The sequence below is a fragment of the Streptomyces glaucosporus genome (assembly GCF_039533345.1).
Lineage (GTDB): Bacteria > Actinomycetota > Actinomycetes > Streptomycetales > Streptomycetaceae > Streptomyces > Streptomyces glaucosporus.
This window is the reverse complement of sequence record NZ_BAAATJ010000028.1, coordinates 1-84,520: the sequence shown is the minus strand read 5'-3', so window position 1 is coordinate 84,520 and position 84,520 is coordinate 1. Positions and strand designations below refer to the sequence as shown.

At 74.7% G+C, this 84,520-nt stretch carries 77 protein-coding genes, 1 pseudogene and 1 riboswitch; of the genes and pseudogenes, 47 read left to right on the top strand and 31 right to left on the bottom strand.

The window, feature by feature from the left end:
* The 3 genes from ABD358_RS23870 to ABD358_RS23860 form a co-directional block, all read right to left on the bottom strand.
* Positions 1-630: adenosylcobinamide-GDP ribazoletransferase (locus ABD358_RS23870; RefSeq protein ID WP_344633182.1), on the bottom strand; the 630-nt coding region annotated here is incomplete at its 3' end.
* Between the two features lie 12 nt (positions 631-642).
* Positions 643-1,779, bottom strand: coding sequence for a nicotinate-nucleotide--dimethylbenzimidazole phosphoribosyltransferase (locus ABD358_RS23865; RefSeq protein WP_344633181.1), 1,137 nt, complete (start codon positions 1,777-1,779; stop codon positions 643-645).
* A gap of 43 nt (positions 1,780-1,822) precedes the next feature.
* Complete coding sequence (locus ABD358_RS23860; protein ID WP_344633180.1) at positions 1,823-3,070, bottom strand: bifunctional adenosylcobinamide kinase/adenosylcobinamide-phosphate guanylyltransferase; 1,248 nt, start codon at positions 3,068-3,070, stop codon at positions 1,823-1,825.
* A 123-nt stretch (positions 3,071-3,193) separates the two neighbouring features.
* Here ABD358_RS23860 and ABD358_RS23855 point away from each other — a divergent pair, with 123 nt between their 5' ends.
* Complete coding sequence (locus ABD358_RS23855) at positions 3,194-3,406, top strand: hypothetical protein (RefSeq protein WP_344633179.1); 213 nt, start codon at positions 3,194-3,196, stop codon at positions 3,404-3,406.
* 70 nt (positions 3,407-3,476) lie between these two features.
* Here the strand turns inward: ABD358_RS23855 and ABD358_RS23850 are convergent, their stop codons facing one another.
* The 4 genes from ABD358_RS23850 to ABD358_RS23835 form a co-directional block, all read right to left on the bottom strand.
* On the bottom strand, positions 3,477-4,541 hold the full coding sequence (locus ABD358_RS23850) for a S1C family serine protease (protein WP_344633178.1): 1,065 nt from the start codon (positions 4,539-4,541) through the stop codon (positions 3,477-3,479).
* An 84-nt stretch (positions 4,542-4,625) separates the two neighbouring features.
* Positions 4,626-6,512: an ABC transporter ATP-binding protein gene (locus ABD358_RS23845; protein WP_425576405.1), complete on the bottom strand. Its 1,887-nt coding sequence runs from the start codon at positions 6,510-6,512 to the stop codon at positions 4,626-4,628.
* Between the two features lie 91 nt (positions 6,513-6,603).
* Positions 6,604-7,320: a class I SAM-dependent methyltransferase gene (locus tag ABD358_RS23840; protein WP_344633176.1), complete on the bottom strand. Its 717-nt coding sequence runs from the start codon at positions 7,318-7,320 to the stop codon at positions 6,604-6,606.
* A 45-nt stretch (positions 7,321-7,365) separates the two neighbouring features.
* Positions 7,366-7,968: a DUF3043 domain-containing protein gene (locus ABD358_RS23835; protein WP_344633175.1), complete on the bottom strand. Its 603-nt coding sequence runs from the start codon at positions 7,966-7,968 to the stop codon at positions 7,366-7,368.
* Between the two features lie 252 nt (positions 7,969-8,220).
* Between ABD358_RS23835 and ABD358_RS23830 the strand changes: the two genes are divergently transcribed.
* Positions 8,221-9,009: a PspA/IM30 family protein gene (locus ABD358_RS23830; RefSeq protein ID WP_344633187.1), complete on the top strand. Its 789-nt coding sequence runs from the start codon at positions 8,221-8,223 to the stop codon at positions 9,007-9,009.
* Between the two features lie 109 nt (positions 9,010-9,118).
* Positions 9,119-9,418: a PspA-associated protein PspAA gene (gene pspAA / locus ABD358_RS23825; protein WP_344633174.1), complete on the top strand. Its 300-nt coding sequence runs from the start codon at positions 9,119-9,121 to the stop codon at positions 9,416-9,418.
* Positions 9,419-9,464: 46 nt separating this feature from the next.
* Here the strand turns inward: pspAA and ABD358_RS23820 are convergent, their stop codons facing one another.
* Positions 9,465-10,370 carry a GNAT family N-acetyltransferase gene (locus ABD358_RS23820; RefSeq protein ID WP_344633173.1) on the bottom strand — a complete coding sequence of 302 codons (906 nt, stop codon included), beginning with the start codon at positions 10,368-10,370 and terminating at the stop codon, positions 9,465-9,467.
* Between the two features lie 59 nt (positions 10,371-10,429).
* Entirely contained in the window at positions 10,430-11,635 is a 1,206-nt protein-coding gene (gene nadA / locus ABD358_RS23815; protein WP_425576404.1) for a quinolinate synthase NadA, read from the bottom strand.
* 245 nt (positions 11,636-11,880) lie between these two features.
* On the opposite strand from nadA, the gene erpA reads away from it, so the two are divergent.
* Positions 11,881-12,237, top strand: a complete 357-nt coding sequence (erpA, locus tag ABD358_RS23810; RefSeq protein ID WP_344633171.1) for an iron-sulfur cluster insertion protein ErpA — start codon at positions 11,881-11,883, stop codon at positions 12,235-12,237.
* Positions 12,238-12,357: 120 nt separating this feature from the next.
* Here erpA and ABD358_RS23805 read toward each other — a convergent pair whose 3' ends face one another.
* The gene (locus ABD358_RS23805; protein ID WP_344633170.1) at positions 12,358-13,884 is read right to left on the bottom strand and encodes a hypothetical protein; all 1,527 of its coding nucleotides are present in this window, start codon (positions 13,882-13,884) and stop codon (positions 12,358-12,360) included.
* Positions 13,885-14,127: 243 nt separating this feature from the next.
* On the opposite strand from ABD358_RS23805, the gene ABD358_RS23800 reads away from it, so the two are divergent.
* Positions 14,128-15,102, top strand: coding sequence for a carbohydrate kinase family protein (locus ABD358_RS23800; RefSeq protein ID WP_344633169.1), 975 nt, complete (start codon positions 14,128-14,130; stop codon positions 15,100-15,102).
* Between the two features lie 81 nt (positions 15,103-15,183).
* On the opposite strand, the gene ABD358_RS23795 is transcribed toward ABD358_RS23800, so the two are convergent.
* Positions 15,184-16,608, bottom strand: a complete 1,425-nt coding sequence (locus ABD358_RS23795; protein ID WP_344633168.1) for a cysteine desulfurase/sulfurtransferase TusA family protein — start codon at positions 16,606-16,608, stop codon at positions 15,184-15,186.
* 242 nt (positions 16,609-16,850) lie between these two features.
* Between ABD358_RS23795 and ctaC the strand changes: the two genes are divergently transcribed.
* The 4 genes from ctaC to ABD358_RS23775 all read left to right on the top strand — a co-directional run bounded on the left by ctaC (position 16,851) and on the right by ABD358_RS23775 (position 21,251).
* Positions 16,851-17,795, top strand: coding sequence for an aa3-type cytochrome oxidase subunit II (ctaC, locus tag ABD358_RS23790; RefSeq protein ID WP_344633167.1), 945 nt, complete (start codon positions 16,851-16,853; stop codon positions 17,793-17,795).
* Positions 17,796-17,798: 3 nt separating this feature from the next.
* Positions 17,799-19,541 carry an aa3-type cytochrome oxidase subunit I gene (gene ctaD, locus ABD358_RS23785; RefSeq protein WP_344633166.1) on the top strand — a complete coding sequence of 581 codons (1,743 nt, stop codon included), beginning with the start codon at positions 17,799-17,801 and terminating at the stop codon, positions 19,539-19,541.
* Positions 19,538-19,936, top strand: coding sequence for a cytochrome c oxidase subunit 4 (locus ABD358_RS23780; RefSeq protein WP_344633165.1), 399 nt, complete (start codon positions 19,538-19,540; stop codon positions 19,934-19,936). The genes ctaD and ABD358_RS23780 overlap by 4 nt, the downstream gene beginning before the upstream one ends.
* A 103-nt stretch (positions 19,937-20,039) precedes the next feature.
* The gene (locus ABD358_RS23775) at positions 20,040-21,251 is read left to right on the top strand and encodes a L,D-transpeptidase (RefSeq protein WP_344633164.1); all 1,212 of its coding nucleotides are present in this window, start codon (positions 20,040-20,042) and stop codon (positions 21,249-21,251) included.
* 58 nt (positions 21,252-21,309) lie between these two features.
* Here the strand turns inward: ABD358_RS23775 and ABD358_RS23770 are convergent, their stop codons facing one another.
* Entirely contained in the window at positions 21,310-21,714 is a 405-nt protein-coding gene (locus ABD358_RS23770; RefSeq protein WP_344633163.1) for a hypothetical protein, read from the bottom strand.
* 223 nt (positions 21,715-21,937) lie between these two features.
* On the opposite strand from ABD358_RS23770, the gene ctaE reads away from it, so the two are divergent.
* The 5 genes from ctaE (at position 21,938) to trpD (ending at position 27,410) form a co-directional block, all read left to right on the top strand.
* A complete protein-coding gene (gene ctaE / locus ABD358_RS23765; RefSeq protein WP_344633162.1) occupies positions 21,938-22,546 on the top strand; it encodes an aa3-type cytochrome oxidase subunit III in 609 nt (202 codons plus the stop codon).
* A gap of 104 nt (positions 22,547-22,650) precedes the next feature.
* Positions 22,651-23,460, top strand: a complete 810-nt coding sequence (qcrC, locus tag ABD358_RS23760) for a cytochrome bc1 complex diheme cytochrome c subunit (RefSeq protein ID WP_344633161.1) — start codon at positions 22,651-22,653, stop codon at positions 23,458-23,460.
* Complete coding sequence (gene qcrA / locus ABD358_RS23755; protein WP_344633160.1) at positions 23,457-24,509, top strand: cytochrome bc1 complex Rieske iron-sulfur subunit; 1,053 nt, start codon at positions 23,457-23,459, stop codon at positions 24,507-24,509. The genes qcrC and qcrA overlap by 4 nt, the downstream gene beginning before the upstream one ends.
* A complete protein-coding gene (gene qcrB / locus ABD358_RS23750; RefSeq protein WP_344633159.1) occupies positions 24,506-26,140 on the top strand; it encodes a cytochrome bc1 complex cytochrome b subunit in 1,635 nt (544 codons plus the stop codon). Before qcrA ends, qcrB begins: the two co-directional genes overlap by 4 nt.
* 205 nt (positions 26,141-26,345) lie before the next feature.
* Positions 26,346-27,410 (top strand): anthranilate phosphoribosyltransferase, encoded by a 1,065-nt coding sequence (trpD, locus tag ABD358_RS23745; protein ID WP_344633158.1) that lies wholly within the window; start codon positions 26,346-26,348, stop codon positions 27,408-27,410.
* 153 nt (positions 27,411-27,563) lie between these two features.
* Here the strand turns inward: trpD and ABD358_RS23740 are convergent, their stop codons facing one another.
* Complete coding sequence (locus ABD358_RS23740; RefSeq protein WP_344633157.1) at positions 27,564-27,845, bottom strand: Lrp/AsnC ligand binding domain-containing protein; 282 nt, start codon at positions 27,843-27,845, stop codon at positions 27,564-27,566.
* A gap of 480 nt (positions 27,846-28,325) precedes the next feature.
* Between ABD358_RS23740 and ABD358_RS23735 the strand changes: the two genes are divergently transcribed.
* The 4 genes from ABD358_RS23735 to ABD358_RS23720 all read left to right on the top strand — a co-directional run bounded on the left by ABD358_RS23735 (position 28,326) and on the right by ABD358_RS23720 (position 32,612).
* Entirely contained in the window at positions 28,326-28,565 is a 240-nt protein-coding gene (locus tag ABD358_RS23735) for a hypothetical protein (RefSeq protein ID WP_344633156.1), read from the top strand.
* Positions 28,566-28,585: 20 nt separating this feature from the next.
* Complete coding sequence (locus ABD358_RS23730; protein ID WP_344633155.1) at positions 28,586-29,932, top strand: NYN domain-containing protein; 1,347 nt, start codon at positions 28,586-28,588, stop codon at positions 29,930-29,932.
* 319 nt (positions 29,933-30,251) lie between these two features.
* A complete protein-coding gene (locus ABD358_RS23725; protein ID WP_344633154.1) occupies positions 30,252-31,280 on the top strand; it encodes a C40 family peptidase in 1,029 nt (342 codons plus the stop codon).
* 267 nt (positions 31,281-31,547) lie between these two features.
* Positions 31,548-32,612, top strand: coding sequence for a C40 family peptidase (locus ABD358_RS23720; protein ID WP_425576403.1), 1,065 nt, complete (start codon positions 31,548-31,550; stop codon positions 32,610-32,612).
* A 249-nt stretch (positions 32,613-32,861) separates the two neighbouring features.
* On the opposite strand, the gene ABD358_RS23715 is transcribed toward ABD358_RS23720, so the two are convergent.
* Positions 32,862-34,118, bottom strand: coding sequence for a glycosyltransferase 87 family protein (locus ABD358_RS23715; protein ID WP_344633153.1), 1,257 nt, complete (start codon positions 34,116-34,118; stop codon positions 32,862-32,864).
* A 62-nt stretch (positions 34,119-34,180) separates the two neighbouring features.
* On the opposite strand from ABD358_RS23715, the gene ABD358_RS23710 reads away from it, so the two are divergent.
* Positions 34,181-35,332 (top strand): glycosyltransferase family 4 protein, encoded by a 1,152-nt coding sequence (locus tag ABD358_RS23710; RefSeq protein ID WP_344633152.1) that lies wholly within the window; start codon positions 34,181-34,183, stop codon positions 35,330-35,332.
* Positions 35,333-35,469: 137 nt separating this feature from the next.
* Here ABD358_RS23710 and ABD358_RS23705 read toward each other — a convergent pair whose 3' ends face one another.
* Complete coding sequence (locus tag ABD358_RS23705) at positions 35,470-37,269, bottom strand: AMP-dependent synthetase/ligase (protein WP_344633151.1); 1,800 nt, start codon at positions 37,267-37,269, stop codon at positions 35,470-35,472.
* A 512-nt stretch (positions 37,270-37,781) separates the two neighbouring features.
* Here ABD358_RS23705 and ABD358_RS23700 point away from each other — a divergent pair.
* The 5 genes from ABD358_RS23700 (at position 37,782) to ABD358_RS23680 (ending at position 42,083) form a co-directional block, all read left to right on the top strand.
* Positions 37,782-38,231: an SRPBCC family protein gene (locus ABD358_RS23700; protein ID WP_344633150.1), complete on the top strand. Its 450-nt coding sequence runs from the start codon at positions 37,782-37,784 to the stop codon at positions 38,229-38,231.
* Positions 38,232-38,242: 11 nt separating this feature from the next.
* Entirely contained in the window at positions 38,243-39,463 is a 1,221-nt protein-coding gene (locus ABD358_RS23695) for an ArsA family ATPase (protein WP_344633149.1), read from the top strand.
* A 198-nt stretch (positions 39,464-39,661) separates the two neighbouring features.
* The gene (locus ABD358_RS23690) at positions 39,662-40,213 is read left to right on the top strand and encodes a DUF5304 family protein (protein ID WP_344633148.1); all 552 of its coding nucleotides are present in this window, start codon (positions 39,662-39,664) and stop codon (positions 40,211-40,213) included.
* 112 nt (positions 40,214-40,325) lie between these two features.
* A complete protein-coding gene (locus ABD358_RS23685; RefSeq protein ID WP_344633147.1) occupies positions 40,326-41,267 on the top strand; it encodes an ROK family glucokinase in 942 nt (313 codons plus the stop codon).
* A 15-nt stretch (positions 41,268-41,282) separates the two neighbouring features.
* Complete coding sequence (locus ABD358_RS23680) at positions 41,283-42,083, top strand: endonuclease/exonuclease/phosphatase family protein (protein WP_344633146.1); 801 nt, start codon at positions 41,283-41,285, stop codon at positions 42,081-42,083.
* Positions 42,084-42,108: 25 nt separating this feature from the next.
* On the opposite strand, the gene ABD358_RS23675 is transcribed toward ABD358_RS23680, so the two are convergent.
* Together ABD358_RS23675 and ABD358_RS23670 are read right to left on the bottom strand one after the other, a co-directional pair.
* On the bottom strand, positions 42,109-42,693 hold the full coding sequence (locus ABD358_RS23675) for a hypothetical protein (RefSeq protein WP_344633145.1): 585 nt from the start codon (positions 42,691-42,693) through the stop codon (positions 42,109-42,111).
* Entirely contained in the window at positions 42,680-43,450 is a 771-nt protein-coding gene (locus ABD358_RS23670) for an alpha/beta hydrolase (protein ID WP_344633144.1), read from the bottom strand. Before ABD358_RS23670 ends, ABD358_RS23675 begins: the two co-directional genes overlap by 14 nt.
* 209 nt (positions 43,451-43,659) lie before the next feature.
* On the opposite strand from ABD358_RS23670, the gene ABD358_RS23665 reads away from it, so the two are divergent.
* The 4 genes from ABD358_RS23665 to ABD358_RS23650 all read left to right on the top strand — a co-directional run bounded on the left by ABD358_RS23665 (position 43,660) and on the right by ABD358_RS23650 (position 47,614).
* A complete protein-coding gene (locus ABD358_RS23665; RefSeq protein ID WP_344633143.1) occupies positions 43,660-44,421 on the top strand; it encodes a lysophospholipid acyltransferase family protein in 762 nt (253 codons plus the stop codon).
* A gap of 28 nt (positions 44,422-44,449) precedes the next feature.
* Complete coding sequence (macS, locus tag ABD358_RS23660; protein ID WP_344633142.1) at positions 44,450-45,673, top strand: MacS family sensor histidine kinase; 1,224 nt, start codon at positions 44,450-44,452, stop codon at positions 45,671-45,673.
* Positions 45,642-46,373 (top strand): response regulator, encoded by a 732-nt coding sequence (locus tag ABD358_RS23655; protein WP_344633141.1) that lies wholly within the window; start codon positions 45,642-45,644, stop codon positions 46,371-46,373. Before macS ends, ABD358_RS23655 begins: the two co-directional genes overlap by 32 nt.
* A 197-nt stretch (positions 46,374-46,570) precedes the next feature.
* Positions 46,571-47,614: an ATP-dependent 6-phosphofructokinase gene (locus ABD358_RS23650; RefSeq protein WP_344633140.1), complete on the top strand. Its 1,044-nt coding sequence runs from the start codon at positions 46,571-46,573 to the stop codon at positions 47,612-47,614.
* An 84-nt stretch (positions 47,615-47,698) separates the two neighbouring features.
* Here the strand turns inward: ABD358_RS23650 and ABD358_RS23645 are convergent, their stop codons facing one another.
* A complete protein-coding gene (locus ABD358_RS23645) occupies positions 47,699-49,645 on the bottom strand; it encodes an anthranilate synthase family protein (RefSeq protein WP_344633139.1) in 1,947 nt (648 codons plus the stop codon).
* A 286-nt stretch (positions 49,646-49,931) separates the two neighbouring features.
* On the opposite strand from ABD358_RS23645, the gene ABD358_RS23640 reads away from it, so the two are divergent.
* Together ABD358_RS23640 and ABD358_RS23635 are read left to right on the top strand one after the other, a co-directional pair.
* Positions 49,932-51,281, top strand: a complete 1,350-nt coding sequence (locus tag ABD358_RS23640; protein ID WP_344633138.1) for a class II 3-deoxy-7-phosphoheptulonate synthase — start codon at positions 49,932-49,934, stop codon at positions 51,279-51,281.
* 163 nt (positions 51,282-51,444) lie between these two features.
* Entirely contained in the window at positions 51,445-51,741 is a 297-nt protein-coding gene (locus ABD358_RS23635; protein WP_344633137.1) for a (2Fe-2S)-binding protein, read from the top strand.
* A 9-nt stretch (positions 51,742-51,750) separates the two neighbouring features.
* Here the strand turns inward: ABD358_RS23635 and bfr are convergent, their stop codons facing one another.
* Positions 51,751-52,257 (bottom strand): bacterioferritin, encoded by a 507-nt coding sequence (bfr, locus tag ABD358_RS23630; RefSeq protein WP_344633136.1) that lies wholly within the window; start codon positions 52,255-52,257, stop codon positions 51,751-51,753.
* Between the two features lie 227 nt (positions 52,258-52,484).
* On the opposite strand from bfr, the gene ABD358_RS23625 reads away from it, so the two are divergent.
* Complete coding sequence (locus ABD358_RS23625) at positions 52,485-53,108, top strand: sulfite oxidase-like oxidoreductase (protein WP_344633135.1); 624 nt, start codon at positions 52,485-52,487, stop codon at positions 53,106-53,108.
* A gap of 37 nt (positions 53,109-53,145) precedes the next feature.
* Here ABD358_RS23625 and ABD358_RS23620 read toward each other — a convergent pair whose 3' ends face one another.
* The 6 genes from ABD358_RS23620 to thiO all read right to left on the bottom strand — a co-directional run bounded on the left by ABD358_RS23620 (position 53,146) and on the right by thiO (position 59,494).
* Positions 53,146-54,090, bottom strand: a complete 945-nt coding sequence (locus tag ABD358_RS23620) for a deoxyribonuclease IV (RefSeq protein ID WP_344633134.1) — start codon at positions 54,088-54,090, stop codon at positions 53,146-53,148.
* A gap of 107 nt (positions 54,091-54,197) precedes the next feature.
* Positions 54,198-54,950 (bottom strand): transglycosylase SLT domain-containing protein, encoded by a 753-nt coding sequence (locus ABD358_RS23615; protein WP_344633133.1) that lies wholly within the window; start codon positions 54,948-54,950, stop codon positions 54,198-54,200.
* 315 nt (positions 54,951-55,265) lie between these two features.
* Positions 55,266-57,191 carry a Stk1 family PASTA domain-containing Ser/Thr kinase gene (pknB, locus tag ABD358_RS23610; protein ID WP_344633132.1) on the bottom strand — a complete coding sequence of 642 codons (1,926 nt, stop codon included), beginning with the start codon at positions 57,189-57,191 and terminating at the stop codon, positions 55,266-55,268.
* Positions 57,192-57,323: 132 nt separating this feature from the next.
* Positions 57,324-58,121, bottom strand: coding sequence for a thiazole synthase (locus ABD358_RS23605; RefSeq protein ID WP_344633131.1), 798 nt, complete (start codon positions 58,119-58,121; stop codon positions 57,324-57,326).
* A gap of 6 nt (positions 58,122-58,127) precedes the next feature.
* Positions 58,128-58,352 carry a sulfur carrier protein ThiS gene (gene thiS, locus ABD358_RS23600; protein ID WP_344633130.1) on the bottom strand — a complete coding sequence of 75 codons (225 nt, stop codon included), beginning with the start codon at positions 58,350-58,352 and terminating at the stop codon, positions 58,128-58,130.
* Positions 58,349-59,494 (bottom strand): glycine oxidase ThiO, encoded by a 1,146-nt coding sequence (thiO, locus tag ABD358_RS23595; protein WP_344633129.1) that lies wholly within the window; start codon positions 59,492-59,494, stop codon positions 58,349-58,351. The genes thiS and thiO overlap by 4 nt, the downstream gene beginning before the upstream one ends.
* A riboswitch (TPP riboswitch) is annotated at positions 59,492-59,604 on the bottom strand. Its footprint overlaps the gene before it by 3 nt.
* Positions 59,605-59,795: 191 nt before the next feature.
* Between thiO and ABD358_RS23590 the strand changes: the two genes are divergently transcribed.
* From ABD358_RS23590 to ABD358_RS23570, 5 genes are all read left to right on the top strand, one after another.
* On the top strand, positions 59,796-60,983 hold the full coding sequence (locus ABD358_RS23590; protein WP_344633185.1) for an NAD(P)/FAD-dependent oxidoreductase: 1,188 nt from the start codon (positions 59,796-59,798) through the stop codon (positions 60,981-60,983).
* Positions 60,984-61,015: 32 nt separating this feature from the next.
* Positions 61,016-61,381: an Rv2175c family DNA-binding protein gene (locus tag ABD358_RS23585; protein WP_344633128.1), complete on the top strand. Its 366-nt coding sequence runs from the start codon at positions 61,016-61,018 to the stop codon at positions 61,379-61,381.
* A 130-nt stretch (positions 61,382-61,511) separates the two neighbouring features.
* Entirely contained in the window at positions 61,512-62,159 is a 648-nt protein-coding gene (thiE, locus tag ABD358_RS23580; RefSeq protein WP_344633127.1) for a thiamine phosphate synthase, read from the top strand.
* Positions 62,160-62,268: 109 nt separating this feature from the next.
* Positions 62,269-63,186 (top strand): methylenetetrahydrofolate reductase [NAD(P)H], encoded by a 918-nt coding sequence (gene metF, locus ABD358_RS23575; RefSeq protein ID WP_344633126.1) that lies wholly within the window; start codon positions 62,269-62,271, stop codon positions 63,184-63,186.
* Between the two features lie 22 nt (positions 63,187-63,208).
* Positions 63,209-64,126 carry a chromosomal replication initiator protein DnaA gene (locus tag ABD358_RS23570; RefSeq protein WP_344633125.1) on the top strand — a complete coding sequence of 306 codons (918 nt, stop codon included), beginning with the start codon at positions 63,209-63,211 and terminating at the stop codon, positions 64,124-64,126.
* Between the two features lie 67 nt (positions 64,127-64,193).
* Here the strand turns inward: ABD358_RS23570 and ABD358_RS23565 are convergent, their stop codons facing one another.
* Both ABD358_RS23565 and ABD358_RS23560 read right to left on the bottom strand, forming a co-directional pair.
* Positions 64,194-65,711, bottom strand: a complete 1,518-nt coding sequence (locus ABD358_RS23565) for a phytoene desaturase family protein (RefSeq protein ID WP_344633124.1) — start codon at positions 65,709-65,711, stop codon at positions 64,194-64,196.
* Between the two features lie 244 nt (positions 65,712-65,955).
* Positions 65,956-66,570: a TetR/AcrR family transcriptional regulator gene (locus tag ABD358_RS23560; RefSeq protein ID WP_344633123.1), complete on the bottom strand. Its 615-nt coding sequence runs from the start codon at positions 66,568-66,570 to the stop codon at positions 65,956-65,958.
* A 237-nt stretch (positions 66,571-66,807) separates the two neighbouring features.
* On the opposite strand from ABD358_RS23560, the gene ABD358_RS23555 reads away from it, so the two are divergent.
* From ABD358_RS23555 to ABD358_RS23545, 3 genes are all read left to right on the top strand, one after another.
* A complete protein-coding gene (locus tag ABD358_RS23555) occupies positions 66,808-67,308 on the top strand; it encodes an SAV_6107 family HEPN domain-containing protein (RefSeq protein ID WP_344633184.1) in 501 nt (166 codons plus the stop codon).
* Between the two features lie 99 nt (positions 67,309-67,407).
* Positions 67,408-68,199, top strand: a complete 792-nt coding sequence (locus ABD358_RS23550) for a methyltransferase (protein ID WP_344633122.1) — start codon at positions 67,408-67,410, stop codon at positions 68,197-68,199.
* 238 nt (positions 68,200-68,437) lie between these two features.
* Complete coding sequence (locus ABD358_RS23545; protein WP_344633121.1) at positions 68,438-68,842, top strand: DUF3040 domain-containing protein; 405 nt, start codon at positions 68,438-68,440, stop codon at positions 68,840-68,842.
* A 227-nt stretch (positions 68,843-69,069) separates the two neighbouring features.
* Here ABD358_RS23545 and ABD358_RS23540 read toward each other — a convergent pair whose 3' ends face one another.
* The 4 genes from ABD358_RS23540 to ABD358_RS23525 form a co-directional block, all read right to left on the bottom strand.
* On the bottom strand, positions 69,070-71,565 hold the full coding sequence (locus ABD358_RS23540) for a transglutaminase TgpA family protein (RefSeq protein WP_344633120.1): 2,496 nt from the start codon (positions 71,563-71,565) through the stop codon (positions 69,070-69,072).
* A 49-nt stretch (positions 71,566-71,614) separates the two neighbouring features.
* Positions 71,615-72,961, bottom strand: coding sequence for a DUF58 domain-containing protein (locus ABD358_RS23535; RefSeq protein ID WP_344633119.1), 1,347 nt, complete (start codon positions 72,959-72,961; stop codon positions 71,615-71,617).
* Positions 72,961-73,986 carry an AAA family ATPase gene (locus tag ABD358_RS23530; protein ID WP_344633118.1) on the bottom strand — a complete coding sequence of 342 codons (1,026 nt, stop codon included), beginning with the start codon at positions 73,984-73,986 and terminating at the stop codon, positions 72,961-72,963. The genes ABD358_RS23535 and ABD358_RS23530 overlap by 1 nt, the downstream gene beginning before the upstream one ends.
* Positions 73,987-74,140: 154 nt before the next feature.
* Positions 74,141-74,671 carry a beta-class carbonic anhydrase gene (locus ABD358_RS23525; RefSeq protein WP_344633117.1) on the bottom strand — a complete coding sequence of 177 codons (531 nt, stop codon included), beginning with the start codon at positions 74,669-74,671 and terminating at the stop codon, positions 74,141-74,143.
* Positions 74,672-75,095: 424 nt separating this feature from the next.
* Here ABD358_RS23525 and rsmH point away from each other — a divergent pair, with 424 nt between their 5' ends.
* From rsmH to ABD358_RS23485, 8 genes and pseudogenes are all read left to right on the top strand, one after another.
* On the top strand, positions 75,096-76,052 hold the full coding sequence (gene rsmH, locus ABD358_RS23520) for a 16S rRNA (cytosine(1402)-N(4))-methyltransferase RsmH (RefSeq protein WP_344633116.1): 957 nt from the start codon (positions 75,096-75,098) through the stop codon (positions 76,050-76,052).
* 131 nt (positions 76,053-76,183) lie between these two features.
* The gene (ftsL, locus tag ABD358_RS23515; RefSeq protein ID WP_344633115.1) at positions 76,184-76,537 is read left to right on the top strand and encodes a cell division protein FtsL; all 354 of its coding nucleotides are present in this window, start codon (positions 76,184-76,186) and stop codon (positions 76,535-76,537) included.
* Entirely contained in the window at positions 76,534-78,453 is a 1,920-nt protein-coding gene (locus tag ABD358_RS23510) for a peptidoglycan D,D-transpeptidase FtsI family protein (protein ID WP_344633114.1), read from the top strand. Before ftsL ends, ABD358_RS23510 begins: the two co-directional genes overlap by 4 nt.
* A gap of 139 nt (positions 78,454-78,592) precedes the next feature.
* Complete coding sequence (locus tag ABD358_RS23505; RefSeq protein ID WP_344633113.1) at positions 78,593-80,203, top strand: UDP-N-acetylmuramoyl-L-alanyl-D-glutamate--2,6-diaminopimelate ligase; 1,611 nt, start codon at positions 78,593-78,595, stop codon at positions 80,201-80,203.
* Positions 80,200-81,630 (top strand): UDP-N-acetylmuramoyl-tripeptide--D-alanyl-D-alanine ligase, encoded by a 1,431-nt coding sequence (locus ABD358_RS23500; RefSeq protein WP_344633112.1) that lies wholly within the window; start codon positions 80,200-80,202, stop codon positions 81,628-81,630. Before ABD358_RS23505 ends, ABD358_RS23500 begins: the two co-directional genes overlap by 4 nt.
* The gene (mraY, locus tag ABD358_RS23495; protein WP_344633183.1) at positions 81,630-82,688 is read left to right on the top strand and encodes a phospho-N-acetylmuramoyl-pentapeptide-transferase; all 1,059 of its coding nucleotides are present in this window, start codon (positions 81,630-81,632) and stop codon (positions 82,686-82,688) included. The genes ABD358_RS23500 and mraY overlap by 1 nt, the downstream gene beginning before the upstream one ends.
* The gene (murD, locus tag ABD358_RS23490) at positions 82,685-84,127 is read left to right on the top strand and encodes a UDP-N-acetylmuramoyl-L-alanine--D-glutamate ligase (RefSeq protein WP_344633111.1); all 1,443 of its coding nucleotides are present in this window, start codon (positions 82,685-82,687) and stop codon (positions 84,125-84,127) included. The genes mraY and murD overlap by 4 nt, the downstream gene beginning before the upstream one ends.
* Before the next feature lie 53 nt (positions 84,128-84,180).
* A pseudogene (locus ABD358_RS23485) lies at positions 84,181-84,520 on the top strand (hypothetical protein); the annotation flags it as partial.

Sequence of the window (84,520 nt, the reverse complement as noted above, 5' to 3'; positions counted from 1 at the left end):
GACGAGCGCCGCCGCCGCGGCGACCGCCACCGCGGACCGGACCGGCACCGCGCCCGCGACCGCGGCGCCCAGCCCCTCCGGCCGGGCCGCCGGAACGCCCTCGCGGGAGGCGAGCGTCAGCGCCGTCCGGGCGGCCACGGCGGCCACGGCCACCGCGACGGCCCCGCGCACGGGGCCGTCCGCGTACAGCTCCGCGACGGCCGCGACCTGCGCGAGGAGGACCAGCAGGAGGGCGACCACCCCGAACGGGCCGATGTCGGAGCGCTTCATCACGGCCAGCGCGCCCTCGGCGGGCCTCCCGCTGCCCAGCCCGTCGGCGACGTCCGCCAGCCCGTCCAGGTGCAGCCCCCGGGTCAGCACGGCGGGCACCGCCACGGCGGCGACCGCCGCCGACAGCGGGGAGAGGCCGAGGAGCAGGGCGACCGCGCCGGCCGCCGCCGCGCACAGCCCGACCACCAGCCCGGCCAGCGGCGCGCACTCCATGCCGCGCCGGGCGGCGGCCCGGTCCCAGCGGGTGCACGGGACCGGCAGCACGGTGAGCGTGCCGAGGGCGAAGCGCACGCCGTCGGGCACCGTGGCGGGCGGCGGGGGAGCGGGCGGGTCCTGGGACGGCCGGGGTGTGGTGTCCATGTCCGCCGCAGGCTACCCGGCGGACGCGGCGTCCTCCCGGCCGCCCGGTTCCGCCGCGGTCTCCTCCCGCCCCTCCCGGTCCTCCCGGCCGTCCGGCTCGGGCCGCACCGGCAGCTCCGCCGCCAGGGACGCCGCGGCCCGGACCAGGGGGAGGGCCAGCAGGGCGCCGGTGCCCTCGCCGGCGGTGACGCCGTGGTCCAGCAGCGGATCGAGCGCCATCCGGTCCAGCGCCTTGGCCTGCGCGGGCTCGCCGCTGGCCTGCCCGGCCAGCCACCAGTCCGGCGCCCGGAACGCCACGCGCTGCGCGACCAGCGCGCACGCGGCGGAGACCACACCGTCGAGGATCACCGGGGTGCGGCGCACGGCCGACTGGAGCAGGAAGCCGGTGATCGCGGTCAGGTCCGCCCCGGCCACGGCCCCCAGCAGCCTCAGCTGGTCGCCCAGCACGGGCCGGGCGCGCCGCAGCCCGTCGCGGATCGCCGCGCACTTGCGCATCCAGGCGAGGTCGTCGATGCGGCCCCCGCCGCGGCCGGTGACCACCGAGGCGTCGGTGCCGCACAGCGCGGCGACCAGCACCCCGGCCGCGGTGGTGCCGCCGACGGAGATGTCGCCCAGGACGACCAGGTCGGTGCCGGCGTCGGCCTCCTCGTCGGCGACCGCCATCCCCGCCCGGAAGGCGCGCTCGGCCTCCTCGGGGGTGAGGCTGTCCTCGACGTCGAGCCGGCCGCTGGAACGCCGCACCCGGTGGCGGGTCACCTCCCCGGGCAGGTCGCCCGGATCGCAGTCCAGCGACATGTCGACGATTCGCAGGGGCACCCCGAACCGGCGCGCCAGCACCGCCACCGGGCTCGTCCCCTCCAGCGCGGCCCGCACCAGGGTGTGCGCGCTCCCCGCCGGCCGGGCGGAGACGCCCAGGCGGGCCACCCCGTGGTCCCCGGCGAACAGCACGGCCTTCGGCCGCGAGACGGGCTCGACGGGGACGCGGGCCTGCGCCGCGGCCAGCCACTCGCCCAGCTCGTCCAGCCGTCCCAGCGCCCCGGCCGGCAGTCCGGTCCGGGCACGCCGGTCCTCGGCGTCCCGGCGGACACCGCTGTCGGGGCGTTCGATGAGGTCCCCGAAGTCGTCGAGATTCAGGCTGCCGTCGCTCATGGAGCCCGACACTACCGCCCCCTCCCCGGCCCCCGGCCGGGGCTCAGCCGCGCAGGGACAGGGCCGTGCCCGCCGTGACCAGCAGGACGTGTTCGCACTCCGCCGCCACCGCCGCGTTCAGACGCCCCAGCTCGTCGCGGAACCGGCGGCCGGAGGCGGTGGCGGGCACGACGCCCGAACCGACCTCGTTGCTCACCGCGACCACCGTGCGGGTGGTGGAACGGAAGGCCGCCACCAGGGCGTCGACGCGCTCGGCGAGGGCGCGCCGGGCCTCGCCGGACCGCCAGCGGCCGTCGTCCCAGGCGCCGGCGGCGTCCATCGCGTCGGTCAGCCACAGCGACAGGCAGTCGATCAGCAGCGGCGGTGCGTCGGACTCGGCGAGCAGCGGGACCAGATCGCAGGTCTCGGCGGTGCGCCAGGTGGCCGGGCGGCGCACCCGGTGGGCCGCGACCCGGGCCGCCCACTCCGCGTCGCCCTCCCGCGTGCCGCCCGTCGCGACGTACAGCACCCCGGGGAAGGCCGCCAGCCGCCGCTCGGCCTCGGCGGACTTGCCGGAGCGGGCGCCGCCCAGGACCAGCGTGCGCCGCGGCAGGTCGGGGACCGCCCGGAAGTCGCCGACCGACAGCGTGGTGCCGTCCGGCACCGCGCGGGCGCCCGCCGCGGCCAGCCGGCGGTGCAGCTCCGGGCCGGGCGGCGCGCCGTGGTCGATGTGGACGGCCAGCACGTCCGTGGTCGGGCCGACGGCCCCGGCCGCCCGCAGCCGGGCGAGGGCGTCGGGACGGCCCAGGACGTCCAGGAGCACCAGCGCGTACGGCGCGGGCGGCGTCGCCGTCTGCCGGTCCGGCCCGGTGCCGCGGCCCGCCTCCGCGGGCAGGCCCGCCGGGCCCGCACCCGGCGGCAGGTACAGCAGGCGCCCGCCGTCCGGGCCGCAGACCTCGTAGCCGGTGCCCGGGGAGTCCAGCGCCACCGCGCGCACCCGGTGGCCGCCCAGCAGCGCCAGCTCCCGGCCGTCGGGCACCCGGGCCGGGGCGGGCAGCCCGGCCGGGATCTCCAGGGCGGGGCCGTCGTGCGGGTGCGACAGCAGCACCTGCCGCACGCCGTGCAGGCTCCGGCCCGCCCGGGCGGCGGCCAGGGCGGGCCCGGGGGTCAGGTCCAGCAGCAGGACGCCGTCCACGAGCAGGGCGGTCGCCGCCCGCGCCTCCGTGCCGACGGCGGTGGCGCAGGCCGCGCAGGGGCAGCCGGGCCGGGGGAGACCGGCGGGCGCGCCGGTACCGAGCAGAGTGAGTTCCACGGCACGATCGTCTCGTGCCCGGCCTGCCGCCGCGCGAGCGGCACTACTTCGCGCCCGGCGGGGGATCATGAGGCAGACGGAAGCAGTCAGGACGACGGGACAACCCGGACCGGGGAGGCGCACATGGCGTGGACGTGGCGATTCGAGAAGGCCGACGGAACGGAGACCGAACCGGCCGTCCGGCCGGAGGAGTTCTCCACGCAGGGCGACGCGGAGAGCTGGCTCGGCGAGACGTGGCGGGAACTGCTGGAAGGGGGCGTGGAGCAGGTGCGGCTGTTCGACGACGGCACCGAGATCTACGGCCCCATGAGCCTGAGCGCGGCCGAGGAGGGCTGACCGCCCCTTCCGTGTCCCGGGCCGCCGCGGCCCGGGACACGGAAGGGCAACGGGCGCGGAACGGGCCGGCTCAGCGCTCGCCCAGGGTGACGGTCACCGTCCGCTCCCGGCCGCCGCGCCGGTGGACGACCTCCACCTCGTCGCCCGGCTCGTGGGAGGCCAGCGCCTCCGCCAGCGCGGCCGTGTCCGGGGTCTCGACCCCGCCGACCTCGGTGACGACGTCGCCCGGCCGGAGCCCGGCGTCGTCCGCCGCGCCGCCGCCCTCCACCTCGACGAGGGCGACGCCGGCGGGCCGGTAGTCGTCGCCCAGCACGGTGCGCACCGTCGCCTCGATCGCCGCCTCGTCGGAGTCGACGACCTCACCGTGCTCGATCATCTGGTCCGCGAGGTGGCGGACGGTGTCGGAGGGGATGGCGAAGCCCAGGCCCGGCGCGGTGCCCCCGTCCCCGCCCGGGGAGCGGGCGGCCAGGGTGGGGACGCCGACGACCCGGCCGGAGAGGTCCACCAGGGCGCCCCCGCTGTTCCCGGGGTTGATCGGGGCCGAGGTCTGGATCAGGTCGCCGATGGCGGCCTCGGCGGTGCCCTCGCTGATCGCGCGGCCGGTGGCCGAGACGATCCCCTCGGTGACGCTGGAGGACAGCCCCAGCGGGTTGCCCATGGCCAGCACGATCTGGCCGACGTCCACCTCGCCGGATCCGGCGAAGGACGCCGGGCGCAGGTTGTCGGGCGGGTCGGTGAGCCTCACGACCGCCAGGTCCTCGTCCGGGTAGCTGGCGACCAGCTCGGCGGCCTGGTCCTGCCGGCCGGTGGCGAGGGTGACCCGGAACCGCTCGGCGTCGCCCACCACATGGGCGTTGGTGACGATGTGGCCCCGGTCGTCGTAGACCACGCCCGAGCCCAGGCCCTCCTCGGTGGTGATCTGGACGACGGACGGCAGGACCTGGTCCACCACCTTCCGGTACGTCTCCTCCAGTTCCCCGGCGCCCCCGGGGACGGGCACGGAGGCGCTGGGGGACGGCGAGGCGCCGCCGTCCCGGGGCGGGTCCGATCCGGTGCACCCGGCGAACAGCACGGCCGCCGCGCACAGGGCGGCGGCTCCCGCGCGGTGTCCGCCGCGCGTGGGGAAACGGGTCATGGCAGCGGGTCCCCTTCGCTGGTCCTCCCCGGCCTCGCCCGGCTCCGCGGGCCCCTCCGGGGGTGACGCGTGCCCGGTGGGGCGTCACGCCTTCGGGGCGTCCGCGTTCCCCGCCGGAGCGGCCAGAAACTGCGTCGCCGCCAACTCGCCGTACAGCGGGTCGCCCGCCACCAGCTCCTCGTGGGTGCCCACCGCCCGCACCCGGCCCGCCTCCATCACCACGATCCGGTCCGCGAGCGTCACCGTGGACAGCCGGTGGGCGACGACCAGCACCGTCGTCGTCCGCGCCGCCTCCGCCACCGTGTCGCGCAGCGCCAGCTCGTTGACCGCGTCGAGCTGCGAGGTCGCCTCGTCCAGCAGCAGCAGACGGGGGCGGCGCAGCAGCGCGCGCGCTATCGCCACCCGCTGCCGCTCCCCGCCGGACAGCTTGCTCCCCCGGTGCCCGACGACCGTCTCCAACCCGTCCGGCAGCCGCTCCACCAGCGCGGTCAGCCGGGTGCGCGCCAGCACCTCGCGCACCTCCTCCTCGGAGGCGTCCGGGGCGGCGAACAGCAGGTTCTCCCGGAGCGTCCCGGCCAGCACGGGCGCGTCCTGCTCCACGTAGCCGATCGCGGCGCGCAGCTCGTGCAGCGGCCAGTCGCGCACGTCGCGCCCGTCGACCAGCACCCGGCCGCCGCTCACCTCGTAGAACCGCTCCAGCAGCGAGAACACCGTGGACTTGCCCGCCCCCGAGGGGCCGACGAACGCGGTCATCCCGCCGCCCGGCACGGAGAAGGACACCCCGTGGTGGACGTACGGCAGCTCCGGCCGGTAGCGGAAGACGACGCGGTCGAAGACGACCGGGGCGGGCGGCCCCTGGGGCCGGGCCCGGCCGTCGTGCCGGGGCTCGGCCTCCAGCCGCTCGGCCTCGGTGATGCGGGCGACGGCCGCCGCCCCCACCTGGTACTGCGTGGCCGCGTCGACCAGCCGGGAGACCGGGTCGATCAGGTAGAACAGCAGCAGCAGGAACGCGACCAGCGTCGAGACCGACACGGCGCCCGAGGCCACCCGCGCCCCGCCGACGCCCAGCACCGCCAGGAACGACACCTGGACGGCCAGACCGGTCGACGACGCGGCCACCGCGTGCCATCCGGCGGCCCGCACCCCGTGCCGCCACGCCGCCCGCGCGGCCTCCTCCACGGCGCGCGTCTCGCGGACCTCCGCGCCGGACGCCTTGACCGTGCGGAACGCGCCGAAGACGCGCTCCAGCACCGAGGAGATCTCGCCCACCGCCTCCTGCGCCCGCCTCGACGCCTCCGAGATCCGCGGCATCACCAGCACCAGCGATCCGCCGATCAGCACGATCACCCCGAGGGTGACGCCCAGCAGCACCGGGTCCAGCCGGGCCATCAGAACGATCGTCGCCACCAGCGTGAGGGAGCCGGTGGCGGCCGAGACCAGGGAGGTGGTGGCGACCTGCCGCAGCAGCGTGGTGTCCGAGGTGACCCGCGACATCAGGTCGCCGGACTGGACGCGCTCCACCTCCGGTATCCGCAGCCGCAGCAGCCGGGCCACGAGCTGTCTGCGCGCGGCCAGCACCACGGACTCGGCGGTGCGGTTGAGGACGTACGCGCCGGCCGCGTCGATCGCCGTGCCCAGGACCACCAGCGCCGTGAGGACCAGCAGCACGGAGGTGATCGTCTCCCCGCCGCCCAGCCGCTCCACCAGCTCCTTGGCCGCCAGCGGCTGCGCGAGCCCGGTGACGGCGCCGATCAGCGTCAGCAGGGCGCCGAGCGCGATCGGCGCCCGGTGCGGGCGTATGCGGGTGTACAGCACGCGCCAGGTCTCCCGGGCGGGGAGCCGGTCGGCGGCGGACGCGGGGGCGGCGGGGGCGGTGGCGGACACGGGGACCTTCCTGCGCTCGGGGCCTGCTTCGCCGCGGTCCGTCCCACCGCGGCCTGTCGGCACGGCCCGGTCGCGCTCCGGTCGCATTCCGGTCGGTGGCTGTCCGGGCCGTCACGGAGGAGGACGCCGGAACACCCCCGGGCACCTGAGCGCCCCGGCCCCCGGGGGCCCGGTGCGGTCAGTCGCGCACGGCGCACAGGTGGAGCGCGTCCGCCACGGCGCGGTAGGGGTCGGTGCGCCCGGCCCGCTCCTCGGCGGCCAGCAGCCGCTCGCCCTCCTCGCCGTCGGGCAGGGCGGTGTCGCCGCCGGTGAAGACCTGCACCCCGTACCACCGGTGCAGCGGCGTGCTCATCCCGGTCAGGGCGGCGGTGAGGGCGTCCAGGCGCAGGGCGCGCTCGTCGGGGTCGGCCGGGTCGGAGAGGGCGAGCCCGGCCAGGGCGCCCTCCCAGTCGCCGGCCAGCCCCGGCCGCATGGCCCGTGCCCCGGTGTTGGGCACGAGCAGCGACAGCAGCCCGCCGGAGGCCAGTACGCGGCCCAGCCCGGCCAGCAGCGGGCCCGGTTCGTCACCGGGGACCAGCGCTCCGTGGCAGAGCACCACGTCGAAGGAGCCGGGCAGGAAGTGGGCGCCGGTGCTGCGGCTGTCGCCGGAGACGACGTGCGTCCGCTCCCGTATGCCCTCGGGCTCGTCCGCCAGGACCCGGCCGACCGCGGCGGCCAGGGCGGGGTCGGACTCCAGACCGGTGACCTCGTGCCCGGCCCGGGCCAGCCGCAGCGCCTGGTACCCGTCGCGCAGGGCCACGTCCAGGACCTTCAGACGCCGGCCCACGGGGAAGCGGGCCGTGATCTGCTCCTCCAGCTGCCGGGCCACCAGGGCCTGTCGTATGGGGTTGTCCATCGGTGCTTCGTCGTCCGTCGGTGGTCCTCGGGAGCCTCGCGTCCCTCAGCGCCGGGGGGCCTCGCCCCGGGCGACCTGCGGCTTGGGCAGCCGCATGCGGCGCATCTGGAGGGTGCGCATCAGGGCGTACGCCACGGCGCCGCGCCGGTTCTCGTCGGGGAAGCGCTCGCGCAGGGCCTTCTTCAGCCGGAAGCCGGTGAGGAACGAGTCGACGACGATCATCACGATGACGCCCAGCCACAGGAGCAGGGAAGCGTTCTTGACCTGCATCGACGGCACCATGCTCATGATCAGGATGATCACGGCGAGGGGCAGGAAGAACTCCGCCACGTGCCACTTGGCGTCCACGAAGTCGCGCGCGTAGCGCCGCACCGGGCCCCGGTCGCGGAGCGGGAGGTAGCGCTCGTCGCCGCCGGCCAGGGCCTCGCGCTGCCGGGCCAGCTCGGCGCGGCGGGCCTCACGGGCGCGCCTGGCCGCCTCCTTGCGGTCGGCCGGGGGCTTGGCCGTGGCGCGGCGGAGCGCCTCGGCCTCGCTGCGCTTGGGGGTCGGGCGGCCCTTGGGGGCCTGCGGGTCACGGCGCTGCTTGGTCAGCTCCGCGGTCTCCTGGGAGGCCGCGGTCTGCTCATCACGAGAACGGCTTCGGAACACACAGCCAAGAGTACGGGGCGCCAGGTGTGGACCCCACCCCCGCGGGGAACGATCCGGCAACGGCGGTTTGCGGGCTCCCTACTTCCTGGGCGGGAGACGGCCGCGGGCCGATCGTCCTGGAGGAGGAGCGCATCGGGGTCCGGACAGTGCGGTAATGGAAGCAGGGCCCGTAGGGTGGGACCTGATCGATGTGCCAGGCTCAGTCCGTCACGAAGGGGGCGCGCGAGGCCCATGAGCGGTGTCATGAAGCGTATGGGGATGATCTTCCGCGCGAAGGCCAACAAGGCCCTGGACCGGGCCGAGGACCCGCGCGAGACACTGGACTACTCCTACCAGAAGCAGCTCGAACTGCTGCAGAAGGTGCGGCGCGGGGTCGCCGACGTGGCGACGTCCCGCAAGCGGCTGGAACTCCAGCTCAACCAGCTCCAGTCGCAGTCCGCCAAGCTGGAGGACCAGGGCCGCAAGGCGCTCGCGCTCGGCCGCGAGGACCTGGCGCGCGAGGCGCTGACCCGCCGGGCCGCCCTCCAGCAGCAGGTGACGGATCTGGAGCAGCAGCACCGGACCCTCCAGGGCGAGGAGGAGAAGCTCACCCTCGCGGCCCAGCGCCTCCAGGCGAAGGTGGACGCCTTCCGCACCAAGAAGGAGACCATCAAGGCCACCTACACCGCCGCCCAGGCCCAGACCCGCATCGGCGAGGCGTTCTCCGGCATCTCCGAGGAGATGGGCGACGTCGGCCTGGCGATCCAGCGGGCCGAGGACAGGACCGCGCAGCTCCAGGCCCGTGCCGGGGCGATCGACGAGCTGCTCGCCTCCGGCGCGCTCGACGACCCCAGCGGCCTGGCCAAGGACGACATCGCGGCCGAGCTGGACAGGATCTCCGGCGGCTCGGACGTCGAGCTGGAGCTCCAGCGGATGAAGGCGGAGCTGGCGGGCGGCACGAGCGAGGGCCGGCAGGCCATCGAGGGCGGCCAGGGCCAGGCGCAGCAGCCCCAGGCGCAGCAGCAGCCCCAGCAGGAGACTCCCCGGTTCGACAAGCAGTAGGTCCCGGCCGGCGGCGGGTGCTCCGGGAGTGCGGCGGCGCACCCGCCGCGGGAAGCTGGGAGAGGGGCACCGCGCCCCGGCCCGCCGGGCCTTCGGAAGGAGGAGCGCCGTGATCGTGCGGATCATGGGGGAGGGGCAGGTCAGGCTGGACGACAGCCACCTGTCCGGCCTGAACACGCTGGACGACGAGCTGCTCGAGGAGATGGAGAACGGCGACGAGGCCGGTTTCCGCCGGACGCTGGCGGCCCTGCTGGACGCCGTGCGGTCCCTGGGCACGCCCCTGCCGGACGACTCCCTGGAGCCCTCGGACCTGATCCTCCCGGCGCCCGAGGCCACCCTGGACGAGGTGCGCGCCATGCTCGGCGAGGACGGGCTGTTCCCCGCCGACATCCCCGCCGGCCCCCGCTGACCCCGGCGTCCGCCGGCCCTGAACCCCGCGCGTCCCCGGCACGCCCTCACGGGAGGGTCTCGGAGGGGATGTACGGCGACGGCGGGCGCATGCCGCGCAGCCCCAGCCAGCCCGCCGGGGCGAGTTCCAGCCCGGCGGCCAGCCCGACGTCCACGGCCCACTGCTGACCGGCGGTCAGCCCGCCGACGAGCACGGGCCGTCCCTCGCCGACGGCGCCCAGGGCGGCCGTGAGCAGCCGGGTGGCCAGTCGCCGGGTGGTGGCGGCCAGCGTCTCCACCCGGCCCTCGCGCACGTAGCAGTAGCCGCTGCCGGTGAAGTCGTCGGTCACCAGCAGCCGGCAGTGGCGCAGCAGTTCCTCGTGGTCGGGGCCGTGGGCGCCGCCGCGCAGCCGCCGGTCCACCGAGTCCATCAGGTCCCGGTCGCCCCGGCCGCCCTCGGCCACCGCGCCGTCGGGGGCGGGGAGGCGGGCCAGGGAGACCGTTCCGGACAGCCGCACGGTCGGGTGGAGTTCGAAGCCCGCCCGCCGCTGGACGCGGGCGGCCGCCGGGTGGCACGAGCCGCCGGCGATGCCGCGCAGGCAGCCCCGGCCGTACGCGGCGGCCCGCCGCAGCAGCTCCGTGCCCACCCCGCGGCCCCGCGCCCCGGGCAGGACGGCCAGCAGGGACAGGCTCCAGGTGCCCTCCCGCCGGGAGGACAGCACGACCCCGACCGGACGGCCCGCGGCGTCCTCGGCCAGCCGGCAGCCGTCCGGGTCGGTGCGGGCCAGGTGGCGGGCGTGGTGGAGGCGCGGCCCGGCCGGGACGGGGAGCGGGGCGCCCGGGTCCGGCGGGGGTCCGGGGAAGCGGACGCCTCCGCCGCCCGGCACGGGGTGCGGGGCGGCGAAGGCGGCGTCCGCGACGAAGCGCACGGCCTCGGCGTCCTCGTCACTGTCGCGTACCGGGCGCAGCAGCATGACGGCCATCCTGGCCGACGCGGCCGCGCCCGGTCACGCGGTCGCGGGACCGCGCGGGATCACGGCAGGGCGAGCATCCGCTCCAGGGCCAGCTTGGCGAACTTCTCGGTCTCCGGGTCGACCTGGATGCGGTTGACGACCTTGCCGTCCACCAGGGACTCCAGGGCCCAGACCAGGTGGGGCAGGTCGATCCGGTTCATGGTCGAGCAGAAGCAGACCGTCCGGTCGAGGAAGACGACCTCCTTGCCCTCGGGGGCGAAACGGTTCGCCAGGCGGCGCACCAGGTTCAGCTCGGTGCCGACCGCCCACTTCGAACCGGCCGGGGCGGCCTCCAGGGTCTTGATGATGTACTCGGTGGAGCCCACGTGGTCGGCGGCGGCGACGACCTCGTGGCGGCACTCGGGGTGCACCAGCACGTTGATGCCGGGGACGCGCTCGCGCACGTCGTTCACCGAGTCCAGGGTGAAGCGGCCGTGCACCGAGCAGTGGCCGCGCCACAGGATCATCTTCGCGGCCCGCAGCTCCTCGGCGGTCAGTCCGCCGCCCGGCTTGTGCGGGTTGTAGACGACGCAGTCCTCCAGGGACATCCCCATGTCCCGCACGGCGGTGTTCCGCCCCAGGTGCTGGTCGGGCAGGAACAGCACCTTCTCCCCCTGGGAGAAGGCCCAGTCCAGGGCCCGCCTGGCGTTGGAGGACGTGCAGATGGTGCCGCCGTGCCGCCCGGTGAAGGCCTTGATGTCGGCCGAGGAGTTCATGTACGAGACCGGGACGGTGACGTCGGCGACGCCCGCCTCGGCGAGCACGTCCCAGCACTCGGCGACCTGCTCGGCGGTGGCCATGTCGGCCATCGAGCAGCCGGCGGCCAGGTCGGGCAGGACGACCTGCTGCCGGTCGTTGGTGAGGATGTCGGCGGACTCGGCCATGAAGTGCACGCCGCAGAAGACGATGTACTCCGCCTCCGGGCGGGCCGCGGCGTCCCGCGCCAGCTTGAAGGAGTCGCCGGTGACGTCCGCGAACTGGATGACCTCGTCGCGCTGGTAGTGGTGGCCGAGGACGAAGACGCGCTCCCCGAGCTTCTCCTTCGCCGCGCGGGCGCGCTCGACCAGGTCCGGGTCCGACGGAGCGGGCAGGTCGCCGGGGCACTCCACCCCGCGCTCGCTCCTGGGGTCGGCCTCGCGGCCGAGGAGGAGCAGGGCGAGCGGCGTCGGCTGGACGTCGTCCGGGTGCAGGGTGGAAGAGGGCTGGGCGGTGTTCACGGCACGCACCCTTTCGTCGGATTCAGCGGGCCTTTTCGTCGGATTGACGTTATCTATCATAACCGCTTCACGTCACCTTGACGATGCCCATCGCGTCAATGTGACGCATCCCCGTCCGCACGCCGCGGAGTGACCTCCGGGGGCGGGGTGTGCGAGCATGAAATCCGCAAGAACGTGCCCGGCCTGGAATGAAACCGGGAGGCCGCTTGTTTGTCAGGCGGCAGAGCAGTCCGTACAACCCGGGAGAGAAGCAGATGTCCGTATCGGACCAGACCGCCGCGACGACCGACGGAATCATCCTGTCCGAAGCTGCCGCGGCGAAGGTCAAGAGCCTGCTCGAACAGGAAGGCCGCGACGACCTGGCCCTGCGCGTCGCCGTCCAGCCCGGCGGCTGCTCCGGCCTGCGTTACCAGCTCTTCTTCGACGAGCGGTCGCTCGACGGCGACATCGTCAAGGAGTTCGACGGTGTCAGGGTCGTCACCGACCGGATGAGTGCCCCGTACCTCAACGGCGCCTCCATCGACTTCGTCGACACCATCGAGAAGCAGGGCTTCACCATCGACAACCCCAACGCCACGGGCTCCTGCGCCTGCGGCGACTCCTTCAGCTGAGCCGCCCCGCCGCCGGGCGCGGCGAGGAGGCTCTCCGGTGACGGAGATGCGGAGGGCGGTGGTACCCGGTACCGGGTACCACCGCCCTCCGGCGCGTCCGCGCCGCCTCCGCCCGGACCGTTACCGCCGCTCCTCCGCGGGGTCGCCCTCCGGCAGCGGCTCGCCCTCCTCGTCGAGGACCTTCCGGTCGCCGACCGGCTTCTCCAGCGCGACCTCCGCCGTCATCGCCTTGGCGACGGCGACGCAGGCCCTGCCCGGGTTCCTCTCCTTCTCCGAGATCCGGATCGTCACCGTCTCCCCGGTCTCCTCGGCGGACGCGGTGTAGTCGCTGCACACGCCGCCCCAGAAGTGGACGGTGAGCGTGCGGTCCCCGGGCCCGTACTCGTCGACGCGGGTCGCGGTCCGCGCCGGCTCCTCCGGCCCCGCGCCCGGGCCGGCCGGCGCCGACTCCGCGCCGTCCCCGCCGGACGGCGCCAGGTACTCCGGCTCCACCGCCGGGTGGGCCACGGTGTACGGCTCCCCGCCCGGCGCCGCAACCTCGAACAGCCAGGACGGCACCAGCAGTTCACGCCCCTCGGACGGGTACGCCGAGAGTCCGAACGAGGCGTCCGTCACCTCCACGGTCTCCCGCTTCCCCGACGGTCCGCAGGGCCCGGCGCCCCCGGCCCCGCCCGGCCCCTCCGGGTCGCCGTCCGCGGGCGGGACGACGTCCGGCCCGCCCGCCCCGGGCTTCCCGGGCCCCGGCTCCACGGCCCCCTTGCCCAGGTCCTTGTCCAGGTCCTTGCCCGGACCCTTGTCCAGGCCCTTGTCCGCGCCTCCGCCGGAGGGATCGGAGCACCGCAGGCCCAGCTCGACCCGGCCGCTGCGCTCGTTGAGCGCCGCGAGGGTGTCCCCGGCGCTCATCACCGGATACTCCGCGCCCCCGCCGGCCTTCGCCGCCCCGGCCAGCAGCCCGCTGCCGCTCGCGAGCGCCCCCCGGCCGCCGACCCCGATCTCCGTCGCCCGGCCGTCCACGGGCAGCCCGTCCTGCCGCGGCTCGACCCGGACGATCCGCAGCCCGCCCCGCGTCCGCCCGGCGTCCACCTCGGCGTCCTCCAGCCCGAGCGCCTCGACGACGGGCGCGGCCGCCTCCTTCGCCTCCTTCTCGGAGACGTCCCCGGCCTTCAGCGGAACCGTCCCGGTGAACGACCACGCGCCCGTGGTGCCGTCCACGGTGAGCGACCGGCCCTCGCCGCCGGCCGTCCAGACGCCGTCCCTCTCGCGGACGTCGCCGGGCACCTCCAGCGCCTCCGCCAGCCGGGCGACCTCCTTCCGGTCGACGTCGACGACGATCCGGTAGGCCGGCGCCCTCTCCGGTCCCTTCGGCAGCGGCCGCGCCGCCTTGTACAAGGGGCCCCCGCCGGGCGCGGGCTCACCGGGGGCGACCCCGCGCCCGGCCGGCGGCTGCCCGCCGTAGCCGTCCAGGACCAGCGGGGACGGCCTGCCGTCCGCGCCGTCCCGGGCCGCCTCCGCCGGCCCGCCGCCGGAGGCGGTGGAGGCCCAGTACGCGCCGCCGCCTCCGGCCAGCAGGACGGCGAGGGCCACCGAGACGGTCGTCATCCCGCGTCGCCGCGGTCGGGTGGTCTCCGGGGTGTGATCGGCGCTCACCGCATCGCTCCTTCGTCCGTGCACCTGGTGCCCGAGTACTCGCTGTTCCCTGCCTGCGCGGGCACGCCTTCCCGCGCCCGCCCTCCGCCGCGCGCCCCGCGCCGGGGAGGACGCCGATGGGACGGGGCCGGGGCGCGAACGGTTCCCTCCGGCCTCCCGGTCCACCCGCCCCGCGGCGGACGGGCGGACCGAGGAAGTAGCGTTGTGCTGTTTGCCGTCCGACCTCTCCCAGGAGCAGTCCCCGTGCGTATCGCTGTCACCGGCTCCATCGCCACCGACCATCTGATGACCTTCCCCGGCCGCTTCGCCGACCAGCTCGTCGGCGACCAGCTCCACACGGTCTCCCTGTCGTTCCTGGTCGACACCCTCAACGTCCGGCGGGGCGGGGTCGCCGCGAACATCTGCTTCGGCATGGGCCAGCTCGGGGTGCGCCCGGTCCTCGTCGGCGCGGCGGGCGCCGACTTCGAGGAGTACCGCGCCTGGCTGGAGCGGCACGGGGTGGACACCGACTCGGTGCGCATCTCCGAGGTCCTGCACACCGCGCGCTTCGTGTGCACCACCGACGCCGACCACAACCAGATCGGCTCCTTCTACACCGGCGCGATGAGCGAGGCCCGGCTGATCGAGCTGAAGGCCGTCGCCGACCGGGTCGGCGGACTGGACCTGGTGCACATCGGCGCCGACGACCCCGAGGCGATGATGCGCCACACCGAGGAGTGCCGCGCCCGCTCCGTCCCCTTCGCCGCCGACTACTCCCAGCAGCTCGCCCGGATGGACGGCGAGGAGATCCGCAACCTCACCGAGGGCGCCGCCTACCTGTTCACCAACGAGTACGAGGCGGCCCTCGTCGAGAGCAAGACCGGCTGGAGCGCCGAGGAGGTCCTCCGGCGCGTCGGCACCCGCGTCACCACGCTGGGCTCGAAGGGCGTGCGCATCGAGCGGGAGGGCGAGGAGCCGGTCACCGTCCCCTGCCCCCGGGAGGAGGCCAAGGTCGACCCGACGGGCGTCGGCGACGCCTTCCGCGCCGGCTTCCTGTCGGGCCTGGCCTGGGAGCTGGGGCTGGAGCGGGCGGCCCAGCTCGGCTGCATGCTCGCCACCCTGGTGATCGAGACGCTGGGCACCCAGGAGTACGAGCTGCGGCGGAGCCACTTCCTGGAGCGCTTCACCAAGGCGTACGGCCACGACGCGGCGGCCGAGGTCCGGGCCTGCCTGTCCTGACGCCCGCCCCCGGGGGCGGCGGGGACGCGCGCAGGAGGGCGCCCGGGCCCCGGAGGCGGCGCGGCGGTGCGCGAGGAGGCGTCAGACGCGGCGGCGCACGCGGTACGTGTGGCCGTCCGCGCCCAGGTACTCGTGGCCGCGCATCTCGCACCAGGCCGGGACGTCCAGCCGGGCCGCCTCGTCGTCGGCGAGCAGCACGACCGTGCCCCCCACCGGGACCTCGCCGATGACCTTCGCCAGCTCGATCACCGGGACCGGGCACCGCTTGCCCCGGGAGTCGACGGTCAGCGGAGGGGCCCCGGCGTCCCCCCGCCCCCCGGGCGCGGGCCCGGACTCCGGCGCGGACCCGGCCCGCGCCGCGGCCCCGGACTCCGCCGCGGGCACGTCGAGGTGGGCGCGCACCTGCCGCACCGCCTCGGGCAGCGCCTCCAGGAAGGCGTCCACGTCCTCCCGCGCCGTGCCCGGCGGCAGGGAGACGCGGACGTTGCCCTCCGAGAGCACCCCCATCGCGCGCAGGACGTGGCTGGGCGCCAGCGTGTCGGAGGTGCACGACGAGCCCGAGGAGACGGAGAAGCCCGCCCGGTCCAGGGCGTGGAGCAGGGCCTCGCCGTCGACGTACAGGCAGGAGAAGGTGACCACGTGCGGCAGCCGCCGCACCGGATCGCCCACCACCTCCACGTCCGGGACCAGTTCGGGCACCCGCGCGCGGATGCGGTCCACCAGGGCGCGCAGCCGGGCCGCCTCGGCGGCCGCCCCCTCGCGCACGGCCCGCAGGGAGGCCGCCGCCGCGACGATCGCGGGGAGGTCGGCGAAGCCCGGCGAGCGCCCCGACTCCCGCTCGTCCGCGGGCTGCGGCGGGGAGAACCGCACCCCCTTGCGCACCACCAGCAGCCCGACCCCGCCCGGACCGCCCCACTTGTGCGCGCTGGCCGCCAGCAGCGACCACCGGCCGGGCACCCGCCCCCACGCCAGTGACTGGGCGGCGTCCACCAGCAGCGGCACCCCCGCCTCCGCGCAGAACTCCGCCGCCTCGGCGACCGGCTGCTCGGTGCCCACCTCGTGGTTCGCCGACTGGAGGCAGGCCAGCGCGGTGTCCCCGCGCAGCGCGGCGCCGAAACCGTCCGCGTCCACCCGTCCGGCGCGGTCCACGGGAACCTCTTCCACCACGCCGCCGTTCGCCTCGTGGGCCCGTGCCGCGTGGAGCACGGCGGAGTGCTCCACCGCGGAGACCACCAGGCGCCGGCCGGCCCGCCGCCGTCCGGCGAGCGCGCCCGCGATGCCGGTGTGCAGGGCCCGGGTGCCGGAGGAGGTGAAGGAGAGTTCGTCCGGCCGGCAGCCCACCGCCTCGGCGGCGGCCTCGCGCGCGGCGTCCAGCAGGAGCCGGGCCCGCCGCCCCTCGCGGTGCAGCCGGGCGGGATCGGCCCACCCCTCGTCCAGGGCGGCGAGCAGCGCCTGCCGCGCGACGGGGTGCAGGGGAAGGGAGGAGGCGGCGTCGAAGTAGGGCACACCAGCACGCTAGCGCGCGCCCCCGCGCGGCGCCCCGGGAGGCCGAAGTGGCCGCGGAGCAGACGATTCCACCCCATCGGAGGGCCGCGCGGCGCGTTGGGCACCCTCCCGATGTGGCCCCGGAAGGCGTCGAGTAGGGTTTGGTCCGCATAAACATCCAAACCCTGCCCGCGCCAGGGCCGGCGCCCGACCTCAACGGCCGAGCCCGGGCTGAGCGGGCGAGACTCTCGGGAAGGCGCTACGTGAGTCCCAACGGCTCCGACCGCTCGTCGCGGCGCCCGATGCGGCGGAAGCTGCCGCAGGCGCTGGCTGCGGGCCTGGTCCTGGCGACCGCCACCGGTTGCACATACGAGGACTTCCCTCGACTCGGTATGCCCACCCCGGTCACGGAGGAGGCGCCGCGGATCCTCTCCCTGTGGCAGGGCTCGTGGGCGGCCGCGCTCGCCGTGGGTGTCCTGGTGTGGGGCCTGATCCTGTGGTGCGTCATCGTCTACCGGCGCACCAGGACCAAGGTCGAGGTACCTCCGCAGACCCGGTACAACATGCCCATCGAGGCGCTGTACACGGTGGTCCCGCTCATCATCATCTCGGTGCTCTTCTACTTCACGGCTCGTGACGAGTCGAAGCTCCTGGAGCTCTCGGAGAAGCCCGACCACGTCATCAACGTGGTCGGCTACCAGTGGAGCTGGGGCTTCAACTACCTGGAGGACGTGGACGGCGACCCCTCCACCTCCAACCTGGACGCCAACGAGCTGCAGGGCATCCCCGACAGCATGCTGGAGACCGTCCCCGAGGGCGCCGAGGGCGTCCACGTGGCCGGCACGCCGGGCGACCGGAACCCGCAGAACGGCGACCCGGGCCCGACGCTGTGGCTGCCGAAGGGCGAGAAGGTCCGCTTCATCCTCACCTCCAGGGATGTCATCCACTCCTTCTGGGTGGTTCCGTTCCTGTTCAAGCAGGACGTCATCCCGGGCCACACCAACCAGTTCGAGGTGACCCCCACCAGGGAGGGCACCTTCAAGGGCAAGTGCGCCGAGCTGTGCGGCGTGGACCACGCCCGGATGCTGTTCAACGTCAAGGTCGTCTCCCCGGAGCGCTACCAGCAGCACCTGGAGGAACTGGCGGAGAAGGGCCAGACCGGCTACATCCCGGCGGGCGGAGCCCGCCAAGAACGCGAAGGCCAGTAACCCGTGAGCATCCTCAACGAATCCCAGGGTGCCGTCGGCTCTACGGACGGGCCGGCGGACACCCCTGCGCCCCTGCGCCGGAAAGAGCGCGGCAATCGTGTGATCCAGTGGCTGACCACCACGGACCACAAGACGATCGGCACGCTGTACCTGACCACCTCGTTCGTCTTCTTCTGCATCGGCGGCGTCATCGCCCTGTTCATGCGCGCCGAGCTGGCCCGCCCGGGCATGCACTTCATGTCGAACGGGCAGTTCAACCAGGCGTTCACCATGCACGGCACGGTCATGCTGCTGATGTTCGCCACCCCTCTGTTCGCCGGGTTCGCGAACTGGATCATGCCGCTGCAGATCGGCGCGCCCGACGTGGCGTTCCCGCGGCTGAACATGTTCGCCTACTGGCTGTTCTCGTTCGGCTCCACGATCGCGCTGGCGAGCTTCCTCACCCCCGAGGGCGCCCCCGACTTCGGCTGGACCGCCTACACCCCGCTGTCGGACACCGTCCACACCCCGGGCGTGGGCGCCGACCTGTGGATCATGGGCCTGGGCCTGTCCGGCTTCGGCACGATCCTGGGCTCGGTCAACTTCATCACCACGATCATCTGCATGCGCGCCCCGGGCATGACGATGTTCCGGATGCCGATCTTCACCTGGAACATCCTGCTGACCAGCGTGCTGGTGCTCCTGGCCTTCCCGGTGCTGGCGGCCGCGTTCTTCGCCCTGGAGTACGACCGGAAGTTCGGCGGCCACATCTTCGACGCCTCCAACGGCGGCGCGCTGCTGTGGCAGCACCTGTTCTGGTTCTTCGGCCACCCCGAGGTGTACATCATCGCGCTGCCGTTCTTCGGCATCATCTCCGAGGTCGTCCCGGTCTTCAGCCGCAAGCCGATCTTCGGCTACGTCGGCCTGGTGGCCGCGACGATCGCGATCGCGGGCCTGTCGGTGACGGTCTGGGCGCACCACATGTACGTCACGGGCGGCGTGCTCCTGCCGTTCTTCTCCTTCATGACCTTCCTGATCGCGGTGCCGACCGGTGTGAAGTTCTTCAACTGGATCGGCACGATGTGGAAGGGGTCGCTGAGCTTCGAGACCCCGATGCTGTGGTCCGTGGGCTTCCTGGTCACGTTCCTCTTCGGCGGTCTGACCGGCGTCATCCTGGCCTCCCCGCCGATGGACTTCCACGTCTCGGACTCGTACTTCGTGGTGGCGCACTTCCACTACGTGGTGTTCGGCACGGTGGTCTTCGCGATGTTCGCCGGCTTCCACTTCTGGTGGCCGAAGTTCACCGGCAAGATGCTCGACGAGCGGCTCGGCAAGATCACCTTCTGGACGCTGTTCATCGGCTTCCACGCCACGTTCCTCGTCCAGCACTGGCTGGGCGCGGAGGGCATGCCCCGCCGGTACGCCGACTACCTGGCCGCCGACGGCTTCACCGGGCTCAACACCATCTCCACCATCGGCTCGTTCCTGCTCGGAGCCTCGCTCCTGCCGTTCTTCTACAACGTCTGGAAGACGGCCAAGTACGCGCCGAAGATCGAGGTGGACGACCCGTGGGGTTACGGCCGCTCCCTGGAGTGGGCCACCTCCTGCCCGCCGCCGAGGCACAACTTCGTCTCCCTGCCGCGGATCCGCTCCGAATCCCCGGCGTTCGACCTGCACCACCCGGAGATCTCGGCCGTCGACCAGCTGGAGAACAACCAGGGTCCCGAGGGCAAGGTCCTCTCCGGCGCCAAGGAGGCCGGCAAGTGAAGATCCAGGGACGCATGTTCATCTGGCTGTCGGTCTTCCTCCTGGCCGTCGCCGTCATCTACGGCCTGTGGTCGAAGGAGCCCGCGGGCACCACGGCCCTGTTCCTGTCGTTCGGCCTGGCCCTCATGGTCGGCTACTACCTGGTCTTCACCGCCCGCCGGGTGGACACCGGGGCGCAGGACAACAAGGACGCGGACGTCGCCGACGACGCCGGCGAGCTGGGCTTCTTCAGCCCGCACAGCTGGCAGCCGCTGGCCCTGGCCGCGGGGTGCGCGTTCGCCTTCGTGGGCGTCGCCATCGGCTGGTGGTTCATGCTGATCTCCGCGCCGCTGCTGCTCGTCGGCCTCTTCGGCTGGGTCCTCGAGTACTACCACGGGGAGAACCAGAACCAGTAACCCTTCCCCGCCACGAACGGGTCACCTCCGGACACGCTCCGGAGGTGACCCGTTCGTACGTATCCGGCTCGTCCGTTCCGAGCGGCGTTCCTACCTTTGCAGCATGAGCCGAGGATCACGCGGGACAGCACTGCTCTGCTTCCTGATACTCGCGCCGCTGGCGGTGGGACCCGCCGCCTGCGGCCGCGACGACCGCCCTTCGGACGCGGCCCCGCAGGACGCCACCGCGCAGGTCGCACTGAGCGCAGGGGAGGACGGCCGGGCCGTGGACCCGGACCGGCCCCTGGAAATCACCGCACGAGACGGCAGCCGGATCACCGCCGTCCGCGTGGTCGACACGGCGGGCCGCCCGCTGGACGGCGAGCTCTCCGCCGACGGCGCCCGCTGGCGCAGCACCACTCCGCCGGCCGCCGCGACGAGCTACACCGTCGTGGTCGGCACCGAGAAGGACGGCGTTCCCGGCCGCCGTACCGCCGGCCTCACCACCCGCCCGGCCGAGGGCGACAGGGAACTCGGCGTCGTCTTCGGCCCGGCCCGCGGCACCTACGGCGTGGGCCAGCCCATCACGGCCGAACTCGACCGGGCCGTCGAGAACCGCGGGGAGCGCGCGATCGTGGAGCGCGCGCTGAAGGTCGAGTCCACGCCCTCGGCGGCCGAGGGCTCCTGGTACTGGGTGGACGGCAGGACGCTGCACTACCGCCCGCGCGCCTACTGGCCCGCGCACGCCACGATCGTGGTCCGCAGCTCCCTGGAGGGCGTGTGGATCCGGAAGGGGTTGCGCGGCGGCGAGACGAGGCCCCTGAGCATCCGGACGGGGGACCGCGTCGAGGCCGTCGTGGACATCGACAGCACCCGGATGACCGTCAGGAGGAACGGCAAGACCCTCAAGACCCTCCCGGTCACCACCGGCAAGCCCGGGTTCCGCACCCGGCAGGGCGTCAAGGTGGTCCTCGGGCGGCAGGCCAACGTCCGGATGACCGGCACCAGCATCGGCATCCCCGCGGGCAGTCCCGAGTCCTACGACCTGCCCGTGCAGTGGGCCACACAGCTCACCGAGAGCGGCGAGTACGTCCACGCCGCGCCCTGGTCGGCCGGATCGCACGGCCGGGACAACGTCAGCCACGGCTGCACGGGGATGAGCGTGGAGAACGCCCGCTGGTTCTTCACCACCGTCCGGCAGGGCGACGTCGTCCGCTACGTCGACGGCCTGGCGGACTCCCCGGAGATGCCCGCCTTCGGCAACGGCTTCGGCGACTGGAACCTGTCCTGGGAGGAGTGGCGGAAGGGCAGCGCCCTCCGCGCCGGGCGGAACTGACCCCGACACGACGGCGGGCCGCCGGTCCTTCGGGACCGGCGGCCCGCCGCCGCTCCGCTCAGGCGGCCGTCCGCCCCGCCCTGCCGCGCAGCAGCCCGGCCAGGGCGTCGGCGAGGGCCGCCGGGTCCACCGGGTGGGGGACGGCCGCCTCGGCACGGCTCCAGGTGGCCAGCCACGCGTCCTGCGGCCGGCCGATCAGCAGCAGCACGGGCGGGCAGTCGAAGATCTCGTCCTTGATCTGGCGGCACACGCCCATCCCCCCGGCGGGCGCCGCCTCGCCGTCCAGCACGCAGACGTCGACGCCGCCCTTCTCCAGGACGTCGAGCACCGCGGGGAGCGTGGCGCACTCGATGTACTCGACCGGCGGCACATCGGCGGCCGGCCGACGCCCGCCGGCCAGCCGCACCTGCTCGCGGGTGTTGGCGTCGTCGCTGTAGACCAGCACCGTGGCGGTCGGCTGCATGGTTCCTCCGTGTCCTCGGGGTCCTCGGGGTCCATGGGTCCATGGGGCATGGGGCCATGGGATCGACAAGCCGTCGTGGCCGGATGCTACTCCTCCGGCAGGCGGCCCGGCAGGGCTCCGGGAGAGGCGCCGCGCCGGGTGTCCGAGCCGCTCGCGAGGGGTTGACACACCGAACGGCACCCCCCGGAGTGAGGGCGGGATAAGCGACCGACATAATGTCGGCGTGGCGACAGCAACAGCAGTAGATACCGGGCACGCGCACCCGTCGGTCAACCGGCCGAACCTCACCAGCGTCGGAACCATCATCTGGCTGAGTTCCGAGCTGATGTTCTTCGCGGCCCTCTTCGCGATGTACTTCACCCTGCGGTCGGTGACCGGCCCCGAGTACTGGACGGAACAGGCGGACATCCTGAACCTTCCGTTCTCGCTGACGAACACCACCATCCTGGTGCTCTCCTCCCTCACCTGCCAGCTCGGCGTCTTCGCCGCCGAGCGCGGTGACGTGAAGAGGCTCCGGATGTGGTTCGTGGTCACCTTCGTGATGGGTGCCATCTTCATCGGCGGCCAGGTCTTCGAGTACACGGAGCTGGTCCACGAGGGGGTGACCATCTCCTCGGGTCCCTACGGCTCGGCCTTCTACCTGACCACCGGTTTCCACGGCCTCCACGTGACAGGTGGCCTGATCGCCTTCCTGTTCGTCCTGGGCCGGACGTACGCGGCCAGGAGGTTCACCCACCACCAGGCCACCGCGGCCATCGTGGTGTCCTATTACTGGCACTTCGTCGATGTGGTCTGGATCGGTCTCTTCGCCACGATCTACCTGATCAAGTGATCCGGTAGCTCCGGTTCCGCCGCCGGTCCGAGCGACGGGCGGGCCGCGACGGACAGACACAGCCAGAAGCATCGACGCAGAAGATCCTGACACCGGGGTAATCCGTGAAAAAGCTCTCCGCACGACGGCGCCATCCGCTGGCGGCGCTCGTCGTCCTACTCTTCGCGCTGGCGGCCACCGGGGGGCTGTACGCCGCGTTCGCTCCCGCGGACGAGGCGAAGGCCGACACCTCGGCCCAGTCCCTCGCCATCGAGGAGGGCAAGAAGCTCTTCGCCACAGGCTGCTCCAGTTGCCACGGGACCGGTGGCCAGGGCACGACCGACGGTCCCAGCCTGGTGGGCGTCGGCGCCGCAGCCGTGGACTTCCAGGTGGGCACCGGACGCATGCCGGCCCAGTCCCCGGGCGCCCAGGCGCCCGAGAAGCCCCCGATCTACACCCAGAAGCAGATCGACCAGCTCGCGGCCTACGTCGCATCCCTGGGCCCGGGCCCGAGCATCCCGACCGAGGAGCAGTACGACCCCTCGGGCGCCGACATGGCCGGGGGCGGCGAGCTGTTCCGCACCAACTGCGCGCAGTGCCACAACTTCACCGGTCAGGGCGGTGCCCTGACCAACGGCAAGTACGCTCCCCCGCTCACGGACGTCGAGCCGAAGTACATCTACGAGGCGATGCTCCACGGTCCGCAGAACATGCCGGCCTTCCCTGACAGCGTCATTCCGCCGGAGCAGAAGCGGGAGATCATCGCGTACCTGCAGGAGGTCAACGGCAAGGACACGGCGTCCCCCGGCGGCTACAAGCTGGGCGGCTTCGGCCCGGTGGCCGAGGGCATGTTCGCCTGGACCATCGTCCTCGCCCTTCTGATCTGCGTCGCCGTGTGGGTCGCGGCACGTACCGCCAAGGCCAGGAAGTCATGAGTAGCCACACCGGATCCCACGAAGACGAGAACCTCCCGGGCGAGCGCGACGGCTCCCGCGGCGAGGTGGCGGAGAACCCCTTCGCCGACCCGGGGCTGCCGCCCCACGAGCCGCGCGTGCAGGACATCGACGAGCGGGCCGCCAAGCGGTCCGAGCGCACGGTCGCCCTGCTGTTCACCGTGTCGATGCTGGCCACCATCGGGTTCATCGCCTCGTACGTGATCTTCCCGGTCGACCAGCTCGTCACGATCTGGCCGCTGGGCCGGATCAGCGCGCTGAACTTCTCGCTCGGCATGACCCTGGGCATCGCCCTGTTCTGCATCGGCGCCGGCGCGGTCCACTGGGCCCGCACGCTGATGTCGGACCACGAGCTGATCGGCGAGCGCCACCCGGTCGAGGCGGACGCGGAGACCAAGCAGAAGGTCCTGGAGGACTTCCGCCAGGGCGCCAAGGAGTCGCAGCTCGGCCGCCGCAAGCTGATCCGCAACACCATGTTCGGCGCGCTGGCCCTGGTGCCGCTCTCCGGCGTGGTGCTGCTGCGCGACCTCGGACCCCTGCCCGAGGACAAGCTGCGGCACACCGCCTGGGCCAAGGGCAAGCTGCTGGTGAACCAGAACACCGGCGAGCCGCTGCGCCCGGAGGACATCACCGTCGGCTCCCTGGTCATGGCCCAGCCCGAGGGGCTGGAGGAGGGCAGCCACGAGTTCCAGACCGAGATCGCCAAGGCGGCCGTGATGCTCGTCCGGCTGGAGCCGAACGACATCAAGGACAAGCGGGAACTCGACTGGTCCCACGAGGGCATCGTGGCCTTCTCCAGGATCTGCACCCACGTCGGCTGCCCGGTCACCCTGTACGAGCAGCACACCCACCACGTGCTGTGCCCGTGCCACCAGTCGACGTTCGACCTGGCGGACGGAGCGCGCGTGATCTTCGGTCCGGCCGGTCACCCCCTGCCGCAGCTGCGGATCGCTGTCAATGACGAAGGCTTCCTCGAAGCTCAGGACGACTTCGCGGAGCCCGTGGGCCCGACCTTCTGGGAGCGCGGATGAGTACCACAGGCGAGACCACGAAGCGCCCGGGCAAGGCGCCCGCCGGCGAGCGGGTCGCGGACTGGGCCGACGGCCGACTGGGTGTCTACACCCTGGCCAAGGCCAACATGCGCAAGATCTTTCCGGACCACTGGTCCTTCATGCTCGGAGAGGTCTGCCTCTACAGCTTCATCATCATCATCCTGACCGGCGTCTACCTGACGCTGTTCTTCCACCCGAGCATGGCCGAGGTGACCTACCACGGCGCCTACGTGCCGATGCAGGGTGTCCACATGTCCGAGGCGTACGCCTCGACGCTGGACATCAGCTTCGACGTCCGCGGCGGTCTGCTCATGCGGCAGATCCACCACTGGGCCGCGCTGGTGTTCCTGGTCGGCATGTTCGTGCACATGATGCGCGTCTTCTTCACCGGCGCGTTCCGCAAGCCGCGCGAGATCAACTGGCTGTTCGGCTTCCTGCTGCTGGTGCTGGGCATGTTCACCGGCTTCACCGGCTACTCCCTGCCGGACGACCTGCTCTCGGGCACCGGTCTGCGGTTCATGGAGGGCGCGATCCTCTCCATCCCGGTGGTCGGCACCTACATCGCCATGTTCCTCTTCGGCGGCGAGTTCCCGGGGACGGAGATCATCCCGCGGTTCTTCGTGATCCACGTCCTGCTGCTGCCCGGCATCATGCTGGGGCTCGTGGTGGCGCACCTGATCCTGGTCTTCTACCACAAGCACACCCAGTTCGCCGGTCCCGGCCGGACCGAGAAGAACGTCGTCGGCATGCCGCTGCTGCCGGTCTACATGGGCAAGGCGGGAGGCTTCTTCTTCCTGGTCTTCGGCATCATCTCGGTCATCGCGGCGACGGTCACCATCAACCCGATCTGGGTGCTGGGCCCGTACCGGCCGGACCAGGTGTCCACCAACGCGCAGCCCGACTGGTACATGGGCTTCTCCGAGGGCCTGATCCGCGCGATGCCGGGCTGGGAGATCGTCCTGCCGGGCGGCTACACGCTCGCCCTGGGCGTGCTGATCCCGCTGATGATCTTCCCGCTGGTGCTGGCGGCGATCGCGGTGTACCCGTTCGTCGAGGCCTGGGTCACCGGCGACAAGCGCGAGCACCACATCCTGGACCGCCCGCGCAACGCCCCGACGCGCACCGCGTTCGGCGCGGCCTGGATCGCGCTGTACTTCGTGTGCCTGGTCGGCGGCGGAAACGACCTGTGGGCCACCCACTTCCACCTGTCGATCAACGCCATCACCTGGTTCGTCCGCATCGGGTTCTTCGTGGTGCCGGTGCTCACCTTCATCGTCACCAAGCGGATCTGCCTGGGTCTGCAGCGGCGCGACCGGGAGAAGGTGCTCCACGGCCGCGAGAGCGGCATCATCAAGCGACTGCCGCACGGCGAGTTCATCGAGGTGCACGAGCCGCTCTCGCAGGAGCAGCTCCACACCCTCACCGCGCACGAGCAGTACAAGCCGCTGGAGATCGGCCCGGAGGTGGACGAGAACGGCGTGACCCGCAAGGTCGGCCCGGTCCAGAAGCTCCGCGCCCGGCTCAGCCGCGGCTACTACGGCGAGGGCAACCAGATCCCGAAGCCGACTCCGGAGGAGTACAAGGAGCTCACCAGCGGCCACGGCCACTGAGGTTCCCCAGCGAAGGTCGCCACACCCGGGCCCCGGCCCCTCCCGCGCGGGAGGGGCCGGGGCCCCTGGCATGCGCGGGCGGCGGTCCGCACGGGTGTCCGGAGTGCGGTCATCGGCCGTGGCGACCGGCGTCCACGCCGTAGGCTGGCCGGGGGCCGCCACGCCGGCCCGGCTTCCCGAATCAGACATGCCAGGAGTGATCCCCATGAGCGCTGCTACCCCGACCGGAGGCGACACCGTGGCGGCCCGCACCTGGCCGGACGTGCTGAGCGCGCTGCTGGCCGGTGAGGACCTCTCCGCCGACAGCACCGCCTGGGCGATGGACCGCATCATGCGGGGCGAGGCGACCGACGCGCAGATCGCCGGGTTCGCGGTGGCCCTGCGCGCCAAGGGCGAGACGGTCGACGAGGTCACCGGGATGGTCCGCGCGATGTACGAGCACGCCAACGTGATCGAGGTGCCGGGCCCGTCGGTCGACATCGTGGGGACCGGCGGCGACCGGGCCAGGACGGTGAACATCTCGACCATGTCCTCGATCGTGGTGGCCGGCACCGGCGCCAGGGTCGTCAAGCACGGCAACCGCGCGGCCTCCAGCGCGTGCGGGACGGCGGACGTGCTGGAGAAGCTGGGGGTCAACCTGGACCTGCCGCCGGAGCGGGTCGCCGAGGTGGCGGCCGAGGCCGGGATCAGCTTCTGCTTCGCGGTGAAGTTCCACCCCTCCCTGCGCCACGTGGCCGCGGCCCGCCGGGAGCTGGGCGTCGCGACCACCTTCAACTTCCTCGGCCCGCTGACCAACCCCGCCCGGGTGGGAGCCCAGGCCACCGGCGTCGCCGACGCCCGGATGGCGCCGATCGTGGCGGGCGTGCTCGCCGGGCGCGGGGTGTCCGCGCTGGTCTTCCGCGGCGACGACGGCCTGGACGAGCTGACCACCACGAGCACCTCGACGGTGTGGACGGTCGGTGACGGCGAGGTCCGCAGCGAGGCCTTCGACCCGCGGGACGTCGGCATCCGGCTGGTGCCGCTGGAGGCCCTGCGGGGCGGGGACCCCGCCCACAACGCGGACGTGGTGCGGCGGCTGCTGGACGGCGAGACCGGACCGGTGCGGGACGCGGTGCTGCTGAACTCCGCCGCCGCGCTGGTCGCCCTGGAGCCGGGCGGCGCGCCGCTGACCGAGCGGATCGCTGCGGGCATGGAGCGGGCGGCGGAGTCCATCGACTCCGGCGCGGCCAAGGCGGTGCTGGAGCGCTGGGTGGAGGTCAGCAACGCCTGAGGGCGGGCGGCGGACGCCCGCGGCGCGAGCCCCCGGAAGCACGGAAGGCGGGAGCCCCGGCACACACCCGGTGCCGGGGCTCCCGCCCGTCCTCCGCCGCTTCCGGCCCCGCTGCCGGGCCGCCCGGACCCGTTCCGGGGCCCGCCCCCGGGCCTAGGAGTCGAGGCCGATGGCGAAGGCGGCCTCCAGGTCGTGCTGGGAGTAGGTCCGGAAGGCGATGTGGGTCTCGGTGGACTCCACACCGGGGACCTTGCTGATCCGGCCGGGGATGACCTCCGCGAGCTGCTCGTGCCGCGCCACCCGGACGACGGCGATCAGGTCGTGGGCGCCGGTCACCGAGTAGACCTCGCTGACCCCCTCCAGCGCGGCGATCTCTTCGGCGATCTCCGGGATGCGGTCGGTGCTGGTCTTGATGAGCACGATCGAGGTGATCACGGTTTTCCCTTCCTCGGGAGGGCCTGCGGCGGAGTCGCCGTCGGCGGCGTCCCCGGGGGGCTGCGTCCTCCCCGGCCGCCGGAGCCGGCCCGATCACTGTAGCCCGCCGCGGGTGGAGGCCCCGCGCCCGGGAAGGCGGGAGTGGGACCGGGGCGCGGGCCGCCGGGCGGGGCGGGTCCGTCCGGGTGGTCGCGGGGACAGGTGTCGGCTCGGATACGGGGGCGTACGCCACGGCGCACCCGGTGGCCACCAGGCCGTAGGGTTGCGGGGATGCCCCGGCCGGGCGTCCACGGCACGCGTGACGTGGGAAAACCGGAATATTCGGGGCACCCGGGACAGTCGGTGCGCCGGAGCGGCGAGCCCGGGAAGGCGGAACGAGCACGAGGGACGACAGGGCGGGACAGGACGACCGACAGCAGGAACGCCGGTGGCGCCGGAAGGCCCGGGCGGCACGGGAAACACCGAGGAGAGGACGGAACGATGCCGGTTCCCCGACCGAACGAAGGAACGCGGTGGCGCTGCACGATGTGCGGCAACCTCACCCGCTTCGATGTGACGCGCTCCAGCAGGGTGGTGGAGTACGTGCACCTGGACCTGGCCGGCGAGCCGAGGGTCGAGGAGCGCGAGGTGCTCAGCGAGCAGATCGAATCGGTGCGCTGCCGCTGGTGCAACGCGGTGGACCAGGTCGAGCTGGTGGACCGTCCCAGCGCGCAGGTATGACGACGGGTGGGGTGTGAGACGTGGTGGAACGGACGGGTGGTGAGCGCGGACCGGGGGAGGAGACGCTCGACCGCCCACTGCCGGAGAAGGTGCGCCGCCGGGTGGTGGCGCTGACGGGCGACGCGCTCGGCGGGCTCACCGTCGCCGAACTCCCCGTCCCCCTGCGGCAGTACGCCCGTTTCACACCCCAGCGGCGGGTCAAGTTCGCGGGCAACGCCATGGCCGCCTCGCTGGAGAGCGACCCCGCCTTCCGGCAGCGCATCGCCGAACGGCTGCGCGAGGCGCTGCCCGAGCTGGCCGGGGCGGTGGAGAGCGGAACGCTCCCGGCCGCCGCGGACCCGGTGGACGTGGCGGCGGTCGCGTACGTGCTGCGCCCGGAGGGCTGGGTCAAGCTCGTCGCCGCCGCGGGGGAGGAGGCCCAGCGGGCCCAGGCCGAGCGGGCCGGCGAGGAGGCCGAGAGGGAACTGGCCAGGCTGCGGGAGGAGCTGGCCCGGGCGAAGACCGCGGCGCGCACCGACACCGAGCGGCTCCGCACGGAACTGGAGGCGGCCCGCAAGGAGATCGAGGTCCTGCAGCGCAGGCTGCGCAGCGCGCAGAGCGACGTCAAGCGCGGCGAGGCGGCGGTGCGCAAGGCGCGGGCCGAACTGGAGGCGGTACGGGCCGAGGCCGCGGCGGAGAGGACGAACGCCGAGAGCGAGGCGCGCCGTCTGCGGTCGCGGCTGGCGGAGGCCGAGTCCGCGCTGGAGGCGAGCCGCCGGGCGGTGCGCGAGGGCCGCAGCGTGGAGGACATGCGGCTGCGGCTGCTGCTGGACACGGTGCTGGACGCGGCCCAGGGGCTGCGGCGCGAACTCGCGCTGCCCCCCGTCGCCATGCGCCCGGCGGAGACGGTGGAGGCGGTCGAGCCCGGCCGGATGACGCCCCGGGACATCGCGCGGCGCGCCCTGTCCGAGGACGATCCCGCGCTGCTCGACCAGTTGCTGGCGCTGCCCCAGGCCCATCTGGTGGTGGACGGCTACAACGTCACCAAGACCGGCTATCCGGCGCTGCCCCTGGAGAAGCAGCGGCTGCGGCTGCTGGGCGGGCTGGCGGGGCTGGCGGCCCAGACGGGCGCCGAGGTGACCTGCGTCTTCGACGGGGCGGACCTGGCGGCCCCGGTGCTGCTGGCGCCGCCGCGGGGGGTGCGGGTGCTGTTCAGCAAGCCGGGGGAGACCGCCGACGAGCTGATCCGGCGCCTGGTGCGGGCCGAGCCGCCGGGGCGGCCGGTGGTGGTGGTCTCCGCGGACCGGGAGGTGGCGGACGGGGTGGCCGCGGCCGGGGCCCGGCCGGTGTCGTCGGTCCTGCTGCTGCGCAGGCTCGGACGGACCTGAGGGCGGCCGCGCACCGGAGCTGACGGCGCGTCGGCCGCGCGGAGCCGTGCCCGGAATGTCCGCCGGAGGGGAACTCAGCGTCAGCCGGTGGTCGCTGCGCGTGGGGTGATGGTAAAGGATGTGGCCGTTGAGCGAGATTTTTCCTATGAGGATTTGAAGCGATCACGGCGCATGGCTAGTGTCTGGCCCGAACCTCCGCGCGGTTGATCACCCAACCGGGGTGGCAGCGGAGGTACCGCCGAATCCGCGGCGCTCATCGCGGAGCCGGGTGGCCCCCAACCACTCCGGCAGGCGGCTGAGGAAGAAGGAGCTCGCCCCAGTGGCGTCCCACCGTCGACCCAAGCAGCCGAACCGCACCCGGGTGACCGTACTCACCGCGACCGCCGCAGCCGCGGTCGCGCTGACCTCGCAGGCGGCACAGGCCGAGCCGAAGCTCTCCAAGGACGAAGTCAAGGCCAAGGTCGACCGGCTCCACGAAGAGGCCGAGATCGCCACGGAGAAGTACAACGGCGCCAAGGAGAAGCAGGAGAAGCTGGAGAAGCAGGTCAGCAACCTGCAGGACAGCGTCGCGCGCGGCCAGGACGAGCTGAACGACCTGCGCGACGGCCTGGGCACGATGGCCACCGCCCAGTACCGCTCCGGTGGCATGGACCCCTCCCTGCAGCTCCTCCTCTCCGAGGACCCCGACAGCTACCTCGCCAAGGCCTCCGCGCTCGACCAGCTCAGCACCAAGCAGACCCAGGCGCTGAAGAAGATCCAGGACAAGCAGCGGAGCCTCGCGCAGCAGCGCGAGGAGGCCTCCGAGAAGCTGAAGGACCTGGAGGACACCCGCGAGGAGCTCAACGACAAGAAGAAGAAGGTCCAGGGCAAGCTCGCCGAGGCCCAGAGACTCCTGAACACCCTCACCGCGAAGGAGCGCCAGGAGCTGGCCGCGGAGGACGCCCGTGCCAGCCGCGCCTCCACGGAGCGGGTGGACCTGGGCAACTCGGCCTCCGCCAGCCAGCGGGCCGCCGCGGCCCTCCGCGCCGCCCAGAGCAAGATCGGCTCGCCCTACGTCTGGGGCGCCACCGGCCCCAACTCCTTCGACTGCTCGGGCCTGACCTCCTGGGCCTACGCCCAGGCCGGCGTCTCCCTGCCGCGCACCTCGCAGGCGCAGGCCAACGCCGGCACCCGGATCTACTCCCAGAGCCAGCTCGCCCCGGGCGACCTGGTCATCTTCTACAACGACCTCCACCACGTCGGCCTCTACGCCGGCAACGGGCAGGTGCTGCACGCCCCCCGGTCGGGCACCAACGTGCGCTACGAGCCGATCGGCAACATGCCGTTCATGTTCGGCGTGCGCGTCTGACCGGCGCCCCTCTCCCCGGCCCGCACGGCCGCTCGGAAACCTTCCGCCCTCCCCCGTCCGGGTGAACCCGGACGGGGGAGGGTTTCTCCGTCTTCCCGCCCGTGACCTGCGCTCCGGGCCCCGGCGACGCGTCCCGCGGGGAGGGACGGACCGCGAACCCGGGGGTCCGCGCGGATACTCTCGGCCCTCCCCGTCCCCGCGGCCCGGCCCGTCCGGACGGCGGGGACGTCACGGAGGACTCCTCAGCGGAAGGGAGAGCGGCCTCACGTGGTCTCGCACCGGTCCACCCGGCACGGCGCCCATCGGCGCGCCGACCGGCAACGCGCCCCCTATCCGGGCCCCCTCGGCCTGGTCCCCAGGGTCACCGCGCTGTCCGCCGCCGCGGGCGCGGCGGCGGCCCTGACGGCGGTGCCCGCGGGCGCCGAACCCGGGGGAGGCGGCCCGGCGGCGACGAGCGCGCGGGTGGACCGGCTCTACGCGGAGGCGGAGCGGGCCACCGAGGAGTACAACGCCGTCGCCGAACGCGTGGAGGATCTCCGCGAGAAGGTGGAGAGGGCCCAGGACGACGCCGCACGCGACCAGGACAGGGTCAACCGGATGCGCGACGCCCTGGGAACCCTGGCCACCGCCCAGTACCGCTCCGGCGGCGTCGACCCCTCCCTGCGGCTGCTCCTCTCCGAGGACCCCGGCGACTACCTCGCCAAGGCCGCCACCCTGGACCGGATCAACAGCCGCCAGACCGCCGGGCTCAAGGCGTTCCGGCGTGCCGTCAGGGCTCTGGAACAGCGGCGCACCGAAGCCGGGGAGAAGCTCGCCGAGCTGAGCCGGCAGCGTGAACTCCTGCGCAGGCACAGGGCGTCGGTGCAGCGCAAACTCGGCGCCGCCCAGCGGCTGCTCAACCGGCTGTCGCCCGAGGAGCGCGCGGCCCGCGCACGCGCCTCGCGCGGCGCCGACCGGGCCGGTGCGGCCGGGGCGCAGGCCCCCTCCCCGCGGGCCGCCGCGGCGGTGGCCGCCGTGGTGCGCGCGGTCGGCTCGCCGTACGCCTGGGGCCAGGCGGGCCCCCACGCCTTCGACTGCTCGGGCCTGACCTCCTGGGCCTACGCCCAGGCCGGCGTCTCCCTGCCGCGCACCTCGCAGGGGCAGCTCCACGCCGGGCGGCGCGTGCCGCCGGACCAGGCGCTCCCCGGCGACCTGGTCGTCTACCGCTCGGACGCCGGGCACGTCGGGATGTACGTCGGCGGCGGCCAGGTGGTGCACGCCCCGCACCCCGGGGCGCGGGTGCGCCACGACCCGGTCGGGATGATGCCGATCGCCGCCGTCGTCCGTCCCTGACGCTCCTCGACGCCCGCTGACGCCTCCTGACGTTCGCTGATGCCTCCTGACGCCCGCTGATGCCGCATCACGTCCCGCCCGGCCCGCGAGGGCGACCGGCCGGCCCGCCGGACGGCGGCGAAGGAGCGGGACGGGGAGGAGCCGACGGCGCCGCACCCGGCGGCGGGCCGGAACGCCGGGAAGGGGACGCGGAGGAGCACGCGGTGGACGCGGCGGTCCGCGGGACGCTCGGCACCGGCCCGGAGGAGCTCACCGGGCGAGCAGCCCGCCGTCCCTCTCCGCCGACGGCGCCCGTCCGTCCCCGCCGGCGCGGTCGGCGGCGCGGCGCCGGGGTTCGGTCACCGTCGTGCGCCACAGCCGGGCGCAGGCCAGGACCGCGGCGGCCAGCAGCAGCCCGTTGCGCACCACCAGCAGGGTGATGCCCAGGGCGTCGCTCGCCACCACGCTCCCGAAGTTCAGGGGGAACTCCAGCAGCGTCACCCCCGTCGCCACGACCACCAGCAGCGCGGGCAGCCCCTGCCGGCCGGTGCGCAGCGTCACGCACACCGCCGCCAGACCCACGAGCCAGACCATGTACTGCGGACTGATCACCCGGCTGGTGACGGTGAACAGCAGCACCGCGGCGAACGCGGCGTCCGCGGCCGTGCTCCCCGTCCACTCCACCGCCCGCAGCCGCCACCACAGCAGCCAGCCGAAGGCCGCGGCGGAGCACACCAGGGCCGCGGTGCTCACCGTGTCCACGTACGGGCCCAGGAACTCCACCGAGCCGTAGTTGAGCAGCACCTGGCCCTCCCAGCCGAAGTGCCGCGCCACGTGGAACACCAGGGAGCCCAGCGACTCCACCTCGGTGCCGCGGTCGCGCTGGTGGGTGAGGAAGTCCAGCGAGCCGGGCATGGCGGCGGCGAACGCGGCGGTCAGCAGGAGCGCCACCACCGCCGCGGCGCCCCACACGAGGCGGGTGACGCGCCCACGGGGGGTGCCGACGAGCAGCAGCGCCGGCCACACCTTCAGCAGCGCCCCGAAGGCGGCCAGCGCCCCCGCGGTCCTCGGCCGGCGGGCCAGGGCCAGCAGCGCGGCGACCGCGACGGCGGTGACCATCAGGTCGTAGCGGGCGTACACGGTGGGCCCCAGCAGCGGCACCCCGGCCACCCACACCCACACCCCCGCGTACCGGTGCCGCCGTCCGCCGTCCGGCGCCCGCCGGGAGGCGTACAGCAGCAGCGCGAAGGCGGCCGCGTCGGCCGCGCAGGCCAGCACGTAGAACGCCGCCGGATACTCCAGGAACGGCAGCAGCGCGGGGGAGAGGATCGCGAGCGCCGCGGCGGGCGGGTACTGCCAGGTGACGTCGTCCTGGGGGAAGACGCCCGTCCGCAGCACCTCGTACCAGCCCCGGTAGATCACCGAGACGTCGCTGGTGACGTCCGGGCCCGGCACCGTGATCACCTTGAACACGCACAGGAGCACCACGGTCCGGGTGGCGGCCCAGGCCGCGACGGGAAGACGCATGCACCGACCGTACCGGGTGCGGCCGACGGGCCCGGACGGGCGCCGTTGTACTGTCGGCGGCGATGCACAAGACCCTGATCGTCACCAACGACTTCCCGCCCCGCCCCGGGGGCATCCAGGCGTTCCTGCACAGCATGGCTCTGCGGCTGGACCCCGAGCGGGTCGTCGTCTACGCCTCGACCTGGAAGAGGGACCGGGAGGGCGTCGAGGCCACCGCCCGCTTCGACGCCGAACAGCCCTTCACGGTCGTGCGGGACCGCACCACCATGCTGCTGCCCACCCCGCGCACGACCCGCCGGGCGGCGGAGCTGCTGCGCGAACACGGCTGCACGTCCGTGTGGTTCGGGGCGGCGGCGCCGCTCGGCCTGATGGCGCCCGCGCTGCGCCGGGCGGGCGCGGAGCGCCTGGTGGCCACCACGCACGGCCACGAGGCGGGCTGGGCCCAACTGCCCGCAGCCCGGCGGCTGCTGCGCCGGATCGGCGAGGGCACGGACACCCTCACCTACCTCGGGGAGTACACCCGCTCGCGGATAGCCGCCGCGCTCACGGACGAGGCCGCGGCCCGGATGGCCCACCTGCCGCCCGGCGTCGACGAGAAGACCTTCCACCCGGACTCCGGCGGCGACGCCGTGCGCGCCCGGCTCGGCCTCGCCGGCCGGCCGGTCGTGGTGTGCGTCTCGCGGCTGGTGCCCCGCAAGGGGCAGGACACCCTCATCCGCGCCATGCCGCGCGTCCTGGCCGAGGTGCCCGACGCGGTGCTGCTGATCGTCGGCGGCGGGCCGTACGGGAAGGAACTGCGGCGCCTGGCGGCGGAGACCGGCGTCGCCGGCTCGGTGCGCTTCACCGGATCCGTCCCCTGGGAGGAGCTGCCCGCCCACTACGGCGCGGGCGACGTGTTCGCCATGCCCTGCCGCACGCGCCGGGGCGGACTGGACGTCGAGGGGCTCGGGATCGTCTACCTGGAGGCGTCGGCGACCGGACTGCCCGTCGTCGCGGGCGACTCCGGCGGCGCGCCCGACGCGGTGCTGGACGGGGAGACCGGCTGGGTGGTGCGCGGCGGCGCCCCCGAGGCGGAGCAGGAGACGGCCGAGCGGATCGTCGCGCTGCTGAAGGACCCCGGACTGCGCCGGAGGATGGGCGAGCGGGGCCGCCGGTGGGTCGAGGAGCGCTGGCGCTGGGACCTCCTCGCCGAACGTCTCCGGACGCTGCTGTAGGACGCCGCCCGGTGCGCGCCCCGGTACCCCCGGGTACGCGGACAGCCGGGGCGGAGGCGGCCGGGGGAGACGGCGGAACCCCCTCGCGGGGGACGGTGGTCCCGTCCCCCGCGAGGGGGTTCCGCCGTGCCCGCGGGTTACGCGTACAGCGCCTCGATCTCCTGCGCGAAGTCCTTGGCGACGACGTTGCGCTTGAGCTTCAGAGAGGGCGTCAGATGGCCCGACTCCTCGGTGAACTGGGTCGGCAGGATGCGGAACTTGCGGACCGACTCGGCCCGGGAGACCGCGGCGTTGCCGTCGTCCACCGCCTGCTGGACGGCGGCCAGCAGCTCGGGGTCGGCGAGCAGCTCCTCCCGCGACAGGCCCGACTTGCCGCGCTCGGCGGCCCAGCGGGGCAGGAACTCCTCGTCCAGGGTGACCAGCGCCGCGACGAACGGACGGCCGTCGCCCACCACCATGCACTCGGCGACCAGGGCGTGGGCCCGGATGCGGTCCTCGATGACGGCCGGGGCGACGTTCTTGCCGCCCGCCGTCACCAGGATCTCCTTCTTGCGGCCGGTGATGGCCAGGTAGCCGTCCTCGTCGAGGGTGCCGACGTCGCCGGTGTGGAACCAGCCGCCCTCCATCGCCTCGGCGGTGGCCGCCTCGTTGTTCCAGTAGCCGCTGAACAGGTGCTCGCCGCGCAGCAGCACCTCGCCGTCCTCGGCGATGCCGATCGCCGACCCCGGCAGCGGCTGCCCGACCGTGCCGATCTTCGGCCGGTCGTAGGGGTTGAACGCGGTCGCCGCGCAGGACTCGGTGAGGCCGTAGCCCTCCAGCACGGTGAAGCCGATGCCGCGGTAGAAGTGCCCCAGCCGCTCGCCCAGCGGGGCGCCGCCGGAGATGGCGTGGGTGGCCCGGCCGCCCAGCACCGCGCGCAGCTTGCCGTAGACCAGCTTGTCGAACAGCTTGTGCTTCAGCCGCAGGAGCAGCGAGGGGCCCGACGGGGCGTCCAGCGCGCGGCTGTAGGCGATCGCGGTGTCCGCGGCCCGGTCGAAGATCTTCCCCTTGCCCTCGGCCCGGGCCTTGGCGCGCGCCGAGTTGTAGACCTTCTCGAAGACCCTGGGCACGCCCAGGATCAGCGTCGGGCGGAAGCCGGCCAGGTCGTCGGTGAGGTGCTTGATGTCGGGGCACAGGCCGAGCCGGATCGGCGCCATGACGCTCGCCAGCTGCACCATGCGGCCGAAGACGTGGGCGACGGGGAGGAAGAGCAGCACCGACCCCTGGCCGGTGATGAACAGCGGTTTGAGCCGCTCGACCACGTTGCCGCACTCCGCGAAGAACGCGCGGTGGGAGAGCACGCAGCCCTTGGGGCGGCCGGTGGTGCCGGAGGTGTAGACGATGGTGGCCGGGGAGTCGGCGTCGGCGGCGGAGCTGTGCTCGTCCAGGACCTCGTCGGCGACCTGGGCGCCGGAGTCGGCCAGCTTCTGCACCGCGCCGTCGTCGACGGTCCACAGGTGCGCCAGCCGCGGCAGCCGGCCGCGGACGGACTCCACCGCGGCGGCGTGGGCGCCGGTCTCGACGATGCAGCCGACGGCCCCGGAGTCGCCGAGGATCCACTCGATCTGCTCGGGCGAGCTGGTCTCGTAGATCGGCACGGTCACCCCGCCCGCGCTCCAGATCGCGAAGTCCAGCAGCGTCCACTCGTAGCGGGTGCGCGACATCAGGCCGATCCGGTCGCCGGGGCGGACGCCCGCGGCGATCAGTCCCTTGGCGGCGGCCCGCACCTCGGCCAGGAACTCCCGGGCGGTCAGGTCCAGCCAGCGGCTGCCGTCGGCCGGGTCCTTGCGGGCGATGACGGGAACGTCCGGGTGCTGCACGGCGTTCCGGCGGATGAGATCGGTCAGATTTCCGTCCGCGGGGACCTCGTACAGGGCCGGAAGGCTGAACTCGCGCAAAACTGTGCTCCTCGTCGGCGCCGCCACGGACACCGCTGGGGAACGGCCTCCGTCGGCTCTGGCCCAAGACAGGTGGTCTTGAGGGGGACGGCCAAGGACGTTACCCACCGGTACGGGACTCGGGGTAGGGGGTGGCGCCGAGATGTTCGGTGCGTCACACACCACGGTTTGTCTGGGGGCAGCGTAGTCCACTCGGCGGGCGGCCGGTGCGTAACCGCAGGTAGAAGGGGGGCGCGGGCTCCCCTCGGGCGCTGGGCGCGAAGCCGGGCGCGGACGCCGGGCGGGTCCGCCGGGCGCCGGGAGGCGGCGCGCGGCGCCCGGGGGAAGCACACGGCGGCACACGGCGGAGCACGGGAATGCACGGCGGTGCGCGGCGCGCACGGCGCCGGCCGCCCCCGCCCCGGCCGGAGCGGCGAGGGACGGCGGCGGGCCGTGGAGCGGCGCGCGGTAGCCTTCCACCGCAGACGGCAGCGGACCACCGGCCGAGCGCAGCAAGCGGAGGAGCCACAGGGATGGCCGAACACACCAGGTCGAGCATCGTCATCGAGGCGGCACCCGCCGAGGTGATGGAGGTGATCGCCGACTTCGCCCGCTACCCGGAGTGGACGGGCGAGGTGAAGGAGGCCGAGGTGCTCTCCACCGACGACCGGGGCCGGGCCGAGCAGGTCCGGCTGCTGCTGGACGCGGGCGCCATCCGAGACGAGCACACCCTCGCCTACGACTGGGCCGGTCCCCACGAGGTCCGCTGGTCCCTGGTGAAGTCCCAGATGCTGCGCGCCCTGGACGGCGTGTACAGCCTCAGGGCCCTCGACGGCGGCCGCCGCACCGAGGTGACCTACCAGCTCACCGTGGACGTGAAGATCCCCATGCTCGGCATGATCAAGCGCAAGGCCGAGAAGGTCATCATCGACCGGGCCCTGGACGGGCTGAAGAAGCGCGTCGAGAGCGGCGGCCGGCCCTGAGCGCCTCCCGCATGCGCACGGTCCTGGTCACCGGCGGCGGCGGCGCCGGGCGCACCACCGTCGCGGCCGCCACCGCCCTGGCCGCCGCCCGCCGCGGGCGGCGGACGCTGCTGCTCAGCGCCGAGGACCCCGCCCTGCTCCGGACGCTGTTCGGCGCGGACGCCGGCGTGGACGCCGGTGAGGGCCCGCACGAGGTGGCCCCCGGCCTGAGCCTCGCCCGGATCGACTCCGCGGCCGACTTCCGGGCCCGGGCCGCGGCCCTCCAGGAACGCGCCCGCTCCGCCCTGGACCTGCTGGGCGCCGACCCGCTGGACGACGACGAGCTGACCGAACCCCCCGGCGCCGACGCCTTCTCCCTGCTGAGCGCCCTGCGCGCGGCGCACGCCCCCGGGACGGGGGACGGGCACGACCTGCTCGTGGTGGACATGCCCCCGGCCGAGCAGGCCGTACGGGTCCTGGCCCTGCCCGAGCAGACGCGGCGCTGGCTGCGGCGGCTGCTGCCGCCCGAGCGGCAGGCCGCCCGGGCGCTCCGCCCGGTCCTGGCCCAGCTCGCCGGGGTGCCGATGCCCGCGCGGTCGCTGTACGAGACCGCCGGGCGCCTGGACCGCGACCTCGCCGCCGTACAGGCGGTGGTGGAGGCGCCGGAGACGACGGTGCGGCTGGTCCTCGACCCGGGGCCGGCGGCCGTCCGCGCGCTGCGCGCCGTCCGCGCCGGACTGGCGCTCCACGGCCTGGCCGTGGACGCCGTGGTCGCCAACCGGCTGCTGCCCGCCGCCTCGCCCGACCCCTGGCTGGCGGACCTGGCGGCCCGCCAGCGCGAGGCGCTCGACGGCCTCGCGGACGGCTTCCCGGCCGGCACGCCCCTGTGCGAGCTGCCGCACCTGGGCCGGTCCCCGGAGGGGCCCGGCGACCTCGGCGGACTGGCGGACCTGATCGCCGGGACGGCGGCCCCGGACGCCCCCGCCCCGGCCGGCGAGGCGTGGGCGGTGGAGGACCGGGTCGCCGCCGACGGCGTGCTCCTGTGGCGGCTGCCGCTGCCCGGGGCCACCAAGGACGCCCTGACGCTGGTGCGGCGCGGGAACGAGGTGATCGTCACCACCGGGCCGTTCCGGCGGGCGCTTCCGCTGCCCTCCGCGCTGCGCCGCTGCGCGGTGGCCGGGGCCCGGCTGGCGGACGGCGAGCTCGCGGTGCGCTTCACGCCCGAGCCGGGACTGTGGCCGGAGCGGGACTGAGGCCCCCGACCCGCCGGCCGGCGCCGCCCCGCGCGCCCGGCGGCGGAAGGGCGTTCGCACTCAACGGCGCGGGGACGTTCGGGTAACGTCGGGGGAAAGAGCCCGTCCGCGGCGGACGGCCACGGTCCCCGCGACCCGCCGGGGTTCCGGCCGCGGACCGCCGCGGCCCCGCCGCAGCCACCGTCCCAGGAGCCCGCCATGAGCGATGCCACCGAGCGCCCCGCCGACGCCGATCCCGACGCCTGGGCCGCCGCCTGCGAGGAGGACCTCGCCGCCGAACGGGAGCGCCGCCGCGAGCGGTACGGGACCCCGCCCGGCAGCGCCGCGGAGGAGCTGCGCCGTCTGGCCGAGGCGGTCGCCGGGAAGCTGGCCGAACTCGGCGGTCCGGCCGCCCGGGGGGTGTTCCACCAGGTCGTCTCGCAGGCCAGGGCGGTGGTGGAGCCCGTGGTCGAGCGCAATCCGAAGGTCTTCGACCACCTCGCCGCCGCGGGCGGCGAACTGCTGGCCGCCTACCGCGCCGCCGTGGAGGACCAGGAGCGGCGCTGGACCCGCGGCGCCGCGGACCGGGACGCCGCCCCGGGCGGCGCGCCCGGGGAGGGCGCCTCGCGGAGCACACCGGACGGGCCGGGGTCGGACGAGGCGGACGGGGCCGGCGGGCACGGGAAGCACCGGAAGGGCCGGGACGAGGACGGCGGGGAGGACGGCGGCGAGGCCGGACCCGCGGGCTCCGAGAGGATCGACCTCGACTGAGGCGGCCGAGGCGCCGCCCGGGCCCCGGGCGGAAGCGGTCCGAGTCCGTTTCGACCCCCGTCCTCCGGTACGGTTGTGCACAGCGGGGATCGACCGAGTAACTGAGGGACACATGGGACTCACCATCGGCGTCGACATCGGCGGTACGAAGATCGCGGCCGGCGTGGTCGATGAAGAGGGCGCGATCCTCGAAACCAGCACGGTGCCCACCCCGTCCACCGCCGACGGCGTCATCGACGCGATAGCGGAGGCGGTCCGCACCGTCAGCACCGGCCACCGGATCGAGGCGGTCGGCATCGGCGCCGCCGGCTACGTCGACGACAAGCGGGCCACCGTCATCTTCGCCCCCAACATCGACTGGCGGAACGAGGCGCTCAAGGACAAGGTCGAGCAGCGCGTCGACCTCCCCGTCGTCGTCGAGAACGACGCCAACGCGGCGGCCTGGGGCGAGTACCGCTTCGGCGCGGGCCAGGGCCACGACGACGTCGTGTGCATCACCCTGGGCACCGGTCTGGGCGGCGGCATCATCATCGGCGGCAGGCTCTACCGCGGGCGCTTCGGCGTCGCGGCGGAGTTCGGGCACATCCGGGTCGTCCCCGACGGCCTGCTGTGCGGCTGCGGGAACCAGGGCTGCTGGGAGCAGTACGCCTCGGGCCGCGCCCTGGTCCGCTACGCCAAGCAGCGCGCCGTCGCCACCCCCGAGAACGCCGGGATCCTGCTCTCGCTGGGCGACGGCACCCCCGAGGGGATCGAGGGACGGCACGTCAGCCAGGCCGCCCGGCAGGGCTGCCCGGTGTCCGTCGACTCCTTCCGCGAGCTGGCCCGCTGGGCGGGCGCGGGCCTGGCCGACCTGGCCTCCCTGTTCGACCCGTCCGCGTTCATCGTCGGCGGCGGCGTCTCGGACGAGGGGGACCTCGTCCTCGAACCGATCCGCAAGTCCTACCGCCGGTGGCTGGTGGGCAGCCGCTGGCGTCCGCAGGCCCAGGTGCTCGCCGCCCAGCTCGGCGGCAAGGCCGGCCTGGTGGGCGCGGCCGACCTGGCACGCCAGGGCTGACGGCGCGGGGGCGCGATGAGCACGGCCGCCGAGGGCGCCGGAGAGAACCGGTCCGCGACACCGGAGGACCTGCCCGCCTCCCGCACCGAGCCCGACGGCTCGGCCGTGGTCCGGCTGCTCAGCTACAACGTCCGCTCCCTGCGCGACGACACGGAGGCGCTGGCCCGGGTCATCCGGGCCTGCGCCCCCGACGTCGTCTGCGTCCAGGAGGCCCCCCGCTTCTTCCGCTGGCGCAAGCACGCCGCCCGCCTCGCCCGGGCCGCGGACCTGGTGTACGTCACGGGCGGGGCGACCGCCACCGGGCCGATGATCCTCTCCTCGCTCCGCGCCCACGTGGAGCGCAGCGAGGACGTCCTGCTGCCGCACACCCCCGGCCTCCACCGCCGCGGCCTGGCCACGGCGGTGCTGCGCTTCGGGCCGTCCGCCCGGCTGGCGGTGATCAGCTGCCACCTCAGCCTGGTGGAGAAGGAACGGTACGCCCAGGCCGGGATGGTCCTGGACCGGCTGGCGGCCATGGACGTGCCGGCGGGCGTCGTGGCCGGCGACCTCAACGACGAACCCGACGGCCGGGCCTTCTCCCGGCTGGCCGGGGAACTCCGGGACGGCTGGGCCGTCCGCCCGTGGGGGGAGGAGAACACCTCGCCCTCCCGGGAGCCCCGCAAGCGCATCGACGCCGTCCTGGCCACCGGGGCGGTGGAGGTGCTGGGCTGCGGGGTGCCCGCCGGGCTGCCGGGCGTGACCGGGGCGGACCTGCGGGCGGCCACCGACCACCTGCCGGTCCTGGCCGCCCTGCGCGTCCCCCCGGCCGCCGGCTAGCCCGGCGGCCCGGCCCGCCCCGGGGTCAGACGACCGCGCCGCGCCCCGGATCGTCGAACTCGTCGTCCTCGTCGCGCATCCGCAGCACCAGGGTGGCGAAACCGCCGAGGAACCCGCCGACGCCCAGCGTGGTGATCCACCACGTCACGTCCTGCTGGAACAGGACGGTGAGGACCAGCAGCAGCGGACCGCCCAGGACCGCGGCCCAGGCGAGCCTGGAGGTGGCGTCGCCCCTGGGGAGCGGCGGGGGCTCGGGCGGGACGAAGTGGCCCTCGTCGTCCTCGTCGGGGTCCCCGTCGGAGGGCTCGGCGGGATGCCAGTCGCGCGGCCCGGAACCCGCCGCGTACACGGTGAAGCTGCGCACCGGCGGTTCGCCGGCGTCCGGGCCGCCCTCCGGGCCTCCGCCGTTCCCCGTGGCCGTCCCCGTCCCCGTTCCGCCGCGGACGCCGTCCGCACCGTCTCCCGCGCCGCCGCCCGTGCCGGGGGTCAGGGGCGGAAGGTCCGGCGGATCGGCGGGTTCCTCGCCGTAGGCGGCCACGATCTGGGCCCAGGCGGCCTCCTCGTCCAGGGGCTCGGGACCCTCGCCGCGGTTGTGCTCACGCTCCGTCACGTGCCGTCTTCCTCGCTGTGAGGCGGGTGATGAATCCGTAGGAGTCCGCGAAGATCCGCTCCGCGTCGTGGTCCAGGGTGGCCACGTGGAGGCTCCGCTCCAGCACCGTCTCCGTCACGTCGCGCGAGGAGACCGCGTCCAGGACCAGCGCCGAGTCCGAGGGTGGCACGACGTGGTCCACCCTGCTGTGCAGCAGCAGCAGCGGCTGGGTCACCCGGGGCAGCTCACCGCGCACCACCCGCAGGAGGTTCCGCAGGGAGTGGGCGGCGTGCAGCGGCACCCGGTCGTAGCCGACCTCCTCCACGCCCTCCCTGGCGATGTCGCCGGTGATGCTCCGCGTGGTGGGCAGCAGATGGCGCAACACCGGCAGGGCACAGCCCTGGAGGCGGGGGAAGGTCATCGCCGGGTTGACCGCCACCACACCGGCGACCGCCTCACCGTGCCGGGCGGCCAGCCGCAGGGCCAGCGCCCCGCCCATCGACAGGCCGCAGACGAAGACCTGCCCGCAGCGTTCGCGCAGCGCGCGCAGCTCCAGGTCCACCGCGGCGTACCAGTCCTGCCAGCCGGTGACCGCCAGGTCCTGCCAGCGGGTGCCGTGGCCGGGCAGCAGCGGCAGGGAGACGGTCAGGTCCCTCTCGGCCAGGTACTCGGCCCAGGGGCGCATCGACTGCGGACAACCGGTGAAACCGTGACACAGCAGGACGCCGACCTCGCCGCCGTCGTGGCGCAGCGGCTCGGCACCGGGTAGCAGGGGCACCGTGGACTCCAGTCTTCGGTGGACGGACCTCGCCGGCACCCTGCCGGGCGGGCGAGGCGACGGGTGGGAGTGCTGCCACCCTACGCGTGCGCAGGGTGACCGGGTAGGCCGGACGACGGCACGGGAACCGGATCGGCCGGGGACGCGCGGGCGGGTCGGGATAAGGTCTCCCCGAGACACAGGAGGTTCCTCGGTTGTTGTACGGCGTCATGAAGCTCTCCTTGGGGAACGGGCTCAAGCTTGCCTTCCGTCCCTGGGTGGAAGGTCTGGAGAACGTCCCGGCCGAGGGACCGGCCATTCTGGCGAGCAACCATCTGTCCTTCTCCGACTCCTTCTTCCTGCCCGCCGTCCTCGACCGCAAGGTCACCTTCATCGCCAAGGCCGAGTACTTCACCACCCCGGGCGTCAAAGGCAGGCTGACGGCGGCGTTCTTCAAGGGCGTCGGCCAGCTCCCGGTGGACCGCTCGGGGGCGCGCGGCGCGGGCGAGGCCGCGATCAGGAGCGGCATCCAGGTGCTGGAGCGCGGTGAGCTGTTCGGCATCTACCCCGAGGGCACGCGCTCCCCGGACGGCCGCCTCTACCGGGGCAAGCCGGGCGGCCTGGCCCGGGTGGCGCTGGCCACCGGGGCGCCGGTCATCCCGGTCGCGATGATCGACACGGAGAAGATCCAGCCGCCGGGCAAGATCGTCCCGAAGCTGATGCGGCCCGGCATCCGGATCGGCAGGCCGCTGGACTTCAGCCGCTACCAGGGCATGGAGGGCGACCGCTTCGTCCTGCGGTCGATCACGGACGAGGTCATGTACGAGATCATGAAGCTGTCCGGCCAGGAGTACGTGGACATGTACGCCACGGCCGCGAAGCGGCAGATCGCCGAGCGGGAGAAGGCCGCCAGGGCCGAGAGGGCGAAGGCGGCCAGGGCCGCGAAGGCCGGCGGGAGCGACGCCCCGGACGGGCCGGGGAAGGCGGCCTGAGAGCCGCAGGGGGGAACGGGGGAGGCCGATGGCCGCGAAGATGTCGGTCGAACAGCCGCTGTGGAGCGCGCTGACCGCGTACCGCGTGCTCACCATGGGGTACGCCCTGGCGCTGTACGTCCACGCGTACGGCGAGTACGTCCACCCCCTCGGCGCGGGCGCCTATCTGGCCGTCCTCGCCGTGTGGACGCTCGCGACCGTCCGGCGGGTCTCCTCCGCCGAGCGCTGCACCTTCCCCTTCCTCGCCGCCGACCTGGCCGTGGCCGTCACGGGCGTCCTGCTGACGCCCGTGGTGGACACCGCGGAGCGCATCGACGCGGGCGGCCCCACCCTGCCGACCATCTGGACGGCCGGCGCGGTGCTCGGCTTCGCCGTCAAGGGGGGCTGGCGGTGGGCCGCCGGCGCCTCGGCGCTGGTCGGGGTGGCCAACGTGGTCGCGGCGGGAGGCTTCGCGCAGGACACCGTCCACAACGTGCTGCTGGTGTGCATCGCCAGCATCGCCATCGGCTACGTCGTCGAGGTGGCCCGCGACAGCGAGCGGACCCTCGCCCGGGCGCTCCGCATCGAGGCCGCCACCCGCGAGCGGGAGCGTCTCGCCCGCGACATCCACGACAGCGTGCTCCAGGTGCTGGCCATGGTGCAGCGCCGCGGCGCCGCCATCGGCGGAGAGGCGGCCGAACTGGGGCGGCTGGCGGGGGAGCAGGAGGCGGCGCTGCGCACGCTGGTCTCCAGCGGTGTGGCGCCCGAGGTCCCCGGCCCCCGCGCCGGGAGCGCCCCGGAGGTGAGCGAGGCCGGTGCCGTGGCCGGCGAACCGCCGTCCGGCGGGACGTGCGACGTGCGGGCGCTGCTGTCCGCGTACGCCGGGACCAGGGTGTCCTTCGCGGAACCCGGCGCCCCGGTGCCGCTGCCGGCCGGGGCGGCCCGGGAACTGGCGGCGGCGGTCGGCGCCGCGCTGGACAATGTCCGCAAGCACGCCCGGGGGCCGGCGGGGGAGGAGGCGCAGGCGTGGATCCTGCTGGAGGACGAGCCGGACGCCGTGGTGGTGACCGTCAGGGACGACGGGCCCGGCATCCCGCCCGGCCGGCTGGAGGACGCGGAGGCCGAGGGCCGGATGGGCGTGGCGCTGTCCATCCGCGGACGGCTGCGGGACCTGGGCGGCAGCGCGGAACTGGTGTCGGTGCCGGGACAGGGAACGGAAGTCGAGTTGAGGGTGCCCAAGGATGACCAGCAGGACGACCGGCGAGACCGGTGAGAGCGGTGAGCGGGACGGGCGGCGGCCCGTGCGGGTGATGGTCGTCGACGACCATCCGATGTGGCGGGACGCGGTCGCCCGCGACCTGGCCGAGGCCGGCTTCGAGGTGGTGGCCACGGCCGGCGACGGTCCCCAGGCCGTGCGCCGTGCGCGGGCCACCGGGCCGGACGTGCTGATCCTCGACCTGAACCTGCCCGGCCTGCCGGGCGTCGAGGTGTGCCGGCAGCTCGTCGGGTCGGGCTCCGGCTCCGGTGCGGCCTCCGCGCCGCGGGTGCTGGTGCTCTCCGCGAGCGGCGAGCACGCGGACGTGCTGGAGGCGGTGAAGTCCGGGGCCACCGGCTACCTGGTGAAGTCGGCGAGCACCGAGGAACTGCTGGAGGCCGTGCGCCGCACGGCCGCCGGCGACCCGGTGTTCACCCCGGGCCTGGCCGGGCTGGTGCTGGGCGAGTACCGGCGGCTGGCCGGGCGGTCCGGGCCGGGGAAGCCCGACGAGCCCGCCGCGCCGCGGCTGACCGAACGGGAGACGGAGGTGCTGCGGCTGGTCGCCAAGGGGCTGTCGTACAAGCAGATCGCCGAGCGGCTGGTGATCTCGCACCGCACCGTGCAGAACCACGTGCAGAACACCCTGGGCAAGCTCCAGCTCCACAACCGCGTGGAGCTGGTGCGCTACGCCATCGAGCGGGGCCTGGACGACGCCTGACCGCGTCCGTCCGGCCCGTCCGCCCGCCCCCGCCGGCTCCTTCCGGCCGTGTCCCGGCGTTCCGCCGTCCCTCCCGGGAGGGCGGCCGCTAGCGTGACCGGACAGGGAGCGCCGGTGGCCGCCGGGTTCGGGGGAACCCGGGCGGGGGAACCCGGAGGAGGCCGGAATCCGGGAATCCAGGCGGAGAAGGGAATCTCATGCGGGTCGGAGTGCTGACCGGCGGCAGCGACTGCCCCGGGCTCAACGCGGCGATGCGCGCGATCGTCCGCAAGGGCGTGCAGGAGTACGGGGACGAGTTCATCGGTTTCCGCGACGGCTGGCGCGGCGTCATGCGGGACGAGACCGTGCCGCTGGGCATCCCCGCGGTGCGCGGCACCCTTCCCCGCGGGGGCACCATCCTGGGCTCCTCGCGCACCAACCCCTTCATGGAGGACGAGGGGGCCGACCGGGTGCTGGGCACCCTCGCCCGCCACGGGGTGGAGGGGCTCGTCGTGATCGGGGGGACCGCCACGCTCGGCATCGCCGCCCGGTTCGCCGAGGAGCACGGCGTCCCCCTGGTCGGCATCCCCAAGACCATCGACAACGACATCCCCCTGACCGACTGCACCGTCGGCTTCGACACCGCCGTCGGCGTCGCCACCGAGACCATCGACCGCCTCCACACCACCGCCGAGTCCCACAAGCGGGTGCTGGTGGTGGAGGTGATGGGACGCAGCGCCGGGTGGATCGCCCTCCACGCGGGCCTGGCGGGCGGGGCCAACTGCATCCTCATCCCCGAGCAGCCCTTCAGCGTCCGCAAGGTGTGCGAGTGGGTCGAGTCCCGCTTCCGGGCCACCTACGCGCCGATCGTCGTCATCGCCGACAGCGCGCTGCCGGAGGCGGACGAGGTCGCCCTGCCCGGCGTCACACCGCTGCCGGGCAGCGACACCCGGGCCCGCCGGATGCGGCTGTCCGGCGTGGGCGAGTGGCTGGGGAAGGAGATCGAGCGGCGCACCGGCAAGGAGGCCCGCACCACCGTGCTCGGCTACATCCAGCGCGGCGGCTCGCCCAGCCCGTTCGACCGGTGGCTGGCCACCCGCTTCGGCCTCCACGCGATCGACGCGGTGCACGAGGGCGACTGGGGCTCGATGACGGCCCTGCAGGGCACCCGGATCACCCGTGTGCGGCTCGTCGAGGCGACCGCCTCGCTGAAGACGGTCGACCCGGAGCTGTACCGGGAGGCGAGCGTCTTCTTCGGCTGACCGGACGGTTCCCGGACTCCCGGATCCCGGACACGGCCCGGGCGGCCCGGCCCCCGCACGGGGTGCCGGGCCGCCCGCCGCCGGTCAGACCAGGACCGCGGCCAGCAGGTCGGCGACGATCGCCGAGCCCTCCAGCGTCAGCACCGACTCCGGGTGGAACTGCACCCCGGCGAAGTGGGGGCCGCGCAGCGCGTGGACGTCGCCGCTGACCGGGTCGCGGCTCAGCTCCACGCCGCGCAGGGCCAGCTCCCGTTCCGCCTCCTCGCCGCAGCGCGCGGTGAAGGAGTTGTAGAAGCCGACGGTCCGCTCGGCGCCGAACAGGCCGATCCGCTCCTGCGCGCCCTGGTACGGCCGGTCCTTGCGGACCAGGGGCAGCCCCAGCTCGGCGGCGAGCAGCTCGTGCCCCAGGCAGACCCCGAGCAGCCCGTGCCGGTGGCCGCGCAGCAGGTCGGCGGCGAGCGAGCGCAGCAGCCGCATCTTGGGGCAGGACCCGTCCCGGGGGTCGCCGGGGCCGGGGCCGAGCACCACCGGGCCGGTGTGGGCGAGGGCCGCCTCGCGCAGTCCCGGCTCGTCGTACCGCCGCACCGTCACGGCCAGGCCGGTGGAGCGCAGCAGGTGCGCCAGCATCGAGGTGAAGGTGTCCTCCCCGTCCACCACCAGCACCTCGCCGCGGGCCGGGAGGCGTCCGCCGGAGGGTCCGGCGGGGGTCTGCATCCGCAGCCAGAACGGGGCCAGGCCGGCGCGCCGCGCGTCCAGGGCGGCCCGCACCCGGGGGTCGTCCGCCAGCCGGGGCCGCGCGGAGGCCCCCTCGGGGAGCGCCGGGCCCGGGCGCACACCCAGCGCGGTCAGCACCCCGGCCGCCTTGGCGTGGGTCTCGGCGACCTCGCTCGCCGGGTCGGAGGCGCGCACCAGCGTGGCGCCCACCGGCACCCGCAGCCGCCCGGTGGCCGCGTCGATGTCGGCGGTGCGGATGAGGATCGGGGAGTCCAGGGTCTGGGCGCCGTTCCCGTCGCGGCCGAGCAGAGCCAGCGCCCCCGCGTAGTAGCCGCGTCCGTCCGCCTCGTACCGCCGGATCACCCGGCAGGCGTTCTCCACCGGGCTGCCGGTGACGGTCGCGGCGAACATCGTCTCGCGCAGCACGTCGCGGACGTCGAGGGTGCTGCGTCCGCGCAGCTCGTACTCGGTGTGCGCCAGGTGGGCCATCTCCCGCAGCCGGGGGCCGACCACCACTCCGCCCATGTCGCCGACGGTGCACATCATCTTCAGCTCCTCGTCGACGACCATCGACAGCTCCTCGGTCTCCTTGCGGTCGCCGAGGAACGCCAGCAGGTCCTCCACCGTCGGCCCGCCGGCGGGGTAGCGGTAGGTGCCGCTGATCGGGTTCATCACCACCGTCCCGCCGCTCATCCGGATGTGGACCTCGGGGCTGGCCCCCACCAGCGTCCGGTCGCCGGTGTGCACCACGTACGTCCAGTACGCCCCGCGCTCGCCGGACAGCAGCCGCCGGAACAGGGCCAGCGCGTCGGCCCGGCCGTAGCCCTCGATCACGCCCCGGTAGGTGCGGCGGACGACGAAGTTGGCGCCCTCGCCGGTGCCGATCTCGTCCTCGACGATCCGGCGCACGATCTCCTCGTACGCCTCGTCGGTCACGTCGAAGCCGCCGTCGTCGACCCGGACGGCGTGCCGGGGCAGCGCGGCCAGCACCGCGTCCAGGGGGAGTTCGCGGGCCTCGGAGGGGACGAGCACGGCCAGCGGGGTGCCGTCGTCGGCCGCCTCGAAGCCGCGCTCGCGGATCTGCCGGAACGGCACCAGGGCGAGGGTGGGCGCCGACTCCCCGACGGGTACGTCGGCCAGGCGCTCCACCTCGGTCACCGGCCCGAGCAGCACCTCCACGGTGTGCTCGTCCCGGCCGGGGGTGCGCCGCCGCAGCAGCGCGAAGGGCGGGCAGTCGTCGTCCAGCAGCCGCGCGACCAGGGCGTGCGCGGCGTCCTCGGGGGTCTGGGGGTGGCGGGGGGTGCGGTGGTTCTGCACGGCGGGTTCGTCCCTTCCGTCGGGAGGGGACGGCCCGCGCCCCGGGTGCCCTGCGGACACGGCGAAGGCCGCCCCTCGGGCGGCCTTCGCGTCGGTTCGTGGAGCGCGCGCGTCAGTGGGCCGCCGGTGAGGCGGGCCACCACTGGGCGGCGGCCGTGACGGCCGCCGGCGTCGTCTGCGCGGGCATGTCCCGCACACTACCCGAACCGTCCGCCGCGCGGTGTCCCCCGTCTCACCCTTCGGTCAGGGGGGAGGGACGCCGGACGCCAGCCCGTAATCTGGATCCGTGACCGTGAACGCCAATCCCGACGCCGGTGTCAACACCTGGCGAGACCTGCCCGCGGCGCAGCAGCCCGACTGGCCGGACCCCGAGGCTCTGCGCGATGTGATCGCCGAGCTCGAGTCCTATCCGCCGCTGGTCTTCGCCGGCGAGTGCGACCAGCTGAGGGAGCGGATGGCGGCCGTCGCCAAGGGCGAGGCGTTCCTGCTGCAGGGGGGTGACTGCGCCGAGGCCTTCGACGCCGTCTCCGCCGAGCAGATCAGGAACAAGCTCAAGACCCTGCTCCAGATGGGGGCCGTGCTCACCTACGCGGGCTCCGTGCCCGTGGTGAAGGTGGGCCGGATCGCCGGGCAGTACAGCAAGCCCCGCTCGAAGCCCACCGAGACCCGCGACGGGGTGACCCTCCCCTCCTACCGCGGCGACTCCGTCAACGGCTTCGAGTTCACCGCGGAGGCCCGCACCCCGGACCCGCAGCGGCTGAAGCGGATGTACCACGCGTCCGCCGCGACGCTGAACCTGGTGCGCGCCTTCACCACCGGCGGCTACGCGGACCTGCGCCAGGTGCACGCCTGGAACCAGGACTTCGTGAAGAGTTCCCCCTCCGGGCAGCGCTACGAGGCCCTGGCCAGGGAGATCGACCGGGCGCTGAACTTCATGAACGCCTGCGGGGTGGACCCGGAGGAGTTCAAGACCGTCGAGTTCTACGCCTCGCACGAGGCGCTGATCCTCGACTACGAGTCCGCGCTGACCCGGGTGGACTCCCGCACGGGCAACCTGTACGACGTCTCCGGCCACATGGTGTGGATCGGCGAGCGGACCCGGCAGCTGGACGGGGCGCACATCGAGTTCGCCTCCCGCATCCGCAACCCGATCGGGGTCAAGCTCGGCCCGACCACCACGCCCGAGGACGCCCTGGCGCTGATCGAGCGGCTGGACCCGGAGCGCGAGCCGGGCCGGCTGACGTTCATCACCCGGATGGGGGCCGACAGGATCCGCGACGCGCTCCCCACCCTGGTGGAGAAGGTCACGGCCTCCGGCGCCCAGGTCGCCTGGGTGTGCGACCCGATGCACGGCAACACCTTCGAGGCCGCCAGCGGCCACAAGACGCGGCGCTTCGACGACGTGCTGGACGAGGTCAAGGGCTTCTTCGAGGTCCACAAGGGTCTGGGCACCCACCCGGGCGGCATCCACGTGGAGCTGACCGGCGACGACGTCACCGAGTGCGTGGGCGGCGGCGACGAGATCTTCGTCGACGACCTCCACCAGCGCTACGAGACCGCCTGCGACCCGCGTCTGAACCGCAGCCAGTCGCTGGACCTGGCGTTCCTCGTCGCGGAGATGTACCGCGACCAGTGAGTCGCGGGTGAGCCCCGGAAACGGCGCCGTGGGGCGCGGATCACACCGATCCGCGCCCCACATCCCTGTTCCGGCCGGTGGAGCGCAAGTAAGGTAAGGTTTACCTCACCCACTCGGCGTGGGGATCCGACCCTTTCCGGCTGCTTCGGCGGAGGTGAACCCCGTGTACGTCTGCTCGTGCTTCGGCGTCACGGAGGAGCAGATCCGCGCACACGCGGCGGCCGGCGCCTGCACCCCGCGCCAGATAGCGTCCGCGAGCAAGGCGGGCACCGACTGCGGCTCCTGCGTCCGCAGCATCCAGGGGCTGCTGGGCCGCGGCGCGTGCCCGCGGCGCGAGACCGCCGGGCGGCTCGCCTCCGGCGTCACGGCGGCGGCCCCGGCGGCAGGAGCCGCGCCCGTGACGCCCGCGGCGCCCGTGCCCGCCGCCGTCGCGGAACCCGCGCGGGCCGCGGCGGCCTGACGTCCCGCCTCAGTCCGAGGAGCCCGGGCCGGAGGAACCGGAGTCCGGCTGCTCGATCTGCTGGGCGATGTACAGCGGTTCGCCGAGCTGCTCGATCAGCTGGAGCTGGGTGTCGAGGTAGTCGATGTGGTGCTCCTCGTCGGCCAGGATGTACTCGAAGAGGTTGGCCGAGGTGATGTCGCCCTTGGCCCGCATCAGTTCGATGCCGCGCCGGAGCCGGTCGATCGCCTCGACCTCGATCCGGCGGTCCGCCTGGAGCATCTCGGTGACGGTCTGCCCCACCCGGACGTGGAAGAGGCGCTGGTAGTTGGGGAGCGCCTCCAGGAAGATGATGCGGTCGGTCAGCCGCTCCGCGTGCCGCATCTCGTCGAACGACTCCTCGCGCGTGTACCTCGCGAGCCTCGTCCATCCGTTGTTCTCCTGCAGCTTGGCGTGGAGGAAGTACTGGTTGATGGCCGTCAGTTCGGCGGTGAGCTGCTCGTTGAGGAACTCGATGACCTCGGGATCGCCCTGCATGCCGGCGCCTCTCTTCGGTGGGGGGAGGGACTGTGGGGTGTGGGGGTCCGGGGACGCACTGGGACCGCCGGGAAAGCGGTGGGACGGGCGCATCCTCGCACCGCGGCCGCTTTCGGTCCAGTAAGTCACCTTTCTCTCCGGTGGTCCGTTGTGCCCCTTGCGGGGTGTCGCTGAGCTTCGCCCGAGTGCGGTCGTCGGCACCCTTCGGGGTCTGTCACCATGGAGGCATGGTTCAGCCGGAAAGCCGCGAAGGGGAGCAAGCGCAGCTTCCGCCGGGGCAGCGGCTCCAGCGCGGCTGGCCGGTGACGCACTACGGCCCGGTGCCCAGGTTCCGGCCCGAACGCTGGGAGTTCCGCGTCTTCGGGGCCACCGCCGACGGCGGCGTGCACCGCTGGAACCACGAGGAGTTCTCGGCACTGCCCCACGAGACCGTGGTCGGCGACCTGCACTGCGTCACCCGGTTCAGCATGCTGGGCGTGGAGTGGGGCGGGGTGACGGCCCGTACGGTCCTCGCGCTGGCGCCGCCCGCGCCCGAGGTCACCCATGTGATGGTCTGGGCCGAGTACGGGTACAGCGCCAACCTGCGGCTGTCGGACTTCGAGGCCGAGCACACGGTCTTCGCCACCCACCGGGCCGGCGAGCCCCTCACCGCCGAGCACGGCTTCCCGGTGCGCCTGGTCGTGCCGCACCTGTACGCCTGGAAGGGCCCCAAGTGGGTGCGGGGGGTGGAGTACATGACCGCCGACCGCCGGGGGTTCTGGGAGGAGCGGGGCTACCACAACATCGGCGACCCCTGGCGCGAGCAGCGCTACTCCCACCAGGAGGAGCCGGGCGACGGCCCCGAGCCGTAGAGACCGCCGCCCGCCGTGCCGGGACGCCCGGGGCCCGTCAGAGGGCGGCCCCCCGGTCCCGCAGGTCCTTCAGCCGGGCCACGTCCCCGGCGTGCCCCTCCTTGCCGCCGGGTGTCTCGATGACCAGCGGCACGCCCGCGGTCGCCGGGTGGCGGAACAGCTCGCGGAACGGCTCCGCCCCGATGTGCCCCGCCCCGATGTTCGTGTGGCGGTCCCGGTGGGCTCCCACGACGTCCTTGGAGTCGTTGGCGTGGATCAGCCGCAGCCGCCCCTCGCCCGCGACCGCCGTCACCTCGTCCAGGAGCGCCCTCATGCCGCCCTCGGCCGCCATGTCGTGACCCGCGGCGAAGGCGTGGCAGGTGTCGAGGCAGATCCCGAGCCGGGGGTGCCGCTCCAGGGCGTCGAGGTACGGGCCGAGGTCGGCCGCGCGCGAGCACAGGGAGGCGCCCTGGCCCGCGGTGGGCTCCAGCAGCAGCCAGGGGTCCTCCGAGTCCTCGCCGGGGTCCAGCTCCTCCAGCAGGGGCAGCATCCGCTCCCGCACCTGGGCCAGCGCCGCGGCGCGGTCGCGTCCGCCGGTGGCCGACCCGGTGTGGACCACCACGCCCAGGGCGCCGATGTCCCGGGCGCGGCGCAGCGAGTGCCGGAGCGAGACCACGGACGACTCGACGGTGGCCTCGGTGTGCGAGCCGAAGTTGATCAGGTAGGGGGCGTGGACGTAGGCCGGGATGCCCTCCTCCGCGCAGGCGGTGCGGAACGCCTCGTCCTGCCGGGGGTCGCCGGCCGGTGTGGCCCAGCCGCGGGGATTGGCGACGAAGACCTGGACGGTCTCCGCGCCGATCTCGCGGGCGTACGCCAGCCCCTTGGCGGCGAGCCCGCCGGCCACGGCGACATGGCTGCCGACGGGGTTGCGGACGCGCGGGGCGGGAAGCGGGACGGCGCCGTGCGGGACGGGGGAGGGGGACGAGAAAGGTGCGGTGCTCACACATCGAGGGTGCCAGGCCCGAACGGCGGACGGGCCGGCGGCCCGCTCGGAAGCGGGCCGCCGGGCCGTCGGGCGCCGCGGGGCGGGGGCGGGGAGCCCCCGGAAGGTCAGTAGGCCGAGTCGACGTTGTCCATCGAGCCGTACCGGTCGGCCGCGTAGTTGCAGGCCGCGACGATGTTGGCCACCGGGTCGTAGATGTCCCAGGAGGTGCCCTCGACGTGGTACGCCGCGAAGGTGGGCGGGATCACCTGGAGCAGCCCCTTGGAGGGGATGCCGTTCCGGGCGTTGATGTCCCAGGTGTTGATGGCCCGGGGGTTGCCGCTGGACTCGCGGATGATGTTGCGGTGGATGCCCTCGTAGCTGCCCGGGATGCCCTCGCGCTCCATGATGGCCATGGCCTCGCGGATCCAGCCGTCCAGGTTGTCCGGGTAGGAGGGGGCGGCCTGCGGGCGCGCGGCGGAGCGGGAGGCGGTTTCCTGTGCGGCGGCCCGCTCCTCGGAGGCCTGCCGCTCGGCCTCCGCCTGCTGGTGCGCCTGCTTCTTCTCCGCGGCCATCGCGCCGGCCGCGGCCTTCTGCTCCTCGGCCTTCCGCTCCTCGGCGATGGCGTCGGTCTGCGTCTTCTGGAAGGCGGCGGCCGACTGCTCGCGGAGGCTGCCGGTCTGCAGGGCGGAGCCGTCGTCCCGGACGGACAGCTCCACCGCGGCGGCGGCGGGCTGGGCGGCGGCCGCGGAGGCCGTCTCCGTGCCCGGGGCGAAGCCGAGGGCCAGGGTGGCGGCGCCGGTGGCCGCGGCTATGCCGACGGCCGAGAGCTTGCGGGCGCCGGTCGTGCGGAACTGGTCGAGAAGGGTGGCAACGGTCATGGGGGAGGAGAACCTCTTCCGATCGCTTGCGTCGCGGAGCCGGATCATCCGGACCGGCCGTGGGGCCGGAGAGGGTGCGCCGGGTTCTGCTCCTCGGCGCCATGCGACCGTTGCATTGTTAGCGGCCGGAACTTATCGGGACAAAAGCGCGAAGTACTAGCCCGGCTCGTAGGAGTTCCGGCGCCCACCACCCGAAAAAGCGGATTCCTCCTGGTCGAAGCGGACACAACGCCCACTAGAGGAGGTCGTACGTGACGCGCGTCCTATGGGCCGACTCACAACCGTCGCCCGTTCACGTGACGGACGGTGACCGGGTCAGCGCACCCAGATCGTGATCGTCGAGCCGCGCGGGGCGCGGTCGCCGCCGCCCACCGACTGGTCGAAGACCGTGCCGGTGAAGAAGAGCCTGCGGACCTTCACCTCGAAACCCGCGTCCTCCAGGACCCGCCGGGCCTCGTCCTCCCCCATCCCGTCCACATCGGGGACCTCGACCATCTCCGGGCCCTTGGAGACGGTGAGCCTGACGGTGTCGCCCTCGGCCGCGACCGCGCCCTCGCCGGGGGACTGCCGGGCGACCGTGCCCGCCTCCTCCTCGGAGAACACCCGCTCCGGCGCCACCTCGACCTCCAGCCCGGCCTCGGTCAGCCGCTGCCGTGCCGTGCCCTCGCTCTCGCCGACGACGTCCGGGACCTCGATCCGCTCCCCCTTGGAGACCACGAGCGCCACGGCCGCTCCGGGGCGGCGCCCGGTGCCCGCCTCCGGCTTCGTGCGGATCACCGAGCCCCGCTCGACGTCCGCGTCGAACTCCCTGGTCACCATGCCCGGCGCCAGCCCGGCGTCCGCGAGCCGCTCGCGCGCCTCGGCCAGCGGGACGCCCGCCACATCGGGGACCTCGACCCGCTCGGGGCCGCGGGAGACGGTGAGGGTCACCGTCCCGTTGCCGCGGATGCGCTCGCCGCGGCCGGGGTCGGTGGCGACGATCCGGCCCCGCTCGACGGTCTCGCTGTGCTCCCGGACGACCCGCCACTCCAGCCCGGCCTCCTCGACGGCCCTCTTGGCCTCGGCCTCGGTCATGGAGAGCACGCCCGGGGTCCGGGTGAACTGCCCGGAGTTGATGTACCACACGCCCAGCGCCACGCCGAGGAGCAGCAGGACGGCCGCGACCGCCGCCGCCACCGGGCGGCGCCCGCGCGGTCCGCCCCGCGGCCGGCCGGCCCGCGGGACCGCCGGAGCGGGCAGCACGCTGGTGCGCTCCGGAGCGCCGGCGTCCGGCGGGGCCGCGGGCGCGCGGCGCGGGAGGACGGTGGTGCGGTCCTCGGAACCGGGCGGCGGCCCGTCCGGGCCGGCGGCCGGATCGGGCGCTGCGGCCGGGGGCACGGCGTCGAGCTGCTCGTCGGCGAGCGCCTCCCGGACCGCGCGCACCTCGGCCAGCAGCCCGACCGCGTCGGCCGGCCGCAGCCCGGGGTCACGGGCGGCGGTGCGGGCCACCAGTCCGTCGAGCGCGGCGGCCAGGCCGGGGACGACGGCGGACGGGGGCGGTACGTCCTCGTTCAGGCGCCGGTGGATCACCCGGGCCGGGGTGCCGCCGGGGTGCGGCTTGGCGCCGGTCAGCATCTCGTACAGCACCACGCCGCACGCGTAGACGTCGGCCCGGGCGTCGGCGGTGCCGTGCTCGATCTGCTCGGGGGCGAGGTAGGAGACGGTGCCCAGCACCGCACCGGTGGAGGCGGAGGTCTGCTGGTCCACGGCCCGCACCAGACCGAAGTCGGCGACCTTCACCCGCCCGTCGTCCCCTATCAGGACGTTCTCCGGCTTCACGTCGCGGTGCACCAGTCCGGCCAGGTGGGCGGCGCCCAGCGCCGCGAGCACCGCCTCCAGGATCTCCAGGGCGGCCCGCGGCGGGAGGGCGCCGCGCTCCCGCAGGACGTCGCGGAGGGTGCAGCCCTCGACGTACTCCATCGCGAGGTAGACGTAGCTCCCGTCCGAGCCCTGGTCGAAGACCCCCACCACGTTGGGGTGCGCCAGGCGCGCGGCCGACTTCGCCTCGCGGATGAACCGGTCGACGAACGAGGCGTCGGCCGCGAGGGAGGGGTGCATCACCTTCAGGGCGAGCACCCGGTCGAGCCGGGTGTCCAGGGCCCGGTAGACCGTGGCCATGCCGCCGACGGCGATGCGCGCCTCCACGCGGTACCGGCCGTCGAGCACGTGCCCGATCAAGGGGTCCTGGAGGGTCGTGTCCACGGCGCAGAGTCTACGAGCCGCCGCACCCGCCGCCGTCCGCACCGCCCGCAGGCGCACCGGACCGGTGCCGAACGGTGACGGAACCGCGGCGCCGGCGCGACACGCGGCCCGGCGCCCCGGCCGTCCCGCCCGTCACCGGAACGCCGGGCGCTCCGGGTCGAGGTCCGCCATCCCCTCCGCCGGCGAGGAGGCCAGCGCGAAGTGCCGGCGCGGGATGCGTCCCGCCCGGTACGCCAGCCGCCCCGCCTCCACCGCGTGGCGCATCGCCTCCGCCATCAGCACCGGCTCCTGCGCGCGGGTGACCGCGGAGGCCAGCATCACCGCGGCGCAGCCCAGCTCCATGGCGAGCGAGACGTCCGAGGCGGTGCCCGCGCCCGCGTCGAGGATGACCGGGACGGACGCCCGCTCGGTGATCAGCTGGAAGTTGTGCGGGTTGCGGATGCCCAGGCCCGAGCCGATGGGGGAGCCCAGCGGCATGATCGCCGCGCAGCCCACGTCCTCCAGCCTCCTGGCCAGGACCGGGTCGTCGCTGGTGTACGGCAGGACGGTGAACCCGTCGTCCACCAGCGTCTCGGCGGCCTCCAGCAGCTCCACCGGGTCGGGCAGCAGGGTGCGCTCGTCGGCGACGACCTCCAGCTTGACCCAGTCGGTGCCCAGCGCCTCGCGGGCCAGCCGGGCGGTGAGCACGGCCTCCCCGGCGGTGAAGCAGCCGGCGGTGTTGGGCAGCACGCGGATGCCGTGCCGCTTCAGCACCGACAGCACCGACCCGGAGACGGTGGGGTCCACGCGCCGCATCGCGACGGTGGTCAGCTCGGTGCCCGAGGCGAGGAGCGCCTTCTCCAGGACGTCCAGGCTGGGCGCGCCGCCCGTGCCCATGATGAGCCGGGAGGAGAAGACGGTGTCGCCGATGGTGAGCGGATCGTCGGCCATGTGGGGTCAGCCTCCCTGGACTGCGGTGAGGACCTCGACGCGGTCGCCGTCGCCGAGGAGGGTCCGCGGCCACCGCCCGCGCGGCACGACGGTCTCGTTGACGGCCGCGGCGACGCCGGTGGACGCGGTGGTGAGGGTCGCCACGAGCCGGTCGAGGGTGAGGCCGCCCGGGACCTGCCGGGGCTCGCCGTTGACGTGGACGGTGACGGAGGTGTCGGCGGAGGTGTTCATGCGTGGCTCTCCTGGAGCGCGCGGCCGAAGCGCCGCGGGGTGAACGGACGGATCTCCTCGGGGACGTCGCCGGTGGTCAGCGCCTCGGCCAGGGCGTCGCCGGTGACCGGGGCGAGCAGCACGCCGTTGCGGTGGTGGCCGGTGGCCAGGTACAGGCCGGGCAGGGCGGTCGGCCCGAGCAGCGGGGCGTTGTCGGGGGAGCCCGGCCGCAGCCCCGCCCGGGTCTCCACCAGCGGCAGCTCGGTGATGCCGGGCACCAGCTCGTGGGCGTCGCGCAGCAGCTCGTAGACCCCGCCGGCGGTCACCGTGGTGTCCCAGCCCAGCTCCTCGCTGGTGGCGCCGAGCACCAGCTCGCCGTCCGTGCGGGGCACCAGGTAGACGTGGCCGCCGCGGACCAGCGCCCGCACGGTGCGGGAGAGGAAGGGGGCGTACGCGCCGGGCACGCGCAGCCGCAGGATCTGGCCCTTGACCGGGCGCACCGGCGGCAGCACCTCCTCGGGCACCCCCGCCAGCCGTCCGCTCTCGCTGCCGGCCGCCAGCACCACCCGGTCGGCCTCCACCGCGGTGCCGTCCGCCAGCACCGCCCCCCGCGCCCGGTCGCCGCCGACCGCCAGCCGCCCGGCGCGCTGCCGGGCGAAGACCACCCCGGCGCGCTCGCAGGCGGTCAGCAGCGCGTCCGCCAGCCGCCGCGGATCGGTCTGGTGATCGCCGTCCACGCGCAGCCCGCCGCGCACCCCCGGGGCCAGCATCGGCTCCAGGCGGCGGCACTCCCGGCCGGTCAGCCACGTCGACTCCAGCCCGCAGCGCCGGTGGAGGGCGTGGAGCTCCCGCAGGTGGGCGCGGTCGTCGGCGTCCAGCGCGACGGCGAGGGTGCCGCAGGCGCGGTAGCCGGTCCCCCGGCCCGAGGCCTCCTCCAGTTCGGCCGTGAAGGCCGGGTAGCGGCGCGCGGAGGCGAGGTTGAGGGCGAGCAGGTCCTCCTCGCCGTAGTGCAGTTCGGTGACGGCCGCCAGCATCCCGGCGGCCACCCGGGCCGCCCCGCCGCCCGGTTCCGGGTCGACGACCGTGACCTCCGCCCCCCGCTGAGCCGTCCGCCAGGCCGTGACCAGCCCGATGACACCGCCGCCGATGATCACCACGCGCATGGGCGCCGTGCCCCTCCCTTCGCCGGTATGACCCGGATCAGGTTCGTACGGTCGGAGGCCGCGCAAGCCTCCCTCTCAGCCCGGTGCGCCGGGCTCCCGCGAGTTCGTTCTCTCAAGCCGCCGCTCACCCTATCCGCGCGCCCCGCCCGGCAGAAGGGGAGGTCCGGGGAGGCCGGTCCCGCGCGGCCCCCCGGGGGAATCCCGGCCGCGGCTCCCGGGGGACGCGCCGACCTCCTAGAGTGATCGCGTGAGCGTGCGAACCGAGCAGAGCGGGCAGCGGGTCCTGGTGGTCGGGGCCGGGATGGCCGGGGTGCAGACCGCCGTGCGGCTGCGCGAGCGGGGCTGGCCCGGGGCGATCACCCTGGTCGGCGCCGAGCCCCACCGGCCGTACGACCGGCCGCCGCTGTCCAAGGCGGTGCTGACGGGCGGGACAGGGACCGCCCCGGACACCGCCTTCGACGTCGACTTCGACGCGCTCGGCGTCGAGCTGATCCTGGGACGCGAGGCCACCGGGGTGCGCCCCGGCGACCACGAGGTGGACACCGACGCCGGGCCGCTGCCGTACGACCACCTGGTCCTGGCCACCGGCGCCGAGCCGGTCGCCCTGCCCGGGGGCGGCGCCGGGGTGCACCTGCTGCGCACCCTCGACGACGCGGAGCGGCTGCGTCCGGTGCTCGCCGCCCGGCGGGACGTGGTGGTCGTCGGGGCGGGCTGGATCGGCGCGGAGTTCGCCACCGCCGCCCGCGAGGCGGGCTGCCGGGTGACGGTGGTCGAGGCCGCCGACCGGCCGCTGGCCGGGGTGCTGCCGCCCGAGGTCTCCGGGCACATGCGCCGCTGGTACGAGGAGGCCGGGGTCGAGCTGCTCACCGGGCGCGCCGTCACCCGGGTGCGGTTCGGCAGCGCGCACCCGTGCGTGCTGGAGCTGTCCGACGGCTCGTCGCTGCCCGCCTGGGCCGTGCTGGCCGGGATCGGCGCGCGCCCGGCCACCGGCTGGCTGGCGGGCTCGGGCGTGGCGCTGGGCGAGGACGGCTCGGTGCTCGCCGACGAGCGGCTGCGCGCCTCCGTCCCCGACGTGTACGCCGTCGGCGACTGCGCCTCCTTCCCCTCCGCCCGCTACGGCCGCCGGCTGCTGGTGCACCACTGGGACAACGCGCTGACCGGGCCGCGCACGGTCGCCTCGCTGCTGACCGCGGGGGAGGCCGAGACGCCGCCGTACGACCCGGTGCCGTACTTCTGGTCCGAGCAGTTCGGCCGGTTCGTCCAGTACGCGGGCCACCACGACGACCGCGACGAGCTGCTGTGGCGCGGCGACCCGCGGGGGGCCTCCTGGTCGGTGTGCTGGCTGCGCGACGGCGTGCTGAACGCGCTGCTGGCGGTGGGCCGGCCGCGCGACCTCACCCAGGGGCGGAAACTGATCGAACGCGCGGCGGTGCTGGACCCGGCACGGGCGGCCGACCCGTCCGTCCCCCTGAAGAGCGCCGTGCGCTAGTGGCTGTCGGTGCGAGGTGGCAGGCTTGTGCCGTGACCGAGATTGACGCGAAGACCGATGCTCTCGTCCCGGCCTGGCTCACCCTCCCCGATGTCGCCGAGAGGCTCGGCGTCGAGGTGACGCGCGTACGTCAGCTCATCAGGGAGGGCCAGCTCATCGCGGTGCGCCGCGGCGAGAACAAGGTGCTCCAGGTGCCCGCCGACTTCATCGGCGAGGGCCGGATCGTGAAGGGCCTGCCCGGGACGATCACCCTGCTCAAGGACGACGGCTTCAGTGACGAGGAGATGCTGGAGTGGCTGTTCACGCCTGACGACACCCTGCCCGGCACCCCGGCGCAGGCCCTGCGCGAGAATCGCGGGACCGAGGTGAAGCGCCGGGCCCAGGCGCTCGCCGTCTGATCCGCGGGTCCGCCGGCCGCCGCGGCCGGCGGACCGGGGCAACCGCACGAACGATCCACCGGCGTGCGGGCCGCGGCGCCCACCGGGCGCCGCGGCCCGCACGCCTCACACCGAGGGGGCATGGACGGCCATGGCGGCGACCGCACGCGAACGGCTGGGCGAGGCACGCCTGTACCTGTGCACGGACGCGCGCAGGGAGCGCGGGGACCTGCGGGAGTTCCTGGACGAGGTGCTCTCCTCGGGCGTGGACGTCGTGCAGCTGCGGGACAAGGCCCTGGAGGCGGCCGAGGAACTGGAGCACCTGTCCGTCCTCGCCGACGCCTGCCGCCGCCACGGCAAGCTGCTGGCGGTCAACGACCGGGCGGACGTCGCCCACGCCGCCCGTCCCGACGTCCTGCACCTGGGCCAGGGCGACCTGCCGGTGCCGGCCGCCCGCGCGATCCTGGGCGACGACATCCTGATCGGCCGGTCCACCCACACCGAGGCGGAGGTGGACGCGGCGCTGACCGAGCCGGGCGTGGACTACTTCTGCACCGGCCCCTGCTGGCCCACCCCCACCAAACCGGGGCGGCACGCCCCCGGCCTGTCCCTGGTCCGCCACGCCGCCGCGCGCCGGCCCGCGCGGCCCTGGTTCGCCATCGGCGGGATCGACGCCTCCAACCTGGACGAGGTGCTCCGGGCCGGGGCACGGCGGGTCGTCGTGGTCCGCGCGATCACCGAGGCGGACGACCCGGGAGCGGCGGCGGCGGAGCTCGCCGGCCGGCTGAGGCGGGCCTGACGGGGCGGCCTGTCCACCTGGTGGACGACTCGGGGTCATCAAACGGGCTTACCGGACAAAGAGAAGCGGAATCGGAGCCGCCGCCCGCATCGCCGGTTAGCCTGCCGGTATGGCCCTCGGTACCCCCTCCACCAGGACGGACCACGCACCCACCGTCCGTGAGCTGCTGGCTTCCGGCGAGCGTTCGTACTCCTTCGAGTTCTACGCGCCCAGGAGCGAGAAGGGCGAGCGCACCCTGTGGAACGCCGTCCGCCGCGTGGAGGCCGTCGGCCCGACCTTCGTGTCGGTGACCTACGGCGCCGGAGGCTCCTCCCGGGAGGGCACCGTCCGCGCCATCGAGCGGATCGCCACCGAGACCACCCTCACCCCGGTCGCCCACCTCACCGCGGTGGACCACTCGGTGGCCGAACTGCGCAACGTCATCGGCCAGTACGCCGACGCCGGGGTGCGGAACATGTTCGCGGTGCGCGGCGACCCGCCCGGCGACCCGACGGGAGAGTGGATACCCCACCCGCAGGGCGTCACCTACGCGGCCGAGCTGGTCCGGCTCATCAAGGAGTCGGGGGACTTCTGCGTCGGGGTGGCGGCCTTCCCCGAGATGCACCCGCGCTCCACCGACTGGGACAGCGACATCCGGCACTTCGTGGACAAGTGCCGCGCCGGCGCCGACTACGCCATCACGCAGATGTTCTTCTACCCGGAGGACTATCTGCGCCTGCGGGACAGGGTGGCCGCCGCGGGTTGCGACACCCCGATCATCCCGGAGATCATGCCCGTCACGAACGTGCGGCAGATCGAGCGGTTCGCGAAGCTCAGCAACGCGACGTTCCCCCCGGAACTGGCCGAACGCATCCTGGCGGTGGAGCACGATCCGGCCGCTGTACGCTCGTTGGGAATCGAGTACGCCACGGAACTGTGCGCGAGGCTGATGTCGGAGGGCGTCCCCGGACTCCACTTCATCACCCTCAACCACTCCACGGCGACGCTGGAGATCTACGAGAATCTGGGCCTGCACCGGCGGGGCTAGAAGACGGGGTGGGAGGACGCACATGGGGTGGACGCTCCTCTACATCGCGTTCGGCGCTGTCGCGGTGTGGCTGCTCGCCGAGGTGCTGCTTCAGTACAAGGCGCGCCTGCGGTGGCGGCTGCTGGCCTTCGGCGGCTTCGCCATGGTGGTCGTCGGCGTGGTGCTGCTGTCCTCGGTGGTGGTGATCGCGCTCGGCGCGGCGGCCTTCGCGGTCGGCCAGACCTTCGTCACGCTCTCCTACCGGCGCGGTTTCACCGCCGGCTGGGCGCTCGGGGGCATGCCCGGGACGAGCAGGCGCCGCCGCGAGGTGCGGCCCCTGCCGCCGGAGGACGCCGAGCCGCGTCTGGAGGTCTCCGACCTGCGGCCCGAACCGCCCGCGGAGGCGCCGGCCTACCGGCCCGAACCGCTGCCCGACGACACCGGCCAGTACGGCGTCTACGAGCGGGACTCCCGGTCCGGGGAGCCGCAGGACCCCGGGAGCCGGTACACGGACCACCCCGGCCACGGCCCGGAGGGCGGACAGGACCCCTACGCGGACGCGAACGGCCACTACGGGTACGGGTACGGCGGAGGGGACCAGTACGCCCCCTACCCCGGCGGCTACCCGGGCGAACAGCCCGCCGGCTACCCGAACCCCTACCCCGACCCGTACGGCGGCGCGCCCGCCCAGCCCCCGTACGACGGGCAGTACACGGCCGCCCCGGACGGCGCCCGGGGATTCCAGGGGGAGACCGGCCCCGCCTATCCGGGCGAGTACGGCCCCGGCCACGCCGCCGACCCGTACGCCGGGCAGGCGCCGTCCGCCGGGGGGTGGGTGCCGCAGCAGCGCGGCGACGAGCCGCAGACCGGGCAGTACGGCTACGGGTACCCCCAGGACGACGGGTACGGCGCCTCCTCCGGCGCGGGCTACTACTACGGGGAGCAGCAGCCCCGCCCCTGACCCGCCGCGGACGCCCCCAAGGCCCCCGGGGAACCCGAGGCCTCCGGGGAACCGCGGAGGCCCCCGGTCACCGAGAGCCGCGCCAGTCGTCGCCCTCGACGATCAGCCCGGCCGCCATCGCGCCCGACATGCCGGCGTGCGCCGTCCCGCCCCCGGGGTGGGCCCAGCCCCCCACCCGGTACAGCCCGGCCGTCGCCGTCCGGTTGGCGGCCCGCAGGAACGCGCCGTCCGCCCCCGCCAGCACCGGAGCGGGCACGGCACCGCCCGGCGCCCCCGTCTCCCGCTCGGTGTCGGCCGGAGTGCGCACCTCGCGCCACAGCAGCCGTCCGCCCAGCCCCAGGCCGGCGGCGTCCGCGACCGCCAGCGCCTCGTCGGCGCAGCGCTCGGCCGCGCCCGGCGCGGTCCAGTCCACCGCCGCCCACTCCCCGGCCGTCCAGTCCATGGCCTCCGCCCGGTCCGCGGGCCGCCCCGCCCCCGCGCGGTGCGGCGGCACGGCCACCGACAGCACCGCCGACTCGTGCTCCCCGTCGGGGACCAGCGCCGGATCGCCGGGCCGCAGCACGGTGACGGTGCGCGTCGTGCCCCCGGGGCCCGCGGTGTGCACCACCGTGCGGTGCGCGGTGCCCTCGGGCCGCCGCCCGCGCAGAGCCAGCAGCACGGTCAGACGGCCCGCCGCGGCGCCGGTCCCGCCGCCGGCCTCCCCGGCGTCTCCCGCGGCCGGCACCGGACCGCCGGCTCCCCAGACCACGGCGTCGGCGGCCTCCCGCGTCCCGTCCGCCAGCTCCACCCCGACGGCACGGCCGCCCTCCACCACGACCCGGGAGACCGCCGTACCGAAGCGGAACTCCACCCCGCGCTCCAGGCAGCGCTCGTACACCGCGTCCGCCAGCGCCCGCATTCCGCCGCGGACGTACCACGTGCCGAAGGTGTGCTCCAGGTACGCCAGGACGACGGCGCTCGCGGGCGCCCGGCGGGGGTCCAGGCCGTGGGCGAGGGCATGGCTCTCCAGCAGCGCCACCAGCCGCGGATCGCGCAGCTCGGCCCGGGCCACCCCGGTCAGCGTCGCGGGGCGGCGGCGCAGCAGCCCGCGCCGCCGCGCCGGATACGGGTCGCGGCCCAGCGCGGCGCGGTCCACCGCGCCGGTCAGGGGCTCCTCCAGCAGCGGACGGCGGGTGGCGTCCCACACCTCCCGGGCCCGGACCAGCAGCTCGCTCCACCGCTCGCCCGCGCCCGGCCCGAGCGCGGCGTCCAGGGCCTCGACCGTTCCGGCGCGGGAGCCGCCCGGCAGGGCCACGGAGGAGCCGTCGGCGAAGACGTGCCGCACGGCCGGTTCGACCTGCGCCATCGCGACGCGCTCCTCCAGCGGCTCGCGGCCGGTCTTGACGAACAGGTCCCGCCAGACGGCCGGCAGGTGGAGCAGCCCCGGTCCGGTGTCGAAGCCGAACCCGTCCCGCTCGTGACGCCGCAGCGCCCCGCCGTGGGTCTCCGTCCGCTCGTACACCGTCACCCGCCGGCCCGCCACGGCCAGCCGGGCAGCCGCCGCCATGGCGCCCATGCCGGCGCCGATCACCACAGTCCGTGCCATGAGCAGGGACTCTAGCCGGGTGAGCGTAACGGCTTCGCCGGGCCGTACGCAGAAGTGAGTAGGAGTACCTGCGTAGGGTTTTGAGTAGCCGTGCGGATGGGCTTCGACCGGCGTGGACGGCAGAGTCGGAAACGACGGACACCACAGCGCCGCACCGCCGGCACGGGGCGGCGGAGCGGCGCGAGGGGCCGTCCGGGGGGAACGCTCGGGGGTCACGGGGGACGGGAGCGGGAGGCACGGCGGGTCAGCCGGGCCTCCCGCTCCCGCCGATCCGGCCGCGCAGCAGCAGCGACAGGGCGCCGTGCACCTCGTCCAGGGACCGCTCCGGCTGGAACACCTTCCAGTCCAGCGCCGTCGTCAGCACCATTCCCACCAGGGCCGACGCCGTCAGCGGGACGTCGTCCCCCGCCCCGGCCCCACCGGGATCCGCGCCGCGCAGCGCCCTCTCGACCGCGGCCACGACGCGCAGCCGCACCGCGGCCAGGGTGGGCTGCCAGGCACGGTTGGTGCGCCAGAGTTCGGCGACGTAGAGCTGAGTGAAGGCCGGGCAGCGGTCCACGAAGACCAGCCCCGCCCGGACCATCGCGTCCACCGTCTCCCCCAGGTCCGCGCCGCGCCGGGCCGCGTCGTCGGCGGCCCGCTCCAGCGAGGAGGTCAGCTGCTCGACGCCGTGCCGCAGCAGTGCCTCGAACAGCCCGGTCTTGCTCTCGAAGTTGTAGTAGACCGTGCCCTTGGCGACACCGGCGCGCTCGGCGATCTCCTCCACCGTGGTGGCGGAGAAGCCCTGCTCCGCGATGAGTGCCACGGCTGCGTCGTAGAGCCTCTGCCGGGTCGCGTGCCGGCGCGTGCCGCTGTCCATGCGCCGATTTTCACAGAGACGAACGGGCTCCACGGAGCGGTGCCGGGACGCGGGACGGCCCCGGGGCCGGGCGGGGGACCCGCCGGCGGCCCGCCGGTGCGCCCGGCACGTCCGGTGAACCCGACAGAGGGTGTTTGCCCAGGTCAGGGCCGATTGTCAGTGGCATGCGCAACGATGTTCCCATCGCATGGCATACGCGACGACACGCACAGCCACGACGACGACAGGAGGTTCGCCATGAACGGGCCCCCGAAGGATGTCCACCCCGTGCTGCGCCGGGCCGCGGCCCCGCGGGCCGCGCTCGACCTGCTCGCGCAGGCACAGCACGGCCTCGACGAGGCGGCGGAGCTGGAGGACCCCAACGACCGCTACGCCACTGCGCACCTCGCCGCCCTGCGCACCGCCGCCGCGGTGCTCGCGGTCCGCGGCCGTCCCGAGTCCACCGCCCGCGCCAGACGGCGCATCCGCAGCGCCTGGGAGGTCCTGCCCGAGGTGGCGCCCGAGCTGGCGGAGTGGAGCAGGCTGTTCGCCGCCGGAGCGCCCCGCCGGGCCCGCGCGGAGGCGGGCATAGCGGGCGCGGCCAGCCGGCGCGACGCCGACGACCTGATACGCGACACGGGGATGTTCCTGCGCATCGTCGAGCAGATGCTCGTCCAGCAGCCCGCGCTGCCCCTCTCCAGGACCGGGGAGGAGCGGGGGGAGCCGGGAGGGGAGGGCCCACGGCTGCGCGCGGGCTGAAGCGCCGCCGCGGGCCGGGCGGACGCGGTCACGACGCGGCCGCGGGCACCCAATAGGCTGGGGCCAGCCAGCGTCTCGAGCCGCCGAGGAGCATTCGCCATGTCCCGCCCCCGCGCATCCCTCCGCACCGCCGTGGTCTGGGAGGTACTGAGGGAAGCACTCGACGACAGGGCCAAGGCCACGGGCCGGGGGACGCTCGACGTCCTCGACACCGGTGGCGGCACCGGCAACTTCGCGGTGCCCGTCGCCGGGCTCGGCCACCGCGTCACCGTGGTGGACCCGAGTCCCGACGCGCTGTTCGCGCTGGAGCGGCGCGCGGCCGAACAGGGCGTGGCCGACCGGGTGCGGGGTGTGCAGGGCGACGCGCACGGGCTGTTCGAGGTGGCCGAGCGCGGAGGCTACGACGCGGTGCTCTGCCACGGCGTCCTGGAGTACGTCGACGATCCGGCCGAGGGGCTGCGCAACGTCGCGGCCGCACTGCGCCCCGGCGGGGTGCTCAGCGTGCTCGCCGCGGGGCTGGGCGGCGCGGTGCTGGCCCGCGCCCTGGCGGGACGCTTCACCGAGGCCCGCCGGGCCCTCGCCGACCCCGACGGGCGCTGGGGCGGCGGCGACCCGGTGCCCCGGCGCTTCACCCCCGAGCAGCTCACCGGCCTGGTCGCGGCCAACGGCCTGGAGGTGGCCGCGGTCCACGGCGTCCGGGTGTTCGCCGACCTGGTGCCCGGAGCCCTGGTGGACGCGGAGCCGGGGGCCACGGAGGCCCTGGCACGGCTGGAGGAGGCGGTGGCCGAGCTGCCCGCCTTCCACTCCGTCGCGGCGCAGCTCCACGTACTGGCATGGACACGCTCCAATGGCGGCGGGGCCGGGGCGCCGGCCGCGGACGGAACGGTGTGACGGGGTGGGGTAGGGCACAGGCACCCCCGAACGGCCGCTACCCGCCGTATGATCGAAGCGCACCGTCCGGCATGACGGCACGGCGGCAGGGGAATGAGAAGTCCGACGACTGCCTCCGGCATCCCGGTCCCGGTGGCACGAACTGGCGTTGAGGGGCGGGTTTCACGGGGGCGAATCCCTGCCTATCCTTGAAGGGTCGCATCCGGTCGCCCCCGCGACCGACGAGTAGGAGGACTCCGTGCCGCTCTCTGAGCACGAGCAGCGCATGCTCGAGCAGATGGAGCGAGCGCTGTACGCCGAAGACCCCAAGTTCGCGACAGCGCTCGAGGGAGGCGAGCTGCGTACGTACACCCGGCGACGGGTGTACCAGGCGGTCGCGGGCTTTCTGGTGGGCGTCGCGCTCCTCATGGCCGGTATGGTCGCCCAGCAGGTGGTGATCAGCGTATTGGGCTTCCTCGTCATGCTCGGCTGCGCCGTGCTCGCGGTGACCGGCTGGCGCAAGGCGCCCAAACCCGGCGAGCACCCCGGCGGCCGGGGACACCACGGCGGACGATCGCACTTCCGAGGACAGGCGCGCCCGCGCCGCTCGATGATGAACCGCATCGAGGAGCGCTGGCAGCGCCGCCGGGACGAACAGCAGTGACGGCGGAAGCCCCCGGCGCCCGGAGTCTTCCGGGGCGGCCGGGCGCGTAGGCCGAAGACCCGCCGAAGACCCTGGGTGAGGGGCCACCGGAGAACCGGTGGCCCCTCACTCGTGTCACCCGTGAACACCCCGCGGAACGGCTCGCGGGTGCCGCGGGCACCCCGCGGCACCCGCGCCTGTACCGGAACTCCGCACCGGGCCCCGCGCGGTCCCGGCCGTCCCCGCGCTCACACCCGCTGCCGCGACGGCCGGAGCCGTGAGACCACCCGGCGCAGTGCCCCGTCCCACCACACGCCCACCGCCGACCAGCGCTCCGAGACCGCCCACACCAGGCGCACGGACGACCGGGGCAGCAGCAGGGCCCGCAGACGCTCCCCGCGCCCCGCGGCCGCGCGCAGTCCCGCCCTCACCCGCCGGACGTCCTCGGCCGCTCCCGGCGCGGGCCGCGGCTCGGGGGCGTACAGCACCCGCTCGACCCCGCCGGCCAGCCGGTGCGCCGCCTCGGCGGCCTCCCCCTCCAGCTTCCCGAGCCGCACGATGCGCTCCGCGGTCATCCGCGGGGTGGCGGACGGCTCCGGGAGGATGCCGTAGTCCCAGGCGGAGTCGGTCATCTCCTCCCAGGCGGCGAGCGTGCGGACGTCCCGGCCGCGGTCCGCGGCCGTCCGGGAGGCAGACTCCGCTCCCGCGGAGCCTGCCTCCCCCCGCCGGACGACGGACGTCCCGGCGTCCGGCCGCGCGTCGTCGCGGCCCAGACGCCGTGCCCTGACGGCGTTCCGCCACAGCAGCGGCAGCGCCAGAAGGCCCAGGACCAGAACCGCCGCCGCCAGCACCGGCAGCGCCGTCCTGGCCGCCGCCAGCAGCGTGTCCGCAAAGGACCCGCCGGAGGCGCCGCCCTCCTCGGGGAGGACCGCCCCGCAGCCCTCCGGGTCGTTCCCCGCCGCGGCGCACTCGTCGGTCGCCGACGGCTCGGGAACCGGCTCGGCCGTGGCCTCCGGCCGCGGCGCGGGAGTGTCCGGCCGCTCCGGGGAGGGCAGGTCGGGCAGGGTGTAGTCCGGGGTGTTCCCACGGCTGGGAGTGGGCTCGAAGCGGGTCCAGCCCACGCCCTCGAAATACAGCTCCGGCCAGGCGTGCGCGTCCTGGAGGCCCACCGTCATCCCGCCCTCGCCGTCGGCGACGCCCGGTGTGAAGCCCACCGCGACCCGGGCCGGGATGCCCAGGGTGCGGGCCATCGCGGCCATGGAGAAGGAGAAGTGGACGCAGAAGCCCTCCTTCTCCTCCAGGAAGCGGGCGATGGCCGCGCTGCCGCTGCCGGCCTTCACCCGGGTGTCGTAGCGGAAGCCGCCCTCGTAGGAGAACCAGTCCTGGAGCCGGACCGCCCGCTCGTAGTGGCTGCGGGCGCCCTCGGTGACGCCCCGGGCCGTCTCGGCCACCACGTCCGGAAGCGAGTCCGGCACCCTGGTGTACTCCTCCAGCAGCTCCGCGGGCGGTTCGGGCGCGTTCGCCAGCTGCCGCGCGGTCGGCCGCACCACCAGGCTGTCCACCTCGTACCGCACGCCCCGGGTGGTCTGCCCGCGGTCGCCGACGACCGTGCGGCCCTCCGGCTCGAAGCGCCACCGGCCGCCGATGCGCACCTCGTCGGCCGGATACGGCATGGGCAGCCAGTTCTGCGCGTACCAGCCGGCGGCCTGGAACGAGGTGGTGACCTCCTCGGTGCGGACGCCCGGGGACAGCCCCGGCGGCGACGGAAGCGGCCGGGGCAGGTCGGTGATCCGCCGCTCCGAGGGCTTCCACGCGGTGCCGTCGAACTGGTCCAGCGCCACGATCCGCAGGTACAGGTCCGAGGTGGTTTCGGAGTCGGTCCGGTAGGTGAGGACCGTGCGGTTGGAGGGCTGGTTCAGGCTGTCCTGCAGCGCGACCAGGGGGTTGACGGCCGAGACCGTGCCGCCGCCCTCGCCCGACCCCCGCCCGCCGCGCGCGGTGTCCAGCAGCCCGCCGCCGAGCGAGGGCAGCGCGGCGGGGGCCACCAGGGCGATGCCCAGCGCCAGCGCGCCGATCCGCCGCCCGGTGCGCACCGACACCGAGGCCGCCTCGTCCTCCCCGCCGGGAAGCGGACGGCGGCCGGCCCGCGGCCCGGTGAACACCTGGCCCCAGCGCGACGCCCGTTCCTGCCCCTCGGCCAGGAGCAGCAGCAGGTAGCCGCCCGCCGCGCACAGGAACCACAGCCAGCGCGTCCCGCCCTGGGACAGCCCGGCGGCCACCGAGTACAGCGCCAGCAGCGGCAGCCCGGCCGGGGCCGCGCTGCGGTACGTCACCGCCAGGACGTCCACCAGCAGGCCGATGACGACCACGCCGCCGACCAGCAGCAGCCGGATGCCGTCGGTCACCGGCGCCGGAATCGCGAACCGGCCGACGTCGGCGACGCCCTGCGCCAGCAGCGCGCCGAAGGAGTCGAGGGTGGAGGGGAGCGGGAGGAACCCGAGCAGGGCGTCCCCCGGCACGAAGACGAAGGTGAGCAGCAGCAGCGACACCACCGCCTGGGCCGCCACCGTCACCGGCGCGGCGAGCGGCACCCGCCGCGCCGCCGCGCCCACGGACGTCTGGACCCCCAGCAGCAGGGCGGCCTGCAGGAGCCACCCCGCCGGAGCGACCAGTGGCAGCAGCGCGCACGCCGCCGCCAGGGTGGCCAACCAGGCGCAGAACGCCAGCCGGATCCGTCCGCTCATCGCCGTCCGCCCCTCGGTCGTCGGTCCGCCGTCCTCCCGGCCGCCGCGGTCATCCCGCCCTCCCGTTCGCGCCGCCCGCCCGGTCCGCCTGCCGCCACAGGCCGGGCAGCGCGTCGCCGGGCACGTACGGCAGCACCGTCCACCCCGCCTCGCGGAGCGTCCGCTGCCGCTGCCGCTCGGCGCCCGCCTCCTGGAGCCCGCGCGGGACGAAGGCCAGCGCGCCGCTGGCGCGCTGCCGCATCCGGCAGGCCAGCGCCGTCTGCTCCCCGCTCGTGAGCCCGAGGAAGGCCACCAGCAGCCCCTCGTGCCCGCCGTCGCCGCCGCGCAGCGCCTCGTGGGCCCGGGACAGTCCCGGCTCGCCGGAGTGGGCCACCGTCGCGAGGGCGTCCAGGATCAGCCCGGCGGTGTCGGAGGAGCCGAGCCCGGGGAAGCCGCCGTCCGGACCGGGCACCTGAGCGCCGGTGTCGGTCAGCAGCCGTACCGTGTAGCCGCGTTCCAGCAGGTGCACGGCGACCGAGGCGGCCCCCGAGACGGCCCACTCGAACGCCGAGCCGGGTCCGGAGCCGGCCCAGGCCGTCCGCCGGGTGTCCAGCAGCACCGTGCACCGGGGCCGCTGCGGCTGCTCCTCGCGGCGCACCATCAGCTCGCCGTGGCGGGCGGTGGAGCGCCAGTGCACCCGGCGCAGGTCGTCGCCGTGGCGGTAGCCGCGCGGGATCACGTCGTCGTCGCCCGCCAGCGCCAGGGAGCGCTGCCGCCCCTCGCCCCGGCCGCCCGTCTCCCCGGGGAGCCGCACCGGCGGCAGCGCCTCCGTCCGCGGCACGACGGTGAGGGTGTCGTGGGCGCTGAAGGACCGGGTCAGCTCCACCATGCCGAAGGGGTCCGACAGGCGCAGCTGCAGCGGTCCCAGGAGGTAGCGTCCGCGCAGGTCGGAGCGGACGCGGTAGGAGACCTCGCGGCGTCCGCCCGGCTCCACCCGGTCCAGTGTGAAGCGCGGGCGCGGCCCCAGGACGTAGGGCACCTGGTCCTGGAGCATCAGCAGACCGGTGGGCAGCCGCGAGACGTTGTCCAGCCTCAGGCGCACGCGGGCCTCCTCGCGGGCGGGGACCCGGGACGGCGACAGCCGCCGCGAGGCCGCCACCCGGTGCCGGGTGCGGTGCAGCACGGCCACGCACACCAGGGGCAGCGCGGTCAGCAGGATCCCCACCCGCAGCAGGTCGCCCTGGCCCAGGACGTAGGCGCAGACCGCCGCGGCCACCCCCGCGGCCAGGAACGAGCGCCCCCGGGTGGTGAGCCCGCCGAACGCGGCGCGCAGCGTGCCCGGCCGCTCCCCGGGCCGGCCGGCGTCCGGTCCCGTGTCCCTGCCGGTGTCCCGGCCCGTGCCCGGGGCGCCGTCCATCAGTACCCCCGCTGGGGCGGCCGGCCGTACAGCGGGGGCTGCGGGGCGGCCTCCCGGTGGTGCGCGGCGGGCACCGGGACGCGCTGCAGGAGGTCGGCCACGATCTGCTCGGCGGTGCGCCCGCCGAGCTGGACCTGCGCGGTGGGCAGCAGCCGGTGCGCCAGGACGGGCACGGCCAGTCCCCGCACGTCGTCGGGGAGGACGAAGTCCCGGCCGTCCAGCGCCGCGGCGGCCTTCGCGGCCCGCAGCAGGTGGAGGGCGGCCCGGGGAGAGGCGCCCAGCCGCAGCTCGGGGTGGGTGCGGGTGCCCGCCACCAGGTCCACCACGTACCGGCGGACCGGCTCGGAGACGTGGACGCCGCGCACCGCCTCCACCATCTTGGAGATCTCGTGCGCGTGGGCGACCGGCCGCAGGTCGTCCAGCGGGGAGACCCCGCCGTGCACGTCGAGCATCCGCAGCTCGGCCTCCGGACCCGGGTAGCCGATCGACACCCGGGCCATGAAGCGGTCCCGCTGCGCCTCGGGCAGCGGGTAGGTGCCCTCCATCTCGACCGGGTTCTGGGTGGCCACCACCATGAACGGGTCGGGCAGCTCGTAGCTGCGCCCGTCGACGGTGACCTGCCGCTCCTCCATCGACTCCAGCAGCGCCGACTGGGTCTTGGGGGAGGCGCGGTTGATCTCGTCGCCGATCACGACCTGGGCGAAGATGGCGCCCGGCTTGAACTCGAACTCCTGCCGCTGCTGGTCGTAGACGCTCACCCCGGTGATGTCGGAGGGCAGCAGGTCGGGAGTGAACTGGATCCTGCGCACCGAGCAGTCGACGGACCGGGCCAGTGCCTTGGCGAGCATGGTCTTGCCCACCCCCGGCACGTCCTCGATCAGCAGGTGCCCCTGGGCGAGCAGGACGGTCAGCGAGAGCCGTACGACCTCCGGTTTGCCCTCGATCACGGTCTCCACCGACCGGCGCACCCGGTCGGCGGTGGCAGTCAGGTCGCTGAGGCTCGCTCGCTCGTCATAGGTCGTCACCCGGCCCTCCTCGGCCCGCTTCACGGGCCGGCCCCCCTCCGTGGGCGACCGGCCCACCCCGAACAACCGGCGTCCCCTCCCGCGGGTCCCGGCGGAGGGAGACCGCGGGAGGGAGCCGTCACTCACGCATTCTTCACGTACATCCGCTCCCCCGTCACGGTTCCGGGTCGAACGAGGGGTCGATCTCCCGCAGCGCGCCCGTGGTGACGTCGAAGACGAACCCCCGCACGTCGTCGGTGTGCAGCAGGAACGGAGAGGTGCGTACCCGCTCCATCGACTGCCGCACGTCCTGGTCCGTGTCCTTGAAGGACTCGATCGCCCACGAGGGGCGCTGCCCGACCTCTTCCTCCAGCTCGTAGCGGAAGTCCTCGGTCAGGTTCAGCAGGCCGCAGCCGGTGTGGTGGATGAGGACGACGGAGCGCGTCCCCAGCGCCCGCTGGCTGATGGTCAGCGAGCGGATGACGTCGTCGGTGACCACGCCGCCCGCGTTGCGGATGGTGTGGCAGTCGCCGAGGTCGAGCCCGAGGGCGGCGTGGAGGTCGAGGCGGGCGTCCATGCAGGCGACCACCGCGACCTTGAGTACCGGACGGGCGTCCATGCCCGGGTCGGTGAACTCGGCGGCATAGCGCTTGTTGGCTTCGACGAGACGGTCGATGACCGACCCGTCACGGTGAGGTCGTGACATGCATACGACCGTAACCGTCCCGTGTCCGCCGGGCCCGTTGCGAGGGCGGGCAAAGCGGTCAACACACACCGGTGTGAGGTAAACCACACACTCGCGCGGACGCGTTCCCCGCGGCGGACCGCGGCGGACCGCGGCGGACCGCAGCGGGAGCGGGGGAGCGGCCGGAGCGGCCGTGACGCGCCCGAGCGGTTGGTTGACCGGTCGGGGGGGTGGACTAAAGTGACGCGGAGTGGGAGCCGGGGCACGCCGCCCGTCTCCCCCGGAACCGAACATCCCGCGTGTGCCCGAGGCGCGCGTACGGCCGCGTGCGGCCCGGCCTCCTCCCGCTCCCCGGCCCGACCGGTGTCCCTTCCCCGGCACCGGTCGCCGCTTCCCGGGCGAGCGGGCGGGGACCAGGCCGTACGGCCCGCTCAAGGAGAATCCAGTGAGCACCAACGAGCGGCACGTCCCGGTCATGCTCCGGCGCTGCCTGGACCTGCTCGCCCCCGCGCTGGAGGAGCCCGGCGCGACGGTCGTGGACTGCACCCTCGGCCTCGGCGGCCACAGCGAGGCCCTGCTGTCCTCCTTCCCCGGAATCCGGCTGATCGGCCTGGACCGCGATCCGGCCGCCCTGGAACTGGCCCGCGAGCGGCTGGCCCCGTACGGGGACCGGGCCACCCTGGTCCACGCCGTCTACGACGAGCTCCCCGAGGTGCTCGCCCGGCTGGGCACACCGCGCGTCCGGGGCGTCCTGTTCGACCTCGGCGTCTCCTCCATGCAGCTGGACGAGGCCGAGCGCGGTTTCGCCTACGCCAGGGACGCCCCGCTGGACATGCGGATGGACCAGACGAGGGGCATCAGCGCCGCCGAGGTGCTCAACACCTACCCGCCCGGGGAGCTGGTGCGCATCCTGCGCGCCTACGGCGAGGAGAAGCAGGCCAGGAGGATCGTCGCGGCGATCGTCCGCGAGCGGGAGAAGGAGCCCTTCACCACCAGCGCCCGCCTGGTGGAGCTGATCCGCGAGGCGCTGCCGCAGGCCGCCAAGCGCACCGGGGGCAACCCCGCCAAGCGGACCTTCCAGGCGCTGCGCATCGAGGTCAACGGGGAGCTCGCCGTCCTGGAGCGGGCGGTGCCGGCGGCCGTCGCCTCGCTGGCCGTGGGCGGCCGGATCGTCGTCCTGTCGTACCACTCGCTGGAGGACCGGCTGGTCAAGCAGGTCCTCGCGGCGGGCGCCGCCAGTACCGCGCCGCCCGGTCTGCCGGTGGTCCCCGAGCGCTACCAGCCCCGGCTGAGGCTGCTCACCCGGGGGGCCGAGCTCCCCACCGAGGAGGAGATCGCCGAGAACCGCCGCGCCGCCCCCGCCCGGCTGCGCGGCGCCGAGCGCATCCGGGAGGAGCCCTGAAGGACACGCCGAAAGCCACCCCGAAGGCCGCTCCGAAGGCCGCTCCGGGAGGCACCCCGAGGACCGTCGCGGGGAGCGGGACGGGCGCGTCGCCGACCCCCCAGCAGCGGCTGGCCCGGCTGGCGCGGCTGGTGCCCGCCGGCGACCCCGCCGCGGCCGCCCGCACTCCCTTCGTGGTGCTGGTCGTGCTGCTGCTCGGCTCCGGGCTGCTGTCCCTGCTGCTGCTCAACGCCTCCGTCAACCAGGGGTCCTTCGAGCTCAGCGAGCTGGAGCGGCAGGCCGAGGAGCTGACGGACGAGGAGCAGGCACTGGAGCAGGAGCTGGACTCCTACTCCAACCCCGGGAGCCTGGCCGAGCGGGCCCGCGAACTGGGCCTGGTGCCCGGCGGGAACCCCGTCTTCATCCTCCCCGACGGCACCGTCCGGGGTGTTCCCTCCCCGGCCCCCGCCGCGGGGGGCGGGACGGGAGAGGCGGTGGGGCCGTGAGCGGACGCCCGCGCAGCGCCCCCGGCCCCCGGCCCGCGCCCCGGTCCGCGCAGCGCCCCCGGCCCGCGGCCCGCGCGCCCCGGCCGGGACAGCGGGGGACCATCCGGCTGGGCAGCCACCGGCCCCGGCTGAGGCTGTTCGGTCTCGTGCTCACCCTGGTGATGCTGGCCTTCACCGTGCGGCTGCTCCAGGTGCAGGCGGTGGACGCGGGCACCTACGCGGCCAAGGCCGACGTCAACCGCTACATCACCGTTCCGCTCGCCGCCGAGCGGGGCACGGTCACCGACCGCGACGGCGTCGCCCTGGCCACCACCGTCGACGCCTACGACATCACCGCCGACCCGTACCTGTTCACCCCCGAACAGGCCGAGGTCCCCGACGCGCCCGCCCAGGCGGCCGAGCTCCTCGCGCCCATCCTCGGCGTGGACCAGGAGACGCTCGCCGAGCGGCTCTCCCGCGACGACACGCGCTACGTCGTCCTGGCCCGGCAGCAGTCCCCGCAGGTGTGGCGGCAGATCACGGACCTCAAGCGGACGCTGGCCGAGCGGCAGGGCGAGGGCGGCCGCAGCGTGCTGGCCGGGGTGTACTCCGAGGAGCACGCCAAGCGGGTGTACCCGGGCAAGCGGCTCGCGGCCGGCGTGCTCGGCTTCGTCAACGCGGAGGGGGAGGGCAAGGGCGGCCTGGAGGCGAAGTTCGACAAGGTCCTGGCCGGCCGGGACGGCAAGATCACCTACGCCCAGTCCGGCGGCCGGCAGGTCCCCACCGCGGGGGAGCGCGAGCAGCCCGCGCAGCCGGGCTCCGACGTGGAGCTCACCCTCGACCGCGACATTCAGTGGGCCGCGCAGCGGGCCATCGAGGAGCGGGTGGAGAAGTCCCGGGCCGACCGCGGCTACGTGATCGTCCAGGACGTCCGCACCGGCGAGATCCTCGCGATGGCCAACGCCCCCGGCTACGACCCGGGCGACCTGTCCGGAGCGGACGCCTCCGCCCTGGGCAACCCCGCGGTCCAGGACGCCTACGAGCCCGGCTCCACCAGCAAGGTGATGTCCATGGCCGCGGTCCTGGAGGAGGGCGTGGCCGACCCCGGCACCCATGTGGTGGTGCCCAACCGGCTGCCGCGGGCCGACCGCAGCTTCGCGGACGACGTGGACCACCCCACCTGGTACCTCACCCTCAACGGGGTGCTCGCCAAGTCCAGCAACATCGGCACGATCCTGGCCGTCGAGCAGCTCGGCGACACCCAGGCGGAGGCCAACCGGGTGCTCCACTCCTACCTGCGGAAGTTCGGCATCGGCCGGAAGACCGGGCTCGGCTTCCCCGGCGAGACCCCCGGAATCCTCGCCGACCCCGAGGACTGGAACGCCTCGCAGCAGTACACCATCCCCTTCGGCCAGGGCCTGTCGATCAACGCCGTCCAGGCGGCCTCGGTCTACTCCACCATCGCCAACGGCGGCGTGCGGGTCGAGCCGAGCCTGGTGCGCGCCACCACCGGCCCCGACGGCAGCCGGACGCCCGCGCCGCGGCCCGAGCGGACCCGGGTCGTCAGCGAGAAGACCGCCAGGACGCTCTCGGCCATGCTGGAGTCCGTGGTGGCCGACACGGAGGGCACCGGCACCACCGCGCGGATCCCCGGCTACCGGGTGGCGGGCAAGACCGGCACGGCCAACCGGGTGGACCCCGAGACCGGCCGCTACAACGGCTACACCTCCTCCTTCGCCGGGTTCGCCCCCGCCGACGAGCCCCGCGTCACCGTCTACTGCGCCGTGCAGAACCCCCGGCAGGGCAGCTACTTCGGCAGCGACGTGTGCGGTCCGGTGTACCAGGAGGTCATGAAGTACACGCTGAAGGCCCTCCGGATCCCCCCCACCGGTACCGAGCCACCCCGCCTGCCCGTCACCTTCGATCCCGGAGACTGACCGGAGAACGACCGGAAAGCGACCCGTGAGAACCAACACCGATCCCCTGTGGAACCGTGCCGGCACCGCCGGCGGCCCGTCCGGCGCACCCGGCCCCTCGCTTCGCGGCGGGCCCGGAGCGCCGGGTACGCTCACCGCCGTGCCACACGCTGATCAGTCCCCGTCCCTGCCCCCGGTCCCACCCCGCCCGGAGCGGGTCAGCCCCGTGCCGCTGGCGGAGCTGGCCCGGCGGCTGGGCGTCGCGCCCCCCGAGGGCGGCGCGGCCGTCACCGGCATCACCCACGACTCCCGGGCCGTGCGCCCCGGCGACGTGTACGTCGCCCGCCCCGGCGCCCGCTTCCACGGAGCCGACTTCGCCGTCCAGGCGGCCAGACTGGGCGCCGTCGCGGTGCTCACCGACCCGACGGGCACCGAGCGGGCCGCCGCCGCGGGCCTGCCCGTGCTGACCGTCCCGGACCCGCGCGAGCGGATGGGCGACCTGGCCGTCGCCGTCTACGGCGACCCCGGCCGCGACCTGCTGCAGATCGGCATCACCGGCACCTCCGGGAAGACCACCACCTCCTACCTCGTCGAGGGCGGGCTGCGCGCGGCCGCCCGGGAGGGGGAGCCGACCGGACTGATCGGCACGGTCGAGACCCGCATCGGCGACGAGCGGATCAAGTCCGAGCGCACCACCCCCGAGGCCACCGAACTGCAGGCGCTGTTCGCGGTGATGCGCGAGCGCGGGGTCCGCTCGGTGGCCATGGAGGTCTCCAGCCACGCGCTGGTCCTGGGACGCGTCGACGGCTGCGTCTTCGACGTCGCCGTCTTCAACAACCTCAGCCCCGAGCACCTGGACTTCCACCCGGACATGGAGGACTACTTCCGGGCGAAGGCGCAGCTGTTCACCAAGGCCCGCTCCCGCGCCGGCGTGGTCAACCTCGACGACGAGTACGGGCAGCGGCTGGCCGCCGGCGTCTCCGAGGTCCCGGTCACCACCTTCTCCGCCGAGGGCCACCCCGACGCGGACTGGCGCGCGCGGGACGTGGAGCTCGGCCCGCTGGGCTCCACCTTCACCGTGGTCGGCCCCGGCGGCGCGACCGCGCGGGCCTCCGCGCCGCTGCCGGGCCCGTTCAACGTCGCCAACGCGCTCGCCGCGATCACCGCGCTGGTGACCGCCGGAATCGACCTGGAGACCGCGGTCGGGGGCGTCGCCGCGGTGCCCGGCGTGCCCGGCCGGCTGGAGCGGGTCGAGGCGGGCCAGCCCTACCTGGCCGTCGTGGACTACGCCCACAAGCCCGACGCCGTGGAGTCCGTGCTGCGCGCCCTGCGCAAGGTCACCGAGGGCCGGGTGCACGCGGTGCTCGGCTGCGGCGGCGACCGCGACCCGCACAAGCGGCCCGCGATGGGCGCGGCGCTGGCCCGGCTGGCCGACACCGCCGTCCTGACCTCCGACAACCCCCGCTCGGAGGACCCCCTGGCCATCCTCGCCGCCATGCTCGCGGGCGCCGCCGAGGTCCCGGTCCACGAGCGCGGCACCGTGCTGGTGGAGGAGGACCGGGCCGCCGCCATCGCCGCGGCCGTCGCCCGGGCCGAGCCCGGGGACACCGTCCTGGTGGCCGGCAAGGGCCACGAGCAGGGCCAGGACATCGCCGGGGTGGTACGCCCCTTCGACGACCGCCAGGTGCTCCGCGAGGCCATCGGGCGACGTCTGGCCGGCGGGCACACCCAGACCGGCGAGCACACCGAGACCGGGGAGAGCACGGCATGATCCCGCTGACCCTCGCAGAGATCGCGGACGTCGTCTCCGGCCGCGCCCACGACACACCGGACCCGGGAGCGACCGTCACCGGCCCCGTCGTCAAGGACTCCCGCGAGGTGCGCCCCGGCGCCCTGTTCGTGGCGTTCGCCGGGGCGCGGGTGGACGGCCACGACTTCGCCGGGCGGGCCGTGGCCGACGGCGCGGTGGCCGTACTGGCCTCCCGGCCCGTCGGCGTCCCCGCGATCGTCGTGGACGACGTGGAGGCCGCCCTGGGCGCCCTGGCCCGCCACGTCGTGGCACGGCTGGGCGCCACCGTCGTCGCCCTCACCGGCTCCGCCGGCAAGACCAGCACCAAGGACCTCATCGCCCAGCTCCTGCGGCGGACCGGCCCCACGGTGTGGACGCCCGGCTCGCTCAACAACGAGATCGGCCTCCCGCTCACCGCGCTGAGCGCCGAGCCCGGCACCCGCCACCTCGTGCTGGAGATGGGCGCCCGCGGCATCGGCCACATCCGCTACCTCACGGAGCTGACCCCGCCCCGCATCGGCGTGGTCCTCAACGTCGGCTCCGCGCACATCGGGGAGTTCGGCGGCCGGGAGCAGATCGCCCGGGCCAAGGGCGAGCTGGTGGAGTCCCTTCCCCCGGCGGCGGAGGGCGGGGTCGCCGTCCTCAACGCCGACGACCCCCTGGTACGGGCCATGCGCGCCCGCACCGACGCCCGGATCGTCTTCTTCGGCGAGTCCGCCGAGGCCGACATCCGTGCCGAGAATGTCCGGCTCACCCCGAAGGGGCAGCCCGCCTTCACCCTCCACACCCCCACCGGGTGCAGCGATGTGACCATGCGCCTGTACGGTGAGCACCACGTGTCGAACGCGCTCGCCGCGGCCGCCGTAGCCCACGAGTCGGGCATGCCTGCAGAGGAGATCGCCACGGCGCTCTCCGAGGCCGGCACGCTCTCCCGCTGGCGGATGGAGGTCACCGAGCGCTCGGACGGCGTGACCGTCGTCAACGACGCCTACAACGCGAACCCCGAGTCCATGCGGGCGGCGCTCCGCGCGCTCGCGGCCATGGGCCAGGGGCGTCGCACGTGGGCGGTGCTCGGCGAGATGGCCGAGCTCGGCGAGGAGTCGCTCGCCGAGCACGACGCGGTCGGACGGATGGCCGTCCGGCTCAACGTCAGCAAGCTCGTGGCGGTCGGCGGCCGGGAGGCCCGCTGGCTCGACATGGGTGCCAAGAACGAGGGTTCGTGGGGTGAGGAGTCGGTGCACGTGTCCGACGCTCAGGCGGCAATCGACCTGTTGCGCGATGAGCTGCGACCGGGGGATGTCGTACTGGTGAAGGCTTCCCGGTCGGCGGGGCTGGAGAAGGTGGCGCTCGCGCTGGTCGAGGGCGGGGCTCTCCCCGCCGAAGGCAGGGGAGAGGTCGCCGGCCGATGATGAGGCAGATCCTCTTCTCCGGTGCCATCGGGCTCTTCCTGACCCTGATCGGCACCCCGCTGCTCATCAAGCTGCTGGCCCGCAAGGGCTATGGGCAGTACATCCGCGACGACGGCCCGCGGGACCACCACAGCAAGCGCGGCACCCCCACCATGGGCGGCATCGCGTTCATCCTGGCGACGCTGATCGCCTACGCCCTGACCAAGGTCATAACCGGCGAGCCGCCGTCGTTCTCCGGCGTGCTGGTGCTGTTCCTGATGACCGGCATGGGCCTGGTCGGCTTCCTCGACGACTACATCAAGATCGTCAAGCAGCGCAGCCTGGGCCTGCGGGCCAAGGCCAAGATGCTCGGCCAGCTCATCGTCGGCGTCGCCTTCGCGATCCTCTCGCTCAACTTCGCCGACTCCCGCGGCCAGACCCCGGCGTCCACCAAGCTCTCCTTCACCGAGGACTTCGGCTGGTCGATCGGGCCGGTGCTCTTCGTCATCTGGGCGCTGTTCATGATCCTGGCGATGTCCAACGGCGTGAACCTCACCGACGGTCTGGACGGTCTGGCCACCGGCGCCTCGGTGATGGTCTTCGGCGCCTACACCTTCATCGGCGTCTGGCAGCACCAGGACGCCTGCGCCATCACCGGCAGCCCGAGCTGCTTCGAGGTGCGCGACCCGCTCGACCTGGCGGTGGTCGCCTCCGCGCTGATGGGCGCCTGCTTCGGCTTCCTGTGGTGGAACACCTCGCCCGCCAAGATCTTCATGGGCGACACCGGCTCGCTCGCCCTGGGCGGGGCGCTGGCCGGCCTCGCCATCGTCTCCCGCACCGAACTGCTGCTGGCCCTGCTCGGCGGACTGTTCGTCCTCATCACCATGTCCGTGGTGATCCAGGTCGGTTCCTTCCGACTGACGGGCAAGCGGGTCTTCCGGATGGCCCCGCTCCAGCACCACTTCGAACTCAAGGGCTGGAGCGAAGTGCTCGTGGTGGTCCGCTTCTGGATCATCCAGGGCATGTGCACCATCGTCGGAATCGGCCTGTTCTACGCCAGTTGGGCGGCCGGGAAGTGACCGCGCAGACCGCGGAGGAGTTCGCCGGACGCCGGATCACCGTCGCCGGGCTGGGCGTGAGCGGCGTCAGCGCCGCCCGCGCCCTGGCCCGGCGGGGCGCCGAGGTCACGGTGGTGGACGGCGGCGACGGCGAGCGGCAGCGCGAGGCCGCCGCCGGACTGGAGCGGGAGGGGATCGCCGTCCGCCTCGGCGACGGCGACACCCTGCCCGAGGGCACCTCACTGGTCGTCACCTCGCCCGGCTGGAAGCCGGACAGCCCGCTGTTCACGGCCGCCGCCGGGGCGGGAGTGGACGTGGTCGGCGACGTCGAGATCGCCTGGCGGCTGCGCCCCGCGGACGCGGCCCCCTGGCTGGCCGTCACCGGCACCAACGGCAAGACCACCACCGTGCGGATGCTCGCCTCCATCCTCACGGCCGCGGGACTGCGCACCACCGCCGTCGGCAACATCGGCACCCCGATCGTCGACGTGGTGCTCGGCGAGGAGCGGTACGACGTGCTCGCCGTGGAGCTGTCCAGCTACCAGCTCCACTGGGCCCCCTCGGTGCGGCCCCACTCGGCCGCCGTGCTCAACGTGGCCCCCGACCACCTGGACTGGCACGGCTCGATGGAGGCGTACGCCGCCGACAAGGGCCGCATCTACGAGGGCAACCGGGTCGCGTGCGTCTACAACGCCGCCGACCCCGTCACCGAGGAACTGGTCCGCCGGGCCGACGTCGTCGAGGGCTGCCGGGCGATCGGCTTCACGCTGGGCACCCCCGCCCCCTCCCAACTCGGCGTGGTGGACGGGATCCTGGTGGACCGGGCCTTCGTCGGGAACCGGCACAGCCACGCGCAGGAGCTGGCCGAGGTCTCCGACGTGAACCCGCCCGCCCCGCACAACATCGCCAACGCCCTGGCCGCCGCCGCCCTCGCCCGCGCCTTCGGCGTGGAGCCCGGGGCGGTGCGCGACGGGCTGCGCGCCTTCCGGCCCGACCCCCACCGCATCGAGCACGTCGCCGACGTGGACGGGGTGGCCTACGTCGACGACTCCAAGGCGACCAACACCCACGCCGCCGAGGCGTCCCTGGGCGCCTACGACCCGGTGGTGTGGATCGCCGGGGGGCTCGCCAAGGGCGCGTCCTTCGACGATCTGGTGGCCAAGGCGGCGAAGCGGCTGCGCGGCGCCGTGCTGATCGGCGCCGACCGCGCCCTGATCCGCGAGGCGCTGGCGCGACACGCCCCGGATGTCCCGGTCGTCGACCTCGACCGGACCGACACTGGGGCGATGGCCGCGGCGGTCCGGGAGGCCGCGCGGCTGGCCCGCCCGGGGGACACCGTCCTCATGGCGCCGGCCTGCGCCTCGATGGACATGTTCACCAACTACCACGCGCGCGGCGAGGCCTTCGCCGCCGCCGTCCGCGACCTGGCCTCCGGCCGGTCCGCCGCGCAGGAGCGATAGCCCGCCGGTCCCCGCGCCGAGGGCGGCCGGCGCGGGGAGAGCAGGAGGGGACGATGACGGCCGAGCGACCCGCGCCGACCGCGCGTACGCGGATGCGCGGCGCACCCGGTCCGCACGAGGCGGGCGGCGCGCGCCGGTCCCGCCTCCGCACCACCGCGACCACCCCGGCCGCGCCTTCGCGCCGTACGGGGGCACGGGTCCGGCGGGGCCCGCGCCCCCCGGCCGGTGTGCTGGGCGCCCTCCGCGCGGCGCTCGCGCCCCTGGCGCGCCTGACGTCCCTGGTGTCTCCCACGTCCCCGGCGGCCCCGGCGGACCGTGCCCGCGCCGCCTTCGGGCCCGTGCCCGCCCTGGCGGCGGGCGGCCCGCCGCTTCCGGGACCGGCGCTCCGCGAGG

Bases quoted from the DNA above. Each gene is read 5' to 3' on its own strand.
- ABD358_RS23865 (WP_344633181.1), bottom strand. From the start codon at position 1,779: ATGAGCGACGGCAGCCTGAATCTCGACGACTTCGGGGACCTCATCGAA.
- ABD358_RS23855 (WP_344633179.1), top strand. From the start codon at position 3,194: ATGGCGTGGACGTGGCGATTCGAGAAGGCCGACGGAACGGAGACCGAA.
- ABD358_RS23850 (WP_344633178.1), bottom strand. From the start codon at position 4,541: ATGACCCGTTTCCCCACGCGCGGCGGACACCGCGCGGGAGCCGCCGCC.
- ABD358_RS23845 (WP_425576405.1), bottom strand. From the start codon at position 6,512: ATGCGACCGGAGCGCGACCGGGCCGTGCCGACAGGCCGCGGTGGGACG.
- ABD358_RS23840 (WP_344633176.1), bottom strand. From the start codon at position 7,320: ATGGACAACCCCATACGACAGGCCCTGGTGGCCCGGCAGCTGGAGGAG.
- ABD358_RS23830 (WP_344633187.1), top strand. From the start codon at position 8,221: ATGGGGATGATCTTCCGCGCGAAGGCCAACAAGGCCCTGGACCGGGCC.
- ABD358_RS23820 (WP_344633173.1), bottom strand. From the start codon at position 10,370: ATGCTGCTGCGCCCGGTACGCGACAGTGACGAGGACGCCGAGGCCGTG.
- erpA (WP_344633171.1), top strand. From the start codon at position 11,881: ATGTCCGTATCGGACCAGACCGCCGCGACGACCGACGGAATCATCCTG.
- ABD358_RS23775 (WP_344633164.1), top strand. From the start codon at position 20,040: ATGAGCCGAGGATCACGCGGGACAGCACTGCTCTGCTTCCTGATACTC.
- ABD358_RS23770 (WP_344633163.1), bottom strand. From the start codon at position 21,714: ATGCAGCCGACCGCCACGGTGCTGGTCTACAGCGACGACGCCAACACC.
- qcrA (WP_344633160.1), top strand. From the start codon at position 23,457: ATGAGTAGCCACACCGGATCCCACGAAGACGAGAACCTCCCGGGCGAG.
- qcrB (WP_344633159.1), top strand. From the start codon at position 24,506: ATGAGTACCACAGGCGAGACCACGAAGCGCCCGGGCAAGGCGCCCGCC.
- trpD (WP_344633158.1), top strand. From the start codon at position 26,346: ATGAGCGCTGCTACCCCGACCGGAGGCGACACCGTGGCGGCCCGCACC.
- ABD358_RS23735 (WP_344633156.1), top strand. From the start codon at position 28,326: ATGCCGGTTCCCCGACCGAACGAAGGAACGCGGTGGCGCTGCACGATG.
- ABD358_RS23715 (WP_344633153.1), bottom strand. From the start codon at position 34,118: ATGCGTCTTCCCGTCGCGGCCTGGGCCGCCACCCGGACCGTGGTGCTC.
- ABD358_RS23710 (WP_344633152.1), top strand. From the start codon at position 34,181: ATGCACAAGACCCTGATCGTCACCAACGACTTCCCGCCCCGCCCCGGG.
- ABD358_RS23700 (WP_344633150.1), top strand. From the start codon at position 37,782: ATGGCCGAACACACCAGGTCGAGCATCGTCATCGAGGCGGCACCCGCC.
- ABD358_RS23695 (WP_344633149.1), top strand. From the start codon at position 38,243: ATGCGCACGGTCCTGGTCACCGGCGGCGGCGGCGCCGGGCGCACCACC.
- ABD358_RS23690 (WP_344633148.1), top strand. From the start codon at position 39,662: ATGAGCGATGCCACCGAGCGCCCCGCCGACGCCGATCCCGACGCCTGG.
- ABD358_RS23685 (WP_344633147.1), top strand. From the start codon at position 40,326: ATGGGACTCACCATCGGCGTCGACATCGGCGGTACGAAGATCGCGGCC.
- ABD358_RS23680 (WP_344633146.1), top strand. From the start codon at position 41,283: ATGAGCACGGCCGCCGAGGGCGCCGGAGAGAACCGGTCCGCGACACCG.
- ABD358_RS23665 (WP_344633143.1), top strand. From the start codon at position 43,660: ATGAAGCTCTCCTTGGGGAACGGGCTCAAGCTTGCCTTCCGTCCCTGG.
- macS (WP_344633142.1), top strand. From the start codon at position 44,450: ATGGCCGCGAAGATGTCGGTCGAACAGCCGCTGTGGAGCGCGCTGACC.
- ABD358_RS23655 (WP_344633141.1), top strand. From the start codon at position 45,642: ATGACCAGCAGGACGACCGGCGAGACCGGTGAGAGCGGTGAGCGGGAC.
- ABD358_RS23650 (WP_344633140.1), top strand. From the start codon at position 46,571: ATGCGGGTCGGAGTGCTGACCGGCGGCAGCGACTGCCCCGGGCTCAAC.
- bfr (WP_344633136.1), bottom strand. From the start codon at position 52,257: ATGCAGGGCGATCCCGAGGTCATCGAGTTCCTCAACGAGCAGCTCACC.
- ABD358_RS23625 (WP_344633135.1), top strand. From the start codon at position 52,485: ATGGTTCAGCCGGAAAGCCGCGAAGGGGAGCAAGCGCAGCTTCCGCCG.
- ABD358_RS23615 (WP_344633133.1), bottom strand. From the start codon at position 54,950: ATGACCGTTGCCACCCTTCTCGACCAGTTCCGCACGACCGGCGCCCGC.
- ABD358_RS23605 (WP_344633131.1), bottom strand. From the start codon at position 58,121: ATGGCCGACGATCCGCTCACCATCGGCGACACCGTCTTCTCCTCCCGG.
- thiS (WP_344633130.1), bottom strand. From the start codon at position 58,352: ATGAACACCTCCGCCGACACCTCCGTCACCGTCCACGTCAACGGCGAG.
- thiO (WP_344633129.1), bottom strand. From the start codon at position 59,494: ATGCGCGTGGTGATCATCGGCGGCGGTGTCATCGGGCTGGTCACGGCC.
- ABD358_RS23590 (WP_344633185.1), top strand. From the start codon at position 59,796: ATGGCCGGGGTGCAGACCGCCGTGCGGCTGCGCGAGCGGGGCTGGCCC.
- thiE (WP_344633127.1), top strand. From the start codon at position 61,512: ATGGCGGCGACCGCACGCGAACGGCTGGGCGAGGCACGCCTGTACCTG.
- metF (WP_344633126.1), top strand. From the start codon at position 62,269: ATGGCCCTCGGTACCCCCTCCACCAGGACGGACCACGCACCCACCGTC.
- ABD358_RS23570 (WP_344633125.1), top strand. From the start codon at position 63,209: ATGGGGTGGACGCTCCTCTACATCGCGTTCGGCGCTGTCGCGGTGTGG.
- ABD358_RS23565 (WP_344633124.1), bottom strand. From the start codon at position 65,711: ATGGCACGGACTGTGGTGATCGGCGCCGGCATGGGCGCCATGGCGGCG.
- ABD358_RS23560 (WP_344633123.1), bottom strand. From the start codon at position 66,570: ATGGACAGCGGCACGCGCCGGCACGCGACCCGGCAGAGGCTCTACGAC.
- ABD358_RS23555 (WP_344633184.1), top strand. From the start codon at position 66,808: ATGAACGGGCCCCCGAAGGATGTCCACCCCGTGCTGCGCCGGGCCGCG.
- ABD358_RS23550 (WP_344633122.1), top strand. From the start codon at position 67,408: ATGTCCCGCCCCCGCGCATCCCTCCGCACCGCCGTGGTCTGGGAGGTA.
- ABD358_RS23540 (WP_344633120.1), bottom strand. From the start codon at position 71,565: ATGAGCGGACGGATCCGGCTGGCGTTCTGCGCCTGGTTGGCCACCCTG.
- ABD358_RS23535 (WP_344633119.1), bottom strand. From the start codon at position 72,961: ATGGACGGCGCCCCGGGCACGGGCCGGGACACCGGCAGGGACACGGGA.
- ABD358_RS23525 (WP_344633117.1), bottom strand. From the start codon at position 74,671: ATGTCACGACCTCACCGTGACGGGTCGGTCATCGACCGTCTCGTCGAA.
- ABD358_RS23500 (WP_344633112.1), top strand. From the start codon at position 80,200: ATGATCCCGCTGACCCTCGCAGAGATCGCGGACGTCGTCTCCGGCCGC.
- mraY (WP_344633183.1), top strand. From the start codon at position 81,630: ATGAGGCAGATCCTCTTCTCCGGTGCCATCGGGCTCTTCCTGACCCTG.